Raw genomic sequence first — 113,596 nt, forward strand, 5'->3', positions numbered from 1 at the left:
GCGTCGAACGGCTGGTCAGCCGCGACCTCGACTTCCGCGCCGTCGCGTCGCCGACGGCGGAGTAGCGTCATGGCAAGCAGAATCCGGCAGACCATGGATGACGATCTCGAGGAAAGCCACGAGATCAACGTCACCCCCTTCATCGATGTCATCCTGGTGCTGCTGATCATCTTCATGGTCGTGGCACCGGTGGCGACGGTGGATGTCAATGTCGACCTGCCGGGCTCGACCGCAACGCCCGCGCCACGGCCCGAAACGCCGCTGTTCCTGACGCTGAAGGACGATCTGACGCTGGCGATCGGCAACGATAGCGTGCCGCGCCCAGCTTTCGCCGCGACGCTGGACAGCAGGACAAAAAGCGACAAGCAGACGCGCATCTTCCTGCGCGCCGACAAGGCGGTCGCCTATGGCGACCTGATGGAGGCGATGAACCTGCTGCGCGGCGCCGGCTATCTGAAGATCGCGCTGGTCGGCCTGGAGACGGCGCCGGCCGCCACTGGCGCAGCGGCGCCATGATGCAAGCGGCCGCCTTGCCCTCGGTCCAGTTGTCGCGCTTCGGCTGGCGTGACCTTGGCTTGTGGGCCGGTGCGGCCGCGCTGGTCCTTGGCGGCCATGTCGCGGTCGCCTATGCCGTGCAAAACTTCACGACGGTCATCGAAGCAGATGGCGGTCCGCCACCGGCCCAGGTGATCGAGATGGCGCCGATGGTGGTGATGCTGGCAGTGGAGGAGCAAATTGCCGCGCTGGACGCGGTTATGCCGGATCAGAGCGAGCCGACGCCGACGACCGAGCCGACGCCCGAAGAACCGGTCGAGAAGGCGGAGCCGGTTGCCGGAGGGCCGGAAGCCGATCCCCCTGACGAGGCCGAACCCACCCAGACCGAAGTGGCTGAACCGGTCGACCAGCCGCCGCCGGATGAGGTCGTCCCGGATGTTGTCGAGGCGGTCGCACCCGAGGTCGTCATTCCCTTGCCGCAGCCGAAACCGGTCGAGGCCAAGGCGAAAAAGCCTGTCGATAAGCCCAAGCCGCGGCCGAAGAAGGAGAGGGTGGCGCCGCCGAAGACGGTAGCCGCCGCCAGCGCCGATGCGAGACCTGCCGCCAGGACAGCCGCGCCGAAGTCGGCACGATCGGCGTCGAGATCCGGCGACTCCAGCAAATGGGACTCCCGTTTGGGCGCCTGGATCAAGCGGCACACGCGCTATCCCAGTTCGGCCAAGGCCCGAGGCGCGGAAGGCAGGCCGTATGTCGCCTTCACGGTCGACTCGTCCGGCCGGGTCCTGTCTGCCAGGCTTTCTCGTTCCTCTGGTGATTCGGATTTGGACCGTGCGGCACTCGCCGTGCTGCAAGGTGCCACTGTGCCGGCACCGCCGCCGGAGCTCGGCTCGCGCCTGAGCCGAACAGCACCGTTCGTATTCAGCCTTCGCAATTAGAATAGTCTCGATCCGATTGAACGGATGCTATCGTTTGCGCGAACTGCAGTCGATCAATAGCCCAGCGACAGGCACAGGGCCTCGACCTCTTCGAGATAGAAGCGGCATTTCGTGCGCAGGATCTTGAGGCCTGGGTCATCGGCGCCGTTGATCTCGATGGTCTGCATCATGAAGTCGAAATGGGCGTGGAAGGCGTCCACCGCGCCCCAGAGACTGTCAGCCTGGCAGCCATCGACAATTGCCATCGAGACGAGTTGGCGGGCCTCGACCCGAGCGGCGTCGGTTGATGATGGTCGCCTGGCGATCAAGGCGTCAAGCCGGCTGAAAATGCTTTCCCTGGCGTCGACGCGTCTGATGTTGGCAATCATGTTCATGTGCAGGTCCCCCTTCGCAATTCCAGGCGCGCAAAGGCTTCCCGCCTGGAATGGCTTGAAAACAAATGGTTAGAGCAGGTTCAGTTGATGCCGAACCACTCTAGGCTTGAGCGACCGGGTGCCGGTTCTGCGGGCAGGATGCGATCAAGGCCGGGATTGCGGCCGCATCGGAGGGGTGGCCCCTGATGATGTTGGCGACCTCGGCATCGGCCTGTTCGAACCAGTAGACCATGTTAGCACGGTTCAGATCCGTGGCGGTCTTTTTCAGCAGCGGCAGTAGGTTTTGCAACGCGCATAGCGTCTCCCAGCGGTTTGGCCGGGAGGTCGAGCCTGTCAGCGCGCATGCGGCTGACAATTGCATGTCGCTACGCTCTCCGAGGCTGGGCAGCACGATTGTCTTTTCCCTGCGCCTTGGGGTGCAGCGGATTGCCGCTGAGCTGCGCGTGCCTCGTCGGCCGTGCGCCGCGAAGCACGTCGAAGGCTTCCGCATAGGCCATGCCCAGCAGATAGGAGATCATGGGAAAACGGCTTGCTTCGGCCATTTGCACGAGCTCATTGGTCATCGACGAAATATATTGGAGACTATCGATTTCCGACTGGCGTAAAGATTGGTTTGGCACGTGCTGCTCCTGTCTCTGGTGAACCTAGGGAACGCGTTACGAATATACTGAGCCGACTAATTTATGAATTGGCCCACCGAAGACGGGCACGGTTCCGGGGCCGAGAGAGTCAAAGCATAGATGGGCGCGTCGGTGAGGCGATCGAGGCCGAGCAGACGCTTGATCGCCAAATGACTGAGCGCCGCCGTCGGGCAGGCCGACAGGCCATGATTGGTCGCCGCCAGCATGATGTTCTGGCCGATGTGGCCAGCCTCGATCAGCACGACACGATAGGCGTTGGCGTCCTCGTATTTCCACATCGTGCGATCGAGCTTCGCGCAAAGCAGGACAATGCACGGCATGGCGTCCGCCCACTCCTGCCCGCCGACCAGTTCGGAGATCTTGGGCATATGGTTCGCGGAAATCCTGCCAAGGTCGTGATCGGCGGCGCAATAGTGGTAGACGCCGGGCTCGAGGCCGTCGACGCCGAGCGCGACCACATAGGCTTCATAGGGATTTCTCGCGCCGCCGGAAGGGGTCATGCCAAGCGGCAGGGCGCCAACGCAGTTGGCGGTCTCGCCGGTGATGCCGAGCCCTGCGAACAGGCAATCGGAAAGTTGTTTGGCCGTGATGGTGGGCCGAGCCGTGCGGTTGGTGCGGCGCCGTGCCATCAGGGCGAGAAGTTCATTGTCTTCCAGTGCGTTTGGCAGCTTAATGGCGCCGGCAGAATTTTTCAGCACCAGGTCCGGCTGCGGCGTGTGGCCGGCGCGTTCGATCTGCCGTTCTTCCGCTTGCTCGATGGTCATGTATGCACTGTCCTGGACGCAGAAATGCATCAGCGCGGTCGGAAGGCCCCAGCTCCATTGTCCGGAAAACTGCTCCTCCTGCTCGGCGAGCGGCGATCCGGCGGTCACCAGGGCGGAAAAATCGAGCAACTGGGGAACGACAGCCTTCAGCTCGGACTTCGACCACCCATGGGCACGGGCGATATCGGCCGTCGACGCCCATTTGTCCCACGATGCAAGAAGACCGACCATCTCCGGGCTGCATTCAAACACGCTTCTGGTCAGGAAGTTGCAGGCCGTGACCTTGTTTGGTCCGGGGTAGAAAACAAGCGTTTTTGAAGAGCGCATTTTCATGATGCTGAATGCCATGTGCGGAGCCGGAGCGCCGACAAGCGAACCGCTCGCCGGCGCAGAACGGCTTCAGCGCTTGTTGTAGTGCATGCCCTGCGAAAAGAAGACGGTCTGCGTGCCGGCGGCAATCGTCAGCTTCGGAGCGGTGGTTACTTTCTTGGCCATTTTCATCCCTTTCCTGACCCCATTGGGATCCGTTGAAAGACCCCCCAAAACGGGAGCCACGGCAAGAAAGGTAAGGTCGAAAGAGTTAATGGTATGTTAAAATTGCAGTAAATCCGCGCGCCAAAGACAGCCGGATGAATTATCTTCCCCGGTACCAAAGTGTAAAATATCGATTTTATTCAGATACAGAGTAGACAATCGTTAGCATACGCTTTTTCGGTGTATGCTTATTCTTATTTAGCGTAGGCCACGGTGATCGAAGGGATTAGCCCAGCCCGTCCCGGGTGAGGCTGACCACCAGTTGGTCGATGCTCGGATCGTCGAGCGTGATGACATGCGCCATGCTGATGGCATCTCTTGGGTGGATGTTGGCAATGTCGCGCCGCATGATGACGGACACGAATGCTGGCCCGGCCTCCGTCAGAAGCATGGCCTTGCCCATCAGCACCGGTTCAGAGATGGGCGCCCATTGCACGGAGATCAGCGACGGCTCACCGGTCTGGCGGCGATTGATGCCGCTGAAATAGATCCAGTTCAGGCGCGAGATCGCCACCCCATAGTGGTTGCCGCGCGCCCGCGCCCATGTCGATCCCCGGCGTTCCGACCATCCGGTGACCCTTCTGAAGGTGACCAGCTCGGCTTCGCGCCGCACGAAGGTCACCGTTCGCATCAAAAGGTCGGGCCGGGCCGGAATCGAAAAATAGGTGAAATAGATGCCTCCCGCGATCGATGGGCTGGGCGGGCGGATCATCTGATTGAACAGGCTCTCGGAAATCGGCGGCAGTCCGCCGACCCTGGGTTCGGGGACACCGGGATCCCGGTACAGTTCAGCTTCGTCGATCCGGAAGTAGTCGCATATCAGTTTGGCGGTGGCCTTGTTCGGAACCGTCTGTCCTTGCAGGTAGCGTTCGAACTGCGTGCGGTTGATCCCGAGTTCGCGGCATACCGCGCTTACGGAGGCATGGTCCTTGCAGAGTCGTCTGAGGTTTGCAGCGAGATTCTCGCGAATTGACACGTCTTTGCTTCCGCAGGCGGATTTTTCATTTCGGCTCAAAAGCCATATAACGTCTTCGGTCGCCCCCCGCCGAAACGCCCTTGTCACAACGCACAGAAAAAACTGATTTGGTAGCGCCAATCTAATAGCGGCTTTCAAAAGAACGCAAACAATCCGTGAGCGGCTTCCGCCATAAGTCCAATTGATAACAGTTTCGTCAGATATCGCGAGACGGAGGCGCAGTATTGCGCGCGGCCTTCGATGGCGCCTTGGCACAACAAATATCGCCCGCAGACATGCCAGGACGAGGGTCGTGCTTTTCTCTTGTCATGGAGAGCAGGAGATCGATTATTCCGCTGGTGGAGCTGAGGAGGATCGAACTCCTGACCTCGTCATTGCGAACGACGCGCTCTCCCAGCTGAGCTACAGCCCCGTCCAGCGGATGGCGCATTTATCGGGCGCCGCGGTTTCCTGTCAAGGCGGCGTTTTGCCGAAATCCCCTGCCGCTGCGTGTCAGACCAGCGTGGAAGGAAGGCGGCCCTTGCCGGTTTCGCGCGCAATGGCTACATGTCGGCAACAATTGGAGACCGGCATGCTCGCCCTCATTCAAACAATCGTCATGGCGCTTGACCTCTACTGGTGGATCATCGTCGCGTCGGCGATCTTTTCCTGGCTCTACGCCTTCAATGTCGTCAACTCCCGCAATCAGTTCGTCGGCAGCATCGGCAACATGCTCTACCGGCTGACCGAGCCGGCGTTGCGGCCGATCCGCCGCTTTATGCCGGACCTTGGCGGCATCGACATCTCGCCCATCATCCTGCTTCTGATTTTGTTCTTCCTGCGGCAGTTCCTGCTCACCACGGTGGCGCCTCTGGTCCTGTGAGCCCGACGCCTGCATGAGCGCGCCGTTCCGCATGCGCGATGGTGGCGTCGACCTGTTTGTCCGGCTGACGCCGAAGGCCGCGCTGGACAGACTCGAAGGCGTTGAGACGACAGCGGACGGGCGAAGCCACCTCAAGGCGCGCGTCCGCGCCGTGCCGGAAAACGGCGCCGCCAATCATGCGCTTGAAAAGCTGATCGCCAAGTCGCTGGGCGTGCCGGGGTCCGCCGTCTGGGTTGTCGCCGGCGGTACCGCCCGGCTGAAGACCGTGCGCATTTTAGGCGACCCGGCGATGTTGACGAAGAGCATCGAGGGGCTCGGCCGCCAGTCCTGACGCCGTTCGGTGTGACGTTCAATCTCCCAGCGGCAGACGGGGATCGTCGACTTTCAACGTGTTCACGCTCTGCTTGATGCGGCGCAGATTTTCGAGAACCCGCGGTCCGCGCGTCTCGGCGACCGAGGTGACGATCATGTCGACGATCGACAGCAGCGCGTAGCGCGACGATGTCGGCTTGTAGATGTTGCCGTCTTCCAGAGACTGGAAATGGAGGACCGTGTCGGCGGCCTTGGCGAGTGCCGAATCCGGCGGGGTGATGGCGATTGTGGTGGCGCCATATTGCTGGGCGACCTGCACCGCATCGATGACCGATCGCGCGTAGCCGGAGACTGAGAAGGCGATCAGCGTGGTGTCGGGCGTGGCGACGGCGGCGTACATGCGCTGCAGCTGTCCGTCGATCTGCGCCAGCACCGACACGCCCAGCCTGAACAGCCGGTTCTGCATCTCGGTCGCCATCATCGACGAAATACCGCCGGAACCGATGCACAGCACATTGCCCGAGACGGCGATGCGCGCGGCGACGGCGACCAGCGTCGTCATGTCGAGGTTTTCGCTGGCGCGCTGGATGGCCGATATCGCCGCTTCGGTGATGGCGGAAGCGATGCGCTGTTCGCGGGCATCGCGGCTCAACGGCTCCGGCGACAGATACTGGCCGCCAATGGCGATGGCCTGCGCGAGATAGAATTTGAAATCGCGCAGGCCCTCGCAACCGAGGTTGCGGCAGAACCGTGTCACCGTCGGTTCGCTGACGCCAACGCGCGCGGCAATTTCCGAAATAGCCGCCTTGGAGACGAAGTCGAGGTCGGCCAGGACGAAGCCGGCCAGCTTGCGATCCGACTTCGTTCCGTCCTGCAAGATCAGTTGCAGGCGCGTGATGATGTCGGCCGGCGTCTTCATGCTGATATTTTCATAGAGGCAGGCCCGTCGCCTTGTCGAACAGATGGATGTTGCCGGGATCGACGCTCACCGGCAGCAGGTCGCCCGGCCTGACCGGCACCCTGTCGCGGAACACGGCGCGCACCGTGTCAGTGCCGATGGCGCCATAGACATGGGTCTCGGAGCCGGTCGGCTCGACGACATCCACTTTGATCGCCATCGCGTCGACAGCCTCGCCGATGACAAAGTGCTCGGGCCGGATGCCGGCCTCCACCGCGCTGCCCGCCGGCACCTGTTTGCCGGCAAGTGCAAGCCGCCCGCCACCGCCCGACTCGAACCAGGTTTTCTCAGCTGTCGTCTTGAGTGAACCCGACACAAAGCTCATCGACGGCGAGCCGAGGAAGCTGGCGACGAACTTGTTGGCCGGCCTGTCATAGAGTTCCAGCGGCGCCCCGACCTGCTGGATCCTGCCGCGGTCCATCACCACGATGCGGTCGGCCATGGTCATGGCTTCGATCTGGTCGTGGGTGACATAGACGATCGTCGATTTCAGCCGCTGATGCAGCGCCTTGATCTCGACGCGCATCTGCACGCGCAATTGCGCGTCGAGGTTGGACAGGGGCTCGTCGAACAGGAACACCGACGGCTCGCGCACGATGGCGCGGCCCATGGCGACGCGCTGGCGCTGGCCGCCGGACAATTGGCGGGGGTAGCGGTCGAGATAGGAGAAGAGATTGAGGACGCCGGACGCCTTCTTGACCTTCGTGTCGACCGCCTCGCGCGCCTCGCCGCGTATCCTCGGGCCAAAGCCGATATTGTCGGCTGCCTTCAGATGCGGAAACAGCGCATAGGACTGGAACACCATGGCAATGTTGCGCTGCTGCGGCGGCAGCGTGTTGGCGCGCACACCGCCGATCAAGAGGTCGCCGGAGGTGATCGTCTCCAGCCCGGCCAGCATCCGCAGCAAGGTCGACTTGCCGCAGCCGGAGGGGCCGACCAGCACGACGAACTCGCCGCTCTTGATATCGAGGCTGATGTTCTCGAGGATCTTGTGCTGCCCGAAGGATTTCGACAGGTCGCGAAACTCGACGTCGGTCATGCTCACGCCCCCAAAATGTCGTCGATGAAGGGCAGGCAACCGGCGGTCAGCCCCGCGTCAACGGGCAACACCACGCCTGTTATTCCAGATGCGCGATCGGACGCAAGGAAGGCGACGGCTTCCGCCACTTCCGAAGCGTTGACGATGCGGCCAAGCGGATAGAGCCGCTGCAGCTTGCCGAGGATTTCCGGATCCTTGGCAAGGCGGTGGTCCCAGGCGGCGGTGCGGATCGATCCGGGGCAGACGACATTGGCGCGCAGGCCGCTGCGGCCGAGCTCGACGGCGACCGCCTTGGCATAGGCGTTGATGCCGGCCTTGGCCGCGGCATAGGCGGGATTGCCGAAATGCGCGATGGCGTTGACCGACGAGATGAAGACGACGCTGCCGGAGCCTCGGCCGGCCATCGCCTTGACCAGCGGATCGGCGAAGTTCATCACGCCGGTCAGGTTGAGGTCGAGTTCCTGCTCTATTGTGTCGGGATTGAGCCCCGAAATCGTCTCGGCTCGCGTCCAGCCGGCATTGTTGACGAGAATGTCGGGCACGCCATCCCGGTCGAGGATCGCGGCGATCGCCGCCGCTAACGACGCCTTGTCGAGAAGATCGAAAACGTGACGGGAGGCAAGGTGCGGGCTCTTCAGCGCCTCGCTGGACTGGTCGCAGCCGATGACCCTGGCACCCCTTTGCGCCAGCAGCGCGACGATGGCCGTGCCGAGGCCGCCGCCAGCACCTGTCACCACGACAGTCTTGCCATCGAACTCGGCCCTGCCTTCGAACTCGACTTGCGAAACCACCGTGCGTCATCCTCCGGGAGTTCTGACAGATCATGCAAGGCCTAAGCTTATAAATGTAATTAAGCAACAGAATAATCTGCTTGCAAGCCTTCAAATCATGGATAATGTAGGAAAGTCACATAAATCTTCTGCTCCGGCAACGAAGAGGCGCGCAGGCGCAAAATCAAAATGGGAGAGATCAAATGAGCCTTGCAAAATGGACTGTCGGCCTGACGGCCGGAATGAGCATGCTGGCAATCGCGGCGCAGGCGGATGCGGGCGAGGTGCGCGTCACCGTCGCCGAGTACAGCGCCAAGACTGCTCCCTATTTCGCCGACGTCAAGAAGGAATTCGAGGCGGCGAACCCCGGTATCACCGTCAAGTTCGAGGTGGTGCCGTGGGATGTGCTGCTGCAGAAGCTGACTACCGACATCACCGCCGGCACCAATGCCGATCTGTCGATCATCGGCACGCGCTGGTTGATCGACTTTGTCCAGCAGGACGTCGCCGAGCCGCTCGACGGCTACATCAAGCCCGACTTCAAGGACCGCTTCATCGACACCTTCCTGTCGCCGTCGATCATGGAAGGCAAGACCTATGGCCTGCCGATCGCGGCCTCGGCGCGCGCCATGTATTACAATAAGGAGCTGTTCGAGAAGGCCGGCATCGCCAAGCCGCCGGCAACCTGGACCGAGCTGCAGGAAGATGCGCGCAAGATCAAGGCGCTGGGGTCAGGCACTTTCGGTTTCGGCCTGCAGGGCAAGGAGATCGAGACCGACGTCTACTACTATTATGCGATGTGGTCCCAGGGCACCGAGATTCTCAACAAGGATGGCACTTCGGGCCTTGGCACGCCCGGCGCGCTTGAAGCCGCCAAGCTCTACAAGTCGATGATCGACGAAGGCCTGACCGAGCCGGGTGTCACCTCCAACAACCGCGAGGACGTGCAGAACCTGTTCAAGCAGGGCAAGGTCGGGATGATGATCACGGCACCCTTCCTGTCCAACCAGATCAAGGACGAGGCGCCGAACCTGAAATATGGCGTGGCTGCCATTCCCGCCGGGCCAACCGGCGCGCGCGGCACCTATGGCGTCACCGATTCCATCATCATGTTCAAGAACTCCAAGAATAAGGACGAGGCCTGGAAGCTGCTCGACTTCCTGTTCACCACGGAACAGCGCGCCAAGTTCACGCAAGGCGAAGGCTTCCTGCCGGTGAACAAGGAAGAAGCCAAGATGGATTACTACGTCAACAATGCCGATCTGGCGGCGTTCACCGCGCTGCTGCCCGACGCCCGCTTCGCGCCGGTCATCCCAGGCTGGGAGGAGGTCGCCCAGATCACCTCCGACGCCATGCAGAAGATCTATCTCGGCGGCGACCCCGAGGCAGGATTGAAAGACGCAGCCGCCAAGGCCAACGCGGTGCTGAAGAAATAGGGCGTATCTCCCTGCGCCCGTGGCGCGCTCCACTCAGGCGGGGCGCGCCACCCCTTGATTCCCGGCAAGGTGCGGCGGATCCGAAATTCGCATAAGCAGAACCTTCTGATCCAGCGCCCCGAGGTTGCAGGCCAGCCGATGCAAAACCGTTTCTTGCCCTATCTCCTGACCTTGCCCAGCCTGTTCCTGGCGGCGATCGTCATCTTCTGGCCGGTCTGGGACCTGATCCAGATCTCGACGCATGACGTCAGCCGCTTCGGCCAGCTTCGCGACTTCAACGACTTTGCCAATTTCGCCACGCTCACTGCCGATCCCGATTTCATGGCCGCGCTCTGGCGCACCGGCCAGTGGACGGTGATGGTCGTCGGTGGTGCGCTGCTTTTGTCTGTCCCGGTGGCAATGATCCTCAACACCGATTTCTATGGCCGGGGTATTGCCCGCGTCATCATCATGCTGCCCTGGGCGGTGTCGCTGACCATGACCGCGGTGGTCTGGCGTTGGGCACTGAGCGGCGAAAGCGGCATGCTGAACTCGGCGCTGATCGGCCTCGGCCTCATCGACCACAACATCCAGTGGCTGGCGAGCGCCGAGACCGCCTTTCCCATGCAGGTGCTGATCGGCATCCTGGTGACGGTGCCGTTCACGACGACGATCTTCCTCGGCGGGCTGTCGTCGATCCCCGACGACCTTTACGAGGCGGCGGCGCTCGAAGGGGCGACGCCGCTGCAGCAGTTCCGCGAGATAACCTTTCCGCTCTTAAAACCGTTCATCAACATCGCCATCGTGCTCAACACCATCTATGTCTTCAATTCCTTCCCGATCATCTGGGTGATGACACAAGGCGGGCCGGCCAACTCGACCGATATCCTGGTCACCCACCTCTACAAGCTGGCCTTCCGCATCGGCAAACTCGGCGAAGCATCGGCGGTGTCGCTGGTGATGTTCGCCATATTGCTGGCCTTCACCATGATCTATGTGCGGCTGGCGATGCGGGAGCAACGCGCGTGACAAATAAGCTCATGACGGGCAAGCTGAAGCGTTCGATCATCGCCTGGCTGCTGCTGGCGCCGCTGATCGTGGTGACGATCTTTCCCTTTGCGGTGATGTTCCTGACTGCGGTCAAGCCAAGACAGGAAGTGCTGTCGCCGACCTGGTGGCCGAGCGAATTCCGTTGGTCGAATTTTTCCGACATGTGGGTGGCGACCGGCTTCGGCCAGGCGCTGCTCAATTCGCTCTACGTGTCTGTGATCGCCACCGTCGGCGCCATCCTGATCTCGGTTCCGGCGGCCTATGCGATGTCGCGCTTCCGCTTTGCCGGCTACGGCGCCTTGCGCCAGTTCCTGCTGATCTCGCAGATGATTTCGCCGATCGTGCTGGTGCTCGGCCTGTTCCGGCTGATGGCGGCATGGGGCCTGGTCGAGAGCACGACGGCGCTGGGCTTCATCTACATGGCCTTCAACGTCGCCTTCACGGTGTGGATGCTGCAGAGCTATTTCGACACCATTCCGCGCGATCTCGAGGAGGCGGCCTGGATGGAAGGCGCCGGCCGCTGGCTGACCTTGCGCAAGGTGTTCCTGCCGCTCTGCCTGCCGGCGATCGCGGTGACCGCGATCTTCACCTTCATCAATGCCTGGAACGAATTCGTCGTGGCGCTCACCATGCTGCGCAGCCAGGAAAGCTACACGCTGCCGATCCAGGTATTTTCGCTGGTCGCCGGCCGCTACACCATCGAATGGCATCACGTCATGGCCGCGACGCTGCTCGCGACCTTGCCGGTGGCCATCCTGTTTATCTGGCTGCAGCGCTACCTCGTTCGCGGGCTGGCGCTCGGGGCGGTCAAATAGCGCCTATTCACGACGGAGCTTTCATGCGCATCTTCACCGCCTCGCTGGCGACAGAAACCAACACCTTCTCGCCGGTGCCGACCGATAGGGCCTCGTTCGAGATGGCTTTCTATGCCGGGCCAGGCAAGCATCCGGAAACGCCGACGCTGTGCTCCTCGCCAATGGTGGCGCTGCGCCGGCGTGCCGTGGCCGAAGGGCTTGACGTCATCGAGGGCACCGCCACCTGGGCGGAGCCGGGCGGCCTGGTGCAGCGGCAGACCTATGAGGCGCTGCGCGATGAGATTCTCGGCCAGCTGAAGGCAGCGCTGCCAGTCGATGCCGTCATCCTCGGCCTGCATGGCGCGATGGTGGCGCAAGGCTATGACGATTGCGAAGGCGACCTGCTCGAACGGGTTCGCGCAATGATTGGGCCGGACGTGGTGATCGCGGTTGAACTCGATCCGCACAGCCATCTGACGCCGAAGCGCGTGGCGGCCTCTGACATCCTCGCCTACTTCCTCGAATTCCCGCACACCGATTTCTACGAGCGCGGCGAGCATGTCGTCGCGCTTGGCCTCGCCGCGGCGCGCGGCGAGATCAAGCCGGTCATCTCGACCTTCGACTGCCGCATGATCCAGGTGCTGCCGACCAGCCGCGAGCCGATGCGCTCCTTCGTCGACCGCATCAAGGCGTTGCACGGCAAGGACGGGGTGCTGTCGGTCTCGGTCATCCATGGCTTCATGGCGGCCGACGTGCCCGAGATGGGCACGCGCATCCTGGTCGTCACCGACAATGACAAGGCCAAGGGCGCCGCGCTGGCGGAACGGCTGGGGCGGGAGCTTTACGCGCTGCGCGAAAAGACGGCGATGACCATGTTGAGCGCCGCCGACGGCATCGATCGGGCGCTGGCCGTGCGCGCGCAAAATCCGGGCAAGCCGGTGGTCATCGCCGATATCTGGGACAATCCCGGCGGCGGTGTCCCCGGCGACGGCACCTTTGTGCTGCGCCATATGCTGGCGCGTGGCCTGGACAAATTCGGCGTTGCGACGATCTGGGATCCGATCGCGGTCACCTTCTGCCTGGCCGCGGGCGAGGGTGCCATCATCGACCTGCGCTTCGGCGGCAAGGCCGGGCCGCAGGCAGGCGAGCCGATCGACGCGCGCGTGCGCGTGCTCAAGGCGGTTCCGGAGGGTTGGCAAAGTTTCGGGCCAAGCCGGGTGACGCTCGGGCCGACGGCGCTGGTCCGCCTCGAAGGCACCGAGGTCGACATCATCCTCAACACCAATCGCACGCAGACCTTCGAGCCGGATATCTTTTCCAACATCGGCGTCGATCCGATGAGCAAGGATATCCTGCTGATCAAGTCGACCAACCATTTCTATGCCGGCTTCGAGCCGATCGCCGCCGAGATCATCTATGTCTCGGCGCCGAGTTCGTATCCCAGCAATCCGGCGGTGACCAACTACACCAAGCTGAAGCGGCCGATCTGGCCGCGGGTGGCTGATCCATGGAAGGTGTAGGGCTTTCCCTTCTCCCACAGGGGAGGAAGGGAAAGGCTGGCCCTACACCAGCCCGCGCTTGGCCATCATCGCTTCGGGCGACGGCATCTTGCCGCGGAAGGCGGTGTAGAGTTCTTCCGGGTCCTTCGAGCCGCCGGCGGCGTAGATGTTCTTGCGCAGCCGCTCGGCCAGCGCCGGATTGAAGGGGTCGCCGGTTTCCTCGAAGGCGGCGAAAGCGTCGGCATCGAGTACTTCCGACCACATGTAGGAATAGTAGCCGGCCGAATAGCCGTCGCCGGAAAAGACATGGCCGAAATGCGGGGTGCGATGGCGCATCGCGATTGTGTCCGGCATGTACAGCTTCGCAAGCGTTTCGGCTTCGAAACGAAGCGGCGCCTCCGGTGCATCCGGCCGGGCGTGATAGGCCATGTCGATCAGCGCCGAGGCGGTGAATTCGACGGTGGCGAAGCCGGCGCCAAACGTGCGCGCCGCCAGCATCTTGTCGAGCAGCGCCTTGGGCATCGGCTTGCCCGTCTTCACATGCAAAGCATGCTTTTCCAGCACCGCCGGCACCGTCAGCCAATGCTCGTAGAGCTGCGAGGGAAGTTCGACGAAATCGCGGCTGACCGAGGTGCCCGCGACCGACGGCCAGGTGACGTCGGTCAGCATGCCGTGCAGCGCATGGCCGAACTCGTGGAACAGCGTCTTCGCCTCGTCGACCGACAGCAAAGCCGGCTCGCCCACCGGCGGCTTGGCGAAGTTCATGATGTTGTAGATCACCGGTTTCGAGCCGTGGCCCAACCTATAGCCGGACTGCAGCGCGCTCATCCAGGCGCCGGAGCGTTTTGACGGCCGCGCGAAATAGTCGGCAAGGAACAGGCCGCGCTCGCTGCCGTCGGCATTTTTCACCACGAAGACGCGGGCATCCGGATGCCAGGCGGCGATGCCTTTTTTCTCCTCGAAGGTGATGCCGAACAACCGTGTCGCCACATCGAAGCAGGCGTCGATGATCCGGTCGAGCTGCAAATAGGGTTTCAGCTCCGCCTCGTCGAAGGCGAATTTCTCCGCGCGCAGTTTCTCCTGGTAGAAGCGCCAGTCCCAGGCGGCGAATTTTTCATTGCTGCCGGCTGCGGTGGCCAACCGCTGCAGGTCGGTCTGGTCGGCGGCCGCCTTCTCCAGCGCTTTCTCCCACACCGGATCAAGCAGCGCGTGCACCGCCTTCGGTGTCTTGGCCATGGTGTCGTCGAGCTTCAGCGCGGCGAAGGAGGCGTAACCGAGCAGCTTTGCCTTTTCGGCGCGCAGGCGCAGCATGTCGCGCACGACGGATGTGTTGTCGGTGGCGCCGCCATTCTGGCCGCGCATGGTGAAGGCGCGGAAGGCGATCTCGCGCAGATCGCGACGTTCGGAGAAGGTCGAGAACGGCTCATAGATCGAGCGCGACAGGGTCACGGCATAGCGGCCCTTCTGGCCGCGCATTTCGGCGGCTTCGGCCATCGAGCTTTTCAGGAAATCCGGCAGACCGACAAGGTCGGCCTCGTCGAGATACAGCGCCCAGTCGCGCTCGTCGGCCAGCACATTCTGGCCAAAGCTGGTGCCGAGCGAAGACAGCTCCTCGCTGATCTTGGCCAGCCGCTTCTTGCCGTCGGCGTCGAGTTTGGCGCCAGATCGGACAAAGCCCTTCCAGGTCTTTTCCAGCACCCGCAGGGTCTCGGCATCGAGCTTCAGGCTCTCACGGCGCTGGTAGAGATCGTCGATACGGGCAAACAGCTGCTCATTCATCGAAATCGCCGAGAAATGCCTGGACATTTTCGGCGAGATGTCGCGCTCTAGCGCCTGGATCGTGTCATTGGTGTAGGCGCCGGCGCGGCACCAGAAGATCGACGAGACACGATCGAGTGCTTCGCCGCCGAGCTCCAGCGCGGCAAGCGTGTTCTCGATCGTCGGCGCATCCTTGTTGCCGGCGATCGCCTCGATCTCGGCCTCATGCGCCTTCAGCGCCGCATCGAAGACCGGGGAGAAGTCGCCGTCGCCAATGCTGGCAAAATCGGGCAGGCCGAGCGGCCCACGCCACGCGGTCAGCGGATGGGTGGATAGGTCGACGGCTTTTGTGGAAGGCATGGACAGTCTTTCGCTGGAGAAGGCAGGGGTGGGCCGCCACCGATGTAGGGCGCGGCCGGCGGACTCGCAATATCGCGGTTGGCCGATATCCGCCTCAGAAGCCGTCGCAGTTCTCTGCGATTGCCGCTTGCGAACTGGCGGTGATGCGGTTGTCGGTCACCGCGAAGGTTTCCTGCATCAGCATGTCGTTGTTGGGGAAATCGTAACAGGCGACCACCGTGGTGACGCCGCCTTCGCTCTTCTCGATCCGGTGCCGGATCGCAGCACCCGCAACGGCACCTTTCCATTCGTCGATAGAAGCGATGAATTCCTGCTTGCTTTGCACGATGCCGAGGTCGTCCAGCTTGATGCGGACATCATCGGAGAGCAGGTCGGACAGTTCGGTGCGGTCGGCGACCAGCAGTGCCGAATACCAGCGGCTGATGATGGCGCGGTCATCGGCGCGGGCGGCAATAATCGCGACCAGCAGCGCGGCCGCCGTGAAAACGATCGACCGGATGTTCGCCACCTTGCGCGCCGCTGTGTTCATCCCAGCTCCGGCCGTTCGAAATCGCCGGTCTCCTTGTTCATCGTCCAGAGTTCACCGGTCGAAATGTCGAACCAGGCGCCGTGCAGCGACAGCCGTCCCTTGCCTTCGAGGATCGAGACGCAGGGAAAGGTCCGGAGATTGGCGATGGAATAGCGGATCGAGATGCGCTCCAGCGCGGTCTGGCGCTCCGTCGCCGTCATGAAGGTGCTGGAGGACACGGTTTCGGCGGCCGGTGCGATCAGGCTCATCCACTTGCCGATGAAGTCGCCGGGCGACAGCGGCGCGGAATTGGTGTCGAGCGCGGCGCGGATGCCGCCACAGCGGCCATGGCCCATGACGACGATGTTCTTGACCTTGAGGCTCTGCACGGCGAATTCAAGCGCCGCCGAGGTCGAATGGAATTCGCCGTCCGGCGCGTAGGGCGGCACCAGATTGCCGACATTGCGCAGCACGAAGAGTTCGCCCGGCCCCGCATCGAAGATCGCTTCGGGCGCCGAACGGGAATCGCAGCAGGCAACGATCATCGTTTCCGGGGCTTGGCCTTCGCGGGCAAGCTCGCGGTAGCGTCCGCTCTCGGTGAGATAGCGGCCGCTCATGAAATTGCGGTAGCCGGTGAGAAGATGTTCTGGGAGGTGGGACATGGGTGGCGTCTGGAGCCTTTCCGGGTTGGAGGCGGCAGCTCGTTGCGGTCAAAAGAGCCTCTAACCGTAAAAGCCCGTTGCGAGCAATGCAGAATTATGAGGGCTGGCTATAAATGCCATGCATCAGGCGCAGCCTTGGCCATGCTCACGCCCAGATGGCAATGGGAATGCCAAAACCGTCGCGGGCCGGCGGGTCGGGAAACGGCCGTGCCTCACCGCTGGCGATGCGACCGGCGATCAGCATCATTGCGGCTGCGTCAAGGAAATCATCGGCGGCGGCACCGCGCGGCGGCTGGTCGAGAAAGCCCTTCTCGTAGCCATGCCGGCAGAGCAGCGCCTTGCGTTCCGCCATGCCGGCCGGATTGACGCTGCCCTTGATCTTCTTCGGCAGTTGCATGGCCTGGTCGCCGTTCAGCCGGCAGAAGGCGACTTCCGGATGCGATTCGAACACACGGCCGCGTAGATCGGGTCGCGCGATCAGCAGGGCGTCGGTCTCGCGGATCTTGGCAAAAATACCGAATGCCTGGATCGAAACGCCGCGCGGCGGGTCGGATGTGGTTTTGGCCACCTCGCTTGCCCTGATGTGCGCGGCATACCAGGCTTCGATGGTGGTGAAGTCGTTGGTGTCGGCATAGAGCGCGGCGCGGGAGGGGATCGAGAAGACACTGGATTGGCGTGCCCCAAGCAACGGCCGCACCAGCGCCTCCGGGCCGCGCCCGCCTTTGCTCGAAAACTCGGGCAAGCCGATCGGCATGTCGACGGCAACAACCGCGTCATCGGAAGTGCCGCAAGCAGAGCGGCGAAGCTGGCAAAGACAGCGACGGAGGGTGTCGAACCTGGGTTACGAGGTGTCGAACCGGGGTTACGAAGTGTCGAACCGGGTTCGCGCCGCACGGCAATCCAGCCGGCTTTGCAGCCGTCGACGCCGACCAGCACGGTCTCGGTCGATGTCACGCCCGGCGGTCCCGCCCCGGATGCGTGAGGTGGCGCAGCTGGACCATCGCCATCGGGTGCGACAGGCTCGGGGCATCGGTTTCAAGCTGCAGTTCGTCACCGCCGCGCTTGGCTGTGCGCGCCAGGATCTCGTAGACCGCCGCCGTGGTCGACTGCAGCGCCTTGATCGCCGGCTGGCCCGACAGGATGCGTGCCAGGTAGACGGCCGCCGTCAGATCGCCCAGGCCCTTCGGTGGCTTGTCGATCAGGCGGTGCTCGGCGAGTAGCGCCTGGTTGCCGTCGATCAGCAGGTTGCCGGTGCCGCCTGACACCATCGACGGCGCCGAGGTGACCAGCATGGTCGATGGCCCGGCATGGAGCGCCGCCGCGATCACCGATTTCAGGTCGGGCAACGGGGCGCCGGCCATCCATTCCAGCTCGTAGCGGTTGGGGGTGGCGATGTCGGCGATCGGCATCAGCCGGTCGCGCATGGCGATGGCGGTCGGCTCCGGCACATAGAGGCCGCCCGAATCACCCATCACCGGATCGCAGATATAGATGGCGTCAGGTGTCCTTGCCTTCACTGCGGCGACCAGCGAGGCGACGGCCTCGGCCTGACCGGCCTCGCCGAGGTATCCGGACAGCACGGCGCCGACCTCGCCCAGCCATGGCGCGCGCTCGAGATCGGCCATCAACGCCTTGAACTGATCGAGCGGTGGTACGATGCGCGTCGCCCGCCCATGGCCGGGATGCCAGGGCAGGATGACCGTCGGCACCGCCCAGACCGGGAAGCCCAGGGTCTCCAAGGCAAAGACGGCGGCACGATTGCCGACCGAGCCGCGCGCGACATGGCTGGAAATGACGATGACCGCACGCGGCGCGTCGGTTTGTTCGGCGCTCATTGTTGCTTGATTCCTAACTGCCCCGGATGACGTAAAGCACGAGCCAGATCATCAGGCCCAGCGCCAGCAGCAGGCCGAGTGTCCGGCCAATGCGAGTGCCCCAGACTTCGATCGGATCAGCACGATCGGCATCGGCCGCGGTGACGTGATCGTGCAGGCCTTTCGTGGCCCGCGCCACAAGCGAGTTGCCGGCCGGATCCGTCTCGCGCGCAACGCGCTCGAGGATACGGCGCGATTCCTTCTCGCTGTCCTGGCGTTCCGCCATGATGATGTCCCGTTTTGCCCGGACCTTATCGCGTTCGCGCGGCCAATCACAGGGCCTTGCAACGGCATCGGGCGTGCCAGGCAAACGGCTGCCGGTCGGGCGGTTTTCTTGCGCGCTGATTGTGGTAATGCTTGCCACGCAACTTCTACCGAGGAACCCCATCATGTTTGCCCAGCGCCTTGCCTCACCGTCCATGTTCCGCACGCTGCCCGCCTTCCTGGTGATGGCGATCGTGCTGCCGCTGCTGGCCGGCTGCGGCTACAACACCATCCCGACGGCGGAGGAAAACGCCAGGGCGGCATGGAGCGAGGTGCTGAACCAGTATCAGCGCCGCGCCGACCTCATCCCCAACCTGGTCGAGACGGTCAAGGGCTATGCCTCGCACGAAAAGGACACACTCGACGCGGTGGTCGAAGCCCGCGCCAAGGCCACACAGATCACAGTGACGCCGGAAACGCTGAAGGATCCCGAAGCCCTCAAGAAGTTCCAGGACGCCCAGGCAGGGTTGACCAGCGCGCTGTCGCGGCTGATCGCGGTCTCGGAAGCCTATCCCGACCTCAAGGCCAACCAGAATTTCCTGGCGCTGCAGGCGCAGCTCGAAGGCACCGAGAACCGCATCGCGGTGGCGCGGCGCGACTACATCCAGGCGGTCAGGGACTACAATCTGACGCTGAAGACGTTCCCGTCGGTGCTGTGGGCGACATTCTGGTTCCGCAGCAACGAGCCGTTCGCCAATTTCACCGTCGATGAAGACAAGATGCAGCCGCCGAAGGTCGATTTCGGCACGAAGCAGGGCGGGTGATCGTCGGGGCCAAACGTCGTGATCTTGCAGGCCGATAGGGGGCGACGCGTCATTCGTCTTGTCGCCGTCGTGCTCCTCATCCTTGTGCTGCCGTTCTCGGCCCTCGCCGCCGATCTCCCGGAGCTGACCGGTCGTGTCGTCGACAATGCCGGCATCATCGATGCGGCGACCAAGACAGTCCTGACGCAAAAGCTCGCCGACTTCGAGACAAAAGGCTCCGACCAGATCGTCGTCGCGACGATCCCCAGCCTCGACGGCGAAGAGATCGAGCCTTACGCCAACCGACTGTTCCGCTTCTGGAAACTCGGTCAGGCGAAGGAAAACAACGGCGTCCTGCTGCTGGTTGCACCAAACGACCGCAAGATGCGCATCGAGGTCGGTTATGGTCTTGAGGGGACGCTGACCGACCTGCACACCAAGCTGATCATCGAAAACGACATGGTGCCGGCCTTCCGCGCCGGCGATTTCTCCGGCGGCATAGAAAAGGCCGTCGACGACATGATCATGGTGCTGGAAGGCAATCCGGAGGAGCTGGAGGCGCGCGGCGAGCGCAACCAGCAGGCCCCCTTCAATTCCGACGACCTGTTCTTCGCCGTCTTCATCAGCATCTGGGCGATCATCTTCTTCGGCAGCATCGCGGTCTCCGTCCTGCCGCCGATCTTCGGCCAGAAGCTCGGTCCCGGCCGCTATCGCTGGCTCGGCATGACCTTCGAGCCAAACCGGCGGTCGCCCCGTGGCGGCTGGTCGTCGGGAAGCTCTGGCGGCGGCTGGTCTTCGGGCGGCGGCGGTGGCGGCTTTTCCGGCGGCGGCGGTTCGTCCGGTGGCGGCGGCTCGTCGGGAAGCTGGTGATGGCATGACGTTACGCACCATCAGCTTGATGAGACCTCGCCGCTTCGCCACAGCTGTCCTGATGGCCGTGGCCGTGCTGTTCTCCTGCTTCATGGCCTACGCCGCCGACTTGCCGGCCCTGACCGGCCGTGTCGTCGACAATGCCGGCATCATCGACGCCGCGACCAAGGCAGCGCTGACGCAAAAGCTTGCTGACTTCGAGACCAAAGGCTCCGACCAGATCGTCGTCGCGACGATCCCCAGTCTCGATGGCGAGGAGATCGAACCTTACGCCAACCGGCTGTTCCGCTTCTGGAAGCTCGGCCAGGCTGGCGAAAACAACGGCGTCCTGCTGCTGGTGGCACCGAACGATCGCAAGATGCGCATCGAGGTCGGCTACGGGCTGGAAGGCACGCTGACCGACCTGCACACCAAGCTGATCATTGAAAACGACATGGTGCCGGCGTTCCGCGCCGGCGATTTCTCCGGCGGCATAGCCAAGGCCGTCGACGACATGGTCATGGTGCTGGAAGGCAATCCGGAAGAACTGGAAGCGCGGGGCAAGCGCAATCCCGCCGATGACAGCACGTCCATCGACCCAATCGTCGCCGTGTTCCTGATCCTGTGGGCGACGATGTTCTTCGGCGGCATGGCGATGGCATTCCTGCCGCCGATGTTCGGCACAAAGCTGTCGCCAGGCGTGTACAAATGGTTGGGGATGACATTTCGCTACGGCCGCGGGCCGAGCAGGTCGGGCAGCAGCAGCTGGACAACGGGTTCGTCGTCAGGCAGCGGCTGGTCGTCGGGAAGCTCCGGTGGTGGCTGGTCTTCGGGGTCAAGCAGCGGTGGCGGGTTTTCCGGTGGCGGCGGCTCATCCGGTGGTGGCGGTTCTTCAGGAAGCTGGTGAGACAGATCATGGCAACACGACCAATCAGCCCGCAGGATCATGAGCGCATCGCAGCCGCGATCCGCTCCGCCGAATCGAAAACCGACGGCGAGATCTACTGCGTCGTGGCGCATGCCAGCGACGGGTATTTCTTCCCGGCCGCTTTCATGGCGACCGTAGGCATGCTGATCGTCAGCCTGGCCGTCGGCTATGGGCTGGAGGCCTGGTGGCTGTCGATCCGGCTGCCGCATTTCGTCCTCGCCCAACTCCTGGCACTGGCCTGCGTGCTGGCCTTGTTGTGGGTGCAGCCCGGCCTGCGCATCCATCTGGTGCCGGGGCGGCTGCGCTATCAGGCCGCGCACGCCAATGCGATCAAGCAATTCCTCGCCCGCAATGTCCACCGCACCACGGCGCGCACCGGTGTGCTGATCTTCGTCTCGATCGCCGAACGCTATGCCGAAGTGGTCGCCGACTCGGGCATCGATGCCAAGGTCGGCCAGGATGTCTGGGACGGCGTCGTGCGCGACCTTACCGCGCATGCCGGCGACGACCGGCTTGCCGACGGCTTCGTCAAGGCGATCGAGCAGGTGGGCGCGGTGCTGACCGAGCATTTCCCGGTCACGGCGGGCGACAGCAACGAGGTGGACGATCATCTCGTCGAAATCTAAGCCCTTCCGAAGAGGTATTGAAGGCATCTCACCGAGGCGGTGATCGCCTGTGAGAAAGCGGTCGGCAGGCCGCCCGGACTCTTGCAATCGGGCGATGCGGGTTTATGGTTAACAAATCATGAATACGCTGACCATCGACATCCGGAAGGCCGACCCGCGCGATGCCAGTGCCATCGCCGAGGTGCATCTGGAGGCCTGGCGCGGCGCCTATTCCGGCATCATTCCGCACCGTACGCTGACATCGATGATCAACCGTCGCGGCGCCGACTGGTGGGCGAACGCGATTCGCCGCGCCGCCACCGTTCTGGTGGTCGAAATCGGCGGCAAGATCGCCGGCTATGCGACGATCGGCAAGAACCGCGCCCGCGAACTGCGCCAGCAAGGCGAAATCTACGAATTGTACCTGCGCCCTGAATATCAGGGCATCGGGCTAGGCAGCCGGCTGTTTGCGGCAGCTAGGGCGCGTCTGGCCGATCACGGGCTGAAAGGCATGGTGGTCTGGGCGCTGGAAGACAACCAGAACGCGCTTGCCTTCTACGCCGGCGCCGGCGGCCGCGATGTCGCCGAGGGCGTCGAGATCTTCGAGCAGAAGGCGCTGAAGAAGGTCGCTTTCGTCTGGGAATGACAGACCGGCCTTTCGGCCACTCGCGTCTTCCGATCGCACCCAGCACCATTCGCCGCATTGCGCCGCGCGGCAGCGCCCGCTATCGATCTCTCATCAAAAGAGGGACAAAGCCATGCGCATCGAAGCCATAGCCAGCGGAAAGAATCCGCCTGAGGACGTCAACGTCATCATCGAGGTGCCGATCGGCGGCGAGCCGATCAAGTATGAGATGGACAAGGAGGCCGGCACGCTGTTCGTCGACCGCTTCCTGCACACCTCGATGCGCTACCCCGGCAATTACGGCTTCGTGCCGCACACGCTGTCGGGCGACGGCGATCCGATCGACGTTCTGGTCTGCAACACGCGCGCGCTGGTGCCGGGTTGCGTCATCAATGTGAGGCCGATCGGCGTGCTGATCATGGAAGACAATGCCGGCCAGGACGAGAAGATCATCGCCGTGCCGTCACCGAAACTGACGCTGCGCTATGAGAACGTCACCGAATACACGCAACTGCCCGACATCACACGCCAGCAGGTGCAGCACTTCTTCGAGCACTACAAGGATCTCGAGCCCGGCAAATGGGTCAAGATCGAAGGCTGGCACGATTCCAAATATGCCAAGAAGATGATCGTCGACGCGATCGCGCGGGCCAAGGCGAGCAAGTAGCCGGACCGGTCAGTTATCGACCCGGCCGAAGGCCGGCACGTTGCCGATGACGGTGTGCCTGTCCTTGCCGCAGGCGAAGGTTCGCGCCTTGTCGTCGGCAAGCTTGCGTGCCTGATCGTTGGCGGCGGGATTGCCGGTGGCCAGAACCAGGCCGATCGTGCAGCCGTCGCGAGCTTCCATCTGGCCGACCTTGGCGACGAGCAGTACTTCGGTCGGCTTGTTCTCACCCTCGGGATTGCTGATCGAGCGGCGATGGATCGCGGCAAAGGGCACGGCCTTGTCGCCTTTGGTCTCGATGCGCCATTCGATCTTGGCTCCGGATGAATTGAAACCGGAAAAGCTCTCCCACACCGTCGTCATGTCGCCGCCGGGCGGAAACCCGTAGAACAGCGGTTCACGCGCGTCGTCATAGGCAATCAGCACGGGATAGCCGCGATAGCCCGAACAGGCGAGTTCGGCCCAGTCGCCGTCGCCTTCCTCGGCCTGCGCGTAGGTCACGCAGTCCTTCTTCGAGTCGAGTTCGGTATAGGCGCTTGCAATGCCATCGGCGTGTGCAGTCTGGCAGAAGCCGGCGAGAATGAGCGGAATCAGCAGGCTACGCATCGCGGGACGTCTCCGTTGCAGGCCATTGCAGCGTAGCGCCAAACGCTATTTCTTCAAACTGGCTTCAATCAGCAGATCGGCGTTGCGGGCGACCGCTTGTGCCGGGCCGCCGAGCCCGAACAACTGACCGCTGATATAGGCCCCTTCGATCAGGAGCAGCAGGCCGTCGCCGAGCGTGTCAGGGTCTTGTGCGCCCATCGCAACGGCCATCCCGCGCAACCGGCGGCGCAATTCCTGCTTGTTGGCCTCGCTGACCACGCGGGCGGGATGGTTGTGGTCGGGATATTCGACCGCCGCATTGGTCATGCCGCAGCCGCGATAGTCCGCCACTTGGGTGCGCTTGCCGATGCGGGTCAGGAACGCCTTAATCTGCGCGCGCGGGTCGCCGGGATGAGCGGCGACCGCCTCGTCGAAACGCTCCCAGTATTCAAGATCGTATTGCCTGAGATAGGAAGCGGCCAACTCGTCCTTGGAGGGAAAGCTGCGATAGAGGCTGGGCTTGGTGACGCCGGCCCGTTTGACGATCTCGTCGACGCCGATCGCCCTGATGCCGCGCCGGTAGAACAAGTCATAGGCCACATCGAGAATCTTCTTGGCGGCCTTCGGCGGCGCCGATGCATGACCGTCGCTGATGGTCAGATCAATATTTTTGTCCGTTGGCATCGCGTGACTCGATTGACAATGTTACCGATCGGTACGTATACATGCTCCCACCCTGCAACGTACCGGTCAGTAACATGATAGCTCAATCCCGCCCATTTGGCCAGCGCTACGCTTTCGTCGTGGTTGGCGTCATCTTCCTCTGCCTGCTGGTCGCGGCCGGCCTGCGGTCCGCTCCCGCCGTCATGATGCTGCCGCTCGAGAACAGTTTTGGCTGGCGGCGCGACATCATCTCGCTGGCCGCCGGTGTCGGCATCCTGCTTTACGGCCTGACGGGGCCATTTGCCGCAGCCCTGATGGAGCGGATCGGGCTGCGCCGCACGCTGCTGGCCTCGCTGGTGGTGATGTCGGGCTCTACCGCGCTCAGCCTGCTGATGACCAAGCCCTGGCACCTGTTCATCACCTGGGGCGTGTTCTCGGGCATTGGTTCCGGCGCTGTCGCCAGCGTACTCGGCGCCACCATCGTCAATCGCTGGTTCAAGACCAATCGCGGCCTTGTCATGGGATTGATGTCGGCCTCCAGCGCCTCCGGCATGCTGGTGTTCCTGCCGCTGATCGCCGCGCTGGCGCAGTCGGGCGGCTGGCAACCTGTCGTCGTTGCGGTGGCGATCGCCACCGCGGCCCTGATACCGCTGGTCTGGCTGCTGGTGCCGGAGCGGCCGGCTTCGATCGGCATGGTGCGCTATGGCGCCCAGGCCGACGACGTGCCGCCGGCCCCGCCCGCTTCACAGGGCAATTTCCTCGCGCATACGTTCTCGACGCTGCGCCGCGCCGCCGGCACAAGGGTGTTCTGGTATCTGTTCGCCACCTTCTTCGTCTGCGGCTTCACCACCAACGGTCTGGTCGGCACGCACCTGATCGCCTTCTGCGGCGACATGGGCATCGGCGAGGTGCAGGCCGCCGGCCTTCTGTCGATGATGGGCATTTTCGATCTGATCGGCACCACATTGTCGGGCTGGCTCACCGACCGTTTCGACCCGCGCAAGCTGCTCGGCGTCTATTACGGCATCCGTGGCCTGTCGCTGATCTATCTGCCCTATTCCGGTTTCTCGGCGACCAGCCTGATCATCTTCGCCGTGCTCTACGGCCTCGACTGGATCGCCACCGTGCCGCCGACGCTGAGGCTCGCCAATGAGGCGTTCGGCGATCGCAGCGGGCCGATCGTGTTCGGCTGGATCGTCGCCGGCCACCAGATCGGTGCGGCCACCGCCGCCGCCTTCGGCGGCACCATGCGCGAGTTGCAGGGCAATTACGAGCTGGCCTTCCTGATTGCCGGCATGACGGCGATTGCCGCGGCGTGTATCTCGCTGCTGATCAACACCAGCAAGCCGGCATTCGAGGCGGAGCCGCAGGCGGCGTAGGCGCGGCGGTCGAGCGCTAATCTCCCCCCTCGAGGGGGAGATCACCCGCCTGTTAATCGTCAGAAAAACTTCATCATCCCGAGATACGCCTGAAACATTGACGCTGGACCTTGGTGGCACCGTTCAAGCGATCCAGGAGACAGCCGTGAACAAGCTCTCGATGACCCGACGCGCCTTCGTCACCTCCGCCAGCGCCGTCGGCCTGGCCGGCGTTTCGAGCCTGGCGCTGCCCTACTATTCGCGTGCCAACCAGCGGCCGGCCTTCACCCATGGCGTCCAGTCAGGCGATGTCGACGCAACCAGCGGCATGGTGTGGACGCGCACCGACCGCCCGTCGCGCGTCATGTTCGAGGTGTCGTCGACGGAGAATTTCGCCAATGCGACACGCCTGGCGCCGCTCGATACCTCGCCGGCCAGCGACTACACGGTCAAGCGGCTGCTCACCGACCTCGCTTCCGATCAGGACATCTTCTACCGCATGACATCAGCCGATCTCGCCGACATCAATGCCGTTTCCGAGCCGATCACCGGGCGCTTCAGGACGGCGCCGGCTTCGAAGCGCGACATCCGCTTCGCCTGGTCAGGCGACACCGCCGGCCAGGGCTGGGGCATCGACGAGACCGGCATGAAGACCTACGCCACGATCGGCAAGCACACGCCCGACTTCTTCCTGCATTCTGGTGACACCATCTATGCCGACGGCGCCATGAAGGACGAGGTCGACCTGCCCGGCGGCGGCAAGTGGAAGAACGTCGTGCTGATCAACGGCAAGCGCAAGGTCGCCGAGACGCTGGACGAATACCGAGACCAGTGGAAATACAACATGATGGACAGGAACGTGCTTGGCCTGAGCGCCATCTGCCCGACCTTCTACCAGTGGGACGACCACGAAGTGCTGAACAACTGGTCGGATTCGAAGGATCTCAGCGCCGACAATCGCTACACGGAGAAATCCATCAACGTGCTGGCGGCCCGCGCGGCGCGCGCCTTCCATGAAATGACGACGATCCGCTACGAACCGTCCGAGCCCGGCCGCGTCTATCGCAAAATTGCCTATGGGCCGCTGCTCGACGTGTTCTTCCTCGACATGCGCTCCTATCGCGGCCCCAACGGTCCTGGCATGCAGGATGAGATGACGCCGCAATCGCGCATGCTGGGCGAACAGCAGACGAAATGGCTGAAGCGCGAACTGGCGAATTCGAAGGCGACCTGGAAAATCATCGCCGCCGACATGCCGCTCGGCCTCGTCGTCTGGGACGATGGCGCCAAGAAGGCCGGCGCCGAAGCGGTCAGCAATGGCGACAATGGCTTGCCAAAAGGGCGCGAGCTCGAGATCGCCGACCTGCTGCGCTTCATCAAGAATGCCGGCATCAGCAACACCGTCTGGCTGACCGCCGACGTGCATTATACGGCTGCGCACTACTACAACCCGGACAAGGCGCAGTTCCAGGATTTCAATCCGTTCTGGGAATTCGTCTCAGGTCCCATCCATGCCGGCACGTTCGGCCCGAACGATTTCGACACGACGTTCGGCCCGGAGCTGAAGTTCATCAAGGCGCCGAGCGCCGAGCAAGGCCAGAACCTGCCGCCATCGGCCGGCCTGCAGTTCTTCGGGCTTGTCGACATCAACGGTGCCAGTGAGCAGATGACCGTGCGGTTGATGGATCGCGACGACAACGAGCTCTACAAGGTAACGCTCGACCCGGTGCGGTCGGCGTAAGCGCGCGCTCTGTTGGAAAGGTGTCGCGCGTCCAGGGCGCGCGGCGTCTTAGTCCGGGTAGCAGACCATCGGAATATTAGGCCACACGGCGCTGTCGCAGTTGGCGCTGACCTGCCTCTGCTTGAAGGCGGCGCTGACCGGGCCGGTCACCATCGGGTCTACGCCGTCCGGTGCATCGGCAAAGATCTGCTCGGCGGTCTGCGTGTCGGACTGCACAACTGCGCGCGCGCCCTTCTGCGTCGCGGCCGACTGCGCGGCGTTTGCGGCCAGCAGGACGGCGAAGGCAACGGACGCGATGAGCGGCCAGAATCGGTTGAGTCTATCGGTCATGACGTTCGAACTGCCCGGGCCCTGAAAGGTTCCCGCCTTGGTTAACAAAACCATCTCACACGCAGATGCTTAAGATTTGATGAGTATTTGGTGTCGCGCCTCCTCTTTCGCAACTGCGAAAAACCCTGTATGAGCCGCGCAACCGAAAGAGGCAGCGCCTTTTGGCCTGCTGCCTGCAACGCTTCCGAGACCAGAACATGAAAATCCGTAATATCGCGATCATCGCGCACGTCGACCATGGAAAAACCACCCTTGTCGACCAATTGCTCCGGCAATCCGGCTCCTTTCGCGACAATCAGCGCGTCGCCGAGCGCGCCATGGATTCCAACGACCTCGAAAAGGAACGCGGCATCACCATCCTTGCCAAGGCGACCTCGGTCGACTGGAAGGATACCCGCATCAACATCGTCGACACCCCTGGCCACGCCGATTTCGGTGGCGAGGTCGAACGCATCCTGTCGATGGTCGATTCGGCCATCGTGCTGGTCGACGCCGCAGAAGGGCCGATGCCGCAGACCAAATTCGTCGTCGGCAAGGCACTCAAGGTCGGCCTGAAGCCGATCGTCGTCATCAACAAGATCGACCGCCCGGACGCCCGCCATGTCGAGGTGGTCAACGAAGTGTTCGACCTGTTTGCAGCGCTCGACGCCACCGACGACCAGCTCGACTTCCCGATTCTGTACGGTTCAGGCCGTGACGGCTGGGTTTCGGAAAATCCGGAAGGCCCCAAGGATCAGGGCCTGGCGCCGCTGTTCGACCTGGTCATCAAGCATGTGCCGGCGCCGACCGTGCATCCCGGACCGTTCCGCATGATCGGCACCATCCTGGAAGCCAATCCGTTCCTCGGCCGCATCATCACCGGCCGCATCGAGAGCGGCACGCTGAAGTCCAACCAGCCCGTCAAGGTGCTGCACCATGACGGCACGCTGGTCGAAACCGGCCGTATTTCCAAGATACTCGCTTTCCGCGGCCTCGAACGCCAGCCGATCGAGGAAGCCCAGGCGGGCGACATCGTCGCCATTGCCGGCCTGTCGAAAGGCACCGTCGCCGACACCTTCTGCGATCCGGCGGTGAGCGAGCCGCTGCATGCGCAGCCGATCGATCCGCCGACCGTGACCATGTCGTTCCTGGTCAACGATTCGCCACTGGCCGGTACCGAAGGCGACAAGGTGACCAGCCGCGTCATCCGCGACCGTCTGTTGCGCGAGGCCGAAGGCAATGTCGCGCTGAAGATCGAGGAATCGCCGGACAAGGATTCGTTCTTCGTCTCCGGCCGCGGCGAATTGCAGCTGGCCGTGCTGATCGAGACGATGCGCCGCGAAGGTTTCGAGATCGCCGTGTCGCGTCCGCGCGTCGTCATGCAGAAGGGTGAGAACGGCGACCTGCTCGAGCCGGTCGAGGAAGTCGTCATCGACGTCGACGAGGAACATGCCGGCATCGTCGTGCAGAAGATGTCGGAGCGCAAGGCCGAGATGGTCGAGCTGCGTCCGTCCGGCGGCAACCGCCAGCGCATCGTCTTCCACGCGCCGACGCGCGGCCTGATCGGCTACCAGTCGGAACTGTTGACCGACACGCGCGGCACCGCCGTGATGAACCGGCTGTTCCATGCCTATGAGCCTTACAAGGGCGAATTGCCGGGCCGCACCAATGGCGTGCTGATCTCCAACGAGCAGGGCGAGGCGGTGGCCTATGCCATGTGGAACCTTGAAGACCGTGGTCCGATGGTCATCGATCCCGGCGTCAAGGTCTATCAGGGCATGATCATCGGCATCCATTCCAGAGACAACGATCTCGAAGTGAATGTGCTGAAAGGCAAGAAGCTGACCAACATCCGCGCCGCCGGCAAGGATGAGGCGGTCAAGCTGACCCCGCCGATTCGCATGACGCTGGAGAAGGCCTTGGCCTGGATCCAGGACGACGAGCTGGTCGAGGTGACGCCGAAGACCATCCGTCTGCGCAAGCTCTATCTCGATCCGAACGAGCGCAAGCGCTTCGAGAAGTCAGCCAAGGCGGTCGGCGCGGCGTAAGCTCGCTATTTTTCCAACAGCCGAGAGGGGCGGAGCAAACCAGTGCTCCGCCCCTTTTCGTTCACCCACCGGCAGCCGCGATGATGGTCTGCCGATCGACCTCGCCGGACAGATCGATGTGGATCGTCATGCCCTCGCGGGCCGGCTTGCGCAGGGCCTTCGCCCCGTCCCGGCCAAGGATCAGCAATCGTTTCTCTTCCAGCGCTTGAAGCCGTGATCGCGAGATGCCGAGTTCGCCGGCGAGCAAACGATCGAGCCGGAGCGACGTCGGCATTTCGAGTCCAAGCTGGAGTTCCAGCACGGTCGCGGCTTCCCTGGTGTCGCCGAGCCTGCGCTTGTGCACGGCGACGTCGGGGAATTCCTCGACATGTCCCACCCGGCTGCGCAGCGCAACCACGTCGAAAGCATGGCGGCGGGAGAGTGCCGGATCGTTGTTTTCGAGCGCCTGTAGCAAGGCAGGCTCGATGTCGCGGCGGTTGCAGCGCTCGAAAATGTCGAAATTCCAGGAATTGTTGCAGTCGGTGCAGCGATAGATCAGCCACACATCAATACGCTTGCCATTGGCGTTGACGCGGAATTTTCCGCTGCTGCAATAGGCCTTCACAGTGCCGCAGCGATTGCAGTTGATGAGCGGTCGAGGTGCGGTCTTGGGCGCGATTGCCCAATGGATACGCAGAATTCCAGACATGCCGATAAGCCCTTCCCGTCGGGAAGTTCGCCAGGTCGGCGATGTCGAGATGCCCATGCGGGCACGGCGTGGCGAGAGGCTGCGGTTCTTGGAAATCAGGTGTCACGGGCGGAAAGCGCGCGACAGCGGTTCAGCAGTGCCAAACCGGTCTCGAACCGCCGCCCAGAAGAACACATGAACATGAAAACAGACACCGCGAATGCGGTGTTGTGCAGTGTGTCGGGGGAGTTGACGAGACCGGCGATTACGTAGGCAAAGTGAAGCTCAAAATTGTTTCGCGGCGACCTCTCTAGCCGCGGGATGCCGGACCGACAAGCGCCTTTTTGTCGGTGCTACCGCAGCCGAGCCACTTGCGCTAATGTCTGATATCGAAGGTTTTCAACCAGAGACCCTGGCCATGCACCACACCTCGCTCCTCATCTTCGCCGGCGCTTTGTTCGTTGCCGCCGGTTCACCCGGTCCGTCGATCGCGGCCCTCGTCGCGCGCGTTATCGCGAAAGGCTTTCGCGACGTGTTCCCGTTTCTGCTCGCCATGTGGATCGGCGAGGGCATCTGGCTGTCGCTGGCGGTGTTAGGGCTGGCCGTCGTAGCGCAGACCTTCCATTTCGCCTTCGTAGTCGTGAAATGGGTCGGCGTTGCCTATCTCGCTTACCTCGCCTGGAAGATGTGGACCGCCCCCGTCGATGCGAAAGAGGGCGAGATGCCGCGCGAGGATTCTCCGACAAAGCTGTTCTTCGCCGGCATGGCGGTGACGCTCGGCAATCCCAAGATCATGATGTTCTACCTGGCGCTGCTGCCGACCATCATCGACCTTGCTTCGGTCAGCATCGTCGGCTGGGTCGAGCTGACGGCGACAATGGCCGTGGTGCTGGTCGCCATCGATCTCGCCTGGGTGCTCGCTGCATCACAGGCGCGCAAGCTTTTGAAGAGCAAGCGCGCCATGAAGATCGCCAACCGCCTCAGCGCCACGACCATGGCCGGCGCGGCAGCGGCCATCGCGGCGCGGTCCTGAGCCGAAGCGTCCGCCCATCATATTGATGATCGGCGCGATCTCGACGTTGCAGTTCGGCTCCATCAGAATCGGACAGTCCCTAGTCTTGCTGGCAGCGTCATCGATGTCCTTTGCCTCGATGATCGAATAGCCGCCGGTCGGGTTGCTGCCGCCATGTTCTCGATCTTGCCTTCGGCAAGACGGTCTTCGACTGCCGGCTTGCGGTCACGCCGCCTGCCGATCATCGGACCAAACCGGCAAACAAGTAACGAGAATGCGAAATTGCTAATATAAGGCCTGGCTGGATTCCAGCTGCCGAGCCTCACCGAGCCATGGCATGGTATTCGTCGTTCGGCCGCATATCGATTGCCGCGGCCACCCGGTTCGACATGTTGAAGAAGGCCGCGGTCGAGGCGATGTCCCAGATGTCGCGGTCGGTGAAACCGGCCTTGCGCAGTGCCGCCCGGTCGGCCTCGACGACCTTCGCCGGCTCCTCCGTCAGCTTGGCGGCGAATTCGAGCATCGCCGCCTGCTTCGGCGAAAGCTCGGCGGCGCGGAAATTCATCACCATCATTTCACCGAGCGCCGGGTCGCCGGACAGCTGACGCACCGCAGCGCCATGCGCGGTCAGGCAATAATAGCAGTGGTTGATCGAGGAGACGGCGACCGCGATCATCTCGCGTTCCAGCTTCGACAGGCCGGAATCACCCAGCATCAGATCATTGTACATGTCGGTGAAAGCACGCAGCTTCTTCTCGTCGAAGGCGTAGGCGCGCAACACGTTGGGAACCAGGCCGAGCTTCTCTTCGCATTTGGCGAAATAGGCTTTTGTCGCCTCACTCAGCTCCGCCTGGCCAAGGTCAAGCGCGGTGATTTTGCCGGTCATGGGTCATTTCTCCTCGTTGGGCGATGCCTTGTTGCCGAATTCCGATATTTCTTTGCAAGCCGTCAAACCTTTGTCGCCAAACAGCGGTCATCTGCTACCATAGTGGTAAAAGCATTGACGGGAGGGAAGTGCGTCATGGCCAGCGTGAAATCCGCGAGCAAGCCGAAGAAAAAAGCCACGGCAGCGACAAAAGCGGAGGAAAGGCCAGCCAGGCTTGCCGACTATCTGCTCGCCCGAGCGCCGGCTGAAGACATCGCCACCTATGAAGCGGCCGACCTCGAACGCGCCGCAGATCTCGCCGGCCGGGCGATTGCCGTTCACAAAAAAGGCGAGTGTGTCGTCGCCGTCGATGCCGATTCCGGCGTTGTGCGAGACGGCCGCCCGGTGACGGTCATCACCGTCGTCAACGACAACATGCCATTCCTGTTCGATTCCATCCTCGGCGAGATCACCGAGACATCAGGCGAACCGACGCTGGTCACCCATCCGGTCATCGTCGTGCGCCACGGCAAAGGCGGTGTGGATGAAATCCTCGGCGACGGCAATTTCGCCAAGGACGACGGCAACCACGACCGGCTGAGCGTCATCCATGTCCATATCCCGCGGCTGACCGCCGAGCAGGCCAGCGGATTGACAGAGCGGCTGCGCAAGATGCTCGGCCAGGTTCACGCCGCCGTGCACGACTGGAAGCCGATGCTGGCCCGCCTCGATCAGGCGATTTCCGAGTTCCGCTACTCGGCCGTGCCACTCGACAAGAAGAGCGTTGCCGAGGCCATCGCCTTCCTCGAGTGGCTGCGCGACGACAATTTCACCTTCCTCGGCATGCGCGAGTTCAAATACACCGGCGGCGAGGAAAGCGGCACGCTGGAGCGCGCAGACAAGCCCGGCCTCGGCATCCTCACCGACCCCGATGTGCTCGTGCTCAGGCGCGGCACCGAAGCGGTGACGACAACGCCGGAGATCCGCGCCTTCCTGCATGGGCCAGAGCCGCTGATCGTCACCAAGGCAAACGCAAAGTCTTCCGTGCATCGCCGCATCTATCTCGATTACATCGGCATCAAGACCTACACTGCAAAGGGCACGCTGGCGGGCGAATTGCGCATCGTCGGCCTGTTCACCTCGACCGCCTACACGCGTTCGGTGATGAAGATCCCATATCTTCGATCAAAGGCCGAAACCATCATCGCCAAGTCCGGCTTCGACCGGCACGATCACTCCGGCAAGGCGCTGATCAACGTTTTGGAGAGCTATCCGCGCGACGAATTGTTCCAGGTGCCGGTGCCGATCCTGAGGAAGCACGCCGCCGCCATTCTCGGCCTGGTCGAGCGGCCGCGCGTGCGGGCGCTGGTGCGCGCCGACCAGTTCGACCGCTTCGTCTCGATCCTCGTCTTCGTGCCGCGCGACCGTTACGACAGCGTCGTGCGCGAGAAGATCGGCAGCTATCTGAAGACCGTGTTCGAAGGCCGGTTGTCGGCCTACTACCCGGCCTTCCCCGAAGGCGGGCTGGCGCGCGTGCATTTCATCATCGGCCGTTCCGGCGGCAAGACGCCCAAGGTCGAGCAAGCGACGATCGAGGCGGCGATCCGCGACATCGTGCGCACCTGGGAAGATGCCCTTTCCGATGCGGCGGAGGCCAGTGGCGCCGACCAGGCGTTGAAGCGCATCGCCGCGCGGCTGCCGGAAAGCTACCGCGATTCGTTCAGCGCGGCGGTGGCGCTGGCCGATGCCGGGCGCATTGCCAAAATCAGCGCCAGCAATCCGATCGCCATCGACTATTATCGCCATGCCGAGCAGAAGCCGCACCAGGCGGCGCTGAAGATCTATCACCATGGCAGTCCGGTGGCGCTGTCGCGTCGGGTGCCGGTGCTGGAAAACATCGGCTTTCGCGTCATCAGCGAACGCACTTTCGAGGTCGGCGACGACCAGTCCGGCATGATCAATAGTGATCAGCCCGGCATGGTCTTCATCCACGACATGGAGCTGGAAAACAGCTACGGCAAGCCGATCGACTTGACGGACAGCGGCGCCCTGTTCGAGGACGCCTTCCTGTCCGTCTGGCGCGGCGACGTCGACAATGACGGCTATAACGGCCTCGCCCAGACCGCCGGCCTGTGGTCGGGCGAGATCACCATCCTGCGGGCCTATGGCCGCTACCTGCAGCAGGTCGGCATCCCGCAAAGCCAAGATTTCATCGCCGCCGCGCTCAATCGCTATCCCGAAATCGCGCGCGGCCTGCATGCGCTGTTCATCGCCCGGCTTGGTCCGAAGGCCGAAGGGGAAGGCGTCGTGGCGGCAAAGCATCTCAAGGCCAAGATCAAGGAGGCGCTGGAAGATGTGCCGAATATCGACGACGACACCATCATCCGGCGCTACCTCAACCTGATCGAAGCCTCGCTGCGCACCAATCATTTCGTTGCCGATACGAGGGCTAAAGGCCAATCGCTGGCGATCAAGCTCGATTCGCATGCGGTCGACGGTTTGCCGGCGCCGCGGCCGTGGCGGGAGATCTTCGTCTATGGCTCCGAGGTCGAGGGCGTGCATCTTCGCTTCGGCCCGGTGGCCCGCGGCGGCCTGCGCTGGTCGGACCGCGCCCAGGACTACCGCACCGAGGTGCTCGGCCTGGTCAAGGCGCAGCAGGTCAAGAATGCCGTCATCGTGCCGGTAGGCGCAAAGGGCGGCTTCTTCCCCAAGCGCCTGCCGGTGGGCGGCAGCCGCGATGCGATCTTCGAGGCCGGCACATCGGCCTACAAGAACTTCGTCTCCAGCCTGCTATCGATCACCGACAATATCGGCCTCGACGGTGTCATCCCGCCGGCCGGTGTCGTGCGCCGCGACCCGGACGATCCTTATTTCGTCGTTGCCGCCGACAAGGGCACGGCGACTTTCTCCGACACCGCCAACGCGATTAGCGAGAAGCATGGCTTCTGGCTCGACGACGCCTTCGCCAGCGGCGGCTCGGCCGGTTATGACCACAAGAAGATGGGCATCACCGCCAAGGGCGCCTGGGAGGCGGTCAAGCGGCATTTCCGCGAGATCAACCGCGACATCCAGACCTCGCCCTTCACCGTCGTCGGTGTCGGCGACATGTCGGGGGACGTGTTCGGCAACGGCATGCTGTTGTCGCCGAAGACCAGGCTGATCGCCGCCTTCGACCATCGCGATATCTTCATCGATCCCGATCCCGACATGGCGGCTTCGATGGCCGAGCGCGAGCGCATGTTCGCTTTGCCGCGTTCGAGCTGGCAGGACTACGACAAGACGAAACTGTCGGAAGGCGGCATCATCGTCTCGCGCAACCAGAAGTCGATCACCTTGCCGGCGGCAGCAGCGGCGGCGATCGGCCTGGGCAAAACCACCGCCACGCCGGTCGAGATCATGACCGCCATCCTCAAGGCGCCGGTCGATCTTCTCTGGTTCGGCGGCATCGGCACATATTTGCGGGCATCCACCGAAACCAATGCCGAGGTCGGCGACCGAGCCAATGACGCTATCCGCATCACCGCGCTCGACGTGCGCGCCAAGGTCATCGGCGAGGGCGCCAATCTCGGCGTCACGCAGCGGGCGCGCATCGAGTTCGGCCTGAATGGCGGCCGCTGCAACTCCGACGCCATCGACAATTCTGGCGGCGTCAACTGCTCCGACGTCGAGGTCAACATCAAGATCGCGCTGGCGTCCGCCATGCGCAAGGGATCGTTGACGCGGCCGGCACGCAACAAGCTGCTGGCCGAGATGACCGAGGAGGTCGGCTCGCTGGTGCTGTCCAACAACTACCAGCAGACGCTGGCGCTTTCGATCGCCCGCAAGCGCGGCCTTGCCGACATCGCGCACCAAAGCCGTTTCATGACGGCGCTGGAGGCACGCGGCCTGCTCGACCGCGCCGTGGAGACGCTGCCGTCGCCTGCGGCACTTGCCGAGCGCGAAGCGCGCGGCGAACCGCTGACACGGGCCGAGCTCGGCGTTCTGCTCGCCTATGCCAAGATCGTGCTGTTTTCCGACGTCGTCGCCAGCGACGTGCCGGACGATGCGCATTTCGACCGCGACCTGATGGGCTATTTCCCGGACCGGATGGCGAAGAAATACGCCACTGAGATCCATGGCCACAGGCTGCGCCGCGAGATCATCACCCGGGTCGTCGCCAACGATCTGGTCAATCGCGGCGGCCCGTCCTTCGTCGACCGGCTGCAGGAAGCCACGGGGTGCACCGCCGCCGACGTGGTGCGTACTTTCGCCGTCGTGCGCGACGGTTTTGCGCTGCCGGCGCTCTATCGCGAGATCGACGCGCTCGACAACCAGATCGACGGCCAGGTGCAGCTCGATCTCTATCAGATGGTCAGCCGGCTGATCTACGTGACCAGCGGCTGGTACCTGAAGAACGATGCCGGCACGGCACCCCTTGGCCAGCGCATCACTGAGCTGCAGGAAGCCCGCAAGGCGCTGGAACCCAAGCTCGTTTCGCTGCTGCCGGCCTTCTCGCGCGAGCGGATCGAAGAGAAACGCCACGGGCTGTTCAAGAGCGGCGCGCCAGAAAGGCTGGCCGAACAGCTGGCGCTGAGCGAGGTGGCGGAACTCATCCCCGACATCGCGCTGACGGCACGCACCGCCGGCGCCGACATCGTCGCCGCTGCCAAGGCGTTCTTCGCGGTCAGCGATGCCTTCCGCATCCCGCGTGTCGAGGACGCGGCACGCTCGATAACGCCCTCGGACTACTACGATCAGATGGCGCTTTCGCGCGCCACCGATACGATCGGCGCGGCACGGCGCGGCATCGCGGTGGCGGCACTCACCGGCCACGCCAAGACGGCCGATCCGGTGGCGGCCTGGCTGGAAGCCGGTGGCGAGCGGGTGGCGCGCATCCGCGAGAGGCTGCAGGCGCTGACCGAGGGCGGCGACATCACCGTGTCGCGGCTGTCGGTCGCGTCGGGGCTGATCAGCGATCTGACGGGGATGTAGTCTCGAAGCCTGGCGTTACCCTCCCGCTTGTGGGGAGGTCGCTGCGAAGCAGCGGGGTGGGGGGTGGCGCCGGACCCACCCGGACCCTCGGTCCGACCTACAAGGGGGAGGTCGGGGTTGGCGCCCATGCCCCGTTCACTCGGAAATCAAGGGGACAAGCCAATGAACGGCGGCGCGACGCTTGTTCGTTTGCGTGCCCATCGGAAAACATGCAGACATGGCGCGAGCCGCCAGCGACATGAGGCGATCGGAGGGGACATGACCGAGGTAGCAGTGCAGCGCGCGTCCGGGCGCGGCATCTGGGGATGGATGCTGTTCGACTGGGCGGCGCAGCCGTTCTTCACGGTCGTCACCACTTTTATCTTCGGGCCCTACTTCGTCTCGCGCATGGCCAGCAATCCGGAAACCGGCCAGGCGGCCTGGGGCTACGGCATCGCCGCGGCCGGCCTTGTCATCGCCGTGCTGTCGCCGATCCTCGGCTCGATCGCCGACCAGACCGGACCGCGCAAGCCGTGGATCGCGTTTTTCGCCGCGGTCAAGATCACAAGCCTTTGCCTGTTGTGGTTCGCGGCCCCCGGCTCTAACCTTTTCCTGGTCGTGCTGTTGTTCTCGCTGGCATCGGTCGCGGCCGAGTTTTCGACCGTGTTCAACGATTCGATGATGCCGCGGCTGGTGCCGAAGAGCGAGATCGGCCGGATTTCCAACATGGCCTGGGGCCTTGGTTATCTCGGCGGCATGATTGCGCTGATCTTCGTCGTCGCCTGCATGGCCGGTTCGCCGGAGACCGGCAAGACGATCATCGGCATCGAGCCGCTGTTCGGGCTCGACCCGAAGCTCGGCGAGGATGCACGCGCCACCGGGCCTTTGTCGGCCGGCTGGTACTTCCTGTTCATCCTGCCGATGTTCTTCTTCACCCCCGATGCCATCAAGGGACTGCCGATCGGTCCGGCGGTGCGAGAGGGATTGGCGGAGCTGAAAGTAACACTGGGTGAGGTGCGCAAGCGCAGCGGCATCTTCCGCTTCCTTGTCGCCCGCATGATCTATCAGGACGGAGTCAATGCGCTGCTGGCGCTGGGTGGCACTTTTGCGGCTGCAATGTTCCATTGGTCGATCACGGAGATCGGTATTTTCGGCATCATTCTCAACGTCGTCGCCATCTTCGGCTGCCTGGTTGCAGCCCGTCTCGACATGGCGCTTGGCTCAAAAACCATCGTGATGATTTCGCTGGTCCTGCTCAGCATCGCCACGATCGGCATCGTCTCGACCGGACCGGGCTACACTTTGTTCGGCCTCTGGATGATGCCTGGACCGGACAGTGGCGGCCTGTTCGGCACGGCGGCGGAAAAGGCCTACATCTTCTTCGGCCTGCTGATCGGCGTGGCTTTCGGGCCGGTGCAGGCGTCGTCGCGGTCCTACATGGCGCGCAGCGTCACGGCGGCAGAATCCGGCCGCTATTTCGGCATTTATGCGCTGGCCGGGCGGGCGACCAGTTTCCTGGCGCCGTTCATGGTCGCATCCGTCACCCTGGCCAGCGGCTCGGCGCGGCTCGGCATGGCGGTGATCGTGCTGTTCCTTGGGGTCGGCATGGCGATCCTGATCAAGACGCCCTATCCGGCGGACCGGCCAAGCGAATAGCCGCTCTTCCCTTCTCTCCCAAGGGAGAAGGAAAGGGCGCTAATGCCTGAAATGCCTCACACCCGTAAACACCATGGCGATGCCGTGCTCGTCGGCGGCGGCGATGACGTCCTTGTCGTTCATCGAGCCGCCGGGCTGGATGACGGCGGTGGCGCCGGCGGCGATCGCCGACAGCAATCCATCGGCGAAGGGGAAGAAAGCGTCGGAGGCGACGACCGAACCCTTGGTCAGCGGTTCGGCAAGGCCCGCGGCCTCGGCGGCGTCGAGCGCCTTGCGGGCGGCGATTCGTGAGGAATCGACCCGGCTCATCTGGCCGGCGCCGATGCCGACGGTGGCGCCGTCCTTGACGTAGACGATGGCGTTCGACTTGACGTGCTTGGCGATGCGGAAGGCGAATTTGAGGTCGGCCATTTCGGCGGGCGTCGGCGCGCGCTTGGTCACCACTTTCAGCTCGAGGTCGTCGACCACGGCATTGTCCCGGCCCTGGACGAGCATGCCGCCGGCGACGGATTTGACCGTCGTGCCTGATGTGCGCGGGTCCGGCAGGCCGCCGGCGACCAGCAGGCGCAGGTTCTTCTTCGCCGCGACGATCGCCGCTGCCTCGCCGGTTGCGCCGGGCGCGATGATCACCTCGGTGAAGGTCTTGACGATTTCTTCGGCGGCTTCGGCGTCGAGGACGCGATTCATGGCGACGATGCCGCCGAAGGCCGAGACCGGGTCGCAGGCGAGCGCCTTGGCGTAGGCCGCCTTTAGCGAGGTGCCTTCGGCGACACCGCACGGGTTGGCGTGCTTGATAATGGCGACGGCGGCGGAGCGTGCCGGATCGAATTCGCCGACCAGTTCGAAGGCGGCGTCGGTGTCGTTGATGTTGTTGTAGGACAGCTGCTTGCCCTGCAGCTGGCGCGCCGTGGCGACGCCCGGCCGCTTGTCGCCGTTGACGTAGAAGCCGGCGCTCTGATGCGGGTTCTCGCCGTAGCGCATCACCTCGACAAGCCTGCCGCCAAAGGCGCGCCATGTCGGATGCTCGATCTCGAGCGCTTCGGCGAACCAACCGGAGATCGCAGCGTCATAGGTGGCGGTGCGGGCAAAGGCCTTGGCCGCCAGCTTCTTGCGGAAATCCAGCGACAGCGAGCCGATGTTCATCTCCAGCGCGTTCAGCACCGAGGCGTAGTCGCCGGGATCGGTGACGATGGCGACATAGGCGTGGTTCTTGGCCGAGGCGCGGATCATCGCCGGCCCGCCAATATCGATGTTCTCGACGATCGATGCGTAGTCGGCGCCGGAGCGGCGGACCTCCTCGAACGGATAGAGATTGGAGACGACGAGATCGATCGGCTCGATGCCGTATTTGCGCATTGCCGCGGAATGCTCCGGGTCGTCGCGCACGCCCAGCAGCGCGCCATGCACGCTGGGATGCAAGGTCTTGACGCGGCCATCCATGATCTCGGGAAAACCGGTGAGCTCGGAGACGTCGCGCACCGCCAGGCCCGCTTCAGCGATCGCCTTTGCCGTGCCGCCGGTCGAGACCAGTTCGACACCAGCTGCTGCCAGCGCCGTGGCGAAATCGATGAGGCCGGTCTTGTCGAAGACGGAGAGCAGGGCGCGACGCACGGGAACGAGGTCAGGTGCGGGAATGTTCTTGGCGGCGACGGCCATGGGCTGGCGGCCTTTCACGGCTTGTGTGATGGATGCCCGCGCCCGTAGCACATGCCGCCCGGAAATCAAACCGGCGGTCAGGCAAGCTCAGTTGTTTTCCGGGTAACCGGCTATGCGGGTGCGCGTCAGCTGCCAGTGGACTTCGGCGACTTCCGAGGCCTTGAAGGCTAGCACGATCTGGCGGCTGCGGCGGGGGCCGCCGAGACCGGCGAAATAGATCGATTCCTCGACCTCCGGCACCACTTCGGCTGATGTGAACACCCAGGTGTCGGCCTGATCTGCGGCCAGCACCAGGCGATCATGCTCGTCCTGCAGGAGGTTGATGTCGGGGTGGACGTGGAAGCGGATGGTGACGAAGTCGCGTCCGTTGTTGCGGATTGCAGCGTTGCCGGGGCGCTGGAAACGGTCCCTGCCGGCCAGCACATTGCCGTTCGCCGACAGTTTCAGCTCGCGCTCATGCAGGAAGCCGAAGCGCGGGACATAGCCGTCGTGGCGGGCGATGAACCCCTGAACGCCCTTCTGGTCGGTACGCTTGCACTGCACATGCTGCGGGCCGCCGATCAACGGCGAACCGAGCAGGTCGTTGACGCGCAGCGAATGGCTGAAGCGTGCCGACGAGGTGTCGTTGATGGTGGCGGTCGAGTGCGCGGCGGTGGCGCGCGCCAGCGGCCGGAATTCAGCTGCGCCATAGGTGTCGATGCCGGCGTTGACGATGTAGTGCTGGCGGCCGGACGACAGTTCGAAGGCGAGGCAGCTGGCATGTGCTGCGTTGGACACGTCGACCGGCGGCGGCAGGCCGGTGTCGGCGATGACCGTGCTGCCACCCATCGACAGGCGCTCATAGCCGGAATGCGGCGCATGCAGCAGGGGCGCGCCAGCGGTATCGTCGTGGCGCAGGATGGTGGCGATGCGGTCGTGGATGGTGGCGCCCATACCGTTGAAGCGGGCGAGGCTGCCGTCCTGATGGCGGAAGAAGCGCAGCGCCGGCAGCATGCGGTCGATGGCGCCGATCAGTGCCTGCGGCGGCGTCTCCGCCTGGTTGGCATAGGTCTGGCGCAGCGGCAGAAGGTCGGCGAGGATTTCCAGGACGACCATCGGATTGCGCGAAATGTGCCCGCCGTCGGCGAGGATCTGGCGGTCGAGTTCCTCGGCAAGGTTTCGGGTTGCGCCGCGCAGTGCCGATGCCGGCGCCGGCAGGGACAACGCGGCGAAGGCGAGCGCGATGCGGGCCCGCAGCCTGTCCTTGCCGTCGGGCATTTCGCGCGCCATCGACCGGAGGTAGCGGATCTGGATGGCGAGCGACTTCAGGAAAGCGCGGTAGAAGGGGAACTCGGCCCCCTGCAGCACGACGGAGGAGTGCTGCAGCCAGGCGATGATGCGCTTGGCCGTAGTGCCTGGCTCCCAGGCGATGCCGGAAATATGGCTGCCATGCATGGCGATCCAGTCGGAGACCAGGGCGCGGGCATTGGCGGCTGCAAGCTCGGTGCCGGCGGCGCGCATATGGCGCAGCCAGCGAAAACCGTGCAGCGTCTTCTGCCAGCCGTGATTGGGTACGGTGATCTGGAAAGGCGACTTGCCCCCGGTCTCGACCAGATGTCCCGACAGGGGATAGCGGCCGTAATAAATCTCGAGTGCAATCTGCGGGTCGGCGAGGCGCAGGTCAGGCGGCGCTATGAGCACACGTTCGGGCGTGCGGCCGGAATAGCGCCAGCGATAGACAGGCCCGGCACGCAGGCGTCGGCGCGTCTTGCGCCAGAACTCCTTCGCGACAAGCGTCCACAGACGCGTCGTGCTGCTGGCAGCAAGTGCCAAAACCCCTCCTGATCGTCCTCTACCCCGGCGCCGAGTTTACATGATTGAACGACTCGTGCGAAGGCGAATTCCACGGGACCGTGCCGGTTCACCCGGTTTTGCCCCCGAGCCTCCCTAAAAAAGTCATTAAATCCAGTCAGTTAAATCCCAAAGCGCGCCGCTGTAATCCGATGCGAAGCACCTCAGGGTTGTGTTTCACATATGTCGTTGCCCCAAAACCGCTGCGGCATACATTAGCCGGCTCGACGCATCCGGGCGGCGAAGAAGCCGTCGAGGCCCGAGCGCTTCGGCGCGCCGAGGTCCAGGTCGGCGGGCGTGGTGCGCAGCGTGCCTTGCGGCGTCAGGAACGGATCGATGCCGGCAATCTCACCTTGCCGCAGCGGATCGTTGGCTATGTCAGCCCTGCCGGCCAGAAAGGCGCGATGGAGGTCCTCGCCTTCGAGCGGGTCGAGCGAGCAGTTGGAAAAGACGATCCTGCCGCCGGGTTTCACCAGCGTAACAGTGCGGGCGAGCAGCCTGCGTTGCAGGTCGGCGAGTTTCTCGACATCGGCCGCCGTCTTGGTCCATGGCACGTCGGGATGCCTCCGCACCGTGCCGGTCGACGAGCAGGGCGCGTCGAGGAGAACGGCGTCGAACAATTCCTTCGGCTCGTATTTGAGCAGGTCGGCCGGGACGATCTCGGCGGACAGGCCGAGGCGGTCGAGGTTCTGCGTCAGCCGCATTAGCCGGTTTTTCGAGGTGTCGACGGCGGTGACCTTGGCGCCGGCGAGAATGAGCTGCGCGGTCTTGCCGCCGGGAGCTGCGCAGAGATCGGCGACACGAAGCCCCCTGACATCGCCGAACAGCCGGGCCGGCAGACTGGCCGCGGCATCCTGGACCCACCAGGCGCCCTCGGCAAAGCCGGGCAATTCGATGACGGGTCCAACAAGCTTTTCCACCCGGACCGTGCCGGTCGGCAGAACGATGCCGCCGAGCTTTTCGGCCCAAAGCTCGGGATCGGCCTTGACCGAGAAATCGACCGGCGCCTCAACGCGGTGGGCTGCCAGGATCTGCCTGGCCTTCTCAGGGCCATAGGTGGACTTCAGCCGGTCGGAAAACCATTTGGGCGCTTCGTCGGTGGCGGCAAGGGCGGCAGGCAATTCCGTTTCCTTGGCGCGCGCGAGCGTGCGCAGCACGCCATTGACGAGGCCGGAGAAGCGCACCGTGCGCGGATCGGACTTGGCGTGGGTCACGGCCAGGTCGACTGCGGCGCTGTCGGGGATGTCGAGGAACAGGATCTGGGCCGCCGCCACATGCAAGATGTGCGACAAAGCAGTGGCATTGGGCGGCAGCGGCTTCTCCAGGCGTCGCGCCAGCAGCCCTGATATGGTCATGCGATAGCGTAGCGCGGTGACCAGAATGGCGCGCACGAGGCCGCGATCGCGCAAATCGAGCGCCTTGTATTGCGGGTGGCCGTTTTCGTGATCGGTCAGGCCGTCGAGCGGCGTCCTGGCGTCGATGACGGCGGCAAGCAGGCGCGCCGCCGCCTTGCGTGCGGCGAGGCCGGCAACGAAGTCGCCGCCGTCCTTGTTGTGTTCCTGATCACCTGAAACCGTGCGTCGAGGTCCTCTGTCCGCCACGCTCACGACCACCGGCCCTTGGGTCCGGTCGGGTTGCGGCCCCACGGGTTGGATTTCGGCCTGGCGGGCTCCGCCGGCTGCTCGGGCTGCGCGGCCTCGCCCCACGGGCCGGATGGCCGCTGTTCGTCCGCCTGCCGTGGCGCCTGGCGCGGAGCGGCCTGGGTTTCGCTGCCTTGCATCTGCTGCGCCATCGCCTGCAAGGCGGCGATGCGGTTTTCTGTGCTTGGGTGGGTGGAAAACAGACTGTCCATGCGCTCGCCGGAAAGAGGATTGATGATGAAGAGATGCGCGGTTGCCGGATTGCGCTCGGCATCGGGGTTGCGGATGCGTTCGGCGCCGCGGGCGATCTTGTCAAGGGCCGATGCCAGCCAGAGCGGGTGTCCACAGATTTCGGCACCGCGTCGGTCGGCCTCGTATTCGCGGGTGCGGCTGACCGCCATCTGCACGACCATCGCGGCAAAGGGCGCCACGATCATCGCCGCCAGCACGCCGACAAAGCCGAACGGGTTGTTGTTGTTGTCGTCGTTGTCGCGATTGCCGCCGAAGAAGAAGGCGAAATTGCCGAGCATCGAGATGGCGCCGGCAAAGGTGGCGACGATCGTCATGGTCAGCGTGTCGCGGTGCTGCACATGGGCGAGCTCGTGCGCCATCACGGCGGCGACCTCTTCAGGCGTCAGCGCCTGCAAAAGGCCGGTGGAGGCGGCGACTGCGGCGTTCTGCGGGTTGCGGCCGGTGGCGAAGGCGTTCGGCTGCGGATTGTCGATCAGATAGGTCTTCGGCATCGGCAGGTCGGCCTGTTTGGCCAGCGACTGGACGATGGCGTAATATTCGGGCGCGTTCCTTTCGTCGACCTCGACAGCGCGGTTCATCGACAGCACCATCTTGTCGGCGTTCCAGTAGCTGAACAGATTGGTGCCGGCGGCGAACAGGAAAGCGATCATCATGCCGCCCGATCCGCCGATCAAGAAGCCGACGCCCATGAACAGTGCGGTCATCGCGGCAAGAAGCATGGCGGTGCGGATGGTGTTCATCGTCTGCTCCTGTCCAACTGGTGGTGAAAGGGGGTCGATAGTCGTGCGTTCATCGCTATATGATGGGAAACGCCAGTTCCTGTTTCAATCCGTTGGAAGTATCGCGTGAACGACGAAACCAGTAAAATCGATGCCGACCTTGGCCATGATCCCTCGCCAAAGGCGCTGACGCCGGCAGCCAGACGGGCGCTCGCGGAGGCCGAAGCAAGGCGTGTAAAATATTTGGAGAAAGAAGCGGCAGCGCCGAAGGAAATCGGCGGCCGTGGCGGCAAGGAGCCCGGCCGCTATGGCGACTGGGAGGTCAAGGGCCTGACCAGCGACTTCTAAGGTATGTTGATATTCAGGTGATGCTGGCCTGCAAGCGTTGGTTTCCTGCGCTACCGGTGCTCACGTACTTTAGTACGCTCTGCTCCGGTTCTCGGAAACCAACGCTTTCGTCTCAGCCTGACCTGAATCTCAACACACCTTTAGACGGCGTTGCGCTACATCTTTAGGCGGCGCTGCGCTGCGGTTCCAGCGCGATCCAGCCATGCTCGTCGATGGTGATGCCAACCGTGTCGTAGCCTGCGATCGCGGCATGCTGCGTTGGCAAGGGATGCTTGTGCGTGGCGTTGATGACCATGACCGCCGCGCCCGCCGCCTCGGCTGCGGTGATGCCAGCCGGAGCATCCTCGAACACGAGGCAGTCGCGCGCATCGAAGCCCAGCCGTTCCGCGCCAAGCCGGAAGCAATCGGGCGCCGGCTTGCCGCGGGAGACATCTTCCGCCGCGACGAGGACGGAAGGGACAGGGATGCCGGCGGCCTGCATGCGCAACAGCGCCAGTTCACGCGGCGCTGAGGTCACGATCGCCCAGCGCTCGGGCGGCAGCGAATTGAGAAACGCCGCCGCGCCGACGATCTGGAGAATGCCGTCCAGATCGGCTGCCTCGGCCTTCAGCAGCAGATCAGCCTCATGCGCCGGGTCTACGCCCGGGAGTGCCAGGCCGGTGATGGTCTCGATCGCCCGTACGCCATGGATAGTCGGCAGGAAGGCGGCAACGTCGAGGCCCTGGCGGCTTGCCCAATCGCTCCACACCCGTTCCGCCGAGGCGATGGAATTGATGAGCGTGCCGTCCATATCGAAGAGGAAGGCCGCGAATTTTCTGCCTGAATACATGATTTTCCTTGAGTCCGGGGGAGCGCTTGTGGCGTTCCCGAACCTAACGTCTCGGCCACGGCAGGGGAAGACATGGGCCGGGCTTTTCGATCGGCCCAGGGAACCACGCCAGTCTTTTCGCGTTTGAGCAAAACTGTTTTTCGCGACGATCGAAGGGGGACTGCGATGCTGATCCGGCTCGGCTACGAAATCGCCATCGAATGCACCGAGGCCACCCCGGTGATTTCGCTGCTTGAGATCCACAAGGACCGCCAGGCCGACATCAAGCGGCAGACGCGCGTGCTGACCTCGCCGTCGGTGCCGACCAAGCTCTACCACGATCTGTACGGCAATGCCTGCCGCCGCTTCACCGCCCCCGCCGGCGGCTTTCGCATCCTTTACGATGCGGTCGTCGAGGACAGCGGCGACACTGACGAGGTCAACACGCTGGCCAGGGAAGTGCCGGTGGCGGAATTGCCCGACGAGGTGCTTGGTTATCTGCTGGGCAGCCGCTATTGCGAGACGGATCATCTGAGCGGCCTGGCCTGGCAGCTCTTTGGCCATGTCCCGCCGGGCTGGGCCCGCGTGCAGGCTATCGTCGATTATGTCCACAACCGGCTGTCCTTCGGCTACGGCTATGCACGCTCGACCCGCACCGCGGCGCAGGCGCATGAGGAACGGGTCGGCGTCTGCCGTGACTTCGCCCATCTGGCGATCACGCTGTGCCGCTGCATGAACATTCCGGCGCGCTATGTGAACGGCTATCTCGGCGACATCGGCGTGCCGGTCGATCCGGCGCCGATGGACTTCTCGGCTTGGCTGGAAGTGTTCCTCGACGGCAAATGGTACACGTTCGATGCCCGCCACAACACGCCGAGGACCGGCCGCGTCGTCATCGCGCGCGGCCGTGACGCCACCGACGTGCCGCTGCTGCACAGCTTCGGCCCGCACCGGCTCAGCCTGTTCAAGGTGTGGACCTACGAACAGGAAGGCAATTTGTTCAACCCGCCCTATCACGGCATCGACAGGACGGTCAGCGCACGGATGCTGGCCTAAACACGTTCTACGGTCTCGGAACATCTGGTCCGCTTCGGCACACAAGCCCTGTGCCGCAACAGGACGTCATCGGGCATTCCTGCGATCTTAGGTCAGATGATGGTAAGCGGTTTGTAAACGAAGCCGCGGCCGTGTCTTTTTGTTTACCAATCGTTCACCTTTGTGAAGCTCGAAACCAAACAAAAACAATGCGTTGGTGTTGAGCAGCCAGCCCTCCAGGGCGCGGCGGCGTCATCCGGCTGGAATCCTGCATTGTCCTTCCTGCGGCGACGAGGCCGAGGCGAGTGGAGGCTGTAGGATGCGGAATTACGGGGGTCTTGTTCACGCGGTCGGCGGGTTCGCCAGGGATCGCGGTGGAAATTTCGCAGTCCTGTTCGGCCTTGCTGCCTCGGTCTTGGCGCTGAGCGTCGGCTTTTCCGTCAACGTCTCGCAGCTGTACAATGCCAGATCGAGCCTTCAGGGCGTGGTCGACGCCGCGGTCACGTCGACGGCGCGCGACCTGACGACTGGCGTCATCAAGGAAGCCGACGCCAACAAATCGGTGCAGGCCTTTCTCGACGCCAACAGCCAGGCCGGCATCCTGCGGATCGATCAGATCGTGCTCGACAGCCTGATTGTCAGCAAGACCGCCAAGACGGTCCAGGCGGACGCCCATGTCGACGTCGCCCTGTATTTCCCGATTCTTGGCATGGGTGACATGAAGCGCGTCACCGCTTCAACGACGGCGCTCTATTCGGACAAGACCGTCGAAGTGGCGATGATGCTCGACATAACAGGATCGATGAGGAAGCGCGGCAAGGTCGACAAAATCCGCGATCTCAGAGCAGCTGCAAAAAACGCCGTTCTGACGATGCTGCAGAACCAGGATCCGAAGAACCCCCGCATCCGCGTCGCGATTGTGCCTTACGCATCAGGGGTGAACGCCGGCAAGCTGGCGGAAAACGTCTATGCCGAGAAGCAAGGGAGCTCTGAGCTGCCACCCGTCGCCGGCAGTCCGCTTCTCGTCGCCAAGACGGGCAAAAATCTGCTGCCCTCCTTCAGCGACTACACCTCCATCGTCGGCGCGGCGATGTCACATCCCGACAACTGCACCACGGAGCGCAAGGACAAGAACGGCAACGCGGATATGAGCGCCGATGGCCCAGACACTGTTCGCACAGACAGGAACGGCAAGAAATATTATGCCTTGGTCAATCGGGATGATCATCTCGATGGCGGAGGAATGAACAGGTGCCCTGATGCGGAAGTGATTCCGTTGACTGCCGATTCCGAAGCATTGCTTGGTTCGATCGACGACTTCCAGGCCGATGGTTATACGGCCGGCGCGATCGCCATTCAGTGGACCTACTACATGCTGTCGCCGCAATGGCGCACTGCGATCAAGAATGCCGGTCTCGGCAAAGGCGCCTCGGATGCCGACGCGAAGAAGATCGCCAAGGTCGCGATCCTGATGACCGATGGCCAATTCAACACCGCCTTCGCTGGTGCCGGGGGCAGCTACAACAGCCAGGGCAACCTTGCGCGCGGCAACGCCGAAACGCTGTGCGGCAACATGAAAAATGACGGCATCGAGATTTTCACCATCGGCTTCGATCTGAACAACAAGGACATGTCGGCAACCGAGCGGGACCAGGCAAAGGCGGTGCTGAAAGGCTGTTCATCGAAAGACGCCTCCGCCGCCAAGAGACATTTCTTCGAGGTGTCCACCGGGGCCGAATTGAACGACGCCTTTCAGGAAATCATCCGCAACACCGAAAAGGTCGCATTGACCCAGTAATCCGCAAACGTAAAAGGCCGCCGCTTCTTTCGAAGCTGGCGGCCTTCCGTGTTTCCGTCCGTGGCGCGGCCCTAGGCGATGACCCAAGAGGTCCTCCGCCGCGCATCTCGCGCCTTAACGGGAAGACTGCTTCCCGAAAGTGCAATCCGCTGAGGCCACGTTCTGGAAAACGAAATCACTCGACATCGGATCACCTCCTTTCGATCTGTTGAACACACTGAGATGATGGGGTCTCATTTGAGAAATGGCAAGGTGCCACCCTCAAAAAGCAGGGTGTGTGTCTTTCCAGACAGGCTGGCCAGACGGGCGGCTTGCAGTCCAGGGGCAAACAGACAACATTGGCGCTCTGGCTTTGGGGAGGAAGCATGGACGCCAACGACAAGGCCGCGCGGATCGTTCGAACGGTTGTTGAAACGCTGAAGCCGGGCTTTGCTGTCAAGCTCTGGACCGGCGAGCGCATTGGCCCCGCCACCGGCCCTGTGCTCACTGTCAACGATCAGGACATCGTCTGGCAGATGGTGAAGCGACCGTCCCTGTCGACGCTGATCGAGATGTGGATTTCCAAGACGATAGACATCGAAGACGGGACGATTTTCGATTTCTACGCCCTGCCGTCGCAAGGCAGGCTCAGAACCAAGATCAAGTCGCTGCCGAAGATGGCGATCCTGCGTGATCTGCCAGCCGTGCTGTTTTCAAGGAAACAGATGACGGCGCGGACCGATCTTTCGGGGCGCAATCCTTATGTCAGCGGTTCGAGCCAGGAAGCGATCCAGCATCACTATGACATTTCGAACGCCTTCTATCGGCTCTTCCTCGACGAGCGCATGGTCTACAGCTGCGGCTACTTCAAGGATTTCGCCAACAGCATCGACCAGGCGCAGATCGACAAGCTCGACCATATCTGCCGCAAGCTGCGGCTGAAGCCCGGCGAGAGGCTGCTCGACATCGGCTGCGGCTGGGGAGCGATGCTGATCCATGCCGCGAAGAACTACGGCGTCGTCGGCCACGGTGTCTCGTTGTCGGAAGCCCAGACGCAACTCGCCCGTGAGCGCATTCGCGCCGAGGGGCTGGAGGACAAGATCACGATTGAAATAAAATCCTACGCCGAGCTTACCGGTAGCTTCGACAAGATATCGTCGATCGGCATGTTCGAGCATCTAGGCCTCGCCAACCACGCCGCCTACTTTTCGACCGTTCACCGCCTGCTCAAACCCGGCGGCATCTACCTGCACCACGCCATCACCAGGCGCAGCAAGGGCGACATGAAAAAGACCTTGCGCAAGGGTCCGGAGTTCAAGGCGCTGATCAAATACATCTTCCCCGGCGGCGAACTCGACACGATCGGCATGACGCTCGGCAATCTCGAAGCCCACGGCTTCCTCGTCTACGATGTCGAGAATCTGCGTGAGCATTATGCCCGCACCTGCCGCCTATGGGCCGAGCGTCTGCACGCGCGGTTCGACGAGGCGATCGCCGAGGTAGGAGAAGCCAAGGCGCGCCTCTGGCTGCTTTATCTGACCGGCTGTTCGATCACCTTCGAACGCGCCTCGGCACAGATTTTCCAGACCGTCGTCACCAAGCGCGCGCGTGGCCCGAGCGGGCTGCCGCCGACGCGGGCGGATCTGTATCGGTAGCTTACAGGAAGCGTATCGTGTCGCCGACCTCGATGCTGGCCGGTCGATCCACCGTGCAATAGACGCCGAGATTGTGCGCGTTGTGGCGAACCAGATTGCGCAGGATCGCCGGATCGTTTTCGAAGCCATCCTGGGCGATGATGGTGAAACCGCAGCGGCGGCAGGGTTCCGAGATGGTCAGCAACAGGTCGCCGATCGCCAGCTTGCGGCCGATCCATTCCGTCTCGGGAAACGCCCCTTCGATTGCCGCCATGTCGACGACGATGTTGGGGCGAAAACGGCGCGGATCGGGGGTGCCTTCCGGATGCAATGCCTTCAGGCGTGCCAGCGACGCCGTGGTCAACAGATGGATCGGCGCCTTGCGATAACGCTCCGCCGTCAGCGGGCCGGAATAGTCAGGCGCGGCATTCTCCCAGCGAAACGGCCGGATCGAGGCCTCGAAGCCAAGATAGGCCGACACCGCGCGGTCGCTCTCGATCCCCGGCGCAGCCAGCCAGCCGCCGCCCGGAACGGCGATCTCGAGTTCGCGGGCCGGCGACAGCCGGGTGCGGATGCGCGGCACCTTGTGCCATTTCGCCTCGCGGTCCGGTCGTGCGATCTCGTTGTCGGTGGCATCGACCAGACCGAACAGGCGGTCGCCGTCGATGCTTTCCGAACCGACAAGGATCGCATCGAGCCGTTCGCCGGCGAGCGAGCTCGCCGGATAGCGCCAAAGCTCGGTGACGGAACCCAGTGCAGTCCCGGTTTGCATCAAGCCTTCTTGTTCTGCCGGTTGGCGATCAGGTCTTCGACGACGGCCGGGTCGGCCAGTGTCGAGGTGTCGCCGAGGGCTGAAAAGTCGTCCTCGGCGATCTTGCGCAGAATTCGGCGCATGATCTTGCCCGAGCGCGTCTTCGGCAGGCTAGGCGCGAACTGGATCTTGTCGGGCGAAGCGATGGCGCCGATCTCCTTGCGGACATGAGCGATCAGCTCCTTGCGCAATTCCTCGCCGGGCTGCTCGCCGGCCATCAGCGTGACGTAGCAGTAGATGCCCTGGCCCTTGATGTCGTGCGGGTAGCCGACGACGGCGGCTTCGGAAATCTTGTCGTGGCTGACCAGTGCGGATTCGACTTCGGCCGTGCCCATGCGATGGCCGGAGACGTTGATGACATCGTCGACGCGGCCGGTGATCCAGTAATAGCCGTCGGCGTCACGGCGGCAGCCATCGCCGGTGAAGTACTTGCCCTTGTAGGTGGAAAAATAGGTCTGGATGAAGCGCTCGTGATCGCCGTAGACGGTGCGCATCTGGCCGGGCCAGGAATCGGTGATGCACAGATTGCCGTCGGCCGCCCCCTCCAGCACCTTCCCCTCGCCGTCGACCAGCTGCGGCTTGACGCCGAAGAAGGGCCGCGTCGCCGAACCTGGCTTGAGGTCGGTGGCACCCGGCAGCGGCGTGATCAGGATGCCGCCGGTCTCGGTCTGCCACCAGGTGTCGACGATCGGCACCTTGCCGTTGCCGACGATGTTGAAATACCACTCCCAGGCTTCCGGGTTGATCGGCTCGCCCACCGAACCCAGCACGCGCAGCGATCTGCGCGATGTCTTGGTGACATGCGCATCGCCAGCGCCCATCAGCGCGCGCAGAGCCGTCGGCGCGGTGTAGAAGATGTTGACCTTGTGCTTGTCGATGACGTCCCAGAAGCGCGACTGCGACGGATAGTTCGGCACGCCTTCGAACATCAGCGTGGTGGCGCCGTTGGCGAGCGGGCCGTAGATGATGTAGCTGTGGCCGGTCACCCAGCCGACATCGGCGGTGCACCAGTAGATGTCACCGTCATGGTAGTCGAAGACATATTGGTGCGTCATCGAGACGTAGACAAGGTAGCCGGCGGTGGTGTGCAGCACACCCTTCGGCTTGCCGGTCGAGCCGGAGGTGTAGAGGATGAACAGCGGATCCTCGGCTTTCATCTTCTCCGGCTTGCATTCGGCCTTCACCGTCGCGACTTCGTCGTGATACCAGACGTCGCGTCCCGGCGCCCAGCCGACCTTGCCGCCGGTGCGGCGCACGACGACGACGTTCTTGACCATGACGAAATTCTTGGCGGCGATGTCGATCGCCTTGTCGGTGTTTTCCTTAAGCGGAATGGCCTTGCCGCCGCGCAGGCCTTCGTCGGCAGTGATGACGAAGGTCGATTCGCAATCGACGATGCGGCCGGCCAGCGCATCCGGCGAAAAGCCGCCGAAGACGATCGAGTGGATGGCGCCGATGCGGGTGCAGGCCAGCATCGCACAGGCGGCTTCCGGGATCATCGGCATGTAGATGGTGACTCGATCACCCTTCTTGACGCCGTGCTTCTTCATCACATTTGCGAGCCGGCAGACATGCTCGTAAAGCTCGTTGTAGGTGATCTTCTTGTCGTCGTAGGGATTGTCGCCTTCCCAGATGATGGCGGTCTGGTTGCCGCGTTTCTTCAGGTGCCGGTCGATGCAGTTGACCGAGACGTTGGTCAGCCCGTCCTCAAACCATTTGATCGAGACCTTGCCGTCGAAGGAGGTGTTCTTGACCTTGCTGAAGGGCTTGAACCAGTCGATGCGCTTGCCGTGCTTGCCCCAGAACTTGTCCGGGTTCTTGACGCTGTCGGCATACCATTTCAGGTAGGTGTCATTGTCGATCAGCGCGTTTTTCTTCCACGCCGGCTGGACGCGATGGACATGAACCTCGGACATTTCTGACTTTCCTCCCGAACCAATCCGCCGGCTTGAAACGCCGGCGGGGATCGCGACTAGGCTGCCGCGAATTCGGCGGCATTATTACCAGTTCGTCTGTCATCGCAATATTAGACGTTGGATTCGCGCGGCGGGATGCCGCAGGTGGTTTCTCCGGGGCTGTCAGCACTCGGACAAGCTTGCTGCTAACTGCATGTTTTCGCGCGGAAAACCTGTTTTCGATCAGGAAAAATCAATAGACAGTTAAGCAACGGCGCGCACACTCTGACGTTGGGAGGAAAGGAGACTCAACCAGGGACCGCCCGAGGGGACTGCCATGCGCGACCATTCCGAAATGGACCTGATGCTCAAAGGCTATGGCTTGACCACGGCCAAGATTCTTTATCATTTCCCCGATCACCCGCATCTCCTGCAGAGCTTCATCTGGCAGGACTATGATCTGGCGCCGCAATTTCCGGTGCTGATCAAGTTCATCGAGTTCTGGAAGGCCAAGCTGGACGGGCCGCTGCATTCGATCAGCTACACGCACCATAAGCTGATCGCGCCGAATGAATGGCGCAAGGTCGACGGCGAGTTCGTGGTTCATTGAACGGCGGCAAGGCCGCCGTTCAGTTCGATTGCAAGTTTCAGACCGCCGGCGGGTTGAGCCGGGCGAAACCTTCCTGCCGCCAGTACGGGAAATACGGGTAGGGCGCGGTGACTTCGCTTGCCGCATCGAGTGTCCTGATCTGCTCCGGCGTCAACGTCCAGCCGACGGCGCCGAGATTCTGCCGTAGCTGTTCCTCGTTGCGGGCGCCGATGATGACCGACGACACGGTCGGGCGCTGCAGCAGCCAGTTGATCGCGATCTGCGGCACGGTCTTGCCGGTTTCCTCAGCCACCGCGTCGAGGGCATCCATGACCCGGTAGAGATGCTCGTCCTCGACCGGCGGCCCGAAATCAGCTGTGTCGTGCAGCCGGCTCTTTTCCGGCAAGGGCTGGCCACGGCGGATCTTGCCAGTCAGGCGGCCCCAGCCGAGCGGGCTCCACACCAGCGCGCCGACGCCCTGGTCGAGGCCGAGCGGCATCAGCTCCCACTCATAGTCGCGGCCGACCAGCGAATAATAGACCTGATGGGCGACATAGCGCGGATAGCCTTGGCTGTCGGCTTGCGCCAACGACTTCATCACTTGCCAGCCGGAGAAGTTGGAGATGCCGACATAGCGCAGCTTGCCGGCGCGCACGAGCTCGTCCAGCGTCGACAGAACCTCCTCGATCGGTGTGCCGGCATCGAAGGCATGCAGCTGCAAAAGGTCGATATAATCGGTGCCGAGACGCTTCAACGCGGCGTCGACCGACCTGATCAGCCGCGAACGCGACGAGCCGTAATCGGCCGGGCCGTCGCCCATCGGCAGCGAGGTCTTGGTCGAGATCAGCACGGCGCCGCGGCGGCCTTTTATCGCTTCGCCAAGCACCTGTTCCGAAGCCCCGTTCGAATAGACGTCGGCGGTGTCGAACAAATTGACGCCGGCCTCCAGGCAGATATCGATCAGCCGCCGCGCTTCCCTGGCGTCGCTGTTGCCCCAGGCGCCGAACAGCGGGCCGGAACCGCCAAAGGTTCCCGCGCCGAATGAGAGTGCGGGCACTTTCAGGCCCGATGCGCCGAGACGTCGATAGTCCATCTTTTTACTCCTGGTTGTGTGGGTGTTGAAAGCGGTTTTGCCGAGGACGGCTACGACCGGACGGAGGCAGGCGCGCCGAGCGCGGCGGTGCGATCGAGACGCAGCGCCAGTCCCGCCACACCGAGTGCCGCGAGCGGCAGCAGGGCGGCGACCCAGGTGAGTGAACCCAGACCAAGCCCATGGGCAATGACCGCGCCGCCAAGCCAGGCGCCTGCCGCATTGCCGAGATTGAAAGCGGCGATGTTGAAGGACGAGGCGAGGCTCTGGCCCGCACCTTGCGCCTTGTCCAGCACCCACATCTGCAGCGGCGCCACGGTGGCGAAGGCGGCGGCGCCGAGCAGGCCGACATAGATGACGGCCATCACCTGGCTGTGGATGGCGAAGGTCATGGTTGCGAGCACCAGTGCGAGCACCACGAGACTGCCCAGCACGGCCGGCACCAGCCAGCGGTCGGCGACCTTGCCGCCGGCGAGATTGCCGGCGATGAGACCGCCGCCGAAGACGAGCAGGATCGGCGACACGGCCGCTTCCTGGAAGCCGCTGATCCGCGTCAACACCGGAGCGATGTAGGTGAAGACGGCGAAGACACCGGCGTAGCCGAGCACGGTGGTGGCAAGACCAAGCAGGACGGGCATGCGGCGCAGAACGGCGAGATCGGCGCGCAGGTCGCTCTTTTCGGGCGCCGTCTGGCTGCGTGGTACCAGAGCCAGGATGACGGCGAAGGCCGCCAGGCCGACCGCGGTCACCACCCAGAAGGTCGTCCGCCAGCCGAAAGCTTGGCCGAGCCAGGTGCCGAAGGGCACGCCGAGGATGTTGGCGATGGTCAGGCCGGTGAACATCAGCGCGATCGCCGAGGCCTTCTTGTTGGGTGCGACCAGCCCGGTGGCGACGACAGAGCCGACGCCGAAGAAGGTGCCGTGGGCAAAAGCGGTGATGATGCGGGCGCCCATCAGCGTCCAGTAGTCGGGCGCCAGCGCACAGGCGAGATTGCCAAGCGTGAAGATCGCCATCAGCGCCAGAAGCACGGTCTTGCGTGGCCAGTTGCCGGTGGCGATGGTCAGCAAGGGGGCGCCGATGACGACGCCGAGCGCATAGCCCGAAATGAGCTGGCCGGCGGCCGAGATCGAAACGCCGAGATCCTTGCTGACATCGAGCAGCAGACCCATGATGACAAATTCGGTGACGCCAATGCCGAAGGCACCGGCGGCAAGCGCGTAGAGAGCAAGAGGCATGGCGGTTTCCACTTCGATGTCGAAGAGCGCCGTCCCGCGCCCCGACCCAAAAGATCGTGCGGCCATGCATTGTGAACCAGACTTGCCTTGGGCACATTTTCTGTGAAATAGATTCACAAATGGCCAGACCCGACATCAATCGCTCCGGCGAGATCGAAGTGTTCGTGCGCGTCGTCGAGGAAGGCAGTTTTTCCTCCGCCGCACGCGCGTTGCGGATGACGCCGTCGGCGGTGAGCAAGCTGATCGCGCGGCTGGAGGCCAGGCTTGGCACGCGGCTGGTCAGCCGTTCGACGCGAAAGCTGCAACTGACCCCGGAAGGCACGGCGTTCTACGAGAGCAGCCTGCGCATCCTCGCCGACATGGCGGCGGCCGAGCAGGAGGCAGCGGCGGGCGCGGCACCGCGCGGGCGGCTGCGCGTCAACACCTACGTGCCCTTCGGGGTGCACCGGCTGATCCCGCTTCTGCCGGGCTTCCTCGAACGCTACCCGGAAATTTCGGTCGATCTGGTGCTGACCGACAGCGTCATCGACCTGATGGCGGAACGCGCCGATGTCGCCATCCGTGCCGGCCCGCTGAGTGAGTCACGGCTGGTGGCGCGCAAGCTCGGGCAAAGCCCGGTGGTGGTCGTTGCGGCACCTTCTTACCTCGAGACGCACGGCATACCGCTGACGCCAGCCAATCTCGACAGGCACAACCGGATGGGCTTCGGTTTTGTTCGGCATGTCGATGGCTGGCCGTTCGTCGACGCGGCCGGCAACCCCATCATGGTTCCGATCACCGGCAACACTCTGGTCAGCGATGGCGAGGCGATGCGGCTGATGGCGCTGGCGGGCGCGGGCATCGCCCGGCTGGCCCGTTGGCATGTTGCGTCCGATATCGCCACCGGCCGGCTGGTGTCGCTGCTGGAGGCATTCAATCCCGGCGACGAGGAGCCCACCCACGCCGTCTATGTCGGCCAGGGCCGGCATCTGCCGGCGCGGGTGCGCGCCTTTCTTGATTTTCTGGGGGAGAGTGTACGACTGACCTGACATCTCGGGAGTCACGGATTCCCGAGATGTCAGTGTGGGCTGTGTTTATGCTTTCGGCGTGAACGGCGCCGGGCGTCGGCCCGCTGCCTGACGCTCCAGCATCCAGCCGGGATATTCGGACGGCAGGGCGCTGACCTCGTCCAGACGAACCAGATCGTCGGTGTCGAGCTTCAGCTGGGTCGCGGCAAGGTTCTGCTCCAGCTGCTCCATGCGGCTGGCGCCGATGATGACGCTCATCACGAAGGGCTTGGCCAGGACATAGCCGAGCGCCACCGTGGCGACGCTCACATCATGCTTTTTGGCGATTTCGCGCATGACGGCAACGGCCGCCCAGGCGCGATCCTCATTGACCGGTGGGAAGTTGAAGCTGGCGCGACGGCCTTCGCCATTACCCGGAGCGCCGGGGCCATATTTGCCGGACAGCAAGCCGCCGGCCATCGGCGACCACACCATCAGGCCGAGCTTCTCCTCGTTAAGCAAAGGCACGATTTCGCGCTCGAGGTCGCGGCCGGCGATCGAATAGTAGGATTGCACGGTCTCGAATCGGGCAAAGCCCTTGCGCTCGGCGATGCCGAGCGCCTTGGCGATGCGCCATGCAGCCCAGTTGGAGACGCCGACATAGCGGACCTTGCCGCTGGCAACCAGATCGTCCAGCGCCCGCAGCGTCTCGTCGATCGGCGTCACCGCGTCGGTGCCGTGCAGCTGATAGAGATCGATATGGTCGAGTTGCAGCCGCTCCAAGCTGGCGTCGACCGAGTCCATGATGTGGCCGCGTGACGAGCCGCGCTGGTTGGGGCCTTCGCCCATGGCGCCATGCGCCTTGGTGGCGATGACCACGTTCTGCCTGTTGACGTCGAGATCCCTGAGCGACTGGCCGAGCAGGCGCTCAGATTCGCCAAAGGAGTAGACGTCAGCCGTGTCGAAGAAGTTGACGCCGGCGGCGAGCGAATGGGCAACGATCTCGTTGACGCCCTTCTGGTCGAGGCTGGCGATCAGGCCCCATTGGGCATTCTGGCCGGCGGCGCCGAAGGTCATGGTGCCGAGGCAGAGTTCGGAGACGAACATCCCCGTATTTCCAAGCTGGTTGTAACGCATGGTGGAGGCTCCAGAGAGTTTGTGATGGCACAAAGCAAATAGGAACGGTACGTTTCGTTTCTAGTCCTGGAGCAAAGAGCCCGCCGAGTTGGCCTAAAGGCCGTTGCCTCTCAGCGACTGCCGAAGATCGCCGACCCAACCCGGACGCTGGTGGCGCCGAAGGCGATCGCCGTCTCGTAGTCGCCGGACATGCCCATCGACAGTTTGGCGACGCCGGCCTCATGCCCAAGCTTTTCCAGCAGGGCGAAGTGGGGGCCGGGGTTCTCGTCGGCCGGCGGGATGCACATCAGGCCTTCGATGGCGAGGCCATGCACATCGCGGCAGCGGGCGACGAAAGCCACCGCCTCGCGGGGCTCGATGCCGGCTTTCTGCGGTTCGGAACCGGTGTTGACCTGGACGTAGAGTCTTGGTGCGCGGCCCTGCCTGGCGATCTCCTTGGCGAGTTCGGCGGCGATCTTCTCGCGATCGACCGTTTCGATGACGTCGAACAGCGCTACCGCTTCCCTGGCCTTGTTGGATTGCAGCGGGCCGATCAGATGAAGTTCGATATCCGGAAATGCGTCCTTCAGATCAGGCCATTTGCCTTGCGCTTCCTGCACGCGATTCTCGCCAAAAATGCGCTGGCCGGCCTCGATGACGGGGCTTATCTCGGCGGCGTCAAAGGTCTTGGAAACCGCGACCAGCGTCACCGCGCCAGCATCCCGCCCGGCCTCCTGCTCCGCTGCGGCGATCTTCGCCTTGACCGCGAAAAACTGCTGAACGACATCGCCCATATGCAAATCCTGCTGTTTTGTCCGGCGTTTTTGTCAGACGCGATACCCATATGGTTGACGGGTTTGCCAAACCATGGTGAACACCCGGACCACATTCCCTGAACTGCCGAGCTCTCGCCCGCGGTTCGCGCATGCTTTTAAGTGAAAAACGTCCCATGGCAACCGAACGATACAATCCGCGCGCGTCAGAGCCCAAATGGCAGAAGGCTTGGGACGCCAAGAAGCTGTTCGAAGCGCACAATGACGATCCGCGCCCGAAATACTACGTGCTGGAGATGTTCCCCTATCCGTCGGGGCGCATCCATATCGGCCACACCCGCAACTACACGATGGGCGACGTGGTGGCGCGCTACAAGCGGGCCAAGGGTTTCAACGTGTTGCACCCGATGGGCTGGGATGCCTTCGGCATGCCGGCCGAAAACGCGGCGATGCAGAACAAGGTCCACCCCAAGGAATGGACCTATCAGAACATCGCCACCATGCGCGAGCAGCTCAAGGTCATGGGTCTGTCGCTGGACTGGGCGCGCGAATTCGCCACCTGCGACGTCGACTATTATCACCGCCAGCAGATGCTGTTCCTCGATTTCGTCGAGAAGGGGCTGGTGACCCGCAAATCCTCCAAGGTCAACTGGGATCCGGAGGACATGACCGTGCTCGCCAACGAGCAGGTCATCGACGGGCGCGGCTGGCGCTCGGGTGCGCTGGTCGAACAGCGCGAACTGACGCAGTGGTTCTTCAAGATCACCGACTTTGCACAGGACCTGCTGGATTCGCTCGACGGCCTCGACGAATGGCCGGAAAAAGTGAAGCTGATGCAGCAGAACTGGATCGGCCGCTCGGAAGGCCTGCTGATCCGCTGGCCTCTGGCTGTTCCAGACGCTGGCAAAATTGGCAACGGCGAGCATGAACTGGAAGTCTATACGACAAGGCCCGACACCATTTTCGGCGCTTCCTTCATGGCTGTCGCCGCCGATCATCCGTTGGCCAAAAAAGCCGCCGAGAGCAATCCGGCGCTGGCGAAGTTCATCGAGGAAGTCCGTCATATGGGCACCTCGGTGGCGGCGCTGGAGACGGCTGAGAAGAAGGGCTTTGACACCGGCATCCGCGTCGTCCATCCGTTTGACGACTCATGGACGCTGCCTGTCTATGTCGCCAATTTTGTTTTGATGGAATACGGCACCGGCGCCATCTTCGGCTGCCCATCCGGTGACCAGCGCGACCTCGACTTCGCCAACAAATACGGCCTGCCGGTGATTCCGGTGGTGATGCCGGAAGGCGAGAATCCGGCGACGTTCCAGATCATCGATGAGGCCTATGTCGACGACGGCGTGATGATCAATTCGCGCTTCCTCGACGGCATGAAGCCGGATCAGGCTTTCGGCGAGGTGGCGAAACTGCTGGAGCAGAAGACCATCGGCAACCGGCCGATGGCCGAGCGCAAGGTGAATTTCCGCCTGCGCGACTGGGGTATTTCGCGCCAGCGCTACTGGGGCTGCCCGATCCCAATGATCCATTGCGAGGATTGCGGCGTGGTGCCGGTGCCGAAGGCCGACCTGCCGGTCAAGCTGCCCGACGATGTCGATTTCGACCGGCCGGGCAATCCGCTCGACCGGCATTCGACATGGCGGCATGTGAAATGCCCGCGATGCGGCAGGGACGCGCGGCGCGAAACCGACACGATGGACACGTTCGTCGATTCGTCCTGGTATTTTGCCCGCTTCACGGCACCGTGGGCGCATGAACCGACCGATCCCAAGGCGGCGAATGAATGGCTGCCGGTCGACCAGTATATTGGCGGCATCGAGCACGCGATCCTGCACCTGCTCTATTCGCGCTTCTTCACCCGCGCCATGCGTGAGACCGGCCATGTCGATCTGGCCGAGCCGTTCAAGGGCCTGTTCACGCAAGGCATGGTGGTGCACGAAACCTATCGCGTCGGCTCGGCATCGAACGGCCGCTGGTTGGCGCCCACCGAGGTGCGGCTGGAGGATATCGACGGCAAGCGCAGCGCCATCGACATCGCCACCGGTGAGGCCGTCACCATTGGCCCGCTCGAAAAAATGTCGAAATCGAAGAAGAACACGGTGAGTCCGGAAGACATCACCGATGGCTACGGCGCCGATACGGCGCGCTGGTTCATGCTGTCGGATTCGCCGCCCGAGCGCGATGTCGAATGGACCGACGATGGTGCCGCCGGCGCGCATCGCTTCATCCAGCGCATCTGGCGCCTGGTGTCGACGGCGGCCGAGACGCTGGCCGGCATCAAGCCCGCGGCGGCTGGCAGTGGCGAGGCCGCGGTGGTTTCCAAGGCCGCGCACAAGATCCTGAAGGCGGTCGGTGAGGATATCGAGAAGCTCGCTTTCAACCGCGCCATTGCCCGCATGTACGAACTGGCCAACGCGCTGACCACGCCGCTCAACGAGGTGGCCGAAGGCAAGGCCGATGCAGCGCTGAAAGGCGCCTGCCGGCAGGCGGTGGAGGTTCTCGTGCATCTGATCGCGCCGGTCATGCCGCATCTGGCCGAGGAGTGCTGGGAAACGCTCGGCGGCACCGATCTGGTCGCCGAACGGCCGTGGCCGGTCTTCGATCCGGCGCTGGTCGTCGACAACGAAGTCACCTATCCGGTACAGGTCAACGGCAAGAAGCGGGGGGATTTGACAATTGCCCGCGACGCGGACCAAGGTGCGGTCGAAAAAGCGGTATTGGCTCTCGACTTCGTGCAGAAAGCACTCGAAGGCAAGGCTCCGCGCAAGGTGATCATCGTGCCGCAGAGGATCGTCAATGTCGTTGCCTGAGCCGGAAAAGACAGAGTTGAGCCGTTTGCTGCGCCGCATCGCGCTTGCCGGCCTGGTCGGCTCGCTCGCGCTTGTCTCCGCCTGTACGGTGCGGCCGCTCTATTCGAGTGCGCCGCTGTCGGGTTCGCAGGCCAGCGCCAGTGCCGAACTGGCGTCGATCGCCGTCAAGCCGGTCGGCTCGCGTTCCGGCCAGCAGGTGCGCAACAATTTGATTTTTGGGTTTGGACGAGGCGCCGGCGAGCCGGCCTCACCGGCCTATTCGCTCACTCTGGGCGTGACCGAAGCCGTCGAGTCCTCGGCACTTGTGCAGGTGGGGACTGACCAGGACGAGCCGACCGCCGGTTCCGTGACGCTGACCGGCACCTATACGCTGACCGATGCGAAGGCCGGTGTGGTGATCGCATCCGGCAAGCGTTCAATCACCTCGTCGTTCGACAGGCCGCGTCAGGAATTCGCCGCATACCGGGCGCAGATCGACGCCGAGAATCGCGCCGCGCGCGAATTGGCGGAGGCGCTGCAACTGTCCATTGCCCAGGATCTGGTCAGGCACAGCAAGACGGCTGGCTAGCACGGCTCATCGTTTCACGGAAACGGCCTGGGCCCCAAGCCTTATGGGATGATCGTGAGACCACGATCAGATTCCCGAATCGAGATCGTCCGGCATCGCCGCGAAGATACGCCATCAGTCCCCAGCACAGCGAGCGCGCCACCGGCGGGTGGGCTGTGAGATGACGATCCGGCCGCGTCGCTCGCAGAGGCTGTCACGCCGATTTTGCTGCCCAATGATCGTCGGCGATCCATCCGGGAAGCAACTGTTAACCACTCGCTCCCTATTGCTCGGCAGACATTGCAGAGTGAGTCTTGAGAATGGAAGCCAGGCGTTTTTCCCGGGTCAATTTGTTGAAGGCAGCATCGCCCGATGATCCCGAGGGGAAGCGTTTCGACGGCATCAACGACAAGGGCGGTCAGCGAATTTCTTCGACCCCGACAGGCACTCTTGATCGCCCGGCGCACAAGAGACTGGATGGCCGGCAGCCCGGGACGCACCAGGCCGGCTATTCCGGGCCGGTTGTCGATCTCGGCGGCAACAAGCGACCCTATATGGAGCCGAGGGGTAGCTCGGCGGCGAGCAACGCGCCTTCGAAAATCGGCGATATTGAAAGTCCTGCCTGGCAAGAATATTTCTTCCTCGCGCCCAACGTGCGGTTTACCCGCACACCAGACTATGAGGCCAAGAAGAATCGTCCGCAGCACGAGCGCGTCGTCGAGCAAGGCGACGCAGACGCGCTCCCAACGCAGCAAGCAACCGCGCAATCCGTGGTCGGCGTACCCTCGCTCCTGGCATTGCCGGCGTCGGTGAAAAGCCCTGCCTCCCAGCCGCTGGCCGGCCGCGGAGTCCCAACACAAAGGCCGTCACCGCCCGCTGCGGCTTTCGTTCCCCCGGGGCGCGCCAGAGAGAAGGCGCCAGTCGTTGCGCCAATGACGATCGCAACGGGACGAGCGTCCACGCGCGCGGTTGCCGCTCCGGGCGCCTCGATCAAACCAGCCACTCCCGAAAAGCTGCGCTGGCCCTATCTTTCTGATCACGCCTTCTTCGAGGCCATGGCGCCCTATCTGGTCGATGTTTCGTCCCAGGCCCGTCAGACCAGCCCAGCCTCACCTGCACCGGTCGCGGCAGTGCCTGTCGCCGTTGCGCGGGCCGACATCCGCTCGCCAACAGTGACCGATGCCACCTCACTGTTTCGTGTCATCGAGTGCCTTCCGGGCCAGGCCTCGAAACCGTTGCCAGACGTTTTGCCGGCTAATTCGAACGAGGCTCTCGCTCAGCCTGAAGTACCAGCGAGCAACGCGTCACCGCAGGCCCAGCCCGCTGCAATACCCGCTGCGGCGCGCGATGCCGCTCCCGCCCTGGCAAATGTAGACGCCACCGTCAGGGTTGCGGCCGCGCGACCTTCTTCACGCCTGCCTCGGACCGGCAAGACTGTGCCATCAACGTCGGGCGATCTCTACGAGCTTCCCCCGGAAGACCTGTTGCAGCAGCCACCGGAGGGACAAGGCTTCTACATGTCGCAGGAGCGGCTCGAGCAGAACGCCGATCTGTTGGAAAGCGTGCTCGAGGATTTCGGTGTGCGCGGCGAGATCATTCATGTTCGCCCCGGCCCGGTCGTCACGCTCTATGAATTCGAGCCGGCGCCGGGCGTCAAATCCTCCCGTGTCATCGGGCTTGCCGATGATATCGCCCGCTCCATGTCGGCGATTTCGGCGCGCGTCGCCGTCGTGCCTGGCCGCAATGTCATCGGTATCGAGCTTCCGAACGAGACGCGCGAAACCGTCTATTTCCGGGAGCTGATCGAATCGGAGGGCTTCCGCAAGACCAACTGCAAGCTGGCGCTTTGTCTCGGCAAGACGATCGGGGGCGAGCCTGTCATCGCCGAGCTGGCAAAGATGCCTCATTTGCTCGTCGCCGGAACCACCGGCTCCGGCAAGTCGGTTGCCATCAACACCATGATCCTGTCGTTGCTCTACCGGCTGAAGCCGGAAGAATGCCGGCTGATCATGGTCGATCCCAAGATGCTTGAACTCTCGGTCTATGACGGCATCCCGCATCTTCTGACGCCCGTCGTCACGGACCCCAAGAAAGCCGTCACCGCGCTCAAATGGGCGGTGCGCGAAATGGAGGACCGTTATCGCAAGATGGCGCGGCTCGGTGTGCGCAACATAGATGGCTACAACGAGCGCGCCGCCGCTGCCCGCGACAAGGGCGAAACCGTCGTCATGACCGTACAGACCGGCTTTGAAAAGGGCACCGGAGAGCCGCTTTTCGAACAGCAGGAAATCGACCTTGCGCCGATGCCCTACATCGTCGTCATCGTCGACGAGATGGCCGACCTGATGATGGTTGCCGGCAAGGAGATCGAAGGCGCGATCCAGCGTCTGGCGCAGATGGCGCGCGCTGCCGGCATTCACCTGATCATGGCAACGCAGCGCCCCTCGGTCGATGTCATCACGGGCACGATCAAGGCCAATTTCCCGACCCGGATTTCCTTCCAGGTGACATCTAAGATCGACAGCCGCACCATCCTGGGCGAGCAGGGCGCCGAACAACTGCTTGGCCAGGGCGACATGTTGCACATGATGGGTGGCGGGCGCATTTCCCGCGTTCATGGTCCCTTTGTTTCCGACGCGGAGGTCGAGCATGTCGTCGCGCATCTGAAGGCGCAGGGCCGCCCCGAATATCTGGAAACCATTACGGCCGACGAGGATGAGGAAGAAATCGAAGACGACCAGGGCGCGGTCTTCGACAAAGGATCCGTTGCAGCCGAAGACAGCGATGCCATCTACGATGAGGCGGTCAAGGTGGTGGTGCGCGACAAGAAGTGTTCGACGTCCTACATCCAGCGCCGCCTCGGCATCGGCTACAACCGCGCCGCATCCCTCGTCGAGCGCATGGAAAAGGAAGGATTGGTCGGCGCCCCCAACCATGTCGGCAAACGCGAAATCATCATGGGCCGGCGTCAGCAGGCGACCGCGCCTGACCAAGACAGCGCGGATTGACCGGTAGGCCCCTTGGCGGGGTGGCTTCGTCTAAAGCGCATTAAAAAAGGCCGGTTGCCCGGCCTTTTTGGTTGAAAGTGGCGCGGCTTCAGCCGATCTTCTGGCCGGTCTTGGCCCAGTCGGCGAGGAACTGTTCCAGGCCCTTGTCGGTCAGCGGGTGCTTGACCAATGCCTTCAGGGTCGCCGGCGGCGCGGTCACGACATCGGCGCCGATGAGCGCTGCCTGCTTGACGTGGTTCACGGTGCGAACCGAAGCGACCAGGATTTCGGTCTGGAAATCGTAATTGTCGTAGATCTGCCGAATCTCCTGGATCAGTTCCATGCCGTCCGAGCCAGTGTCGTCGACGCGGCCGACGAAGGGCGAGATGAACGAGGCGCCGGCCTTGGCCGCCAGCAGCGCCTGATTGGCCGAAAAGCACAGCGTGACGTTGACCATACGGTTCATCTGCGTGCGGATCGTCTTGCAGGCCTTCAGTCCGTCGAGCGTCAGCGGCACCTTGATGCAGACATTGGGCGCGATCTTGGCCAGCACCTCGGCCTCCGCCATCATGTCCTTGAATTCGGTCGCCACGACCTCCGCCGAGACCGGACCTTCGACGATATCGCAGATCTGCTTGGTGACGTCGGCGATCTTGCCGCCCGATTTGAGGATCAGCGACGGATTGGTGGTAACGCCGTCGAGCAGTCCCAGATCGTTCAGTTCATGGATATCCTTGATGTCGGCGGTGTCGACAAAAAATTTCATGGCGGGTCTCCTGAAGATTCTTATGTGCATGCCATGCACATTCGGGGTCGGACTTTGATCTAGACCAAAGTCAGGGCAAGGTCACGCCTCATGATCGAAGATTCGCCCTTTGTCGCAGCCGCACCGGTGCTGGTGCCGATGCCCACCGAACGCCCCTACACCTATGCCGTGCCGGCCGGCATGCGCGTGGTGCCGGGCTCGATCGTGCGCGTGCCGCTCGGTCCGCGCCAGGTCGCCGGCATCGTCTGGGACGGCGCGGTCGAGAAGGTCGACGCGAAGAAGCTGCGCCCCATCGAACAGGTCTTCGACTGCCCGCCGATCGACCGCGCCATGCGCCGTTTCGTCGACTGGGTGGCGCAATACACGCTGTCGCCGCCGGGCATGGTGGCGCGCATGCTGCTTCGGGCGCCGGAAGCATTCGACCCCGAACCGTGGATCGAGGGGCTGCAGCGCACGCTTCTCGCACCCGACCGGATGACGGGCGCCAGGGAACGCGTGCTGGAGACGGCCGAGGGCGGGCTTGCCTGGACGCGATCCGGCCTCGCCCACGCCGCAGGCGTGTCGTCGACGGTGATCGACGGCCTGAGGGCGCAAGGCGTGTTCGAGACGGTGATGATCCCGCCGCGCCCGGTGGTGGCCGCGCCCGATTCCAGCTACGCCATACCGGAGCTGATGCCGGACCAGAGCGACGCCGCTCTGATGCTGCGCGCCAATGTCGCAGCCGGCGTGTTCAATGTCGCGCTGCTCGACGGCGTCACCGGTTCGGGCAAGACGGAGGTCTATTTCGAGGCGGTGGCGGCCGCGCTCGACCAGGGCAAGCAGGTGCTGATCCTGCTGCCGGAGATCGCGCTGACGCATGCCTTTCTCGAGCGCTTCCAGCAGCGCTTCGGCGCCAAGCCCGGCGAATGGCATTCCGACCTGCCGCCGCGGATGCGCGAAAAAGTCTGGCGGCAAGTGGCGGAGGGCGGCGTGCGCGTCGTCGCCGGCGCGCGCTCGGCGCTGTTCCTGCCGTTCAAGGAACTCGGCCTGATCGTCGTCGACGAGGAGCACGACCCTGCCTACAAGCAGGAGGATCGCGTCTTCTACAATGCGCGCGACATGGCCGTGGTGCGCGGCCATATCGGCAGCTTTCCGGTGGTGCTGGCGTCGGCGACGCCGTCGGTCGAAAGCCGGGTCAACGCCAGCCAGGGTCGCTACAACAGGGCCGTTCTTTCCGCCCGCTTCGCCGAGGCTGCTCTTCCCCATCTGAAGGCGGTCGACATGCGACGCGCACCGCCAGCGCGCGGCGGCTTCCTGTCGCCGGCGCTGCTCGACCAGATGCGCCAGACGCTGGAGAGGAAGGAGCAGTCGCTGCTGTTTCTCAACCGGCGCGGCTATGCGCCGTTGACGCTGTGCCGGGTCTGCGGCCACCGCTTCGGCTGCCCAGTCTGCTCGGCCTGGCTGGTCGAGCACCGTTTTCGCGGCCAACTGGTCTGCCATCATTGCGGGCACAACGAGCGCCGTCCCGAAGCCTGCCCGGAATGTGGCACGCTGGATCATCTGGTCGCCTGCGGACCTGGTGTCGAGCGCATCGCCGAAGAGGTCGTCACGCATTTCCCGGACGCGCGCACCATTGTGCTGTCATCCGACTTGATGGGCGGTGTACGGCGGCTGCGGCTGGAACTGGAGGCGATCGCTGATGGCGAGGCCGACATCGTCATTGGCACGCAGCTTGTCGCCAAGGGCCACAACTTCCCCAACATGACCCTTGTCGGCGTCGTCGATGCCGATCTCGGCCTTGCCAATGGTGATCCGCGCGCCGCCGAGCGCACCTTCCAGCTGCTTAGCCAGGTCACCGGCCGCGCCGGCCGCACCGGCAAGAAGAGCCTTGGCCTGCTGCAGACCTTCCAGCCCGACCATCCGGTGATGCGGGCGATCGTCTCCGGCGACGCCGAGGCTTTTTACGAGCGCGAGATCGCCGAGCGCGAACGGGCTGCCCTGCCGCCTTTCGGCCGGCTCGCCGGTGTCATCGTCAGCGCGGTGACGCGGGCGGAAGCCGAGGGCCATGCACGCGGCCTGCGCCGCGCCGCGCCAGAGGCCAGCGATCTGTTCGTGCTGGGGCCAGCCGAGGCGCCGCTGTCCTTGCTCGGCGGCCGTCACCGTTTCCGCCTGCTGATCCAGGGCGAACGGCGCGCCGACATGCAAGGCTTCATCCGCGCCATGCTGGCCAACGGACCGAAGCAGCGCGGATCGATCAGAGTGCAGGTCGATATCGACCCGCAGAGCTTTTTGTAAGGTTGCGCTTTCAGCGATAGGCTGCCCGCAAGCCAGCGAGGAATGGAAGATCATATGAAAACCCTTGGCCTTCTGGGCGGCATGAGCTGGGAATCGACGGCCATCTACTACCGCCTGCTCAACGAGATCGTGCGCGAGCGGCTGGGCGGCCTGCATTCGGCCAGGCTTCTGCTGTGGTCCTTCGACTTCGCCGAAATCTCCGAGCGGCAGCATCATGGCGACTGGGACGGCGCCGGCGTGCTTCTCGTCGAAGCGGCGCGCAAGCTCGAGGCCGGCGGCGCGGAAGGTCTGCTTTTGTGCACCAACACCATGCACAAACTGGCCGACCAGGTGCAGGCGTCGGTTTCGATTCCGCTGATCCACATCGCCGATGCCACCGCGGTGGCGGTCAAGCGCGCCGGCATGCGGCGCCCGGCGCTGCTGGCGACGCGCTTCACGATGGAGCAGGATTTCTACAAGGGTCGGCTCGCCGAGAAATATGGCTTGAGCCCCGTCGTGCCCGATGCCGCCGGGCGCGACATGGTCCATCGCGTCATCTACGAGGAATTGTGCCAAGGCATCGTCACCGAAATCTCGAAGGCGGCCTATATCGCCGAGACGGAGCGCCTGCGCCGCGAAGAGGCCGCCGACAGCGTCATCATGGGCTGCACCGAGATCACCATGCTCATCGGCCAGCCGGATTTCGACATTCCGGTCTTCGACACGACGCGCATCCATGCCGAGGCGGCAGTGGAATTCACGCTCGGTTGATGCGCTTCCAGCCCTTTGTTCTGACGCAATTCCCAAGGGAAAGCGCTATGCGCTTTTCCCGGGAAAGCCGCTTCCCACTTTTCCTGGTATTGCTTTGAAAGTGCCGGGAGTCATCTGGCGCGGCGTTTTTCCTCCGCTAGAATGCCCGGAATTTCAAAGCAGGCATTTCGAGGGGACAGTATGGATTTTGCGCTTCCGTGGCCGACGAGCCAGGGCGAATGGCTGGCGTGGTCGAGCGCCCTATGCACCGTGCTGCTCGGGCTTTTGTTCTTTCTGGCACCTAGCCTCGCCTTCCGTGCCCTGCGCTTGCAAGTCAAGCCCGAGAAGGCTGCGGCGATCGCCGAGGGACGCGGCCGGATGTCGGGCTTCTATCTCGGCGTCGGCCTGTGCTGCATCCTCTTGGCGCAGCCGCTGATCTACATGGCGCTCGGATTCTCCTGGCTGTTCACCGCCTTCGGCCGGCTGCTGTCGATGATGTCGGATGGTGCCAACACGCCTTTCAATTGGGTTTCCATCGTGGTGGAATTGGTGCTGGCGGCATTGCCGCTCGCCTTCGCCTTCGGCTTTCTGCCTTGAATCGTTGGGTATTCCGCGATGGAAGGCGGGTGACTTTCGCCGGATGCGACAATAGTGCCTGAAAACCATGCGGGACGACGCATTGCGGTCTTAAAATGCCTGTGCTAGACGGCAATCGACTTTCGGCCGGGGATAGCGGAAGCCGCGCCTCCGTGCTCGAAAAAATGCAGTAAGGTCAAAGATTTAGCCAGAGTTTTTGCTCGCGCCAACAATCTGCGGCCTGTCAGACAAGAGAAAAGACGGTCCGTGGCTCAATCGTCATCGCCAATCTCAGGTGTCGCAGAACGCTATGCGGGTTCGCTGTTCGAACTCGCCCTGCAGGCAAATTCCGTGGCCAAGGTCGAAGCCGACCTCAACAGTTTCGAAGCCATGCTCGCGGGCAGCGCTGATCTTACCCGGCTGATCAACAGTCCGGTGTTCTCCAGCGAGGACCAGGCGAAGGCCATCGCGGCGATCGCCGACAAGGCCGGGATCGCCGGCCTCACCGGCAATTTCCTGCGCGTCGTCGCCCGCAACCGCCGGCTGTTCGCCATTCCCGGCATGATCAGGGCATTCCGCCAGATCGCCGCCGAACATCGTGGCGAAACCGCTGCTGAAGTGACGTCGGCGCATGAGCTGACCGCTGCCCAGCAGACCGAACTCAAGGCGGCGCTGAAGAGCGTTGCCGGCAAGGACGTGGCCATCTCCGTCACCGTCGATCCGTCGCTGCTCGGCGGGCTGGTGGTCAAGATGGGCTCGCGCCAGATCGATACGTCGCTCAAAACCAAACTCAATTCGCTCAAGCTTGCACTGAAAGAGGTCGGCTGATGGACATCCGCGCCGCGGAAATTTCCGCAATTCTGAAAGACCAGATCAAGAATTTCGGCAAGGAGGCCGAGGTCTCCGAAGTCGGACAGGTGCTGTCCGTCGGTGACGGTATCGCCCGCGTCTATGGCCTCGACAATGTCCAGGCCGGCGAGATGGTCGAATTCCCCGGCGGCATCCGCGGCATGGCGCTCAACCTCGAAGCCGACAATGTCGGCGTCGTCATCTTCGGCGCCGACCGCGACATCAAGGAAGGCGATATCGTCAAGCGCACCGGCGCCATCGTCGACGTCCCCGTTGGTCCGGGCCTGCTCGGCCGCGTCGTCGACGCGCTCGGCAATCCGATCGACGGCAAGGGTCCGATCAAGGCGACCGAACGCAAGCGCGTCGACGTCAAGGCGCCCGGCATCATTCCGCGCAAGTCGGTGAACGAGCCGATGTCGACCGGCCTCAAGGCCATCGATGCACTGATCCCGGTCGGCCGCGGCCAGCGCGAGCTGGTCATCGGCGATCGCCAGACCGGCAAGACCGCCATCATCCTCGACACGATGCTCAACCAGAAGTCGGTGCACGACAACGGCCCCGAGAAGGAAAAGCTCTACTGCGTCTACGTCGCCGTCGGCCAGAAGCGTTCGACCGTCGCGCAGTTCGTCAAGGTGCTGGAAGAGCGCGGCGCGCTCGAATATTCGATCATCGTCGCCGCCACCGCTTCCGATCCGGCACCGATGCAGTTCCTGGCGCCGTTCGCCGGCTGCACCATGGGTGAATATTTCCGCGACAACGGCATGCACGCGCTGATCAGCTATGACGATCTGTCGAAGCAGGCTGTCGCCTACCGCCAGATGTCGCTGCTGCTGCGCCGCCCGCCTGGCCGCGAAGCCTATCCGGGCGACGTCTTCTACCTGCACTCGCGCCTGCTCGAGCGCGCCGCCAAGCTCAACGACGATCTGGGCGGTGGTTCGTTGACCGCTCTGCCGATCATCGAGACGCAGGCCAACGACGTGTCGGCCTACATCCCGACCAACGTGATCTCGATCACCGACGGCCAGATCTTCCTCGAGACCAACCTGTTCTTCCAGGGCATCCGTCCCGCGGTGAACGTCGGCCTGTCAGTCAGCCGCGTCGGCTCGGCCGCGCAGATCAAGGCGATGAAGCAGGTTGCCGGCTCGATCAAGGGTGAGCTCGCGCAGTACCGCGAAATGGCGGCCTTCGCGCAGTTCGGTTCGGATCTCGATGCCGCCACGCAGCGCCTGCTCAACCGCGGATCGCGCCTGACCGAACTCCTGAAGCAGCCGCAGTTCTCGCCGCTGAAGACAGAAGAGCAGGTCGCGGTGATCTTCGCCGGCGTCAACGGCTACCTCGACAAGCTGCCGGTCAACCAGGTCGGCAAGTTCGAGCACGGCCTGCTCAGCCACATGCGTTCGGCCGGCAAGGACGTTCTCGAAGCCATCCGCAAGGAAAAGGCGCTGTCGGACGATCTGCGCGCCAAGCTGAAGGCCGAGATCGACGCTTTCGCCAAGACCTTCGCCTGAGCGAAGCGCAAGACGGGATCAGGTTTGAAGCATGCCTTCGTTAAAAGACCTTCGTAACCGTATCGCCTCGGTCAAGGCGACGCAGAAGATCACCAAGGCGATGCAGATGGTCGCTGCGGCGAAGCTGCGCCGTGCGCAAGAGGCTGCGGAAGCGGCGCGCCCCTATTCGGAGCGCATGGGTTCCGTGCTGGCCAACATCACCCAGGCAATCGGCGGCGGCGGCGATGCCCCGGCGCTGATGACCGGCACCGGCAAGGATGACGTGCATCTGCTCGTCGTCTGCACCGCCGAGCGCGGCCTGTGCGGCGGCTTCAACTCGCAGATCGCCCGCCTTGCCCGCGACCACATCCGCAGGCTGCTGGCCGACGGCAAGCAGGTCAAGATCATCTGCGTCGGCAAGAAGGGTTTCGACATCCTGCGCCGCGACTATGCAGCGATGATCATCGACCGCGTCGATCTGCGCGAGGTCAAGACACTCGGCTTCGTCAATGCCGATGCGATCGCCAAGAAGGTCATCCACCTTTTCAACGAGGGCGGCTTCGACATCTGCACGCTGTTCTATTCGCAGTTCAAGTCGGTGATCAGCCAGATCCCGACCGCGCAGCAGATCATCCCGGCCGGCCTGGCTTCGGCTCCTGCCGAGGCGATCGAAGGCGGCAACGCCGTCTATGAATACGAACCGGAGCCGGGAGAAATCCTCTCCGATCTCATTCCGCGCAACATCTCCGTGCAGGTTTTCCGGGCGCTGCTCGAAAACGCGGCCGGCGAAATGGGCGCCAAGATGAGCGCCATGGACAATGCAACGCGCAACGCCGGCGAGATGATCAACAAGCTGTCGATCACCTACAACCGCCAGCGGCAGGCGCAGATCACCAAGGAACTTATCGAAATCATTTCGGGCGCCGAGGCGCTCTAGGCGCGGTTCGCGGGTTGTCGACCCGCGACCGGACCGCGTGAGAAACAAAGGACGAAAAAGGGTAAAGACGATGGCGAAAGCAGCGACCCCCCAGAAGGCAGCCCCCAAGGCCTCAGCCGCGAAGACCGCAACCCCCGTGAAAGCGGCGGCAAAGGCTCCAGCAGCAGCCGCGAAGGCGGCCCCGGCCAAGGCGGCAGCACCGGCGAAGGCCGCAGCTGCCAAGACATCGGCCGTGGCCAGCAAGGCAACCGGCGTTGTCGGCAAGGTTCGCCAGGTCATCGGCGCAGTCGTCGACGTGCAGTTCGGCGATCACCTGCCGGCGATCCTGAACGCGCTCGAGACGACCAATGTCGGCAACCGCCTGGTGCTCGAAGTTGCCCAGCATCTGGGTGAAAACACCGTGCGCTGCATCGCCATGGACTCGACCGAAGGTCTGGTTCGCGGCCAGGAAGTGCGGGACACCGGCGCGCCGATCACCGTGCCGGTCGGCCCGGGCATGCTCGGCCGCATCATCAACGTCATCGGCGAGCCGGTCGACGAAGAGGGCCCGGTCGACGCCACCGAAATGCGCTCCATCCACCAGCCGGCTCCGACCTATGTCGAGCAGTCGACGGAAGCACAGATCCTGATCACCGGCATCAAGGTGCTCGACCTTCTGGCTCCCTATGCCAAGGGTGGCAAGATCGGCCTGTTCGGCGGCGCCGGCGTTGGCAAGACCGTGCTGATCCAGGAACTGATCAACAACATCGCCAAGGCGCATGGCGGCTATTCGGTGTTCGCCGGCGTCGGCGAGCGCACCCGCGAAGGCAACGATCTCTATCACGAGTTCATCGAATCCGGCGTCAACAAGAAGGGCGGCGGCGAAGGCTCCAAGGCGGCACTCGTCTACGGCCAGATGAACGAGCCGCCGGGCGCGCGCGCCCGCGTCGGTCTGACCGGCCTGACGGTTGCCGAATATTTCCGCGACCAGGGCCAGGACGTGCTGTTCTTCGTCGACAACATCTTCCGCTTCACGCAGGCGGGTTCGGAAGTGTCGGCTCTGCTCGGCCGTATCCCGTCGGCCGTGGGCTATCAGCCGACGCTCGCCACCGACATGGGCGCGCTGCAGGAACGTATCACCACAACCACCAAGGGCTCGATCACGTCCGTGCAGGCCATCTACGTGCCCGCCGACGACTTGACCGATCCGGCGCCGGCGACCTCGTTCGCCCACCTTGACGCGACGACGACGCTCAACCGTGCCATTGCCGAAAAGGGCATTTACCCGGCCGTCGATCCGCTGGATTCGACCTCGCGCATGCTCGACCCGCTTGTCGTCGGCGACGAGCACTATGGCGTCGCGCGCCAGGTGCAGTCGATCCTCCAGCGCTACAAGTCGCTGCAGGACATCATCGCCATCCTGGGCATGGACGAGCTGTCGGAAGAGGACAAGCAGACCGTGGCCCGCGCCCGCAAGATCGAGCGCTTCCTGTCTCAGCCCTTCTTCGTCGCCGAAGTGTTCACCGGCGCGCCGGGCAAGCTGGTCGACCTCGCCGACACCATCAAGGGCTTCAAGGGCCTCTGCAACGGCGACTATGATCACCTTCCGGAAGCTGCCTTCTACATGGTCGGCGGCATCGACGAAGCGGTCGAGAAGGCACAGCGCCTGGCGGCCGAAGCGGCCTGATGAAAGATAGCGGACCCGAATACGCTCAAGGCGATCGGGTCCGGTTACTTCAGCTGAGCGATGAGTTCCTTTCGGATTTTCCAGAGGAAGACGTCGCAGAGCTGAACACTCTCATCGGTCGAGAGTGGACTGTGGAGGAATGGCACGAAAAACTCGGCCAGTTGGAGATTTCCAACTCTCTGAGCCAATCGGAAACCATACATTTTGTGTGGGTGCCGCCCGAGTGGGTTGAACGGATACGATCATGGCTGAAGCTTTCAAATTCGAACTGGTTTCTCCGGAGCGCCTGCTGGTTTCCGAGCAGGTCGAATCGGTCGTCATTCCAGGCGCCGAGGGCGAGATGACGGTGATGGCGCATCACGCCCCGGTCATGACCACGATCAAGCCGGGCGTCGTCACGGTGAAGACGGCTTCGGGCGGGGAAGAGCGCTACGTGGTGTTCGGCGGCTTTGCCGACATCGTTCCAGCCGGTTGCACGCTGCTGGCGGAATCGGCTGTTGCGGTGAAGGATGTCGACCGCGCGGATCTCGCGCGCCGCATCAAGGAAGCTAGGGAAGACGCCGTAGACGCCAAGGACGACCAGGCGCGCAGCAAGGCGGAACAGTTCCTTAGCCAGCTCACCACGCTGGAAGGCGCCATCCTGCCGGCTTAAGGTTCGCTTCCGATGATTTGATGAAAAAGCGGGGCCTTGCCTCGCTTTTTTGTTTAGATACGCAAGGTCGCGAAGGCAGCTGCCGGCCTACCACGGCGCAGCTGTTCGAGGTGGGCGGTCGTTAGGTCCATCAACTTTCCGCGCCCCGGCTCTCCCTTGGCGAAGCCAGCCAGATCAAAAACCGACTCTACTGTCTCTCCCGTTGGCAGGCCTCGGCCAAAAAGTGCCGCCAATGGTACATCGAGCGGATCGGCGAAATGACTTTCCGGCAAGGTCTTGCCGCGTGCCTCGCAGGCCGCGATCCAGGCGGCGATCACCAGCGTCAGGTGCTCGGGCCGGGTCCCGGCTTCGAGGCACTCCAAGGCGGAGGCTACAATGCGCTGTGGCAGTTTCTGACTGCCGTCATTGGCGATCTGTGCCGTGCGGTGGGCAAGCGCGGTATTCGAAAACCGCTCGGCCAGTTCAGCCGTATAGCTTGCCGTGTCGAGCCCGGCATTCCTGGGCAGTGTCGGGATGGCCTCGGCCCAGAGCGCATCGACAAAGGCTCGTATCGCCGGATCGGCGAAGGCGCGGTCGACGGTGACGTGACCGCCGAGCAGGCCGAGATAGGCGATGGCCGAATGCGCGCCGTTGAGCAGGCGCAGCTTCATGTCCTCGAAGGGGCGGACATCGCTGACCATGGTGACGCCGAATTGTTCCCAGGCTGGCCTGCCTTGTGGAAAATTGTCTTCGATCACCCACTGGCAGAACGGTTCGGTCATGACCGGCCAGGCGTCCTCGACGCCGAGTTCTTCTGCGATCCGCGACCGGTCGGTGTCGGTGGTTGCCGGCACGATGCGGTCGACCATGCTGGAGGGAAACGCGACCTGATGGGCTATGTGGCCGGCGATTCCAGCGTCGCTCTTCACGTCAAGCCTGGCGTCGCGCAATTCGGCGAATTCGGTCAGCAGGCGGTGCAGCGTGGCGCCGTTGGCCGGCAGGTTGTCGCAGCACAGCACGGTGAAGGGTGGCACGCCGGCGGCGCGTCGCCGGGCAAGCGACTCAGTCAGGAAACCATGCGCCGTCTTAGGCAATTCGGGGTTTGCCAGATCGTGGACGATGTCGGGATGGGCGACGTCCAGCCCGCCGCCCGCCGCCCTCAAATAGGCCTTCTCGGTGATGGTCAGCGTCACGATGCGGGAGCGAGGGTCGGTCAGCGCGGCCAGCACCGCGCTGGGGTCTTCCGGGGCCACCAGCATGGAGCCGATCGAGCCGATGACGCGAAGCTTCTCTTGGCCGCTGCTTCTGATCGCCAGCGTGTAGAGCCCATCCTGCGGCGTGAGCGCATCGCGCGTGTCGGCGCTGCGTAGCGAAACGCCTGTTATGCCCCAGCCGGTCTCTCCAGCCGCCAGGCAGTCGTCGACATAGGCGGCCTGATGGGCGCGATGGAACGCACCGACGCCGAGATGGACGATGCCCGGGACGACGCGGCTGCGATCATACGAAGGCGTTGCGATCGAAGCCGGCAATGCCCGCGCCGTTTTCCAGGAAAGGCGTTTGATCGTCGTGGTGGGGCTGGTCTGGACGGATGACATGAAATCGCCTCGGGGAGTGGTCGGCAAGCGGCGTAACATCCGATCTCATGCCACACAATGGCACGAAAAGTCATCATACAACAATCCAATTTTTGTATGTTGACATTATTTCTTGCCGACCCTACCGATAGCGGCCCTGGGAGGATCACCGTGGCACTGACCGATGCGGATTTGCTATTTCCCGCCGAGGCGCAGTCGCGCTCGATCGCCCGCGAACTCTATGCCGTGGTCAAGGATCTGCCTCTGGTCAGCCCGCATGGTCACACCGATCCGCGCTGGTATGCGCTGAACGAGCCCTTCCCGGATCCGGCGCAACTGCTCATCGTCCCGGACCACTACATCTTCCGCATGCTGTTCAGCCAAGGCGTCCGCCTCGAGGATCTCGGCGTGACGACGCTGGACGGCGCGCCTGTCGAGACCGACGGCAGGACGATCTGGCGGCGTTTTGCCGAACACTATTATCTGTTTCGGGGCACGCCGACCCGGCTGTGGTTCGATCATGTGCTCGCCGATCTGTTCGGCATCGACGATCCGCTGAACGCGGCGACCGCCGACCGCCATTACGACACCATCGCGACGCTGCTGCAGTGGGAGAATTTCCGTCCGCGTGCACTGTTCGAGCGCTTCAACATCGAGGTCATCGCGACGACGGAAGGCGCGCTCGACGATCTCCAATGGCACCAGATGATCCGCAACAGCGGCTGGCAGGGCCGCGTCGTCACCGCCTATCGGCCGGATGCCGTCGTCGATCCCGATTTCGAGGGTTTCTCGACCAATCTCGACCGGCTCGGCGAGATCACCGGCTGCGACACCGGCAACTGGGCCGGCTATCTCGATGCGCACCGCCGGCGGCGCGCCTTCTTCAAAAGCTTCGGCGCGACCTCGTCCGACCATGGCCATCCAACGGCCGAGACCGCCAATCTTTCGGATGCGGCGGCGCAAGAGCTGTTCAATCGTGTTCGCCGCGGTTCCGACGACGAGCGCGAACGAAAACTGTTTCGTGCCCAGATGCTGACCGAGATGGCCAAGATGAGCCTCGACGACGGGCTGGTGCTGCAGATCCATCCCGGCTCCTGGCGCAATCATTCGCCGGCTGTTTTCCAAAAGTTCGGCCGCGACAAGGGTTTCGATATCCCGACCCGGACGGACTATGTGACGGCGCTGAAGCCGCTGCTCGACTGTGTCGGGCTGGAGCGCGACCTCACGATTATTCTCTTCACGCTCGACGAAACCAGCTATGCGCGCGAGCTGGCGCCGCTGGCCGGCGTCTATCCGGCGCTGAAGCTCGGCCCGGCCTGGTGGTTCCACGACAGCCCGGAAGGCATGCGGCGCTTCCGCGAGATGACCACCGAGACGGCCGGCTTCTACAACACCGTCGGCTTCAACGACGATACCCGTGCCTTTCCATCGATCCCGGCGCGCCACGACGTGGCGCGGCGGGTCGACTGCGCGTTCCTCGCGCGTCTCGTTGCCGAACACAGGCTGCGCGAGGACGAGGCGCATGAGCTGGCGCGGGAGCTTGCCTACACGCTGGCGAAGAAGGCGTACCGGCTCTGAGCCGGGCGCTTTGGTTATAAAAGGGAGGAAGTCATGTTGCATTTCTCGAAATTGACGGCAGCCACGTTCGCTTTCGGCTCGCTGCTGATCGGCATAGCCAACGCCGAGACCGTGCTGCGGTCGTCGGATACCCATCCCGACGGCTATCCAACGGTCGAAGCGGTCAAATATATGGGCGACCTGATCAAGCAGCGCACCAATGGCCGCTATTCCGTCGAGGTCTATCATTCGGCGCAGCTCGGCGAGGAGAAGGACACGATCGAACAGACGCAGACCGGCGTCATCGATCTCAACCGCGTCTCGATGGGACCGTTCAACGGCATCGTGCCGGAGACGGCGGTTCCATCGCTACCCTACATCTTCCGCTCGGTCGAACACATGCGCCATGTGATGGATGGCCCGATCGGCGATCAGATCCTGAAGGCATTCGAAGCACATAACCTCGTCGGCCTCGCCTTCTATGATTCCGGCGCGCGCTCGTTCTACAACACCAAGATGGACATCACCTCGATGGCCGACATGAAGGGGATGAAGTTCCGCGTCATCCAGTCGGACGTTTTCGTCGACATGGTCAATGCGCTGGGCGCCAACGCCACGCCGATGGCCTATGGCGAGGTCTATTCGGCCTTGCAGACAGGCGTCATCGACGGCGCCGAGAACAACTGGCCGAGCTTCGAATCCGCCAAGCACTTCGAGGTCGCCAAGCACTACACGCTCGACCAGCACCAGATCGTGCCCGAGGTTCTCGTGATGTCGAAGGCGAGCTGGGACAAGCTCTCGCCGGAAGACCAGGCGATCGTCCGGCAAGCGGCCAAGGACAGCGTCGTCAAGATGCGCGAACTGTGGGACGCGCAAGAGAAGAAGTCGCGCGACATCGTCGAGAAAGCCGGCGTCAAGGTCAGCGAGATCGACAAGCAGCCACTGATCGATGCGATGAAGCCGGTCTACGACAAGTATCTGTCGACGCCCGAACTCAAGGATCTCGCCGCACGCATCCAGGCGACCAAGTAATCCGTTCGCGGCAATGGTGGCGCGATCTTCCGCGCCACCATCCAGGGGAGGCGCGCATATGAAACCATTCTGGCTGGCGATAGAACGGCTGCTGTCACGGCTGGCGAGGCTTGCGCTGTGGGTCAGCGGCATCGGGCTGACCCTGATGACTGCGATCATCTTCTGGCAGGTGTTCTCGCGCTATGTGCTCAACAGCTCGCCAAGCTGGACGGAACCCTTCTCGGTGCTTTTGATGGGCTGGTTCATCTTCCTGGGTGCCGCGGTCGGTGTCCGCGAGCGCACGCATCTGGGCTTCGATGTGCTGCTCTATTTCCTGCCGTCCGCCGCCAAGGCGGTGCTGCGCAGCATTTCGGATGTCGTCGTGCTCGCCTTCGGTGCCGGCATGATCGTCTACGGCGTCCAGCTTACCAGGCTGACCTGGAACACGGTGATGCCGTCTCTGGCTTTCCCCGGCGGCGTCAGCTTCCTGCCGGTCATCCTGGGCGGCGCGCTTGTCTGCCTGTTTTCTCTGGAGCGGCTGGCCGGGCGATTTGCCGGACTGCCGGTCGACGCCGATCAGTACGCCACGGGCGAGGAAGATCTGTAATGGCCCTGACGGTTCTGTTCGGTACCTTCGTCTTCCTGCTGATCATCGGCACGCCGATCGCGTTCTGCCTCGGCGTCGCCAGCTTCGCGACGGTCCTGGTGCTGGGCCTGCCGCCGCTTGTAGTGTTCCAGCGTCTCAACTCCGGCGTCAGCGTGTTCTCACTGATGGCCATCCCGTTTTTCATCTTCGCCGGCGACCTGATGGTGCGCGGTGGCATTGCCGCCCGTCTGGTGGCGCTGGCCGGTTCGCTGGTCGGTCATCTGCGCGGCGGGCTGGGGCAGGTCAACATCGCCGCCTCGACACTGTTCGGCGGCATTTCCGGCTCGGCGGTGGCCGACGCCTCGGCGGTCGGCGGGCTGATGATCCCGCAGATGAAGGCGCGCGGCTATGGCATAGACTATGCCGTCAACATCACTTCGGTCGGCGCCATCATTGCGCTGCTGATACCGCCTTCGCACAACATGATCATCTATTCGATCTCGGCGGGTGGGCGGATTTCGATCGCCGACCTGTTCACCGCCGGCATCATACCAGGCCTGCTATTGGCGCTGTCTCTCATGATCACGGCCTATTGGGTCGCCAGCCGCCGCGGCTATCCGACCGAGCCCTTCGCCGGCTTCGGCCGGGCGCTGCAATTGCTTGTTGCTGCCATTCCCGGCCTGATCCTGATCGGCATCATCTTCGGCGGCGTCCGCTCAGGCGTCTTCACCGCCACCGAAAGCTCCTGCATCGCCATCGTCTATGCCTTCCTGGTGACGCTGCTGGTCTATCGTTCGATGAGCTGGAACGACTTCGTCACCGCCACCACCGCTGCGGTGCGCACGACCGCAATGGTGCTGATGATCATCGGCTGCGCCGCCGCCTTTGGCTGGCTCCTCGCCTATCTCAGGGTCCCGGCCGCGCTGGTCGCCTTTCTGCAGTCCGTGTCCGACAACAGGCTGGTGATCCTGCTGTTGATCAACATTGTCCTGCTCATCCTCGGCACGTTCATGGACATGTCGCCGTTGATCATCATCACGACGCCGATCTTCCTGCCTGTGGTCATGGCCTATGGCGTCGATCCAGTGCATTTCGGTGTGATCCTCATTCTCAATCTCGGCATTGGCCTGTGCACACCACCGGTGGGGGCCGTGCTGTTCGTCAGCTGCGCCATAGGCCGCATCCCGATCTGGACGGCGATGCGTTCGATCTGGCCATTCTATGGCGCCGCATTCGTCGTGCTGATGCTTGTCACCTACGTGCCGGAGATTTCATTGTGGCTGCCGCGCCTGTTCCACTAGAGCAGTTCGCGCAAGCGGCGAACTGCTCTAATCCTTTGTTTTGACGCAATTCCGGACGGAAAACCGTTTCACACTTTTCCTGGAATTGCTTTAGGAGACCATCACGTGTCCGCTGCATCAACGGACCTCAGGGTCGAAAGAAAACCCAAGCTGTCGGAAACCGTGGTCGCGGCGATCCGCAAGCAGCTGCAGGCGGGCGAGATCCTGCCCGGCCACAAATTGCCGACCGAAGGCCAGTTGACCGAAACTTTCGGCGTCAGCCGCACCGTCATCCGCGAGGCGCTGGCCAAGCTTGCCGCCGACGGTCAGGTCGAGCCGCGCCAGGGCGCCGGCGTCTTCGTCACCGAGCACATCTCGACGATGTTCGGCGCGCTGGCCGCCGACATTGGCAGCAAGGATTCGATCGCGCTCAACGTGCTCGAGGTGCGCCTGGCGATCGAGATCGAATCGGCCGGGCTCGCCGCCATCCGCCGCAATGCCGCGCAGGAGGCGGCAATCCAGGAAGCCTTCTTCGAGTTCGAACGGCTGCTGCTTGCCAGCGAGCCGACCGGTCCGGCCGACCTTGCCTTCCATCGCGCGATCGCCAGCGCCACCAACAACCCGTTCTATGTCGAGATGCTCGACGTGCTCGGCCGGCGCGCCATTCCGTGCGACGTGACCTCGCCCTGGTCGACCGAGCTGGTGCAATCCGACAGCTATCAGCGCGGGCTGCAGCGCGAGCATCTGGTGATCCTCAACGCCATTATCTCTGGCGATGCCGAGGCCGCGCGCGAGGCGATGCGTGCACATCTCACCGCCAGCCAGCAGCGTTACCGTGAGCGCCTGCATGCGCGTCAGGCTTTTTATGCCAGTTCGGTCAAAGCCGCGGCCAGCGGATGACCCATTTGAAGTCAGGACAGCCATGAGCCAGAATCATACCGACTATACATCGCGCTTTGCCATCGACCCGGTCGCCGCCGCGGCGATGGGAACAGATGAACTGCGTCACAACTTCCACATTGACGACCTGTTCCAGCCGGGCCGCATCAGCCTGACCTACACCCATTACGACCGCATGATCGTCGGCGGCGCCATGCCGACCGACGCGCCACTGCCGCTGGAAGCGATCAAGCCGACCGGGACCAAAGGTTTTCTCGACCGCCGCGAGATGATCGCCGTCAACATCGGTGGCGCGGGCGTCATCAAGGCCGGGGGCCAGTCCTTCGAATTGCAGGCGCGCGACATGCTCTATCTCGGCATGGGCACCACCGACGTGTCCTTCGCCACGGCGGACAAGGGCGCGCCGGCGAAGTTCTATCTGCTCAGCGCGCCGGCGCATCAGGCCTGGCTCAGCCGGCTGATCCGCATCGGCGATGCCAAGCGCCTCGATCTCGGCAGCAAGGACACCTGCAACGAGCGTTCGATCTTCCAGTTCATCCATGCCGAGGGCGTGAAGACCTGCCAGCTGGTGGTCGGCATGACGCAGCTGGCGCCGGGCTCGGTGTGGAACACCATGCCGTGCCATGTGCACGACCGGCGCATGGAGGCCTATCTCTATTTCGACCTGGCCGAGACGGCACGCGTCTTCCACTTCATGGGCGAGCCGGACGAAACGCGCCATATCGTGATGGGCAATGAGGAGGCGGTGCTGTCGCCGGGATGGTCGATCCATTCGGGCGCCGGCACGTCGAACTATGCTTTCATCTGGGCGATGGCCGGCGACAATGTCGATTATACCGATGTCGATCCGGTGGCCTTGGACGAATTGCGGTGAGCGATCTCTCCGCCTTCAGCCTCGCCGGGAAGCGTATCCTGGTGACCGGCGCCAACACCGGTATCGGCCAGGGCATTGCGGTCTCGGTCGCACGCGCCGGCGGTGCGGTGATCGGTGTCGGCCGCTCGTCGATGGACGACACGGCTGACAAGGTTGCCGCAGTGGGCGGGCAATTCGAGGCGGTGAGTGCCGACCTTGCCGACACGTCGGCCGCCGGTCCGTTGCTCGGCCGGATCTGGGACGAAAGCGGGCCGCTCGACGGGCTGGTCAACAATGCCGGCATCATCCGGCGCGCCGATGCCGTCGATCTCAGCGAGGCCGATTGGGACGACGTCATGGACGTCAATTTGAAGACGATTTTCCGGCTCTGCCAATCCTTCGCCAGGCGGACGCTTGCCGGCGGACGCCAGGGCAAGATTGTCAACATCGCTTCGGTGCTGAGCTTCCAGGGCGGCATCCGTGTTGCGTCCTACACTGCCTCGAAGCATGGCGTGCTCGGCATCACCCGGTTGCTCGCCTGCGAATGGGCGGCAAAGGGCATCAACGTCAACGCCATCGCGCCGGGCTATATCGAGACCAACAACACGCAGGCGTTGCGTGCCGATCCCGACCGCAGTGCGGCCATTCTGGCGCGCATCCCGGCCGGCCGCTGGGGCGAGGCGGGCGACATTGGCGACGCCGCCGTCTTCCTGCTAGCGCCGGCGTCGAACTACATGCATGGCGCGGTGGTGCCGGTGGATGGCGGCTGGCTGGCGCGATGAGGAGATGACGATGACCGCAAAGATTTTCGCGCATGCCGGCGAAGGCGCGTGGACGACGACGCCGGATGGCAACAGGCGACGCGTTCTCCTGCACACCGATGAATTGATGTTGGTCGAATTCGGCTTCGACGAGGGGGGCGTCGGAGCCCTGCATTCGCACCCGCATGTCCAGGCGAGCTACGTCGCCGAAGGCCGCTTCGAGGTGACCATCGACGGCCGGACCGAAACCATCGAAGCCGGCGGCAGCTTCATCGTGCCGTCCGGTCTGGTGCACGGCGTCAAGGCGCTGGAAGCGGGGCGGCTGGTCGACAGCTTCACGCCGCACCGGGCCGATTTCCTCGCCTAGCCAAGGGTAGGGGATCGAGGGAAAACCCGCGCCCCAAAAGAGACGCGGGTTGTTGCCTGGGCGCTTATGGCGCCGCGGTACGCAAGACATGACCGCAGGATGTGAAGCCTGCCGCATCATGGTGAACATAGGCTTAATGCGCCGTACAGCCGAGGGCTGTCCTCTGTCAGGTGATGTGCCGGAGCAGGCTGAAAAGCCGCTCGAATGTCTTGCCGTAGGGCGGACGCAACATGGCTCCCGCGCTCAGCCGCGACTGCAGGAAAACCGGCTTCTCCTTGCTGAAGGTGCGAAAGCCCCATTCGCCGTGATAGGCGCCCATGCCGCTGGCGCCAACACCGCCGAAGGGCTGGTTCTCCTGCACCAGATGCAGCATGCAGTCGTTGATGGTGACACCGCCAGCGACGGTCTCGCGCAGGATGCGCTGACGATTGCCGCTGTCGCGGCCGAACCAGTAGAGCGCCAGCGGCCGATCCGCCCCGTTGACATGGGCGATCGCCTTGTCGATCCCGGCATATTCGACGATCGGCAGCACCGGCCCGAAAATCTCTTCGCGCATCAGCCGCAGGTTTGCGCTGGCATTGCGGACCAGCGTCGGCAGCAATTTCCGGCTGGTGGCGCTGAGTTGCTCGCCGGCCGGGTTGATCTCGGTGATATCGGCGCCGGCATCACGCGACTCGATGATCATGTCGCGCAGGCGTTGGTAATGCCGGTCGCTGATGATGGCGGTATAATCGGGGTTGTCGCGCAAGGTCGGGTAGAGCTTCGCGATCGCCGTTGCGAGCTTGGCTGCGACCGTGCCTGCCTGTCCCTTCGGCACCAGCAGATAATCCGGCGCGATGCAGGTCTGCCCGGCATTCAACAGCTTGCCATAGGCAATGCTGGATACCGCCGCATCGAGGTCGCATGACGGATCGAAGATTGCCGGCGACTTGCCGCCGAGTTCCAGCGTGACCGGGGTCAGGTTGGCGGCCGCCGCGATCGCGACCTGGCGGCCCACCGCCGTTGAGCCGGTGAAGAGCAGGTGGTCGAAAGGCATCGATACGAACGCCTTTCCCATCTCCGCATCGCCGGTGATGACGCTTAGCTCATCAGGTGAGAAATGCTCGGCAACGAGTTTGGCCAGCAGCGCCGAAAATGCCGGCGTCAGCTCGGAAGGTTTTATGAGCACGCGGTTGCCTGCGGCAAGGGCTGCAGTCACCGGCGCGACAGCGAGCTGGAAAGGATAATTCCAGGGCGACACGATGCCGACGACGCCGAGCGGCTGTGGAATGAGGCGATTTCGGCCCGGCAAGAACGGCATGGTGGTGGCGACACGGCGCTCCCGCATCCAGCCCCTGAGATGGGACAGCGCGTGGCGGATGCCGGCGCGCACGACAAACAGTTCCGCAAGCCGCGTCTCGTGTGCCGAGCGGCCGCCAAAGTCGGCGTCGATCTCCGTGCAGATGTCGGCCTCGTGCCGCTCGGTCAGCGCCAGCAGGCGCTTCAGGCGGTCCTTGCGGATGGCAATGTCTGGGAAAGGCTGCGCCTCGAAGGCGGCGCGTTGCAGCCGGAGCCGCTCGCCGAGAACGTCCTGTCTGGTCTGCAGCATCGCGCCCTCCCTGGCTTGTCGGGCCGAGCTTACATCGTGGTGTGTGAGGGAATCCAGCGGGGGTGCGGGTGTCCCCGGGGAAGGCGCAGGCTGCGAACGACCTGTTCCTGTTGTGGCGTGATGACAGCTGCGCTAAGGCAAGGTGCCCACGCAGAGAGTCGTTTTGACCGGTTTCCACATCCTCTCCAATCCACGATATTCCAGTCCGGTGTCCGCCTGATGCCGGCACAGGCAGCGAGCGTTCGGGCGGGGGATCCCAAGCGGCGCGTCCTGAAGGACGTGTTCGGCTTCGATGATTTTCGCCCCGGCCAGGCCGATGTCATGGACGCGCTGCTGGCCGGGCGTCATGTGCTGGCCGTCATGCCGACGGGTGCGGGCAAATCGCTTTGCTACCAGGTTCCGGCGCTGGTTCTGGGCGGGCTGACCATAGTCGTGTCGCCGCTGGTCGCGCTGATGCAGGATCAGGTCGCCGCCTTGCGTCTTGCCGGCGTCGCCGCAGACACGATCAATTCCTCGATCGACCGCGATGCCAATATCGCCGCATGGCGGCGCGTTGCTTCGGGCCAGACGCGCCTGCTCTATCTCGCGCCGGAGCGGCTGATGACCGAGCGGATGCTCGATGCACTGGCCCGGCTCGAGATCAGCCTGATCGCTGTCGACGAGGCGCATTGCATTTCCCAGTGGGGCCCGGCGTTCCGGCGCGAATACGAGGACCTGTCGCGGCTGCGCGGTATTTTCCCAAACGTGCCGATCATCGCGTTGACGGCGACGGCGGACGAGAGCACGCGCACGGACATCGAAGCCCGGCTGTTCGCCGAGCGTGTCGAAACGCTGGTGCTGGGCTTCGACCGGCCGAACATCAAGCTTGCCATCGAGGCCAAGCAGGACAGCAAACGGCAATTGCTGCGCTTCGTCGAGCGCCATCCCGGCCGCAGCGGCATCGTCTACTGCCTATCGCGCAAGAAGACGGAGGAGATGGCGGCGTTCCTCGAGAGGAACGGCGTCACCGCGCTCGCCTATCATGCCGGCATGAGCAAGGAGGCGCGTGACGCCAACCAGAACAGTTTCATGACCCTGTCTGGTGTCGTCATGGTGGCGACCATCGCCTTCGGCATGGGCATCGACAAGCCTGACGTTGCCTATGTCTTCCACACCGACATGCCGGGCAGCCTGGAGGCCTACTACCAGGAGATCGGCCGCGCCGGCCGCGATGGGCGGGACGCTGAGGCGCATATGCTGTTCGGCCTTGGCGATATCCGCATGCGGCGGATGTTCATCGACGACGAGGACGCGCCGGCCGAGCACAAGAGGCGCTCGCATGGCCGGCTCGACACGCTGATCGGCTATTGCGAGACGGCGCAGTGCCGCCGCCAGGTGCTGCTCGGCTATTTCGGCGAGGAAGCGCAGCCCTGCGGCAATTGCGACACCTGCCTCGACCAGGCGCCGCGCGCTGACGGCGGAGCGGAGGCGCGGATCATCCTGGCGGCCATCGCGCAGAGCGGCGAGCGTTTCGGTGCCGGCCATGTCATCGACATTCTGCTCGGCCATGAAACCGAGAAGATCCTCGCCAGGAGCCATCAGAGGCTCGCCAGCTTCGGCAGCGGACTGGCGCACAAGAAGGATTTCTGGCTGTCGCTGATCCGGCAACTCGTCGTAGGCGGGTTTCTGATGCCGGATCCGGCCGGCCATGGCGGCCTCGCCATCGCCGAAAAAGGCCATGCGCTTGGCCGTGGCGAGATGCCGTTCCACTATCGGGTCGAGGTGCGCAGCCGCGCCTTGCGCGGCAAGACGCGTTCCGGGCAGGATCTCGGGCAGGCTGATGTGGACACCGGGCTGCTGGCCGCGCTCAAGGCGCTGAGGCTGCGCCTCGCCAAGGAACGCCAGGTGCCGGCCTATGTGGTGTTTTCCGATCGCACGCTGATCGATATGGCCGAGCGCTGCCCGCATGACCTCGACGCCTTCGCCGAAGTGAATGGCGTTGGCGCTGCCAAGCTCAAGGAATTCGGCCAGGTTTTTCTCGCCGCAATCGCCGCGCACCAGTCGGGTGGCTCTGCCTAAAGTCAGGCCATGGAGATCGGCCCGGATCGGGCACGGCTGGTCATTTGTCCCGGTAAAGGATCAGCCCGGCGTGGTGCAGCCTCCCTCAAGCGTTCCCGCGCGGCTAGCCGGCCAACGCGGTCCAATTGCGTTGCGGAGGCCGCTTGCGAGGCGCCCTCGCTGCAGAACCAGCACTCGCGTTTCAACAAATTGATCAGAGATTGACACTGCAGTCCAACAACGCCACGACTTGGAGGGCTAAGAGACCACCGATCACTGCAATGGCCGCAACAATCTTCACCCGGTAAAACAAGCTACCGGAACGACGGCTTCCGCCGTACTTTCGGCGATCGTATCGATTGTCGACGTGGTCGATCTCGCTCACGCCTTTTCTCCCCTTGCAGAGAATACCTAAACCCTGACATGCCTTCTACGACTTCCGGTCTCGATATTGAGGGAACTCAGATCGGCGTCGGATTGACGCCGGCGGCCCTTAGCCGAGCCCCAAGTTGGGTCCGGGTAGTACAGGCGGACTTGTTGCCGGCAATGCACTGATTGTTGGCCGACGACCAATCCAGCAGGGCGGTATTTATCCAGCTACCAGGTGCGCGCTGCTGGCCAAAGCCACCGGCAGGCGTGGCCGGGTTGGGTTATGCTCTTGCGGGGCGCTGCAGTGCCTGGCGCGGGCCAGGGCCTCGGGGCAACCTTGAGGGGGCGGAGGATGCATGCCCGTGGTATGTGTTACTGGCGGCGCCTATGACGTCGTCATCGGCGCTCGCAATCCGCCACAACGCACGCTCTGGGACGGGACGCTAGCCAAGGCGCCGGTTAGCCTGCCCCACAATGGGTCATTTGCCGCTGGCATCACAATTGCAACGTCGGCAATGCCGGGTGCTGGGACCATGGGACCCGGCATGGGGCGGTGGGGCCCTCGCCGCTTCGCAAATGGAGCGGCGAGGTTTTTTATTCAGCTATCAGCCTTGAATGCTCGGGGCTCGCTGTTCTAATGCGGCAACGGCGGCGGCCTCAATAAAGCGGCTTCAACGGGTGTGGCAAGTTGTCGTTCGGCTCATTTGCCAGAACGACCAGATCACACCATGGCACAACGCTCACGGCTGTTCGCCGAAGCGGGCTTCCGTCGACTGTGGGTGGTTTTCCTGATGCACAGCCTGCGTTAGAATGTCACGATTACCAAATCGGAGCCCCGTCGTGGCGAAGGCCAACAAACGCCTATTCGACGTGAACGTCTTCCTCAATACCGTGGACGGCGGACGGACCGTAGCGGCGTATCGCAAGAATGAGACTGTCTATTCGCAGGGCGACCCGGCGGATTCCGTCTTCTACATCCAGAAGGGCAAGGTCAAGGTCTGCATCCTATCGGAGCAGGGCAAGGAAGCAATCGTCGCTCTCCACGACAGCGGGGACTTCTTCGGCGAAGGCTGCTTGTCCGGCCAGCCCCTACGCCTTGCCTCGGTCTCTGCGATGGTGGACAGCGTCATTATGCGGCTTGATAAAGCATCGATCTCGCGGGTGCTCAAAGAGGAGCCGCAGTTCTCAGAGGTATTCATGTCATACTTGCTGGCCAGGAACGCCCGCGTCGAAGAGGATTTGGTGGACCAGCTTTTCAATTCGAGCGAGAAGCGCCTGGCGAGGTTGCTCCTGCTGATGGCAAATTTTGGCAAGGAGGGAGCCCCGCAGCCCGTCATTGCGAAGATAAGCCAGGAGACGCTGGCTGAGATGGTCGGCACCACGAGGTCGCGCGTTAGCACCTTCATGAACAAGTTCCGCAAGCTCGGGTTCATTAAGTACAACGGAGATTTGGAGGTTCACAACTCTCTGCTGAATGTGGTCCTCCACGACAATCCTCACCTCAGGGGCAGGGACCTTTGAGGAACCTGTTCTGTATGGAACAGCCAAGCCACTTGCACTCGTGCTATGTTTTAATGTCGGTCTAGACCCCCCAGACCGGCCCTACAACCGTAAGACCATCTCGGTACGGCAACTGCACGACTGCCTGCAGAGTCCCAGTTGTGTGCGTCAGCAAGATGGCGCGGCGGTTGTCGGCGACTCGGCGCGTCCGTCCCAGCCCCCCAACTCCCCAAGCGGACGCGCCGGCATCCCTTTGCCTCCGTCGGGGCCAATGCGGAAAAGTCCTATTTTCAGGCGAGGCGCAGAGTTCCTATTGAGCCCACGAATGGGGTCAGGTCAGGCCGTGTCACGGAGCGCTCCCTTCCTACGCGCTTCCAGAGGTGAGCGGAAGCTATGCTCCAACTGTGCCCTCCACCACCCATGCCGCCTTTCCAACCGCCGCTGGAAGGCTCGTTGCCACGGTCGCTCTTGCCGCGTGCGCCCGAAGCCGATGGCCTGGTCGGACCTTGTTGCGGGATCATGAGGTCGGACGGGATCGGCGCAAGGTCGAGGGCCTCGCGGATGAAGTTGCGCAGCGAGACAACGAGATCGTGCGTGTGCACGGGATGCCCGGCCACCAGCTCCCGGATGGCGGTTCGGCCAGCCGGACTGGCATGAAGCGCCGCTACAGATGGCCCGGGACGAAACCCGTTTGCGAAACGTTCATGGAACAGGCAGCGCAAGACCTGGCGTTCCAACACCGGCGTCAGTGAGCAAAAACTGCTCCGGCAGCGGAGCGAAGCCGCGCATGACCCCATGGAGACCGGAAATGTCCGCGAACGCCTATATCAACCGGATCGCGACAGCGGTCCCGGAACATGAGGTTCATCAATTCTATCTGCGGTTCGCGGCTTCCATGCTCGCTGCCAGCCACCGGAGGATTTTCGAACGCATGGCCGGCCTTGCCGACATCGAGAGCCGCTATTCCTGTTTCGCACCCGCCCTGGATCCCGAGGGGCCGTCCGTCGATCTTCAGGGAAGCTTCATCCGCGGCGCGTTTCCCGGAACGGCCGCGAGAATGACGATGTTTTGCGAAGCCGCCCCTGTACTGGCACAAAAAGGCGTCGACGGATTGCGGCTTGGCGACGAAGCGACACGCATTACCCATCTCATCGTTGCCACCTGCACAGGGTTTTCCGCGCCAGGTATCGATCTGGACCTGGTTCGGCGCTGCGGCCTGTCGGACAGGGTCGAACGCACGATGATCGGGTTCATGGGCTGCTACGCGGCGATCAACGCGCTCAAGCTTGCCCGCCACATCGTTCGATCCGACCCGAAGGCAAGGGTCCTGGTTGTCAACATCGAAGTCTGCACCTTGCATCTCCGGGAAACCACCGAGCTGGAAAAGCTGCTGTCTTTCTGCCTCTGGGGCGATGGGTGCGCTGCCGCACTTGTCACCGCCGAGCCGCCCGGCATCGAGCTTGAGAGCTTCCACTGCGCTGTCGCGGATGAGCGGCGCGGCCTGATGAGCTGGGACGTTGGCGACCACGGCTTTAACATGGTTCTCTCCGGCCAGGTACCGGCGGCGGTTCATGAAACCTTGCGGAGCAACCTGGACGCTATCCTCCACGACCGGCCAACCGAAGCGATCGATCTCTGGGCCGTACACCCCGGCGGACGTTCGGTTCTCGACGCCGTCGAAAGGGCGCTGAACCTTGCGCCCGCTGCACTCGCGCCGTCGCGCGAGGTGCTGCGTCGATACGGCAACATGTCGTCGGCCACCGTCATGTTCGTGCTGGAAAAGATGCTGAAGGCGCCAGCGGGTCTGCTCGGCTGCGGTATGTCGTTCGGACCTGGATTGACGGCCGAAACCATGCTTTTCCGAACCGTGTCATGAAGGCGCTCAGCCACCGCAGCCTCGTCCCGGAAATCCTCGACGGGCTTGCGGCCGACGATCCGCGCGCGCTCACTTCGCGCCGAGACCTCCGCCACATCAACGTGCTGATGTTCCAGGCGCGGATCATGGCATCATTGCTGCGAAAATTCGTGCCGAGGCCGCCACGCCGCATTCTGGAGATCGGAGCCGGCGACGGCACCTTCATGCTCGCCGTGGCGCGGCGCATCGCCAAGCATTGGCCTCAGGTCGAGCTGACGCTGCTCGATCGCACAGGCCTTGTCACCGCTGCGCTGTCCGCCGATTTCGGTAGGCTGGGATGGCAGATCGAGACCATCACCTGCGACGTCTTCGATTGGGCGGAAAGGGCCGAGGGCAGGCACTTCGATGCAATCACCGTCAATCTGTTCCTGCATCATTTCCGCGATGCCCAACTGGTGCATCTGTTTTCGTTGCTGGCGCCGAAAGCCCCGTTGCTCCTGGCGACCGAACCGCTGAGGGCGATGCCGGCACTGGCCGCGACCCGACTTCTGCCGGTGATCGGCGCCAACGACGTTACCCGACATGATGCGGCGCAGAGCGTGCGCGCCGGCTTTCGCGACAGCGAGCTTTCCGTTCTCTGGCTTGCGGCGAATGGCAGGCCGCTCGAGGAGCGGCGTGCCGGTCTCTTTTCCCACATCTTCGTCGGCGCCAGCGCCGACGGCGGTCGTGACTCATGAGGCGATTGTCCACCCACGATGCGGTCATCATAGGGGCCGGCCCGGCCGGTTCGTCCGCCGCGCTGACGCTGGCCCGGCGTGGATGGGCCGTGGCGATCGTGGAAAAGAGTGCATTCCCGCGCCGCAAAGTCTGCGGGGAATACGTCTCGGCCAGCAACATCGCGCTGCTCGACCATCTGGAGATCGGCGATGCCTGGCGCGCAAATGCCGGTCCCGAAATCCGCCGCGTCGGCTTCTTCTCCGGTGAGACCTGCGTCGAGGCGCCGATGCCGGGCGCAAAATATGGGCCTCCCGCAAAAGACGGCTTCGGCCGGGCGCTGGGCCGTGACGTTCTCGACGCTCTGCTCTTGCAGGCGGCGCGGTCGGCAGGCGTCGAGATCTTCCAGCCTTGCCGGGCGGTCGCCATCGACCGGGATGGAGATATGCAAAGCGTGCACATTCAGGCGAGGGACGACAATTCCGCCGATGAGACGACCTTGCGTGCGCCGGTGATCGTCGCCGCGCACGGTTCCTGGGAACCGGGACCGCTGCCAAGCCAGATCGAAAAGACCAACCGCCCGTGGGACCTGCTCGGTTTCAAGGCGCATTTCACCGGGTCGTCGCTCGTGCCCGATCTGATGCCGCTGCTGGCGTTTCCCGGCGGCTATGGCGGCATGGTCCTGGCCGATCATGGCCGGCTGTCGATCTCATGCTGCATACGTCGCGACATGCTCGCGCGGCTGCGCGGGAACCATGGCTCCAGCCGGGATGGCCCCAAACAGGATGGCCAAGCGTCGGCCGCCGACGCGGTGCTTCGCCATCTCATGGCTTCTTGCCGGGGCGTGAGCGACGCTCTGGATGGAGCCCGCCGCGACGGTCCGTGGCTTGCAGCCGGCCCGATCCGGCCTGGCATTCGCGCCTGCTATGAAGAGGATATCTTCCGCGTCGGCAATGCCGCCGGGGAGTCTCATCCGATTATCGCCGAAGGGATCTCGATGGCGCTCCAGTCCGGTTGGCTGCTAGCCACGGAACTTGCGGGTGCGCCAAGCGGCCGAGCGGGGCGTGAAGCTGCCGGTAGACGCTATCAAGCCGCCTGGCGAAAACTGTTTTCGATGCGGGTCTACGCAGCTGCAGCCATCGCCCGAATGGCCATCGGCCCCGGCGGCGCGGCACTGATGGGGGCGGCTGTTCGGATTTTCCCGAAATCGCTGACACTGGGTGCGCATATCAGCGGCAAGACGAGGCCGATCACCGGCCTTACATAGTGCGGCGCTCGTCTTCGCCCGCAGAAAGACCAAATAACCAAATTAAATCAACTATTTATGGCGGAGAGGGAGGGATTCGAACCCCCGATGGGCTTGCACCCATGCCGCATTTCGAGTGCGGTGCATTCGACCACTCTGCCACCTCTCCGCGGTCATGGTCGGCCGTTGCCGGCGCGGCGCACTAGATAACGGCTGAACGGGCAGGTTACAAGGCCAAATCCGTGAGTTATTTGGCCTGCCCGGCAAGCGGCGGATTCATGGCGGGTCTGGTGCAGGCAGACGCAGGCAAATTGCCGACCGGTCACGCATCGTCGTGCCAGAAGGCGGCAATGCTCCGGGCATGTCGACACGGCTGGGCCGTGCCCGGCAATGACAGTCTCGGCAATGGCGCGGCTGTTTGCCTTGACTCGCATCCAACCTTCGGCTAGGGACAGCGCGCAATCGGCGTGGAGGGTTCTTCCGCGCCGCTTGTTTTTTGAACCCGCAGACTGACAAAAAGACGGCTGAACCGCCAGAGGCGGTTCATCAAGGCCGACCGAACAGCGAAAGGCAAAAAATGTTCGCAGTCATTAAAACGGGTGGCAAGCAGTATCGCGTTGCCGCCAACGATCTCCTGAAGATCGAAAAAGTCGAAGCCAATGTCGGCGATATGGTCGAGATCGGCCATGTTCTCGCGCATGGCGAGGGCGAGAATGTCACGTTCGGCGCGCCGTTCGTCGACGGCGCGGTGGTCACCGCCGAAGTCGTCGAGCAGGGCAAGAACCGCACCGTCATCGCCTTCAAGAAGCGCCGTCGGCAGAATTCGCGCCGCAAGATCGGCCATCGCCAGCTTTTGACCACCGTGCGGATCTCCGAGATCCTGCTGGGGGGCGCCAAGCCGACAAAGACGGCAGCGGTCAAGGCACCTAAGAAGGAAGCCAAGGCGGAGGCCGCCACCGAAGCGAAGGCGGAAGCCGCGCCGAAGAAGGAGCCCAAGGCCAAGGCAGCCGAGACAAAGGCAGCCGAGACCGCGGCAGCGCCGCTGTTCAAGGCGCCCAAGGGCGAGCCAGACGACCTGACCGTAATCAAGGGCATCGGCCCGGTCGCAGCCAAGGATCTCAACGAGCAGGGCATCATCACCTTCGCCCAGCTCGCCAAGCTGACCGACAAGGATGTCGCCAAGATCGACGAGCACATGCCCTTCAGCGCCGACCAGATCAAGGACTGGCGCGAGCAGGCCAAGGAATTGGCGGCGAAGTAATTTTTCTGGCGATTGGGTCGCCGGATCGGACTTGAAACGGAACGCGAACGCGTTCATAAGGCCTTTTAGGCGCCTTGCGGCGCAACGGAGTTAGTTAGATGGCACACAAGAAAGCTGGCGGCTCGTCGCGCAACGGTCGCGACTCGCATTCCAAGCGTCTGGGCGTGAAGAAGTTCGGCGGCGAAGCCGTCATCCCGGGCAACATCATCATTCGTCAACGCGGCACCACGTGGCATCCCGGCGTCAATGTCGGCATGGGCACGGATCATACCCTTTTTGCGCTTGAGACCGGCGCCGTGACGTTCAACAAAAAAGCCAACGGCCGAACCTACGTATCGGTCAACCCGATTACCAAAGCCGCGGAGTAGCCGGTTCCGCACTAGAACACCGGCGCCCATCTCGGGAACCGGTGTCTGGCAAAGCCAGGAAAAGGATCAGGGGAGATGGGTTTCCATCTCCCCTTTTTCTTGTGCCTGGAGGACTTCAAATGGTTGCCGAAGCGGAAGACTCAGAAGACGAAAGTTACGCGATAGACTGCCCGGAGCTGGTCACCGAGCGGCTGGTGATGCGGGCGCCCCACGAAGGGGATATAGCGCAACTGGTCGAGCTAGCCGACAACCGCCATATCGCTGAAATGCTGGCACGCATGCCGCACCCCTATGGTGAGGCCGAGGCGCGTGCCTTCCTCGCCATGACCAAGTCGCGCCACGCAGGCATCGCCTATGCCCTGACGCTGGCCGGCACCGACACTTTCGTCGGTTGCGCGGGTCTCAACACCACCGATCGCGGGCTGGAGCTCGGCTATTGGATCGGCGAGCCCTACTGGAAGAAGGGCTATGCGACCGAAGCAGCCCATGCGCTGGTCGATCTCGCCTTCCAGAGGACGTCGATCCAGGTGCTGCATGCCTCGACGCGGGTCATCAATCCGGCCTCGCGCCGCGTCATCCACAAATGTGGGTTCCAGTATGCCGGCCAGGGCATGCTGAACTCGATCGTCGCCGGCCAGGTGCCGGTCGAGCGCTACCGGCTCGACAGGAAGACGTGGACCAGCTTGCGGAACTGGGTGCATTTTTGATGGATGACGACGGTCAGGCCAATGGTCGACAGCAGCGATATTGAAACGGCCGCGATCGCGCCGATGACGCCTGCGGATGTCGAAAGCTTTCATCGCGCGCTCGATGTCGTAGCGCGTGAGCGAAAGTACTTGTCCTTCCTCGAGGTGCCACCGCTGGATCAAACGCGAAGTTTCGCAATGGACCGTATCGGTAGAGGCGATCCGGGGTTCGTGGCCGTTGTTCGTGGCGAGGTCGTCGGCTGGTGCGACATCTCACGCCATGATCGGCTCATCCATGCTCATCGCGGCACCCTCGGAATGGGGATCATTCCTTCCTATCGGGGGCGTGGCCTCGGACTGCGGCTCATCAATGCGACTTTGGCGCAAGCACGCAAGACCGGCTTCGTCCGCGTCGAGCTTTCCGTGCATTCCGACAATGCTCGCGCCATCTCTCTCTACGACAAGGTCGGGTTTGTCAGGGAGGGCGTGCAGCGTGACGCCGTCCATATCGACGGGGAATATCGCGATGCGATCATGATGGCGATCGTCGAACGTGAAAACGCCGTCGGATGACTGGCCATCAACCCAGTTCGACCCAGACCGGCAGGTGGTCCGAACCGACTGCCTTTCGGTCGACCCACAGGCGCTGCAGGGATTTGGCAAGCGAAGCGCTGGTGAAGATGTAGTCGATGCGCTTGTGGCGGTTGGGATCAGTGGGTTGCTTGGGATCAACCCAACTGACGAGATCGTCGCCGGCGGCGTTCAGGCGCAAGGCGGCATCGACGGCAAAGTCGGCGGTCAGCGGCATGCCGAATTCGTGGTCCGGCCGGCCGGCGAGTTCGACATATTCGGGCGATCCGGCCAGCATGTTGAAATCGCCCATGCCGACAAAGGCTTCGGGATGCGGCAATTCCGGCAGGCCGATCTCGGCGACGCCGGACAGCGCGCCGCCTTCGAGCGCATAGTTCAGCATGCGTTGACGCAGGAACTGGATCTGGCTGGCGCGCTCGACAGGGCTGCGGTGATCGAGATGGATGGAATAGAAGCGGATGAAACCAAGCGGCGTCTCGATCAGCGCCTCCAGCGCGCCACGCTGGAAGTTCATCATCTCGAAGCTGCGGCTGCGCGGCAAAAGCAGGTTGCGCGACAGATGAATGGGGGTCTTCGACAGCACCATGTTGCCGAGTTGGAAGGTTTTCGTGATGGCGCGGCCGTTCTCGACCTGGGAGCCAATATTGGCTTCGAAATTGCTGCCGTAGACGGCGAAATAATCGGGCAGCGCCTCGCCGATCTCGGCGACCATGTCGCGGCCGCCGTTCCTGGGATTGTTGCGGGTCACCTCCTGCAGAGCGACCACGTCGGCGCCGCGCACGGCGTCGGTGATGCGCCCGACATCATACTGTCCGTCGAGACCGATGCCGTATTGGATGTTGTAGGTTACAAGCTTCATTCCGGCATCTTTCCGGCCAATCTCAAAGGGCCATTGTCATAAAACGGCCTCGCCCTTCGCCGCGCCTTGGTTTAGAGCAAAGCCCAAGGTTTAGAGCAATGCCGCAAGGCCACTAGTAGAAACTGTACAATCCCATGAAATTTCTCGATCAGGCCAAGGTCTACATACGCTCCGGTGACGGCGGCGCCGGTTCGGTGTCGTTCCGGCGCGAAAAATTCATCGAGTTCGGCGGGCCGGACGGCGGCGATGGAGGTCGTGGCGGCGATGTCTGGCTGGAGGCGGTCGACGGGCTGAACACGCTGATCGACTATCGCTACCAGCAGCATTTCAAGGCCAAGACGGGCGTCCACGGCATGGGCCGCAACATGACCGGCGCCAAGGGCGCCGATGTCACGCTGAAAGTGCCGGCGGGAACGCAGGTATTCCAAGAAGACAACGAGACGCTGATCTGCGACCTGACCGTGGTCGGCCAGCGCTTTCTCCTGGCCAAGGGCGGCAATGGCGGCTTCGGCAACCAGCATTTCAAGACCTCGACCAACCAGGCGCCGCGTCGCGCCAACCCCGGCCTGCCAGGCGAAGAGCTCAACATCTGGCTGCGGCTGAAGCTGATTGCAGATGCCGGGCTGGTCGGGCTGCCCAATGCCGGCAAGTCGACATTCCTCGCCGCCGTCACCGCGGCCAAGCCGAAGATCGCCGATTATCCGTTCACGACGCTGCATCCCGGTCTCGGCGTTGCCCGCATCGACGCGCGCGAATTCGTCATCGCCGACATTCCGGGCCTCATCGAAGGCGCGCATGAGGGCGTCGGCATCGGCGACCGCTTCCTTGGCCATGTCGAGCGTACGCGCGTGCTGCTGCATCTGGTTTCGGCGCAGGAGGAAAATCCGGGCAAGGCGTACAAGACCGTGCGCGCCGAACTCGAGGCCTATGGCCACGGCCTGACCGACAAGGTCGAGATCGTGGCACTTTCCCAGGTCGACACGCTCGATGCCGATCAACGCAAGAAGAAGGCCGCCTCGCTGAAGCGCGCCGCCGGACGCGCGCCGATGCTGTTGTCGGCGGTCACCGGCGAAGGCGTCGAGGCGGTGCTGCGGGCGCTGATGTCTGTCGTGGCCGAGGCGCGGGCGCAGATCGCGGCGCCGGTCGAGACACGCTGGGACAGATAGGACGATGCAGTCGCTGAAAAAATATCGGCGCATCACCGTCAAGATCGGCTCGGCGCTGCTTGTCGACCGCACGACGGGCCTGAAGCGCGACTGGCTGGCTTCGCTCGCCGACGACATTGCCGTGCTGGCCCAGGGCGGCGCTGAGATCCTCGTCGTCTCGTCCGGCGCCATCGCACTTGGCCGCACCATCCTTGGCCTCGGCAAGCGGGCTTTGAAGCTCGAGGAGAGCCAGGCCGCGGCAGCCGTCGGGCAGATCGCATTGGCCGGGGCCTGGTCGGATGCGCTCGGCAAGGGCAGCCTGAAATCGGGCCAGATCCTGCTGACGCTCGGCGACACGGAGGAGCGCCGACGCTACCTCAATGCGCGGGCGACGATCTCGACGCTGCTCAAGATGAAGGCGGTGCCGGTCATCAACGAGAACGACACGGTGGCGACTTCGGAAATCCGCTATGGCGACAATGACCGGCTGGCGGCGCGCGTCGCCACCATGATGGGCGCCGACCTTTTGGTGCTGCTCTCCGACATTGACGGGCTCTACACGGCGCCGCCGGCGCGGGACCCTGATGCAGAGTTCATTCCGGTGGTCGATCGGATCACGCCTGATATCGAGGCGATGGCGGGCGCCGCTGCTTCGGAACTTTCGCGCGGCGGCATGCGCACCAAGCTCGATGCCGGCAAGATCGCCACCGCTGCCGGCACCGCGATGATCATCACGTCGGGCACGCGGCTGTCGCCGCTGATGGCGATCGAACGCGGCGAACGCGCTACCTTCTTTCGGCCGAGCAGCAACCCGGTCAAGGGCTACAAGACCTGGATCGCGGGCCAGCTCGAACCTGCCGGCCGGCTGACGGTCGATGCCGGCGCCATTGGTGCGCTTCTATCGGGCAAGTCGCTGCTGCCGGCCGGCGTCAAGCTGGTCAGCGGCAATTTCTCGCGCGGCGACACGGTGGCGATCCTGTCGCCCGAGGGCCGCGAGATCGCGCGCGGGCTGGTTGCCTATGATGCCGCCGATGCCGTAAGGATCGCAGGCCTGAAGACGGCCGAGATCGAAACCGTGCTTGGCTACGAGGCGCGTTCGGCGATGATCCACCGCGACGACCTTGTGGTGAGTCATTCCAGCGATCAAGTACGGGCCAGCGACCAAGTAGGGGCGGGTGACCAAGTAGGGGCGGGTGACCAAGCAACCAGCGGAGGATGAGCCATGCTGAAACTGCATGAAAAATCCGGGGATGACACCGTGGCAACGATGGCCGATATCGGCCGCCGCGCCCGCGCTGCCGCCCGGCCGCTGGCCATTGCCACGACCGCCGCCAAGAACGCCGCACTCCTCGCCATGGCCAAGGCGATCGTCGCGCGTGAGCGGGACATCCTCGACGCCAACGCCATCGACGTCTCAAATGGTCAGGAATCCGGTCTTTCCGCCTCCTTCATGGACCGGCTGAAGCTCGATCCGGTGCGCATCCGTGCCATGGCCGAAGGCATCAGGGAGATCGCCGCGCTGCGCGATCCGGTCGGCGATGTCATCGCGCAATGGGACAGGCCAAACGGCCTGCATATCGAGCGCGTGCGCACGCCGCTTGGCGTCGTCGGCGTCATCTATGAGAGCCGTCCGAACGTCACGGCCGATGCCGGCGCGCTGTGCCTCAAGGCCGGCAATCCGGTGATCCTGCGCGGCGGCTCGGATTCGCTCAATTCTTCGGCCGCCATCCATGCCTGCCTGGTCGAAGGGCTGCAGGAAACCGGCCTGCCGGGAGACGCCATCCAGCTGGTGCCGACCACCGATCGCGCTGCCGTCGGCGAGATGCTGAAGGGCTTAAGCGGTACGCTCGACGTCATCATCCCACGCGGTGGCAAAAGCCTTGTCGGGCGGGTGCAGAACGAGGCGCGGGTGCCGGTCTTCGCGCATCTCGAAGGCATCTGCCATCTCTACATCGACCGCTCGGCCGATCTCGACATGGCGGTGCGGATTGCGGTCAACGCCAAGATGCGGCGCACCGGCGTCTGCGGCGCCGCCGAGACGCTGCTGGTCGACCGGGCGGTTGCCTCCACGCATCTGGTGCCGATCCTGGACGCACTTCGCGCCGATGGCTGCGAAATCCATGCCGATGCCGAAGTGCTGAAAGTGTTTTTCGACGCCAGGCCGGCGACCGATGCCGACTGGGTGACCGAATATCTCGATGCCATCATCGCGGTGAAGCTGGTCGATGGTGTCGGTGGTGCGATCGAACACATCGAGACGTTTTCCTCGCATCACACCGAGGCGATCGTCGCCGAGGATGCGCATGCGGTCGAGCGGTTCTTCAACGAGATCGATTCGGCGATCCTGCTGCACAACGCCTCGACGCAGTTCGCCGATGGCGGCGAGTTCGGCATGGGCGCCGAGATCGGCATCGCCACCGGCAAGATGCATGCGCGTGGACCGGTCGGCGTCGAGCAACTGACTTCGTTCAAATACCGCGTGCGCGGATCGGGACAGGTGAGGCCTTGAAGCCGTTCGTCGTTAGAGCCTGAGGCCATGCTGGCATCTTCCGAACCGGCGGTACCCTCCCGTTACCTGAAGATGCCACATGCCGAGAAAGGGCTGGCCGTTGGTCTGTTCGGCGGCTCGTTCAATCCGCCGCATGCCGGCCACGCGCTGGTTGCCGAGATTGCGCTGCGACGCCTGGCGCTTGATCAACTGTGGTGGATGGTGACGCCGGGCAATCCGCTGAAGAGCACCAGGGAATTGGCGCCGCTCAGCGAGCGGCTGCACCTGTCCGAGCAGATCGCCAAGAACCCGAAGATCAAGGTCACCGCCTTCGAGGCGGCCCACCACGTCCGCTACACTGCCGACGCGCTGGCGCTGGTCAAGACGCGCAATCCCGGTGTCGACTTCGTCTGGATCATGGGTGCGGATAGTTTGCGCGATTTCCATCACTGGCAGCGCTGGCGCGAGATCGTCATGACCTTCCCGATCGCCGTCATCGACCGTCCGGGCGCGACGCTGTCGTTCCTGTCGTCGGTCGTCGCCAAGACCTTCGACTATGCCCGCGTCGACGAGGGCGATGCGCCGCGGCTTGCCCGCATGAAGGCGCCGGCCTGGACTTTCATCCACGGCCCGCGTTCGTCGCTGTCGTCGAGCGCGATCCGCAAGCTGGCAAAGGGGTGAGCCCGCTCGCCTGGCCATGTCGCTTTTATCGCTCCCTTTGCCCGTTTCATGGGCAATCCTGAGCAGGCATGTCGATTCCCAGGAAAAACCGCAGCGAAGCCGAGCCTACGCCGCTGATCGCGATTGCCAGCGTCATCGTGTCGATGGCGCTGATCGCCGTCGGCAACGGGCTGATGTTTGCCTATATCCCGGTGCGGCTCGGCGCCGAGGGTTTTGATCCGACCTGGGCCGGGCTGATCATCACCGGACTTTCGGCCGGCGGCCTCGCCGGCTGCATTCTGACCGGCCCGCTGGTGCGAAGGGTTGGCCATGCCCGCGCGTTCATGGTGCTGTCGGCGCTGATCGCGCTGGCCAATGCCGCTGTCGGCGCCGGAGTCCATCCGCTGCTGTGGATCGCCGCCCGCTCACTCTACGGCTTTGCTATCGTGGGCCTGTTCATCGTTGCGCAGAGCTGGCTCAACGATGCCGTTGCCAATGCCATTCGCGGCCGGGTGATGGCGTTCTTCTACGTTGCTTATGTCGCCGGGCTCGGCGTCGGCTACGCGACGCTGGCGCTGGTCGACATCAGGACGGCGGATGCGCCGCTGATCGGTATCGTCTTCACGGCGCTGTCGATCCTTCCCGTGGGGATGACGCGGCTGGCTCAGCCGCCGGCACCGCAGGCGGCCTCGGTGGCGCTGCGCCGGGCCTGGCGGATTTCGCCGGTCGGGGTTGCCGGTATGCTGGCGGTTGGCGGCCTGTCGATGTCGATTGCGGGTTTCGCGCCGATCCACGCCACGGCCAAGGGCTACAGCCAGGCTGACGTGGCGCTGCTGCTTTCGGCGATGCCGGTCGGCACGCTGATCCTGCAGATCCCGCTTGGCTGGATTTCCGACCGCACCGACCGCCGCTATGTGCTGATCGCCGCATCCGCGCTCGCCATGGTCGCCGGCCTGTTTGCGCTCGGTTTCGACGGCGGCGCGCTGGCGGCGCTGGTGGTCATCTATATCGTGTGGGACGGCGCCTCGGAATCGATCTATTCGCTGGCCAGCGCGCATGCCGCCGATCGTGCCGGCAAGGACGACATGGTGGCGCTGTCCAGTTCGCTGCTGTTTGCCTGGTCGCTGTCGGGCTTCGTCGTGCCCGGCATCGTAACGGCGCTTTCGGCCGTCTTTGGCACGCAGGCGTTCATCTATGTGGCGATCCTCATCGCCGCAGCCTTCTGCCTGTTCGTACTTCTGCGCGTGTTCACGACGCAGGCTGTTCCTACCGCGGAAACCGGCAGTTTCGCACCGATGACGGCGCAGGCGCCGCTGCCGGTGGAGCTTGCTTTCGCGCCGGACGAGCAGGACCGGCACAGAGCCAGCTGATTATTGCCGGCGGGCTTCCGGTTGCGGCGCTTCCGGCGGCGGCAATGGGATGGAGATGTCTTCCGAGTCGAATTCCTGCTTGGCGTGCTTGGTGAGATCGGTCTGGGTGGCGAAGAAATCCGCCGACGATGTCCAGTAGCACAAGGCAATTGAAACGCTGCTTTCGCCCCAAGTCGCGACGAAAGCGATCGGTCCCGGCTCACGCTTCAGCCGCCGCTCGGCGGCGGCAATGGCAAGCAAAGTCTTCTGGGCGCGGTCGATGTCGTTCCATGAGCCGATGTTGAGCGCGATGTCGCTGCGGCGCACGCCGTTGCGCGAGAAGTTGCGCACCGGCTGGTTCCACAGCGTCGAATTGGGCGCCAGGATGTAGACGCGGTCGGCGCTCCTGAGCTTGGTCGCGAACAGGCCGATCTCCTCGATCGAGCCGGCAATCGAACCGACCTCGACGGACTCGCCGATGCGAAATGGCCGCAGCGCCAGAAGCATGACACCGGCGGCAATGTTCTGCAGCGTGCCTTGCAGCGCCAGGCCGATGGCAAGGCCAATGGCGCCGATTGCGGCGATGATCGACGCCGTCTGCACGCCGAATTGGCCGAGCACCATGATGGTGACGAGGATCAGGATGGCGTAGCGGACGATCTTGGAGAAGAAATGCCGCAACGTCGCGTCGAAACCATGGATATGGCCGAGGCCAGCGAAGATCGAACGCTCGGCAAGGCCGGCGATGATGTAGCCGACAACCAAGAGGATGACGGCACCGATGGCCGAGAAAGAGTAGGAAACGATCAGCGTGCTCAACTGCGCGAGGCCGGCCCGGACGGTGAGGAGGGCGTTTTGCGGGTCGATCGCCATGACAAAAATTCCGGTCGGTCGGTGAGCCGATAACCCATGCAGGCGACATGGGTTCCGATCTTTTCCAGCGTGCGGCGGAACCACAGAACCGAGAATACGTTCGTGCGAGGCAGGGTCCCGTCTTGAAACTGTCAGGGAACTCTGCCTATCTAAGTGGTGTCACCTGCTTTTGGGGGTGATTTGGTTGTTCTTGCTGCGAAAGGAAATACACTGAGAACAGCACTGCGGAAGAAGGCCGATATCATGCCTTCGCCGGCCAGGATCAGCGTAGACGACGCCGTGTCCCGCGCCATCAAGACAGTCCTTGCCAGTCTGGAAGACTCCAAGGCCGAGAATATTGTCTCAATCGACATCCAGGGGAAATCGAGCCTCGGCGACTACATGGTCGTCGCTTCGGGCCGATCGCACCGTCACGTCGCGGCTGTCGCCGATCATCTTCTCAAAGCGCTCAAGGATGCCGGGCTCGGCATGGCGCGCGTTGAGGGGTTGGCAGGCGCCGACTGGGTTCTGATCGATTCGGGCGACATCATCGTCCATGTCTTCCGCCCTGAAGTCCGCGAATTCTACAATCTTGAAAAGATGTGGCAGGCGCCGGATCTCGAGGAAGAGACCCTTCACTAAGCCGCCTTTCTTTTGATGCATGTCGTTGCCCACGATCGGTTCCATTTTTGGTGACATGCATTAGCGGCTTACAGGGGCGAGGATGAAGATATCAGTTCATGCCGTGGGCCGGATGAAAGCCGGCCCCGAGAAGCTGCTCGCCGACCGTTATTTCGAGCGCTTCGCCAAGAGCGGCCCGGCAGTGGGGCTCGAATTTGCCGGCATTGCCGAGATTGCCGAGGGGCGCGCCCAGACCGCAAGCGAGCGCCGGCGCGAGGAAGGCCAGAAACTGCAGATGCAGTTGCAAGCCGGCACCGCGCTGATCCTGCTCGACGAACGCGGCAAAAGCTTTTCCTCGGAAGATTTCGCCGGGCGCCTCGGCCTGTTGCGTGACGGTGGCCGCAAGGCGCTGGTCATCGCCATCGGCGGCGCCGACGGCCACGATCAGTCGCTGCGCGATCAGGCCGAACTGGTGATGTCGTTCGGATTGCTGACCTGGCCGCACCAGCTGGTGCGCGTGATGCTGGGAGAGCAGCTCTATCGGGCGGCCACCATCCTTTCGGGACATCCCTACCATCGTTCGTAAACCTGTGAATTGGTGCGACCTGCCCGGATTTCCGCCCCAATGCCGCGCCAGATTGGACCTTTGGTCTTATGCCTGTCGTTTTTCCAGAATCGGGACCTCTTCTGGGCGACATGCATTCGGGAACGGGCCTTTCAAACATGGTTGATGGTTCGTTAACGAAGCCGCAGATAGAGTCGACGCTGGATGTCTGAAGGCTGGAAATCGAGAACGGGCTCATGGCGCGCGCGTTGCGGCATCGCGGCGGCGCTGCTTATGCTGTCGCTGCATGCGGGACGGGCCGAAAACACGCTCGATATGGCTCCCGATCCGGACCAGAGCCGCGCCGAATACGAACGGGTCTCGAAGGAGATCACGCTGTCGTCCGAACGGTTGGCCAAGCTCTCCGCCGATATCGCGACGATCAAGAAGGATCATGCTTCGATCACCGCCGCATTGATCCAGTCGGCGATGACCGAGCAGAAGCTCGGCCAGGACATCGAGGACATCGGCGCCAAGCTGGAAGGGCTGAAGGGCCAGGAACAGAAGATACGCGCCTCGCTGGTGGCGCGGCGCGACGTGCTGGCTGAAGTGCTGGGCGCGCTGCAACGCATGGGGCTGAACCCGCCGCCGGCGATCCTGGTCAAGCCGGAGGACGCGCTGTCGTCGGTGCGCAGCGCCATCCTGCTCGGTGCCGTGGTGCCGGAACTGCGTCAGCAGACAGATACCCTACTCGCCGATCTCAAGGAGCAGTCGCGGGTCACGGCCTCGATCGAGGCCGAACGGGCGCGGCTGACGGCGGCGGTCGGCGACCAGGCGGCGGAAAAGAAGCGACTCGGCATGCTACTGGAGGCCAAGCAGAAGCTCGAAGCCGACACGCAAACGCAAATGGCCGCTGAAAAGCAGCGATCCGAGGCGCTGGCGGCCAAGGCCGGCAGCCTAAAGGAATTGATCGCCTCGCTCGAAGCGCAGGCCGACAAGAGCCGCAAGGCTGCCGATGCCGCCAAGGCCGCCGCGGACGGCGACAAGACATCGGCCCCAGCGGAACTGGCGTCGTTGCCGGTGCCGGAAGGGAACCAACTTGCCGCCGCGGCACCCTTTTCGGCGCTGCAGGGACAGATCGCGCTGCCGGTGACCGGCCGCATCAAGCGGCGATTCGGCGCCGATGACGGTAACGGCGCGGTGATGCTTGGCGACATGGTTGCGACACAATCGGGAGCCATCGTCACCGCGCCGGCGGATGGGAATGTGCTTTATGCGGGGCCGTTTCGCTCTTATGGTCAACTCTTGATCCTTAACGCAGGCGACGGCTATCATGTCGTTTTGGCGGGGATGAGCAGAATCAGCGTCGCGACCGGTCAGTCAGTGCTCGCAGGAGAGCCGATCGGAGCGATGGGAGAGGCCCGGGTGGCGAGCACCTCGGCTTCGAAGAATGGAAATGCCACGCCGGAACTCTATGTCGAGTTCCGCAAGGATGGAAAACCCGTCGATCCGGCCCCATGGTGGGCGGACCGTTTTTCTGGAAGGACGTGAATAATGCGGAAACTGTCGCTTCTGTTTGCCGGTGCGCTGATGGGCGCGTCCGCCATGAGCCTTGTCTATGGCACACCCGGCTCGGCGGCGAACGCTGCAGGGTCGGAGACCTACAAGCAACTGGCGATCTTCGGCGATATCTTCGAGCGGGTGCGGGCACAATATGTGACACCGCCAGACGACAAGTCGCTGGTCGAGAACGCCATCAACGGCATGCTTGCCTCGCTTGATCCGCACTCCTCCTACATGAACGCCGAGCAGGCGCAGGATATGCGCGTCCAGACCAAGGGCGAGTTCGGCGGCCTCGGCATCGAGGTCACCATGGAGAACGACCTGGTCAAGGTGATCACGCCCATCGACGACACGCCGGCCGCCAAGGCAGGTGTGCTGGCCGGCGACTATATCGCCAAGATCGACGGCGAGGAGGTTCGCGGCCTGACCCTCAACGACGCGGTCGACAAGATGCGCGGCCTGGTCAACACGCCGATCAAGCTCACCATCCTGCGCCAGGGCGCCGACAAGCCGATCGAACTGACGGTCGTGCGCGACATCATCAAGGTCAAGGCGGTCAAGTTCCGGGTCGAGAACGACATCGGTTACATGAAGATCACCTCCTTCACCGAAAAAACCTATGACGACCTCGAGAACGCCATCGACACCATCAAGAAGCAGGTGCCGGACGACAAGCTCAAGGGCTACGTTCTCGATCTGCGCCTCAATCCGGGTGGTCTGCTCGACCAGGCGGTGAGCGTGTCCGATGCCTTCCTCAATCGCGGCGAGATCGTCTCGACGCGCGGCCGCGATCCCAAGGACGTCACCCGGTTCGACGCCAAGCCCAAGCAGGTTGACGACATCAACGGCAAGCCGATGATCGTTCTGGTCAATGGCGGCTCGGCCAGTGCATCCGAAATCGTCGCCGGCGCGCTGCAGGATTTGCGCCGTGTCACGGTGGTCGGCACACAGTCCTTCGGCAAGGGTTCGGTGCAGACCATCATTCCGCTCGGTGAGAATGGTGCATTGCGGCTGACGACGGCGCTCTATTACACGCCGTCCGGCAAGTCGATCCAGGGCAAGGGCATCACGCCCGACATCAAGGTCGACCAGCCGCTGCCGCCGGAACTGCAGGGCAGGGACCTGACGCGCGGTGAATCCGACCTCAAGGGCCATATCAAGGGCGCCGACGAGAGCACGACCGGTTCGGGGTCGGCGGCCTATGTGCCGCCGGATCCGAAGGACGACCTGCAGCTCATCTATGCCGAGCAGCTGCTGCGCGGCCAGAAGACTGATCCGTCCTTCCCGCCCAATCCGCAAAAGGCCGTTCTCAACCAGTAAGGGTTGCGACCGACAACAGGTCTGGCCGCCTGATGGAAGCAATGCGATGCTGCCGGGACCGAAAGGTTCCGGCAGTTTGATTCGGGGGCAAGGCGAAGCCCTCAAAACAGGGCGCCAGGGGTGCGCCAGGATCGATGAATTCGCGCAGGTCTTTCGAAGCGGTTTCGGCTTCGGACCCATGCGCCGGGGATTAGGCTTGGCTGATATCGGCAAGGACATCGAACGCCCGCTCGGACAGGCTGTCCGGTCGCCGCGCGCCGGCGGCAAGGTCAGCGGCGGTGCGATCATGGCGACCGTGGTTGTGCTGGCGGTGGTCGGCGTCTCCGGCGCGATCGCGCTCAGGGAAAGGCCGTTTCGAAAGCCGCAAGAGGTTGCCATTTCAACACCGAAAGTGACAGCGGCAGCCGAGACTGCCGCCGCGCCGCCGGCTTTGGGCCCGGTGGCGGCGCCAAAGCCGGAAGCACCGGCCAAAACAGGTGGGCCGCAGATCATCCATGTGCAGACGGAAGAGGGCGATGGCCCGCCCAGGGCAGCGATCGTCATTCGCGACCCCTCGACCATCGGCCAGAACCTGAAGATCGCGCATATTCCCGACAAGGCGCTGATCGAAGCCAGTGAAACCGGGCCATTGCCCGTGCGCGCCGCGGATGGAAGGCGGCCGTTCGACGTTTACGCGCGGCCCTGGTCGGGCGGGCGCGGCGCGCGTGTGGCGATCGTCATCGGCGGGCTTTCGGTTTCGCAGACAGGCACACAGGCGGCCATCGCCAAGCTGCCGGCGGAAGTGACGCTGGCCTTCGCGCCGCAAGGCAACAGCATTGGCCGCTGGATGCAGGCAGCCAGGCAAAGCGGGCATGAGATCGTCATGCAGGTGCCGCTCGAGCCGTTCGACTACCCGAAAGTCAACCCTGGCCGCAACACGTTGACGGTGGCGGCGAGCGCGGACGAGAACCTGAAGAACCTGCACTGGGCGCTGTCGCGGACGACGAATTATACCGGCGTCATGAACTACATGGGCGCCCGCTTTTCCGCCGACGCGGCGGCGATGGAACCGTTCATGGCCGAGCTCGGCAAACGCGGCCTCGCTTATATCGATGACGGCTCGTCGGCGCGCAGCCTGGCGCCGGACCTGGCGCTGAAGGATGGCGTGCCCTTCGTCTCCGGCGACACGGCGATCGACGCCGTGCAGGATCGCGGCGAAATCCTGAAGAAACTGGACAGTCTCGAAGCGACCGCGCGGGCCAAAGGCACTGCCGTCGGCATTGGCTCGGCCTTCGACCTGACGGTCGACACGGTGGCGTCCTGGGTGGCCGAGGCCAAGAAGCGCGGCATCGAGATCGTGCCGATTTCGGCGGTGGCCATCGATCCGCAAAAAGGCTAGCCATCGGAAAACGGCTGGGAAGACAGACTGATGCCAAAAAAGACTGATCGCGAGGCGCTGCCCTATCGGCCCTGTGTAGGGCTGGTGATCCTCAATGCCGAAGGCCTGGTCTGGGTCGGTCATCGCATTGCCGAACCGGACAGCGAATTTGCCGGCACGACGCAGCTTTGGCAGATGCCGCAGGGCGGCATCGACAAGGGCGAGGAGCCGTTGCAGGCGGCCGAGCGCGAGCTCTATGAAGAGACCGGCATGCGCGGCGTCTCGCTGCTGGCCGAGGCGCCCAACTGGATCAACTATGATTTGCCGGACCACCTCGTCGGCATTGCCTTCAAGGGGCGGTATCGCGGCCAGACGCAGAAATGGTTCGCCTTTCGCTTCCACGGCGATGTCAGCGAGATCCAGATCAACCCGCCGCCGGGCGGCCACACCGCCGAGTTCGACGAATGGGCATGGCGGCCGATGCAGGATCTGCCCGACCTGATCGTGCCGTTCAAGCGCCATGTCTATGAGGACGTGGTGGCGGCGTTCCGGCATCTGGTGCAATAAGCGGGAGTAGGGAGTGAATGTTCCGATGCGATCTGTGCCAATTTCTACTGACTACTGACCAGTTCATCCGCCACAAGAAGGGTCGCCATGAACGACGCCCCCAAAAGGTCGCTGCCCGAAGAGGTCACCGCCACAAGTGAAGTGGCGGCTGGTGCTATCCTCACCGTCGATCTCGGTGCGATCCGTGAAAACTACCGGCGGCTGAAAGCGCGGTTGGGCAATGTTCGCTGCGCTGGTGTGCTCAAGGCGGACGGCTACGGCGTTGGCGCCGGCCAGGTCGCGGCGGCGCTGCTGCGCGAAGGTTGCGATACCTTCTTCGTTGCGCTTCTGGGCGAAGGCGTCGCCTTGCGCCGCTCGATCGGGCCGGGCCCTGCCATTTTCGTGTTAAACGGCATTCCACCTGGCGCCGAGCCGGACGCCGTGGCGGCAGACCTTTGCGCCGTCATCAACAGCGTGGGGCAATTGGCGGCCTGGCGTGAGGCGGCCCGGTGCGCCGGCCGAAAACTGCCGGCTGCGATCCAGGTCGACAGCGGTATGTCGCGGCTCGGCATGGCGCCCGGGGATGTAGAGCGCATTGCCGTTGATCCGCATGCCTTCGACGGCATCGACATACGCTTGGTGATGAGCCATCTGGCCTGCGCCGACGAGCCGGAGCATCCGGCCAATGAGCGGCAGCAGCTGGCATTCGAGCGGCTGCGCGAGATGTTGCTGGAGGCGCCGGCCTCGCTCACCAATTCGTCCGGCATCTTTCTTGGGGCACGCTTCCACTACGATCTCGCCCGCCCCGGCGCCGCCCTCTACGGCATCAATCCGACACCGGCCAGGCCGAACCCGATGCTGCCGGTGGTACGGCTGGAGGCCAAGGTCGTTCAGACACGCATGCTGGAGGCCGGCGCCGGTGTCGGCTACGGCCACACATTCCACACGACGGCTCCGCTCGCTGCCGCGACGATCTCGCTGGGCTATGCCGATGGCTGGCATCGACGCGCGGCGTCCGCGGCCTGGTTCGAGGGCGCGCGCCTGCCCTTCCTCGGGCGGGTGTCGATGGATTCGATCATTCTCGACATCTCCGCCTTGCCGCCCGGCAAGCTCCGCGAGGGTGATCTCGTCGAACTGCTCGGTCCCTCACAAAGCGTCGATGACGCTGCCGGCCATGCCGGCACCATCGGCTACGAGATCCTGACCAGCCTCGGCCCGCGCTTCCATCGGCGGTATGTCGGCGGTTGAGCGGTTTGGCCGCGCTTGACAAGCGGACGCCTGTCGGCAAGGCTTCGGGCATGAGCAACCTCGCCCATATCAGAACCTTGTTCAGGGTCTGCCCGATCGCGGGATCGTAGCCCCGGCGCGGTCGCCTTTTGGCGCCCGTCCGAACCGGGGCATTTCTACCTGACATCATCATTCTCAAGCCAGACAGCCCCTCGTGGCTGCCGGCTTCATCAAGCCGCCGTCAGTACGGCGACAGGCGCGCATCTGTTCGATGTGCCAATTCATGAGGTTTGCCATGCAACATGCAACGGGATTGCGTCCACCGAGCCGGCTTTTGGTCAGCGATGCCGACCATGACAGGCTGACGGGCCTGGCGCGGGCGTCGCTCGACCGCGTGCCCGAGACGGCCGAAGAGCTGCTTTCGGAGATGGACCGGGCCGTCGTCACGGCGGCGGCTTCCATGCCGGCCAACGTGGTGCGGATGGGTTCCACCGTGACAATCCGCAACGATGGCGGGGATACCCAGCGCATCACCTTGGTCTATCCTGGCGCTGCCGACATCAGCGAAAACAGGATCTCGGTGCTGACGCCGATGGGGACGGCGCTTATCGGTGCATCGGTCGGGGAGACAGTGCGCTGGAGCAGTCGTGGCGGCCGGGAACTGTCGTTGATCGTTGAGGCCGTCGGCACGCTCGCCTATGGCCGGGAGCGGTCCTGATCATGGAGGCGGTGATGACAGGCACGAATTGCTGGCTGACGACGAAGGACTTCGCCGTCCTCGAGATGATGCTGGAGCGTCGGCGGGCTTTCGCGGATCCGATCGTTCCTATGCTTGCAGACAAGCTCTCCAAAGCCGAAGTCGTTTCGATCGATTCGGTCGAAGCCGATATCGTGACGCTAAACAGCAGAGTGGTGTTTCGTATCGATGCCGGCGCTGCCGAGACCCGAACCCTGGTGCAGAACGAGGTGCGCGGACCGGTCGGCTCCAGCCTGTCGATCGTAACGCGGCGGGGGCTCTGCATGCTCGGCATGGCCGAGGGCCAGACGGCATTGATCGAACAGGCCGACGGCAGACGGGAGTCGATCCTGATCGCGGCCGTGCTCTACCAGCCGGAGGCCGCGCAGCGGGCCATCAGGGAGAAATCCCAGGCCGAGGGACGACGACCGCATGGGCTCGCCCTCGTCTACAGCGCCGCGGCCGATTGGCGGCCTCTTGGCGAGAGCGCCGGAATGCGGCAGACAGAGGGGGATGACGACCCCGGTCCCACGGCGGCGTAAACGGCAACAGTGCATGATCTCGAAATCGGCATCGATTTTCGCCGAGGATCATGCGCAAATCGGAAATGCGGTCGCGGCCAAGGCGTCCTGAAGGACGCGCGGCGGCAAGGAGTGAACGATGAAGATCATGGTGCTGGGCGGTGGCGTCATCGGGGTGACCACGGCGTACTTTCTTGCCGAGGCCGGCCACGAGGTGACGGTTCTCGACCGCCAGAAAGGCCCGGCGCTGGAAACCAGCTTCGCCAATGCCGGCGAGATATCGCCCGGCTACGCCTCGCCATGGGCCGGGCCCGGCATTCCACTGAAGGCGATCAAATGGCTGCTGATGAAGCATGGCCCGCTTGTGGTGCGGCCGGCCTTCGATCCGCATATGTGGACATGGCTCATCAAGATGCTGCGCAACTGCACGGCCGAGCGCTACGCCATCAACAAGGCGCGCATGGTGCCGCTGGCAGAATACAGCCGTGACAGGCTGAAGGCGCTGCGCGAGGCGACCGGCATCGCCTATGACGAGCGGACGCAGGGCACACTGCAACTGTTCCGCACGCAAAAGCAGCTCGACGGCACCGGTGGCGATGTCGAGGTGCTGAAGAAGTATGGTGTGCCTTACGAGATCCTCGATCAGGACGGCTGCATCGCGGCGGAGCCGGGCCTGGCCGGGGTGCGCGAAAAGTTCGTCGGCGGCCTTAGGCTGCCGCACGACGAGACCGGCGACTGCAAGATGTTCACCGACAGGCTGGCCGAACTCTGTGTGGCGCGCGGCGTCAAGTTCGAATACGACGTGACGATCTGGCGTATCATCCGCAGCCGCAACCGCATTACCAATCTGAGCACCAGCAAGGGTTGGAAAGCCGCCGACGCCTATGTGATGGCGCTGGGGAGTTATTCGGCAGGGTTCATGCGACGGGTGAAACGGCCGATCCCGGTCTATCCGGTCAAGGGCTATTCGATCACCGTGCCGATCAAGGACGCCGCCGCGGCACCCGTGTCGACGGTGATGGACGAGACCTACAAGGTGGCGATCACCCGGCTCGGGAACCGCATCCGGGTTGGCGGCACGGCAGAGATTTCCGGCTTCGACCTGCGGCTGCATGAATCGCGGCGCCGCACGC

Annotated in this window: 105 protein-coding genes, 2 tRNA genes and 1 pseudogene (2 of these 108 only partly in view); 70 read left to right on the forward strand and 38 right to left on the reverse strand. The window is 63.5% G+C overall.

Translation table 11 applies throughout. The features are described from left to right. The 3 genes in view from exbB to ASD12_RS12790 are tightly spaced (at most 4 nt apart) and all read left to right on the forward strand, a layout consistent with a single transcriptional unit that may run on beyond the window. Positions 1–65 carry the final stretch of a tonB-system energizer ExbB gene (exbB, locus tag ASD12_RS12780; RefSeq protein WP_056585986.1) on the forward strand. It extends 847 nt beyond the left edge of the window, so 65 of the gene's 912 nt are visible here — the last part of the coding sequence; the start codon falls outside the window, past its left edge; its stop codon occupies positions 63–65. A gap of 4 nt (positions 66–69) precedes the next feature. After that, positions 70–516, forward strand: a complete 447-nt coding sequence (gene exbD / locus ASD12_RS12785) for a TonB system transport protein ExbD (RefSeq protein ID WP_056585989.1) — start codon at positions 70–72, stop codon at positions 514–516. After that, complete coding sequence (locus ASD12_RS12790; protein WP_056585995.1) at positions 513–1,430, forward strand: energy transducer TonB; 918 nt, start codon at positions 513–515, stop codon at positions 1,428–1,430. Before exbD ends, ASD12_RS12790 begins: the two co-directional genes overlap by 4 nt. A 53-nt stretch (positions 1,431–1,483) precedes the next feature. On the opposite strand, the gene ASD12_RS12795 is transcribed toward ASD12_RS12790, so the two are convergent. The 6 genes from ASD12_RS12795 to ASD12_RS12820 all read right to left on the reverse strand — a co-directional run bounded on the left by ASD12_RS12795 (position 1,484) and on the right by ASD12_RS12820 (position 5,131). Continuing rightward, a complete protein-coding gene (locus ASD12_RS12795) occupies positions 1,484–1,804 on the reverse strand; it encodes a hypothetical protein (RefSeq protein ID WP_056585997.1) in 321 nt (106 codons plus the stop codon). Between the two features lie 100 nt (positions 1,805–1,904). After that, positions 1,905–2,165 (reverse strand): hypothetical protein, encoded by a 261-nt coding sequence (locus ASD12_RS12800; protein WP_057145134.1) that lies wholly within the window; start codon positions 2,163–2,165, stop codon positions 1,905–1,907. Positions 2,166–2,169: 4 nt separating this feature from the next. Continuing rightward, positions 2,170–2,424, reverse strand: coding sequence for a hypothetical protein (locus ASD12_RS12805; protein ID WP_056586003.1), 255 nt, complete (start codon positions 2,422–2,424; stop codon positions 2,170–2,172). 56 nt (positions 2,425–2,480) lie between these two features. Beyond that, on the reverse strand, positions 2,481–3,440 hold the full coding sequence (locus ASD12_RS12810) for a SagB/ThcOx family dehydrogenase (protein ID WP_244482831.1): 960 nt from the start codon (positions 3,438–3,440) through the stop codon (positions 2,481–2,483). A gap of 529 nt (positions 3,441–3,969) precedes the next feature. Beyond that, positions 3,970–4,719: a helix-turn-helix transcriptional regulator gene (locus ASD12_RS12815; protein ID WP_056586006.1), complete on the reverse strand. Its 750-nt coding sequence runs from the start codon at positions 4,717–4,719 to the stop codon at positions 3,970–3,972. A 336-nt stretch (positions 4,720–5,055) separates the two neighbouring features. Then, positions 5,056–5,131 (reverse strand) — tRNA-Ala (locus ASD12_RS12820). Positions 5,132–5,290: 159 nt separating this feature from the next. On the opposite strand from ASD12_RS12820, the gene ASD12_RS12825 reads away from it, so the two are divergent. Further along, on the forward strand, positions 5,291–5,581 hold the full coding sequence (locus ASD12_RS12825; protein WP_056586009.1) for a YggT family protein: 291 nt from the start codon (positions 5,291–5,293) through the stop codon (positions 5,579–5,581). Positions 5,582–5,594: 13 nt separating this feature from the next. Next, entirely contained in the window at positions 5,595–5,912 is a 318-nt protein-coding gene (locus ASD12_RS12830) for a DUF167 family protein (RefSeq protein WP_056586012.1), read from the forward strand. A gap of 18 nt (positions 5,913–5,930) precedes the next feature. Here ASD12_RS12830 and ASD12_RS12835 read toward each other — a convergent pair whose 3' ends face one another. Genes ASD12_RS12835 through ASD12_RS12845 form a run of 3 tightly spaced genes read right to left on the reverse strand, consistent with a single transcriptional unit; the run spans position 5,931 to position 8,681 of the window. Next, entirely contained in the window at positions 5,931–6,812 is an 882-nt protein-coding gene (locus tag ASD12_RS12835) for a MurR/RpiR family transcriptional regulator (protein WP_056586015.1), read from the reverse strand. A 10-nt stretch (positions 6,813–6,822) separates the two neighbouring features. Further along, on the reverse strand, positions 6,823–7,890 hold the full coding sequence (ugpC, locus tag ASD12_RS12840; protein ID WP_056586017.1) for a sn-glycerol-3-phosphate ABC transporter ATP-binding protein UgpC: 1,068 nt from the start codon (positions 7,888–7,890) through the stop codon (positions 6,823–6,825). Positions 7,891–7,892: 2 nt separating this feature from the next. Then, on the reverse strand, positions 7,893–8,681 hold the full coding sequence (locus tag ASD12_RS12845) for an SDR family oxidoreductase (RefSeq protein ID WP_056586019.1): 789 nt from the start codon (positions 8,679–8,681) through the stop codon (positions 7,893–7,895). A gap of 182 nt (positions 8,682–8,863) precedes the next feature. On the opposite strand from ASD12_RS12845, the gene ASD12_RS12850 reads away from it, so the two are divergent. The 4 genes from ASD12_RS12850 (at position 8,864) to ASD12_RS12865 (ending at position 13,439) form a co-directional block, all read left to right on the forward strand. Then, positions 8,864–10,096: a sugar ABC transporter substrate-binding protein gene (locus tag ASD12_RS12850; protein ID WP_056586027.1), complete on the forward strand. Its 1,233-nt coding sequence runs from the start codon at positions 8,864–8,866 to the stop codon at positions 10,094–10,096. 138 nt (positions 10,097–10,234) lie between these two features. Further along, complete coding sequence (locus tag ASD12_RS12855; RefSeq protein WP_056586822.1) at positions 10,235–11,104, forward strand: sugar ABC transporter permease; 870 nt, start codon at positions 10,235–10,237, stop codon at positions 11,102–11,104. Between the two features lie 11 nt (positions 11,105–11,115). Continuing rightward, positions 11,116–11,940: a carbohydrate ABC transporter permease gene (locus ASD12_RS12860; RefSeq protein ID WP_056586028.1), complete on the forward strand. Its 825-nt coding sequence runs from the start codon at positions 11,116–11,118 to the stop codon at positions 11,938–11,940. Between the two features lie 23 nt (positions 11,941–11,963). Next, entirely contained in the window at positions 11,964–13,439 is a 1,476-nt protein-coding gene (locus ASD12_RS12865) for a M81 family metallopeptidase (protein ID WP_056586029.1), read from the forward strand. Positions 13,440–13,481: 42 nt separating this feature from the next. Here the strand turns inward: ASD12_RS12865 and ASD12_RS12870 are convergent, their stop codons facing one another. From ASD12_RS12870 to ASD12_RS12895, 6 genes and pseudogenes are all read right to left on the reverse strand, one after another. Continuing rightward, positions 13,482–15,536, reverse strand: a complete 2,055-nt coding sequence (locus ASD12_RS12870) for a M3 family metallopeptidase (RefSeq protein WP_056586032.1) — start codon at positions 15,534–15,536, stop codon at positions 13,482–13,484. A 94-nt stretch (positions 15,537–15,630) separates the two neighbouring features. Continuing rightward, entirely contained in the window at positions 15,631–16,065 is a 435-nt protein-coding gene (locus ASD12_RS12875) for a hypothetical protein (protein ID WP_056586034.1), read from the reverse strand. Then, positions 16,062–16,706 carry a carbonic anhydrase gene (locus tag ASD12_RS12880; protein WP_056586039.1) on the reverse strand — a complete coding sequence of 215 codons (645 nt, stop codon included), beginning with the start codon at positions 16,704–16,706 and terminating at the stop codon, positions 16,062–16,064. The genes ASD12_RS12875 and ASD12_RS12880 overlap by 4 nt, the downstream gene beginning before the upstream one ends. 145 nt (positions 16,707–16,851) lie before the next feature. After that, a pseudogene (locus ASD12_RS12885) lies at positions 16,852–17,660 on the reverse strand (DUF429 domain-containing protein). Beyond that, positions 17,657–18,541: a pyridoxal kinase PdxY gene (pdxY, locus tag ASD12_RS12890; RefSeq protein WP_056586041.1), complete on the reverse strand. Its 885-nt coding sequence runs from the start codon at positions 18,539–18,541 to the stop codon at positions 17,657–17,659. Before pdxY ends, ASD12_RS12885 begins: the two are co-directional and overlap by 4 nt. Positions 18,542–18,554: 13 nt before the next feature. After that, positions 18,555–18,806 carry a hypothetical protein gene (locus tag ASD12_RS12895; RefSeq protein ID WP_056586825.1) on the reverse strand — a complete coding sequence of 84 codons (252 nt, stop codon included), beginning with the start codon at positions 18,804–18,806 and terminating at the stop codon, positions 18,555–18,557. Positions 18,807–18,969: 163 nt separating this feature from the next. Between ASD12_RS12895 and ASD12_RS12900 the strand changes: the two genes are divergently transcribed. The 6 genes from ASD12_RS12900 to ppa all read left to right on the forward strand — a co-directional run bounded on the left by ASD12_RS12900 (position 18,970) and on the right by ppa (position 23,261). Continuing rightward, complete coding sequence (locus ASD12_RS12900; RefSeq protein ID WP_056586043.1) at positions 18,970–19,608, forward strand: LemA family protein; 639 nt, start codon at positions 18,970–18,972, stop codon at positions 19,606–19,608. Between the two features lie 18 nt (positions 19,609–19,626). Beyond that, positions 19,627–20,457 carry a YgcG family protein gene (locus ASD12_RS12905; protein WP_082525400.1) on the forward strand — a complete coding sequence of 277 codons (831 nt, stop codon included), beginning with the start codon at positions 19,627–19,629 and terminating at the stop codon, positions 20,455–20,457. 61 nt (positions 20,458–20,518) lie between these two features. After that, positions 20,519–21,343, forward strand: a complete 825-nt coding sequence (locus tag ASD12_RS12910; RefSeq protein WP_244482844.1) for a YgcG family protein — start codon at positions 20,519–20,521, stop codon at positions 21,341–21,343. 8 nt (positions 21,344–21,351) lie between these two features. After that, entirely contained in the window at positions 21,352–21,990 is a 639-nt protein-coding gene (locus ASD12_RS12915) for a TPM domain-containing protein (protein ID WP_056586048.1), read from the forward strand. 118 nt (positions 21,991–22,108) lie between these two features. Beyond that, entirely contained in the window at positions 22,109–22,615 is a 507-nt protein-coding gene (locus ASD12_RS12920; protein ID WP_056586049.1) for a GNAT family N-acetyltransferase, read from the forward strand. Positions 22,616–22,727: 112 nt separating this feature from the next. Then, the gene (gene ppa, locus ASD12_RS12925) at positions 22,728–23,261 is read left to right on the forward strand and encodes an inorganic diphosphatase (protein ID WP_056586053.1); all 534 of its coding nucleotides are present in this window, start codon (positions 22,728–22,730) and stop codon (positions 23,259–23,261) included. A gap of 9 nt (positions 23,262–23,270) precedes the next feature. Here the strand turns inward: ppa and ASD12_RS12930 are convergent, their stop codons facing one another. Both ASD12_RS12930 and ASD12_RS12935 read right to left on the reverse strand, forming a co-directional pair. Beyond that, complete coding sequence (locus tag ASD12_RS12930) at positions 23,271–23,864, reverse strand: hypothetical protein (protein ID WP_056586055.1); 594 nt, start codon at positions 23,862–23,864, stop codon at positions 23,271–23,273. Between the two features lie 45 nt (positions 23,865–23,909). After that, positions 23,910–24,527, reverse strand: coding sequence for a TetR/AcrR family transcriptional regulator (locus tag ASD12_RS12935; RefSeq protein WP_056586057.1), 618 nt, complete (start codon positions 24,525–24,527; stop codon positions 23,910–23,912). Positions 24,528–24,601: 74 nt separating this feature from the next. Here ASD12_RS12935 and ASD12_RS12940 point away from each other — a divergent pair, with 74 nt between their 5' ends. Beyond that, a complete protein-coding gene (locus tag ASD12_RS12940) occupies positions 24,602–25,885 on the forward strand; it encodes an MFS transporter (protein WP_056586059.1) in 1,284 nt (427 codons plus the stop codon). A gap of 145 nt (positions 25,886–26,030) precedes the next feature. Continuing rightward, the gene (locus tag ASD12_RS12945) at positions 26,031–27,605 is read left to right on the forward strand and encodes an alkaline phosphatase (RefSeq protein ID WP_056586831.1); all 1,575 of its coding nucleotides are present in this window, start codon (positions 26,031–26,033) and stop codon (positions 27,603–27,605) included. Between the two features lie 48 nt (positions 27,606–27,653). Here ASD12_RS12945 and ASD12_RS12950 read toward each other — a convergent pair whose 3' ends face one another. Next, the gene (locus ASD12_RS12950) at positions 27,654–27,935 is read right to left on the reverse strand and encodes a hypothetical protein (RefSeq protein WP_244482832.1); all 282 of its coding nucleotides are present in this window, start codon (positions 27,933–27,935) and stop codon (positions 27,654–27,656) included. A 197-nt stretch (positions 27,936–28,132) separates the two neighbouring features. Here ASD12_RS12950 and typA point away from each other — a divergent pair, with 197 nt between their 5' ends. Continuing rightward, positions 28,133–29,962 carry a translational GTPase TypA gene (typA, locus tag ASD12_RS12955; RefSeq protein WP_056586063.1) on the forward strand — a complete coding sequence of 610 codons (1,830 nt, stop codon included), beginning with the start codon at positions 28,133–28,135 and terminating at the stop codon, positions 29,960–29,962. Between the two features lie 61 nt (positions 29,963–30,023). Here the strand turns inward: typA and ASD12_RS12960 are convergent, their stop codons facing one another. Next, on the reverse strand, positions 30,024–30,650 hold the full coding sequence (locus tag ASD12_RS12960; RefSeq protein WP_056586065.1) for a DUF1062 domain-containing protein: 627 nt from the start codon (positions 30,648–30,650) through the stop codon (positions 30,024–30,026). A 397-nt stretch (positions 30,651–31,047) separates the two neighbouring features. Between ASD12_RS12960 and ASD12_RS12965 the strand changes: the two genes are divergently transcribed. Beyond that, positions 31,048–31,662, forward strand: a complete 615-nt coding sequence (locus ASD12_RS12965) for a LysE family translocator (protein ID WP_056586834.1) — start codon at positions 31,048–31,050, stop codon at positions 31,660–31,662. Positions 31,663–31,963: 301 nt separating this feature from the next. Here the strand turns inward: ASD12_RS12965 and ASD12_RS12970 are convergent, their stop codons facing one another. After that, positions 31,964–32,527 carry a peroxidase-related enzyme gene (locus tag ASD12_RS12970; RefSeq protein WP_056586068.1) on the reverse strand — a complete coding sequence of 188 codons (564 nt, stop codon included), beginning with the start codon at positions 32,525–32,527 and terminating at the stop codon, positions 31,964–31,966. Between the two features lie 135 nt (positions 32,528–32,662). Here ASD12_RS12970 and ASD12_RS12975 point away from each other — a divergent pair, with 135 nt between their 5' ends. Together ASD12_RS12975 and ASD12_RS12980 are read left to right on the forward strand one after the other, a co-directional pair. Continuing rightward, positions 32,663–37,477, forward strand: a complete 4,815-nt coding sequence (locus ASD12_RS12975) for an NAD-glutamate dehydrogenase (protein ID WP_056586071.1) — start codon at positions 32,663–32,665, stop codon at positions 37,475–37,477. A gap of 258 nt (positions 37,478–37,735) precedes the next feature. Further along, entirely contained in the window at positions 37,736–39,112 is a 1,377-nt protein-coding gene (locus tag ASD12_RS12980) for an MFS transporter (RefSeq protein ID WP_056586074.1), read from the forward strand. Between the two features lie 39 nt (positions 39,113–39,151). Here the strand turns inward: ASD12_RS12980 and purH are convergent, their stop codons facing one another. The 4 genes from purH to htpX form a co-directional block, all read right to left on the reverse strand. Continuing rightward, positions 39,152–40,768 carry a bifunctional phosphoribosylaminoimidazolecarboxamide formyltransferase/IMP cyclohydrolase gene (gene purH, locus ASD12_RS12985; RefSeq protein ID WP_056586077.1) on the reverse strand — a complete coding sequence of 539 codons (1,617 nt, stop codon included), beginning with the start codon at positions 40,766–40,768 and terminating at the stop codon, positions 39,152–39,154. Positions 40,769–40,855: 87 nt separating this feature from the next. Continuing rightward, complete coding sequence (locus ASD12_RS12990; RefSeq protein ID WP_056586079.1) at positions 40,856–42,580, reverse strand: heparinase II/III family protein; 1,725 nt, start codon at positions 42,578–42,580, stop codon at positions 40,856–40,858. Positions 42,581–42,813: 233 nt separating this feature from the next. Continuing rightward, positions 42,814–44,205: an RsmB/NOP family class I SAM-dependent RNA methyltransferase gene (locus ASD12_RS12995; protein ID WP_162252247.1), complete on the reverse strand. Its 1,392-nt coding sequence runs from the start codon at positions 44,203–44,205 to the stop codon at positions 42,814–42,816. After that, positions 44,202–45,230: a zinc metalloprotease HtpX gene (gene htpX, locus ASD12_RS13000; protein ID WP_056586090.1), complete on the reverse strand. Its 1,029-nt coding sequence runs from the start codon at positions 45,228–45,230 to the stop codon at positions 44,202–44,204. Before htpX ends, ASD12_RS12995 begins: the two co-directional genes overlap by 4 nt. A gap of 105 nt (positions 45,231–45,335) precedes the next feature. Between htpX and ASD12_RS13005 the strand changes: the two genes are divergently transcribed. Further along, positions 45,336–45,557, forward strand: a complete 222-nt coding sequence (locus ASD12_RS13005) for a DUF1674 domain-containing protein (protein ID WP_056586094.1) — start codon at positions 45,336–45,338, stop codon at positions 45,555–45,557. A 163-nt stretch (positions 45,558–45,720) separates the two neighbouring features. Here ASD12_RS13005 and ASD12_RS13010 read toward each other — a convergent pair whose 3' ends face one another. After that, a complete protein-coding gene (locus ASD12_RS13010) occupies positions 45,721–46,386 on the reverse strand; it encodes an HAD-IA family hydrolase (RefSeq protein WP_056586096.1) in 666 nt (221 codons plus the stop codon). 165 nt (positions 46,387–46,551) lie between these two features. Between ASD12_RS13010 and ASD12_RS13015 the strand changes: the two genes are divergently transcribed. The 3 genes from ASD12_RS13015 to ASD12_RS13025 all read left to right on the forward strand — a co-directional run bounded on the left by ASD12_RS13015 (position 46,552) and on the right by ASD12_RS13025 (position 50,832). Beyond that, complete coding sequence (locus ASD12_RS13015) at positions 46,552–47,421, forward strand: transglutaminase family protein (protein WP_056586098.1); 870 nt, start codon at positions 46,552–46,554, stop codon at positions 47,419–47,421. Between the two features lie 298 nt (positions 47,422–47,719). Continuing rightward, a complete protein-coding gene (locus ASD12_RS13020) occupies positions 47,720–49,198 on the forward strand; it encodes a TadE/TadG family type IV pilus assembly protein (protein WP_056586101.1) in 1,479 nt (492 codons plus the stop codon). A gap of 365 nt (positions 49,199–49,563) precedes the next feature. Further along, positions 49,564–50,832, forward strand: coding sequence for a cyclopropane-fatty-acyl-phospholipid synthase family protein (locus ASD12_RS13025; protein WP_056586103.1), 1,269 nt, complete (start codon positions 49,564–49,566; stop codon positions 50,830–50,832). A 1-nt stretch (position 50,833) separates the two neighbouring features. Here ASD12_RS13025 and ASD12_RS13030 read toward each other — a convergent pair whose 3' ends face one another. Next, a complete protein-coding gene (locus ASD12_RS13030) occupies positions 50,834–51,583 on the reverse strand; it encodes an MOSC domain-containing protein (RefSeq protein ID WP_056586106.1) in 750 nt (249 codons plus the stop codon). Continuing rightward, positions 51,583–53,538 (reverse strand): acetate--CoA ligase, encoded by a 1,956-nt coding sequence (acs, locus tag ASD12_RS13035; RefSeq protein ID WP_056586108.1) that lies wholly within the window; start codon positions 53,536–53,538, stop codon positions 51,583–51,585. Before acs ends, ASD12_RS13030 begins: the two co-directional genes overlap by 1 nt. Before the next feature lie 316 nt (positions 53,539–53,854). On the opposite strand from acs, the gene ASD12_RS13040 reads away from it, so the two are divergent. Continuing rightward, a complete protein-coding gene (locus ASD12_RS13040) occupies positions 53,855–54,127 on the forward strand; it encodes an usg protein (RefSeq protein WP_056586111.1) in 273 nt (90 codons plus the stop codon). Positions 54,128–54,164: 37 nt separating this feature from the next. Here ASD12_RS13040 and ASD12_RS13045 read toward each other — a convergent pair whose 3' ends face one another. Both ASD12_RS13045 and ASD12_RS13050 read right to left on the reverse strand, forming a co-directional pair. After that, complete coding sequence (locus tag ASD12_RS13045) at positions 54,165–55,199, reverse strand: aldo/keto reductase (RefSeq protein WP_056586114.1); 1,035 nt, start codon at positions 55,197–55,199, stop codon at positions 54,165–54,167. Between the two features lie 50 nt (positions 55,200–55,249). Further along, the gene (locus ASD12_RS13050; RefSeq protein ID WP_056586840.1) at positions 55,250–56,431 is read right to left on the reverse strand and encodes an MFS transporter; all 1,182 of its coding nucleotides are present in this window, start codon (positions 56,429–56,431) and stop codon (positions 55,250–55,252) included. Between the two features lie 119 nt (positions 56,432–56,550). Here ASD12_RS13050 and ASD12_RS13055 point away from each other — a divergent pair, with 119 nt between their 5' ends. Continuing rightward, on the forward strand, positions 56,551–57,459 hold the full coding sequence (locus ASD12_RS13055; protein WP_056586116.1) for a LysR substrate-binding domain-containing protein: 909 nt from the start codon (positions 56,551–56,553) through the stop codon (positions 57,457–57,459). 45 nt (positions 57,460–57,504) lie between these two features. Here ASD12_RS13055 and ASD12_RS13060 read toward each other — a convergent pair whose 3' ends face one another. Continuing rightward, positions 57,505–58,554 carry an aldo/keto reductase gene (locus ASD12_RS13060; RefSeq protein WP_056586119.1) on the reverse strand — a complete coding sequence of 350 codons (1,050 nt, stop codon included), beginning with the start codon at positions 58,552–58,554 and terminating at the stop codon, positions 57,505–57,507. Between the two features lie 110 nt (positions 58,555–58,664). Then, positions 58,665–59,327, reverse strand: a complete 663-nt coding sequence (locus ASD12_RS13065; protein WP_056586122.1) for a YggS family pyridoxal phosphate-dependent enzyme — start codon at positions 59,325–59,327, stop codon at positions 58,665–58,667. Between the two features lie 155 nt (positions 59,328–59,482). Between ASD12_RS13065 and leuS the strand changes: the two genes are divergently transcribed. The 3 genes from leuS to ASD12_RS13080 all read left to right on the forward strand — a co-directional run bounded on the left by leuS (position 59,483) and on the right by ASD12_RS13080 (position 65,677). Beyond that, positions 59,483–62,122 (forward strand): leucine--tRNA ligase, encoded by a 2,640-nt coding sequence (gene leuS, locus ASD12_RS13070; protein ID WP_056586125.1) that lies wholly within the window; start codon positions 59,483–59,485, stop codon positions 62,120–62,122. Further along, on the forward strand, positions 62,109–62,690 hold the full coding sequence (gene lptE, locus ASD12_RS13075; RefSeq protein WP_056586129.1) for an LPS assembly lipoprotein LptE: 582 nt from the start codon (positions 62,109–62,111) through the stop codon (positions 62,688–62,690). The genes leuS and lptE overlap by 14 nt, the downstream gene beginning before the upstream one ends. Positions 62,691–62,989: 299 nt before the next feature. Then, positions 62,990–65,677: a DNA translocase FtsK gene (locus ASD12_RS13080; protein WP_056586131.1), complete on the forward strand. Its 2,688-nt coding sequence runs from the start codon at positions 62,990–62,992 to the stop codon at positions 65,675–65,677. Between the two features lie 88 nt (positions 65,678–65,765). On the opposite strand, the gene fsa is transcribed toward ASD12_RS13080, so the two are convergent. Then, positions 65,766–66,422 (reverse strand): fructose-6-phosphate aldolase, encoded by a 657-nt coding sequence (gene fsa, locus ASD12_RS13085; RefSeq protein WP_056586133.1) that lies wholly within the window; start codon positions 66,420–66,422, stop codon positions 65,766–65,768. Between the two features lie 90 nt (positions 66,423–66,512). Here fsa and ASD12_RS13090 point away from each other — a divergent pair, with 90 nt between their 5' ends. The 8 genes from ASD12_RS13090 to ASD12_RS13125 all read left to right on the forward strand — a co-directional run bounded on the left by ASD12_RS13090 (position 66,513) and on the right by ASD12_RS13125 (position 75,592). Next, positions 66,513–68,696 (forward strand): primosomal protein N', encoded by a 2,184-nt coding sequence (locus ASD12_RS13090; RefSeq protein WP_056586136.1) that lies wholly within the window; start codon positions 66,513–66,515, stop codon positions 68,694–68,696. 54 nt (positions 68,697–68,750) lie between these two features. Next, positions 68,751–69,446 (forward strand): aspartate/glutamate racemase family protein, encoded by a 696-nt coding sequence (locus ASD12_RS13095; RefSeq protein ID WP_056586139.1) that lies wholly within the window; start codon positions 68,751–68,753, stop codon positions 69,444–69,446. Positions 69,447–69,626: 180 nt separating this feature from the next. Beyond that, positions 69,627–70,022 carry a DUF4345 family protein gene (locus tag ASD12_RS13100; RefSeq protein WP_056586142.1) on the forward strand — a complete coding sequence of 132 codons (396 nt, stop codon included), beginning with the start codon at positions 69,627–69,629 and terminating at the stop codon, positions 70,020–70,022. Between the two features lie 246 nt (positions 70,023–70,268). After that, positions 70,269–70,829: a F0F1 ATP synthase subunit delta gene (locus ASD12_RS13105; RefSeq protein ID WP_056586145.1), complete on the forward strand. Its 561-nt coding sequence runs from the start codon at positions 70,269–70,271 to the stop codon at positions 70,827–70,829. After that, positions 70,829–72,358 (forward strand): F0F1 ATP synthase subunit alpha, encoded by a 1,530-nt coding sequence (gene atpA, locus ASD12_RS13110; RefSeq protein ID WP_056586148.1) that lies wholly within the window; start codon positions 70,829–70,831, stop codon positions 72,356–72,358. The genes ASD12_RS13105 and atpA overlap by 1 nt, the downstream gene beginning before the upstream one ends. 31 nt (positions 72,359–72,389) lie before the next feature. Further along, a complete protein-coding gene (locus ASD12_RS13115) occupies positions 72,390–73,274 on the forward strand; it encodes a F0F1 ATP synthase subunit gamma (protein ID WP_056586151.1) in 885 nt (294 codons plus the stop codon). 70 nt (positions 73,275–73,344) lie between these two features. Further along, the gene (gene atpD / locus ASD12_RS13120; RefSeq protein ID WP_056586154.1) at positions 73,345–74,940 is read left to right on the forward strand and encodes a F0F1 ATP synthase subunit beta; all 1,596 of its coding nucleotides are present in this window, start codon (positions 73,345–73,347) and stop codon (positions 74,938–74,940) included. 244 nt (positions 74,941–75,184) lie between these two features. After that, complete coding sequence (locus ASD12_RS13125; RefSeq protein ID WP_056586157.1) at positions 75,185–75,592, forward strand: F0F1 ATP synthase subunit epsilon; 408 nt, start codon at positions 75,185–75,187, stop codon at positions 75,590–75,592. A 53-nt stretch (positions 75,593–75,645) separates the two neighbouring features. Here the strand turns inward: ASD12_RS13125 and ASD12_RS13130 are convergent, their stop codons facing one another. Continuing rightward, a complete protein-coding gene (locus ASD12_RS13130; RefSeq protein ID WP_056586159.1) occupies positions 75,646–77,166 on the reverse strand; it encodes a mannitol dehydrogenase family protein in 1,521 nt (506 codons plus the stop codon). 96 nt (positions 77,167–77,262) lie between these two features. On the opposite strand from ASD12_RS13130, the gene uxaC reads away from it, so the two are divergent. From uxaC to ASD12_RS13170, 8 genes are all read left to right on the forward strand, one after another. Further along, positions 77,263–78,723 (forward strand): glucuronate isomerase, encoded by a 1,461-nt coding sequence (gene uxaC / locus ASD12_RS13135; RefSeq protein ID WP_056586162.1) that lies wholly within the window; start codon positions 77,263–77,265, stop codon positions 78,721–78,723. A gap of 33 nt (positions 78,724–78,756) precedes the next feature. Beyond that, on the forward strand, positions 78,757–79,734 hold the full coding sequence (locus tag ASD12_RS13140) for a TRAP transporter substrate-binding protein (protein ID WP_056586166.1): 978 nt from the start codon (positions 78,757–78,759) through the stop codon (positions 79,732–79,734). A gap of 58 nt (positions 79,735–79,792) precedes the next feature. Then, entirely contained in the window at positions 79,793–80,320 is a 528-nt protein-coding gene (locus ASD12_RS13145; protein ID WP_056586171.1) for a TRAP transporter small permease, read from the forward strand. Next, a complete protein-coding gene (locus tag ASD12_RS13150; RefSeq protein WP_056586175.1) occupies positions 80,320–81,600 on the forward strand; it encodes a TRAP transporter large permease in 1,281 nt (426 codons plus the stop codon). Before ASD12_RS13145 ends, ASD12_RS13150 begins: the two co-directional genes overlap by 1 nt. A gap of 105 nt (positions 81,601–81,705) precedes the next feature. Next, positions 81,706–82,479 (forward strand): FadR/GntR family transcriptional regulator, encoded by a 774-nt coding sequence (locus ASD12_RS13155; RefSeq protein ID WP_056586180.1) that lies wholly within the window; start codon positions 81,706–81,708, stop codon positions 82,477–82,479. A gap of 22 nt (positions 82,480–82,501) precedes the next feature. Continuing rightward, positions 82,502–83,353, forward strand: coding sequence for a 5-dehydro-4-deoxy-D-glucuronate isomerase (kduI, locus tag ASD12_RS13160; protein ID WP_056586182.1), 852 nt, complete (start codon positions 82,502–82,504; stop codon positions 83,351–83,353). Further along, on the forward strand, positions 83,350–84,114 hold the full coding sequence (gene kduD, locus ASD12_RS13165; protein WP_056586185.1) for a 2-dehydro-3-deoxy-D-gluconate 5-dehydrogenase KduD: 765 nt from the start codon (positions 83,350–83,352) through the stop codon (positions 84,112–84,114). Before kduI ends, kduD begins: the two co-directional genes overlap by 4 nt. 10 nt (positions 84,115–84,124) lie before the next feature. Next, positions 84,125–84,460 (forward strand): cupin domain-containing protein, encoded by a 336-nt coding sequence (locus ASD12_RS13170; protein WP_056586843.1) that lies wholly within the window; start codon positions 84,125–84,127, stop codon positions 84,458–84,460. Between the two features lie 166 nt (positions 84,461–84,626). Here ASD12_RS13170 and ASD12_RS13175 read toward each other — a convergent pair whose 3' ends face one another. Next, the gene (locus ASD12_RS13175; RefSeq protein WP_056586188.1) at positions 84,627–86,048 is read right to left on the reverse strand and encodes a coniferyl aldehyde dehydrogenase; all 1,422 of its coding nucleotides are present in this window, start codon (positions 86,046–86,048) and stop codon (positions 84,627–84,629) included. Positions 86,049–86,267: 219 nt separating this feature from the next. Here ASD12_RS13175 and recQ point away from each other — a divergent pair, with 219 nt between their 5' ends. Further along, positions 86,268–88,106 (forward strand): DNA helicase RecQ, encoded by a 1,839-nt coding sequence (gene recQ / locus ASD12_RS13180; RefSeq protein WP_056586191.1) that lies wholly within the window; start codon positions 86,268–86,270, stop codon positions 88,104–88,106. A 193-nt stretch (positions 88,107–88,299) separates the two neighbouring features. On the opposite strand, the gene ASD12_RS34100 is transcribed toward recQ, so the two are convergent. Beyond that, the gene (locus ASD12_RS34100; protein ID WP_156389067.1) at positions 88,300–88,470 is read right to left on the reverse strand and encodes a hypothetical protein; all 171 of its coding nucleotides are present in this window, start codon (positions 88,468–88,470) and stop codon (positions 88,300–88,302) included. Positions 88,471–89,294: 824 nt separating this feature from the next. Here ASD12_RS34100 and ASD12_RS13185 point away from each other — a divergent pair. From ASD12_RS13185 to ASD12_RS13205, 4 genes are all read left to right on the forward strand, one after another. Further along, positions 89,295–89,975, forward strand: a complete 681-nt coding sequence (locus ASD12_RS13185) for a Crp/Fnr family transcriptional regulator (RefSeq protein WP_056586194.1) — start codon at positions 89,295–89,297, stop codon at positions 89,973–89,975. A 787-nt stretch (positions 89,976–90,762) separates the two neighbouring features. Next, positions 90,763–91,830 (forward strand): type III polyketide synthase, encoded by a 1,068-nt coding sequence (locus ASD12_RS13195; protein WP_056586201.1) that lies wholly within the window; start codon positions 90,763–90,765, stop codon positions 91,828–91,830. Continuing rightward, a complete protein-coding gene (locus ASD12_RS13200) occupies positions 91,827–92,546 on the forward strand; it encodes a class I SAM-dependent methyltransferase (protein WP_056586204.1) in 720 nt (239 codons plus the stop codon). The genes ASD12_RS13195 and ASD12_RS13200 overlap by 4 nt, the downstream gene beginning before the upstream one ends. Then, a complete protein-coding gene (locus ASD12_RS13205) occupies positions 92,543–93,790 on the forward strand; it encodes an NAD(P)/FAD-dependent oxidoreductase (RefSeq protein ID WP_056586207.1) in 1,248 nt (415 codons plus the stop codon). The genes ASD12_RS13200 and ASD12_RS13205 overlap by 4 nt, the downstream gene beginning before the upstream one ends. Before the next feature lie 58 nt (positions 93,791–93,848). On the opposite strand, the gene ASD12_RS13210 is transcribed toward ASD12_RS13205, so the two are convergent. Continuing rightward, a tRNA-Ser gene (locus ASD12_RS13210) sits at positions 93,849–93,938 on the reverse strand. Positions 93,939–94,346: 408 nt separating this feature from the next. Between ASD12_RS13210 and ASD12_RS13215 the strand changes: the two genes are divergently transcribed. The 4 genes from ASD12_RS13215 (at position 94,347) to ASD12_RS13230 (ending at position 96,657) form a co-directional block, all read left to right on the forward strand. Next, on the forward strand, positions 94,347–95,030 hold the full coding sequence (locus ASD12_RS13215; RefSeq protein ID WP_056586210.1) for a 50S ribosomal protein L21: 684 nt from the start codon (positions 94,347–94,349) through the stop codon (positions 95,028–95,030). A 98-nt stretch (positions 95,031–95,128) separates the two neighbouring features. Next, positions 95,129–95,398: a 50S ribosomal protein L27 gene (rpmA, locus tag ASD12_RS13220; protein ID WP_015315190.1), complete on the forward strand. Its 270-nt coding sequence runs from the start codon at positions 95,129–95,131 to the stop codon at positions 95,396–95,398. A 119-nt stretch (positions 95,399–95,517) separates the two neighbouring features. Further along, entirely contained in the window at positions 95,518–96,105 is a 588-nt protein-coding gene (locus ASD12_RS13225; RefSeq protein WP_056586213.1) for a GNAT family protein, read from the forward strand. 21 nt (positions 96,106–96,126) lie between these two features. Next, positions 96,127–96,657 (forward strand): GNAT family protein, encoded by a 531-nt coding sequence (locus tag ASD12_RS13230; RefSeq protein ID WP_056586216.1) that lies wholly within the window; start codon positions 96,127–96,129, stop codon positions 96,655–96,657. Between the two features lie 7 nt (positions 96,658–96,664). Here ASD12_RS13230 and ASD12_RS13235 read toward each other — a convergent pair whose 3' ends face one another. After that, positions 96,665–97,534 (reverse strand): endonuclease/exonuclease/phosphatase family protein, encoded by an 870-nt coding sequence (locus ASD12_RS13235; protein ID WP_056586219.1) that lies wholly within the window; start codon positions 97,532–97,534, stop codon positions 96,665–96,667. A gap of 134 nt (positions 97,535–97,668) precedes the next feature. Here ASD12_RS13235 and obgE point away from each other — a divergent pair, with 134 nt between their 5' ends. The 5 genes from obgE (at position 97,669) to ASD12_RS13260 (ending at position 103,197) form a co-directional block, all read left to right on the forward strand. Continuing rightward, entirely contained in the window at positions 97,669–98,700 is a 1,032-nt protein-coding gene (gene obgE, locus ASD12_RS13240; RefSeq protein WP_056586222.1) for a GTPase ObgE, read from the forward strand. Between the two features lie 4 nt (positions 98,701–98,704). After that, positions 98,705–99,898, forward strand: coding sequence for a glutamate 5-kinase (proB, locus tag ASD12_RS13245; protein WP_056586225.1), 1,194 nt, complete (start codon positions 98,705–98,707; stop codon positions 99,896–99,898). Positions 99,899–99,901: 3 nt separating this feature from the next. Then, on the forward strand, positions 99,902–101,188 hold the full coding sequence (locus ASD12_RS13250) for a glutamate-5-semialdehyde dehydrogenase (RefSeq protein WP_056586228.1): 1,287 nt from the start codon (positions 99,902–99,904) through the stop codon (positions 101,186–101,188). A gap of 27 nt (positions 101,189–101,215) precedes the next feature. After that, positions 101,216–101,848, forward strand: a complete 633-nt coding sequence (locus ASD12_RS13255) for a nicotinate-nucleotide adenylyltransferase (RefSeq protein WP_244482833.1) — start codon at positions 101,216–101,218, stop codon at positions 101,846–101,848. A gap of 68 nt (positions 101,849–101,916) precedes the next feature. Further along, positions 101,917–103,197 carry an MFS transporter gene (locus ASD12_RS13260; RefSeq protein WP_056586231.1) on the forward strand — a complete coding sequence of 427 codons (1,281 nt, stop codon included), beginning with the start codon at positions 101,917–101,919 and terminating at the stop codon, positions 103,195–103,197. Here ASD12_RS13260 and ASD12_RS13265 read toward each other — a convergent pair whose 3' ends face one another. Further along, positions 103,198–104,049, reverse strand: coding sequence for a mechanosensitive ion channel domain-containing protein (locus ASD12_RS13265; RefSeq protein WP_056586234.1), 852 nt, complete (start codon positions 104,047–104,049; stop codon positions 103,198–103,200). It lies immediately after the preceding gene. 243 nt (positions 104,050–104,292) lie between these two features. Between ASD12_RS13265 and rsfS the strand changes: the two genes are divergently transcribed. The 10 genes from rsfS to ASD12_RS13315 all read left to right on the forward strand — a co-directional run. Next, positions 104,293–104,670, forward strand: a complete 378-nt coding sequence (gene rsfS / locus ASD12_RS13270; protein ID WP_056586238.1) for a ribosome silencing factor — start codon at positions 104,293–104,295, stop codon at positions 104,668–104,670. Between the two features lie 82 nt (positions 104,671–104,752). Further along, positions 104,753–105,235 (forward strand): 23S rRNA (pseudouridine(1915)-N(3))-methyltransferase RlmH, encoded by a 483-nt coding sequence (gene rlmH, locus ASD12_RS13275; protein ID WP_056586241.1) that lies wholly within the window; start codon positions 104,753–104,755, stop codon positions 105,233–105,235. Positions 105,236–105,418: 183 nt separating this feature from the next. Further along, positions 105,419–106,744, forward strand: a complete 1,326-nt coding sequence (locus tag ASD12_RS13280; protein WP_056586246.1) for a murein hydrolase activator EnvC — start codon at positions 105,419–105,421, stop codon at positions 106,742–106,744. Continuing rightward, positions 106,745–108,076, forward strand: a complete 1,332-nt coding sequence (locus ASD12_RS13285; RefSeq protein ID WP_056586250.1) for a S41 family peptidase — start codon at positions 106,745–106,747, stop codon at positions 108,074–108,076. 196 nt (positions 108,077–108,272) lie between these two features. Then, positions 108,273–109,454 (forward strand): divergent polysaccharide deacetylase family protein, encoded by a 1,182-nt coding sequence (locus tag ASD12_RS13290; RefSeq protein ID WP_056586848.1) that lies wholly within the window; start codon positions 108,273–108,275, stop codon positions 109,452–109,454. A 30-nt stretch (positions 109,455–109,484) separates the two neighbouring features. Next, positions 109,485–110,000, forward strand: a complete 516-nt coding sequence (locus ASD12_RS13295) for an RNA pyrophosphohydrolase (RefSeq protein WP_056586254.1) — start codon at positions 109,485–109,487, stop codon at positions 109,998–110,000. Positions 110,001–110,087: 87 nt separating this feature from the next. Then, positions 110,088–111,227 carry an alanine racemase gene (alr, locus tag ASD12_RS13300; protein ID WP_056586258.1) on the forward strand — a complete coding sequence of 380 codons (1,140 nt, stop codon included), beginning with the start codon at positions 110,088–110,090 and terminating at the stop codon, positions 111,225–111,227. Between the two features lie 274 nt (positions 111,228–111,501). Beyond that, positions 111,502–111,924, forward strand: a complete 423-nt coding sequence (rnk, locus tag ASD12_RS13305) for a nucleoside diphosphate kinase regulator (RefSeq protein ID WP_056586261.1) — start codon at positions 111,502–111,504, stop codon at positions 111,922–111,924. A gap of 14 nt (positions 111,925–111,938) precedes the next feature. Continuing rightward, positions 111,939–112,484 carry a hypothetical protein gene (locus ASD12_RS13310; RefSeq protein ID WP_056586851.1) on the forward strand — a complete coding sequence of 182 codons (546 nt, stop codon included), beginning with the start codon at positions 111,939–111,941 and terminating at the stop codon, positions 112,482–112,484. A 118-nt stretch (positions 112,485–112,602) separates the two neighbouring features. Beyond that, a protein-coding gene (locus ASD12_RS13315; RefSeq protein WP_056586264.1) for a D-amino acid dehydrogenase crosses the window boundary here: on the forward strand, positions 112,603–113,596 show its 5' portion. Its footprint extends 263 nt past the window's final position; 994 of the gene's 1,257 nt are visible here — the first part of the coding sequence; its start codon is at positions 112,603–112,605; its stop codon lies beyond the right edge, outside the window.

It is taken from the genome of Mesorhizobium sp. Root102 (genome assembly GCF_001425625.1).
Taxonomy (GTDB): Bacteria; Pseudomonadota; Alphaproteobacteria; order Rhizobiales; family Rhizobiaceae; genus Mesorhizobium.

Coding starts and splice junctions, on each gene's coding strand:
- exbD (WP_056585989.1), top strand. CDS start 70: ATGGCAAGCAGAATCCGGCAGACCATGGATGACGATCTCGAGGAAAGC.
- ASD12_RS12790 (WP_056585995.1), top strand. CDS start 513: ATGATGCAAGCGGCCGCCTTGCCCTCGGTCCAGTTGTCGCGCTTCGGC.
- ASD12_RS12795 (WP_056585997.1), bottom strand. CDS start 1,804: ATGAACATGATTGCCAACATCAGACGCGTCGACGCCAGGGAAAGCATT.
- ASD12_RS12800 (WP_057145134.1), bottom strand. CDS start 2,165: ATGCAATTGTCAGCCGCATGCGCGCTGACAGGCTCGACCTCCCGGCCA.
- ASD12_RS12810 (WP_244482831.1), bottom strand. CDS start 3,440: ATGGTCGGTCTTCTTGCATCGTGGGACAAATGGGCGTCGACGGCCGAT.
- ASD12_RS12825 (WP_056586009.1), top strand. CDS start 5,291: ATGCTCGCCCTCATTCAAACAATCGTCATGGCGCTTGACCTCTACTGG.
- ASD12_RS12830 (WP_056586012.1), top strand. CDS start 5,595: ATGAGCGCGCCGTTCCGCATGCGCGATGGTGGCGTCGACCTGTTTGTC.
- ASD12_RS12835 (WP_056586015.1), bottom strand. CDS start 6,812: ATGAAGACGCCGGCCGACATCATCACGCGCCTGCAACTGATCTTGCAG.
- ugpC (WP_056586017.1), bottom strand. CDS start 7,890: ATGACCGACGTCGAGTTTCGCGACCTGTCGAAATCCTTCGGGCAGCAC.
- ASD12_RS12850 (WP_056586027.1), top strand. CDS start 8,864: ATGAGCCTTGCAAAATGGACTGTCGGCCTGACGGCCGGAATGAGCATG.
- ASD12_RS12855 (WP_056586822.1), top strand. CDS start 10,235: ATGCAAAACCGTTTCTTGCCCTATCTCCTGACCTTGCCCAGCCTGTTC.
- ASD12_RS12860 (WP_056586028.1), top strand. CDS start 11,116: ATGACGGGCAAGCTGAAGCGTTCGATCATCGCCTGGCTGCTGCTGGCG.
- ASD12_RS12865 (WP_056586029.1), top strand. CDS start 11,964: ATGCGCATCTTCACCGCCTCGCTGGCGACAGAAACCAACACCTTCTCG.
- ASD12_RS12870 (WP_056586032.1), bottom strand. CDS start 15,536: ATGCCTTCCACAAAAGCCGTCGACCTATCCACCCATCCGCTGACCGCG.
- ASD12_RS12875 (WP_056586034.1), bottom strand. CDS start 16,065: ATGAACACAGCGGCGCGCAAGGTGGCGAACATCCGGTCGATCGTTTTC.
- ASD12_RS12880 (WP_056586039.1), bottom strand. CDS start 16,706: ATGTCCCACCTCCCAGAACATCTTCTCACCGGCTACCGCAATTTCATG.
- pdxY (WP_056586041.1), bottom strand. CDS start 18,541: ATGAGCGCCGAACAAACCGACGCGCCGCGTGCGGTCATCGTCATTTCC.
- ASD12_RS12895 (WP_056586825.1), bottom strand. CDS start 18,806: ATGGCGGAACGCCAGGACAGCGAGAAGGAATCGCGCCGTATCCTCGAG.
- ASD12_RS12900 (WP_056586043.1), top strand. CDS start 18,970: ATGTTTGCCCAGCGCCTTGCCTCACCGTCCATGTTCCGCACGCTGCCC.
- ASD12_RS12910 (WP_244482844.1), top strand. CDS start 20,519: ATGGCCGTGGCCGTGCTGTTCTCCTGCTTCATGGCCTACGCCGCCGAC.
- ASD12_RS12915 (WP_056586048.1), top strand. CDS start 21,352: ATGGCAACACGACCAATCAGCCCGCAGGATCATGAGCGCATCGCAGCC.
- ASD12_RS12920 (WP_056586049.1), top strand. CDS start 22,109: ATGAATACGCTGACCATCGACATCCGGAAGGCCGACCCGCGCGATGCC.
- ppa (WP_056586053.1), top strand. CDS start 22,728: ATGCGCATCGAAGCCATAGCCAGCGGAAAGAATCCGCCTGAGGACGTC.
- ASD12_RS12930 (WP_056586055.1), bottom strand. CDS start 23,864: ATGCGTAGCCTGCTGATTCCGCTCATTCTCGCCGGCTTCTGCCAGACT.
- ASD12_RS12935 (WP_056586057.1), bottom strand. CDS start 24,527: ATGCCAACGGACAAAAATATTGATCTGACCATCAGCGACGGTCATGCA.
- ASD12_RS12940 (WP_056586059.1), top strand. CDS start 24,602: ATGATAGCTCAATCCCGCCCATTTGGCCAGCGCTACGCTTTCGTCGTG.
- ASD12_RS12950 (WP_244482832.1), bottom strand. CDS start 27,935: ATGACCGATAGACTCAACCGATTCTGGCCGCTCATCGCGTCCGTTGCC.
- typA (WP_056586063.1), top strand. CDS start 28,133: ATGAAAATCCGTAATATCGCGATCATCGCGCACGTCGACCATGGAAAA.
- ASD12_RS12960 (WP_056586065.1), bottom strand. CDS start 30,650: ATGTCTGGAATTCTGCGTATCCATTGGGCAATCGCGCCCAAGACCGCA.
- ASD12_RS12965 (WP_056586834.1), top strand. CDS start 31,048: ATGCACCACACCTCGCTCCTCATCTTCGCCGGCGCTTTGTTCGTTGCC.
- ASD12_RS12970 (WP_056586068.1), bottom strand. CDS start 32,527: ATGACCGGCAAAATCACCGCGCTTGACCTTGGCCAGGCGGAGCTGAGT.
- ASD12_RS12975 (WP_056586071.1), top strand. CDS start 32,663: ATGGCCAGCGTGAAATCCGCGAGCAAGCCGAAGAAAAAAGCCACGGCA.
- ASD12_RS12980 (WP_056586074.1), top strand. CDS start 37,736: ATGACCGAGGTAGCAGTGCAGCGCGCGTCCGGGCGCGGCATCTGGGGA.
- purH (WP_056586077.1), bottom strand. CDS start 40,768: ATGGCCGTCGCCGCCAAGAACATTCCCGCACCTGACCTCGTTCCCGTG.
- htpX (WP_056586090.1), bottom strand. CDS start 45,230: ATGAACACCATCCGCACCGCCATGCTTCTTGCCGCGATGACCGCACTG.
- ASD12_RS13010 (WP_056586096.1), bottom strand. CDS start 46,386: ATGTATTCAGGCAGAAAATTCGCGGCCTTCCTCTTCGATATGGACGGC.
- ASD12_RS13015 (WP_056586098.1), top strand. CDS start 46,552: ATGCTGATCCGGCTCGGCTACGAAATCGCCATCGAATGCACCGAGGCC.
- ASD12_RS13020 (WP_056586101.1), top strand. CDS start 47,720: ATGCGGAATTACGGGGGTCTTGTTCACGCGGTCGGCGGGTTCGCCAGG.
- ASD12_RS13025 (WP_056586103.1), top strand. CDS start 49,564: ATGGACGCCAACGACAAGGCCGCGCGGATCGTTCGAACGGTTGTTGAA.
- ASD12_RS13030 (WP_056586106.1), bottom strand. CDS start 51,583: ATGCAAACCGGGACTGCACTGGGTTCCGTCACCGAGCTTTGGCGCTAT.
- acs (WP_056586108.1), bottom strand. CDS start 53,538: ATGTCCGAGGTTCATGTCCATCGCGTCCAGCCGGCGTGGAAGAAAAAC.
- ASD12_RS13040 (WP_056586111.1), top strand. CDS start 53,855: ATGCGCGACCATTCCGAAATGGACCTGATGCTCAAAGGCTATGGCTTG.
- ASD12_RS13045 (WP_056586114.1), bottom strand. CDS start 55,199: ATGGACTATCGACGTCTCGGCGCATCGGGCCTGAAAGTGCCCGCACTC.
- ASD12_RS13050 (WP_056586840.1), bottom strand. CDS start 56,431: ATGCCTCTTGCTCTCTACGCGCTTGCCGCCGGTGCCTTCGGCATTGGC.
- ASD12_RS13055 (WP_056586116.1), top strand. CDS start 56,551: ATGGCCAGACCCGACATCAATCGCTCCGGCGAGATCGAAGTGTTCGTG.
- ASD12_RS13060 (WP_056586119.1), bottom strand. CDS start 58,554: ATGCGTTACAACCAGCTTGGAAATACGGGGATGTTCGTCTCCGAACTC.
- ASD12_RS13065 (WP_056586122.1), bottom strand. CDS start 59,327: ATGGGCGATGTCGTTCAGCAGTTTTTCGCGGTCAAGGCGAAGATCGCC.
- leuS (WP_056586125.1), top strand. CDS start 59,483: ATGGCAACCGAACGATACAATCCGCGCGCGTCAGAGCCCAAATGGCAG.
- lptE (WP_056586129.1), top strand. CDS start 62,109: ATGTCGTTGCCTGAGCCGGAAAAGACAGAGTTGAGCCGTTTGCTGCGC.
- ASD12_RS13080 (WP_056586131.1), top strand. CDS start 62,990: ATGGAAGCCAGGCGTTTTTCCCGGGTCAATTTGTTGAAGGCAGCATCG.
- fsa (WP_056586133.1), bottom strand. CDS start 66,422: ATGAAATTTTTTGTCGACACCGCCGACATCAAGGATATCCATGAACTG.
- ASD12_RS13090 (WP_056586136.1), top strand. CDS start 66,513: ATGATCGAAGATTCGCCCTTTGTCGCAGCCGCACCGGTGCTGGTGCCG.
- ASD12_RS13095 (WP_056586139.1), top strand. CDS start 68,751: ATGAAAACCCTTGGCCTTCTGGGCGGCATGAGCTGGGAATCGACGGCC.
- ASD12_RS13100 (WP_056586142.1), top strand. CDS start 69,627: ATGGATTTTGCGCTTCCGTGGCCGACGAGCCAGGGCGAATGGCTGGCG.
- atpA (WP_056586148.1), top strand. CDS start 70,829: ATGGACATCCGCGCCGCGGAAATTTCCGCAATTCTGAAAGACCAGATC.
- ASD12_RS13115 (WP_056586151.1), top strand. CDS start 72,390: ATGCCTTCGTTAAAAGACCTTCGTAACCGTATCGCCTCGGTCAAGGCG.
- atpD (WP_056586154.1), top strand. CDS start 73,345: ATGGCGAAAGCAGCGACCCCCCAGAAGGCAGCCCCCAAGGCCTCAGCC.
- ASD12_RS13125 (WP_056586157.1), top strand. CDS start 75,185: ATGGCTGAAGCTTTCAAATTCGAACTGGTTTCTCCGGAGCGCCTGCTG.
- ASD12_RS13130 (WP_056586159.1), bottom strand. CDS start 77,166: ATGTCATCCGTCCAGACCAGCCCCACCACGACGATCAAACGCCTTTCC.
- uxaC (WP_056586162.1), top strand. CDS start 77,263: ATGTTGACATTATTTCTTGCCGACCCTACCGATAGCGGCCCTGGGAGG.
- ASD12_RS13140 (WP_056586166.1), top strand. CDS start 78,757: ATGTTGCATTTCTCGAAATTGACGGCAGCCACGTTCGCTTTCGGCTCG.
- ASD12_RS13145 (WP_056586171.1), top strand. CDS start 79,793: ATGAAACCATTCTGGCTGGCGATAGAACGGCTGCTGTCACGGCTGGCG.
- ASD12_RS13150 (WP_056586175.1), top strand. CDS start 80,320: ATGGCCCTGACGGTTCTGTTCGGTACCTTCGTCTTCCTGCTGATCATC.
- kduI (WP_056586182.1), top strand. CDS start 82,502: ATGAGCCAGAATCATACCGACTATACATCGCGCTTTGCCATCGACCCG.
- ASD12_RS13170 (WP_056586843.1), top strand. CDS start 84,125: ATGACCGCAAAGATTTTCGCGCATGCCGGCGAAGGCGCGTGGACGACG.
- ASD12_RS13175 (WP_056586188.1), bottom strand. CDS start 86,048: ATGCTGCAGACCAGACAGGACGTTCTCGGCGAGCGGCTCCGGCTGCAA.
- recQ (WP_056586191.1), top strand. CDS start 86,268: ATGCCGGCACAGGCAGCGAGCGTTCGGGCGGGGGATCCCAAGCGGCGC.
- ASD12_RS13195 (WP_056586201.1), top strand. CDS start 90,763: ATGTCCGCGAACGCCTATATCAACCGGATCGCGACAGCGGTCCCGGAA.
- ASD12_RS13200 (WP_056586204.1), top strand. CDS start 91,827: ATGAAGGCGCTCAGCCACCGCAGCCTCGTCCCGGAAATCCTCGACGGG.
- ASD12_RS13205 (WP_056586207.1), top strand. CDS start 92,543: ATGAGGCGATTGTCCACCCACGATGCGGTCATCATAGGGGCCGGCCCG.
- ASD12_RS13215 (WP_056586210.1), top strand. CDS start 94,347: ATGTTCGCAGTCATTAAAACGGGTGGCAAGCAGTATCGCGTTGCCGCC.
- rpmA (WP_015315190.1), top strand. CDS start 95,129: ATGGCACACAAGAAAGCTGGCGGCTCGTCGCGCAACGGTCGCGACTCG.
- ASD12_RS13225 (WP_056586213.1), top strand. CDS start 95,518: ATGGTTGCCGAAGCGGAAGACTCAGAAGACGAAAGTTACGCGATAGAC.
- ASD12_RS13230 (WP_056586216.1), top strand. CDS start 96,127: ATGGTCGACAGCAGCGATATTGAAACGGCCGCGATCGCGCCGATGACG.
- ASD12_RS13235 (WP_056586219.1), bottom strand. CDS start 97,534: ATGAAGCTTGTAACCTACAACATCCAATACGGCATCGGTCTCGACGGA.
- obgE (WP_056586222.1), top strand. CDS start 97,669: ATGAAATTTCTCGATCAGGCCAAGGTCTACATACGCTCCGGTGACGGC.
- proB (WP_056586225.1), top strand. CDS start 98,705: ATGCAGTCGCTGAAAAAATATCGGCGCATCACCGTCAAGATCGGCTCG.
- ASD12_RS13250 (WP_056586228.1), top strand. CDS start 99,902: ATGCTGAAACTGCATGAAAAATCCGGGGATGACACCGTGGCAACGATG.
- ASD12_RS13255 (WP_244482833.1), top strand. CDS start 101,216: ATGCTGGCATCTTCCGAACCGGCGGTACCCTCCCGTTACCTGAAGATG.
- ASD12_RS13260 (WP_056586231.1), top strand. CDS start 101,917: ATGTCGATTCCCAGGAAAAACCGCAGCGAAGCCGAGCCTACGCCGCTG.
- ASD12_RS13265 (WP_056586234.1), bottom strand. CDS start 104,049: ATGGCGATCGACCCGCAAAACGCCCTCCTCACCGTCCGGGCCGGCCTC.
- rsfS (WP_056586238.1), top strand. CDS start 104,293: ATGCCTTCGCCGGCCAGGATCAGCGTAGACGACGCCGTGTCCCGCGCC.
- rlmH (WP_056586241.1), top strand. CDS start 104,753: ATGAAGATATCAGTTCATGCCGTGGGCCGGATGAAAGCCGGCCCCGAG.
- ASD12_RS13280 (WP_056586246.1), top strand. CDS start 105,419: ATGTCTGAAGGCTGGAAATCGAGAACGGGCTCATGGCGCGCGCGTTGC.
- ASD12_RS13295 (WP_056586254.1), top strand. CDS start 109,485: ATGCCAAAAAAGACTGATCGCGAGGCGCTGCCCTATCGGCCCTGTGTA.
- alr (WP_056586258.1), top strand. CDS start 110,088: ATGAACGACGCCCCCAAAAGGTCGCTGCCCGAAGAGGTCACCGCCACA.
- rnk (WP_056586261.1), top strand. CDS start 111,502: ATGCAACATGCAACGGGATTGCGTCCACCGAGCCGGCTTTTGGTCAGC.
- ASD12_RS13310 (WP_056586851.1), top strand. CDS start 111,939: ATGACAGGCACGAATTGCTGGCTGACGACGAAGGACTTCGCCGTCCTC.